94 protein-coding genes and 2 tRNA genes (2 of these 96 cut by a window edge) are annotated in these 98,470 nt (G+C 57.9%); 54 read left to right on the top strand and 42 right to left on the bottom strand.

Features of this window, described 5'->3' with window-relative positions; all coding sequences use genetic code 11:
• The 3 genes from ACP0GE_RS13735 to ACP0GE_RS13725 form a co-directional block, all read left to right on the top strand.
• Positions 1 to 731, top strand: the 3' portion of a protein-coding gene (locus ACP0GE_RS13735) for a biotin-dependent carboxyltransferase family protein (protein WP_424832495.1). The gene continues 268 nt to the left of window position 1, outside the view; 731 of the gene's 999 nt are visible here — the last part of the coding sequence; its start codon lies beyond the left edge, outside the window; its stop codon occupies positions 729 to 731.
• A gap of 12 nt (positions 732 to 743) precedes the next feature.
• A complete protein-coding gene (locus ACP0GE_RS13730; RefSeq protein WP_424832494.1) occupies positions 744 to 1,505 on the top strand; it encodes a LamB/YcsF family protein in 762 nt (253 codons plus the stop codon).
• A gap of 169 nt (positions 1,506 to 1,674) precedes the next feature.
• A complete protein-coding gene (locus tag ACP0GE_RS13725; protein ID WP_424832493.1) occupies positions 1,675 to 2,922 on the top strand; it encodes a hypothetical protein in 1,248 nt (415 codons plus the stop codon).
• 69 nt (positions 2,923 to 2,991) lie between these two features.
• Here the strand turns inward: ACP0GE_RS13725 and ACP0GE_RS13720 are convergent, their stop codons facing one another.
• Positions 2,992 to 4,413: a D-alanyl-D-alanine carboxypeptidase family protein gene (locus ACP0GE_RS13720; protein ID WP_424832492.1), complete on the bottom strand. Its 1,422-nt coding sequence runs from the start codon at positions 4,411 to 4,413 to the stop codon at positions 2,992 to 2,994.
• Positions 4,414 to 4,657: 244 nt separating this feature from the next.
• Complete coding sequence (locus tag ACP0GE_RS13715) at positions 4,658 to 5,359, bottom strand: HAD family hydrolase (protein WP_424832491.1); 702 nt, start codon at positions 5,357 to 5,359, stop codon at positions 4,658 to 4,660.
• A 92-nt stretch (positions 5,360 to 5,451) separates the two neighbouring features.
• Between ACP0GE_RS13715 and clpS the strand changes: the two genes are divergently transcribed.
• The 4 genes from clpS to hemF are packed head-to-tail and all read left to right on the top strand — an operon-like array spanning position 5,452 to position 8,522.
• Complete coding sequence (clpS, locus tag ACP0GE_RS13710) at positions 5,452 to 5,793, top strand: ATP-dependent Clp protease adapter ClpS (protein WP_170796020.1); 342 nt, start codon at positions 5,452 to 5,454, stop codon at positions 5,791 to 5,793.
• Positions 5,794 to 5,828: 35 nt separating this feature from the next.
• Complete coding sequence (locus ACP0GE_RS13705; protein WP_424832490.1) at positions 5,829 to 6,794, top strand: methyltransferase; 966 nt, start codon at positions 5,829 to 5,831, stop codon at positions 6,792 to 6,794.
• 37 nt (positions 6,795 to 6,831) lie between these two features.
• Entirely contained in the window at positions 6,832 to 7,632 is an 801-nt protein-coding gene (locus ACP0GE_RS13700) for an SDR family NAD(P)-dependent oxidoreductase (RefSeq protein WP_424832489.1), read from the top strand.
• Between the two features lie 5 nt (positions 7,633 to 7,637).
• Complete coding sequence (gene hemF, locus ACP0GE_RS13695; RefSeq protein WP_424832488.1) at positions 7,638 to 8,522, top strand: oxygen-dependent coproporphyrinogen oxidase; 885 nt, start codon at positions 7,638 to 7,640, stop codon at positions 8,520 to 8,522.
• 3 nt (positions 8,523 to 8,525) lie between these two features.
• Here hemF and ACP0GE_RS13690 read toward each other — a convergent pair whose 3' ends face one another.
• The 4 genes from ACP0GE_RS13690 to modA all read right to left on the bottom strand — a co-directional run bounded on the left by ACP0GE_RS13690 (position 8,526) and on the right by modA (position 11,598).
• Entirely contained in the window at positions 8,526 to 8,951 is a 426-nt protein-coding gene (locus tag ACP0GE_RS13690; protein WP_424832487.1) for a hypothetical protein, read from the bottom strand.
• A gap of 94 nt (positions 8,952 to 9,045) precedes the next feature.
• On the bottom strand, positions 9,046 to 10,143 hold the full coding sequence (gene modC, locus ACP0GE_RS13685) for a molybdenum ABC transporter ATP-binding protein (protein ID WP_424832486.1): 1,098 nt from the start codon (positions 10,141 to 10,143) through the stop codon (positions 9,046 to 9,048).
• Entirely contained in the window at positions 10,140 to 10,832 is a 693-nt protein-coding gene (modB, locus tag ACP0GE_RS13680) for a molybdate ABC transporter permease subunit (RefSeq protein ID WP_424832485.1), read from the bottom strand. The genes modC and modB overlap by 4 nt, the downstream gene beginning before the upstream one ends.
• 4 nt (positions 10,833 to 10,836) lie before the next feature.
• The gene (gene modA, locus ACP0GE_RS13675) at positions 10,837 to 11,598 is read right to left on the bottom strand and encodes a molybdate ABC transporter substrate-binding protein (protein WP_424832484.1); all 762 of its coding nucleotides are present in this window, start codon (positions 11,596 to 11,598) and stop codon (positions 10,837 to 10,839) included.
• Between the two features lie 159 nt (positions 11,599 to 11,757).
• Here modA and ACP0GE_RS13670 point away from each other — a divergent pair, with 159 nt between their 5' ends.
• From ACP0GE_RS13670 to ACP0GE_RS13650, 5 genes are all read left to right on the top strand, one after another.
• Complete coding sequence (locus ACP0GE_RS13670; RefSeq protein WP_424832483.1) at positions 11,758 to 13,011, top strand: aminotransferase class V-fold PLP-dependent enzyme; 1,254 nt, start codon at positions 11,758 to 11,760, stop codon at positions 13,009 to 13,011.
• Between the two features lie 78 nt (positions 13,012 to 13,089).
• Positions 13,090 to 13,165 (top strand) — tRNA-Val (locus ACP0GE_RS13665).
• 130 nt (positions 13,166 to 13,295) lie between these two features.
• Positions 13,296 to 14,303 carry a tyrosine-type recombinase/integrase gene (locus tag ACP0GE_RS13660; protein ID WP_424832482.1) on the top strand — a complete coding sequence of 336 codons (1,008 nt, stop codon included), beginning with the start codon at positions 13,296 to 13,298 and terminating at the stop codon, positions 14,301 to 14,303.
• A gap of 540 nt (positions 14,304 to 14,843) precedes the next feature.
• Complete coding sequence (locus tag ACP0GE_RS13655; RefSeq protein WP_424832481.1) at positions 14,844 to 16,355, top strand: hypothetical protein; 1,512 nt, start codon at positions 14,844 to 14,846, stop codon at positions 16,353 to 16,355.
• Positions 16,356 to 17,129: 774 nt separating this feature from the next.
• Positions 17,130 to 19,094, top strand: a complete 1,965-nt coding sequence (locus tag ACP0GE_RS13650) for a hypothetical protein (RefSeq protein WP_424832480.1) — start codon at positions 17,130 to 17,132, stop codon at positions 19,092 to 19,094.
• A gap of 945 nt (positions 19,095 to 20,039) precedes the next feature.
• On the opposite strand, the gene ACP0GE_RS13645 is transcribed toward ACP0GE_RS13650, so the two are convergent.
• The 3 genes from ACP0GE_RS13645 to ACP0GE_RS13635 form a co-directional block, all read right to left on the bottom strand.
• Positions 20,040 to 20,116 (bottom strand) — tRNA-Arg (locus ACP0GE_RS13645).
• 22 nt (positions 20,117 to 20,138) lie between these two features.
• Positions 20,139 to 20,615 carry a GNAT family N-acetyltransferase gene (locus ACP0GE_RS13640; protein ID WP_424832479.1) on the bottom strand — a complete coding sequence of 159 codons (477 nt, stop codon included), beginning with the start codon at positions 20,613 to 20,615 and terminating at the stop codon, positions 20,139 to 20,141.
• 1 nt (position 20,616) lies between these two features.
• Positions 20,617 to 20,928: an ETC complex I subunit gene (locus tag ACP0GE_RS13635; protein WP_170687247.1), complete on the bottom strand. Its 312-nt coding sequence runs from the start codon at positions 20,926 to 20,928 to the stop codon at positions 20,617 to 20,619.
• A 268-nt stretch (positions 20,929 to 21,196) separates the two neighbouring features.
• Here ACP0GE_RS13635 and uvrB point away from each other — a divergent pair, with 268 nt between their 5' ends.
• Both uvrB and ACP0GE_RS13625 read left to right on the top strand, forming a co-directional pair.
• On the top strand, positions 21,197 to 23,383 hold the full coding sequence (gene uvrB, locus ACP0GE_RS13630; protein WP_424832478.1) for an excinuclease ABC subunit UvrB: 2,187 nt from the start codon (positions 21,197 to 21,199) through the stop codon (positions 23,381 to 23,383).
• Positions 23,384 to 23,479: 96 nt separating this feature from the next.
• The gene (locus ACP0GE_RS13625) at positions 23,480 to 24,151 is read left to right on the top strand and encodes a hypothetical protein (RefSeq protein WP_424832477.1); all 672 of its coding nucleotides are present in this window, start codon (positions 23,480 to 23,482) and stop codon (positions 24,149 to 24,151) included.
• 255 nt (positions 24,152 to 24,406) lie between these two features.
• On the opposite strand, the gene ACP0GE_RS13620 is transcribed toward ACP0GE_RS13625, so the two are convergent.
• On the bottom strand, positions 24,407 to 24,697 hold the full coding sequence (locus ACP0GE_RS13620; RefSeq protein ID WP_424832476.1) for an antibiotic biosynthesis monooxygenase family protein: 291 nt from the start codon (positions 24,695 to 24,697) through the stop codon (positions 24,407 to 24,409).
• Between the two features lie 300 nt (positions 24,698 to 24,997).
• Positions 24,998 to 25,327, bottom strand: coding sequence for an excalibur calcium-binding domain-containing protein (locus ACP0GE_RS13615; protein WP_424832475.1), 330 nt, complete (start codon positions 25,325 to 25,327; stop codon positions 24,998 to 25,000).
• A gap of 238 nt (positions 25,328 to 25,565) precedes the next feature.
• Here ACP0GE_RS13615 and ACP0GE_RS13610 point away from each other — a divergent pair, with 238 nt between their 5' ends.
• The gene (locus ACP0GE_RS13610; RefSeq protein ID WP_424832474.1) at positions 25,566 to 26,048 is read left to right on the top strand and encodes a HugZ family protein; all 483 of its coding nucleotides are present in this window, start codon (positions 25,566 to 25,568) and stop codon (positions 26,046 to 26,048) included.
• Positions 26,049 to 26,057: 9 nt separating this feature from the next.
• Here ACP0GE_RS13610 and ACP0GE_RS13605 read toward each other — a convergent pair whose 3' ends face one another.
• Positions 26,058 to 26,465 carry a universal stress protein gene (locus ACP0GE_RS13605; protein ID WP_424832473.1) on the bottom strand — a complete coding sequence of 136 codons (408 nt, stop codon included), beginning with the start codon at positions 26,463 to 26,465 and terminating at the stop codon, positions 26,058 to 26,060.
• 66 nt (positions 26,466 to 26,531) lie between these two features.
• On the bottom strand, positions 26,532 to 26,858 hold the full coding sequence (locus tag ACP0GE_RS13600) for an antibiotic biosynthesis monooxygenase family protein (RefSeq protein ID WP_424832472.1): 327 nt from the start codon (positions 26,856 to 26,858) through the stop codon (positions 26,532 to 26,534).
• A 153-nt stretch (positions 26,859 to 27,011) separates the two neighbouring features.
• Here ACP0GE_RS13600 and ACP0GE_RS13595 point away from each other — a divergent pair, with 153 nt between their 5' ends.
• Positions 27,012 to 27,674 carry a hypothetical protein gene (locus tag ACP0GE_RS13595; protein ID WP_424832471.1) on the top strand — a complete coding sequence of 221 codons (663 nt, stop codon included), beginning with the start codon at positions 27,012 to 27,014 and terminating at the stop codon, positions 27,672 to 27,674.
• A gap of 39 nt (positions 27,675 to 27,713) precedes the next feature.
• Here the strand turns inward: ACP0GE_RS13595 and ACP0GE_RS13590 are convergent, their stop codons facing one another.
• From ACP0GE_RS13590 to ACP0GE_RS13580, 3 genes are all read right to left on the bottom strand, one after another.
• Positions 27,714 to 29,999 carry a glycosyl hydrolase family 28-related protein gene (locus tag ACP0GE_RS13590; protein WP_424832470.1) on the bottom strand — a complete coding sequence of 762 codons (2,286 nt, stop codon included), beginning with the start codon at positions 29,997 to 29,999 and terminating at the stop codon, positions 27,714 to 27,716.
• A gap of 127 nt (positions 30,000 to 30,126) precedes the next feature.
• The gene (locus tag ACP0GE_RS13585) at positions 30,127 to 30,528 is read right to left on the bottom strand and encodes a DUF4864 domain-containing protein (protein WP_424832469.1); all 402 of its coding nucleotides are present in this window, start codon (positions 30,526 to 30,528) and stop codon (positions 30,127 to 30,129) included.
• A 48-nt stretch (positions 30,529 to 30,576) separates the two neighbouring features.
• Positions 30,577 to 32,151 carry a lysine--tRNA ligase gene (locus ACP0GE_RS13580; RefSeq protein ID WP_424832468.1) on the bottom strand — a complete coding sequence of 525 codons (1,575 nt, stop codon included), beginning with the start codon at positions 32,149 to 32,151 and terminating at the stop codon, positions 30,577 to 30,579.
• A gap of 210 nt (positions 32,152 to 32,361) precedes the next feature.
• Here ACP0GE_RS13580 and ACP0GE_RS13575 point away from each other — a divergent pair, with 210 nt between their 5' ends.
• Positions 32,362 to 32,823: a hypothetical protein gene (locus tag ACP0GE_RS13575; protein ID WP_424832467.1), complete on the top strand. Its 462-nt coding sequence runs from the start codon at positions 32,362 to 32,364 to the stop codon at positions 32,821 to 32,823.
• Positions 32,824 to 32,944: 121 nt separating this feature from the next.
• The gene (locus ACP0GE_RS13570; RefSeq protein WP_424832466.1) at positions 32,945 to 33,367 is read left to right on the top strand and encodes a tellurite resistance TerB family protein; all 423 of its coding nucleotides are present in this window, start codon (positions 32,945 to 32,947) and stop codon (positions 33,365 to 33,367) included.
• 2 nt (positions 33,368 to 33,369) lie between these two features.
• Here the strand turns inward: ACP0GE_RS13570 and dacB are convergent, their stop codons facing one another.
• From dacB to ACP0GE_RS13555, 3 genes are all read right to left on the bottom strand, one after another.
• Positions 33,370 to 34,848: a D-alanyl-D-alanine carboxypeptidase/D-alanyl-D-alanine endopeptidase gene (gene dacB / locus ACP0GE_RS13565; protein ID WP_424832465.1), complete on the bottom strand. Its 1,479-nt coding sequence runs from the start codon at positions 34,846 to 34,848 to the stop codon at positions 33,370 to 33,372.
• Between the two features lie 66 nt (positions 34,849 to 34,914).
• Positions 34,915 to 35,535, bottom strand: coding sequence for a nicotinate-nucleotide adenylyltransferase (locus tag ACP0GE_RS13560; protein ID WP_424832464.1), 621 nt, complete (start codon positions 35,533 to 35,535; stop codon positions 34,915 to 34,917).
• 32 nt (positions 35,536 to 35,567) lie between these two features.
• Complete coding sequence (locus ACP0GE_RS13555) at positions 35,568 to 36,038, bottom strand: MOSC domain-containing protein (protein ID WP_424832463.1); 471 nt, start codon at positions 36,036 to 36,038, stop codon at positions 35,568 to 35,570.
• A 138-nt stretch (positions 36,039 to 36,176) separates the two neighbouring features.
• On the opposite strand from ACP0GE_RS13555, the gene ettA reads away from it, so the two are divergent.
• The 4 genes from ettA to ACP0GE_RS13535 all read left to right on the top strand — a co-directional run bounded on the left by ettA (position 36,177) and on the right by ACP0GE_RS13535 (position 40,101).
• Positions 36,177 to 37,844: an energy-dependent translational throttle protein EttA gene (ettA, locus tag ACP0GE_RS13550; RefSeq protein WP_424832462.1), complete on the top strand. Its 1,668-nt coding sequence runs from the start codon at positions 36,177 to 36,179 to the stop codon at positions 37,842 to 37,844.
• Positions 37,845 to 38,341: 497 nt separating this feature from the next.
• Positions 38,342 to 38,896 carry a DUF6680 family protein gene (locus tag ACP0GE_RS13545; RefSeq protein WP_424832461.1) on the top strand — a complete coding sequence of 185 codons (555 nt, stop codon included), beginning with the start codon at positions 38,342 to 38,344 and terminating at the stop codon, positions 38,894 to 38,896.
• 261 nt (positions 38,897 to 39,157) lie between these two features.
• Positions 39,158 to 39,364 carry a cold-shock protein gene (locus ACP0GE_RS13540; protein WP_424832460.1) on the top strand — a complete coding sequence of 69 codons (207 nt, stop codon included), beginning with the start codon at positions 39,158 to 39,160 and terminating at the stop codon, positions 39,362 to 39,364.
• 179 nt (positions 39,365 to 39,543) lie between these two features.
• A complete protein-coding gene (locus ACP0GE_RS13535) occupies positions 39,544 to 40,101 on the top strand; it encodes a L,D-transpeptidase (protein WP_424832459.1) in 558 nt (185 codons plus the stop codon).
• An 8-nt stretch (positions 40,102 to 40,109) separates the two neighbouring features.
• Here the strand turns inward: ACP0GE_RS13535 and ACP0GE_RS13530 are convergent, their stop codons facing one another.
• On the bottom strand, positions 40,110 to 40,769 hold the full coding sequence (locus ACP0GE_RS13530) for an arylesterase (RefSeq protein WP_424832458.1): 660 nt from the start codon (positions 40,767 to 40,769) through the stop codon (positions 40,110 to 40,112).
• A gap of 27 nt (positions 40,770 to 40,796) precedes the next feature.
• Here ACP0GE_RS13530 and ACP0GE_RS13525 point away from each other — a divergent pair, with 27 nt between their 5' ends.
• Together ACP0GE_RS13525 and ACP0GE_RS13520 are read left to right on the top strand one after the other, a co-directional pair.
• On the top strand, positions 40,797 to 41,492 hold the full coding sequence (locus ACP0GE_RS13525; protein WP_424832457.1) for an ABC transporter ATP-binding protein: 696 nt from the start codon (positions 40,797 to 40,799) through the stop codon (positions 41,490 to 41,492).
• Complete coding sequence (locus ACP0GE_RS13520; RefSeq protein ID WP_424832456.1) at positions 41,489 to 44,017, top strand: ABC transporter permease; 2,529 nt, start codon at positions 41,489 to 41,491, stop codon at positions 44,015 to 44,017. The genes ACP0GE_RS13525 and ACP0GE_RS13520 overlap by 4 nt, the downstream gene beginning before the upstream one ends.
• On the opposite strand, the gene ACP0GE_RS13515 is transcribed toward ACP0GE_RS13520, so the two are convergent.
• Positions 44,014 to 44,466 carry an RrF2 family transcriptional regulator gene (locus ACP0GE_RS13515; protein ID WP_424832455.1) on the bottom strand — a complete coding sequence of 151 codons (453 nt, stop codon included), beginning with the start codon at positions 44,464 to 44,466 and terminating at the stop codon, positions 44,014 to 44,016. The genes ACP0GE_RS13520 and ACP0GE_RS13515 overlap by 4 nt on opposite strands.
• A gap of 96 nt (positions 44,467 to 44,562) precedes the next feature.
• Between ACP0GE_RS13515 and ACP0GE_RS13510 the strand changes: the two genes are divergently transcribed.
• Positions 44,563 to 45,132: a gamma-glutamylcyclotransferase family protein gene (locus ACP0GE_RS13510; RefSeq protein WP_424832454.1), complete on the top strand. Its 570-nt coding sequence runs from the start codon at positions 44,563 to 44,565 to the stop codon at positions 45,130 to 45,132.
• Between the two features lie 83 nt (positions 45,133 to 45,215).
• Here the strand turns inward: ACP0GE_RS13510 and gltX are convergent, their stop codons facing one another.
• Complete coding sequence (gltX, locus tag ACP0GE_RS13505) at positions 45,216 to 46,541, bottom strand: glutamate--tRNA ligase (RefSeq protein ID WP_424832453.1); 1,326 nt, start codon at positions 46,539 to 46,541, stop codon at positions 45,216 to 45,218.
• Between the two features lie 60 nt (positions 46,542 to 46,601).
• A complete protein-coding gene (locus ACP0GE_RS13500; RefSeq protein ID WP_424832452.1) occupies positions 46,602 to 47,036 on the bottom strand; it encodes a DUF1801 domain-containing protein in 435 nt (144 codons plus the stop codon).
• A gap of 117 nt (positions 47,037 to 47,153) precedes the next feature.
• Here ACP0GE_RS13500 and ACP0GE_RS13495 point away from each other — a divergent pair, with 117 nt between their 5' ends.
• Positions 47,154 to 48,086, top strand: coding sequence for an MBL fold metallo-hydrolase (locus ACP0GE_RS13495; protein ID WP_424832451.1), 933 nt, complete (start codon positions 47,154 to 47,156; stop codon positions 48,084 to 48,086).
• Positions 48,087 to 48,088: 2 nt separating this feature from the next.
• On the opposite strand, the gene ACP0GE_RS13490 is transcribed toward ACP0GE_RS13495, so the two are convergent.
• The 3 genes from ACP0GE_RS13490 to ACP0GE_RS13480 all read right to left on the bottom strand — a co-directional run bounded on the left by ACP0GE_RS13490 (position 48,089) and on the right by ACP0GE_RS13480 (position 51,816).
• A complete protein-coding gene (locus ACP0GE_RS13490) occupies positions 48,089 to 49,420 on the bottom strand; it encodes an NAD(P)/FAD-dependent oxidoreductase (RefSeq protein ID WP_424832450.1) in 1,332 nt (443 codons plus the stop codon).
• Between the two features lie 146 nt (positions 49,421 to 49,566).
• The gene (locus ACP0GE_RS13485) at positions 49,567 to 49,851 is read right to left on the bottom strand and encodes a hypothetical protein (RefSeq protein WP_424832449.1); all 285 of its coding nucleotides are present in this window, start codon (positions 49,849 to 49,851) and stop codon (positions 49,567 to 49,569) included.
• A 303-nt stretch (positions 49,852 to 50,154) separates the two neighbouring features.
• Complete coding sequence (locus tag ACP0GE_RS13480) at positions 50,155 to 51,816, bottom strand: NAD+ synthase (RefSeq protein WP_424832448.1); 1,662 nt, start codon at positions 51,814 to 51,816, stop codon at positions 50,155 to 50,157.
• 152 nt (positions 51,817 to 51,968) lie between these two features.
• On the opposite strand from ACP0GE_RS13480, the gene ACP0GE_RS13475 reads away from it, so the two are divergent.
• Positions 51,969 to 53,435: an MORN repeat-containing protein gene (locus ACP0GE_RS13475; protein WP_424832447.1), complete on the top strand. Its 1,467-nt coding sequence runs from the start codon at positions 51,969 to 51,971 to the stop codon at positions 53,433 to 53,435.
• Positions 53,436 to 53,439: 4 nt separating this feature from the next.
• Here ACP0GE_RS13475 and ACP0GE_RS13470 read toward each other — a convergent pair whose 3' ends face one another.
• Complete coding sequence (locus tag ACP0GE_RS13470; RefSeq protein ID WP_424832446.1) at positions 53,440 to 54,105, bottom strand: SDR family NAD(P)-dependent oxidoreductase; 666 nt, start codon at positions 54,103 to 54,105, stop codon at positions 53,440 to 53,442.
• Between the two features lie 278 nt (positions 54,106 to 54,383).
• Between ACP0GE_RS13470 and ACP0GE_RS13465 the strand changes: the two genes are divergently transcribed.
• On the top strand, positions 54,384 to 55,958 hold the full coding sequence (locus tag ACP0GE_RS13465; RefSeq protein WP_424832445.1) for a 2-isopropylmalate synthase: 1,575 nt from the start codon (positions 54,384 to 54,386) through the stop codon (positions 55,956 to 55,958).
• 49 nt (positions 55,959 to 56,007) lie between these two features.
• Here the strand turns inward: ACP0GE_RS13465 and ACP0GE_RS13460 are convergent, their stop codons facing one another.
• The gene (locus ACP0GE_RS13460; RefSeq protein ID WP_424832444.1) at positions 56,008 to 57,747 is read right to left on the bottom strand and encodes an adenylate/guanylate cyclase domain-containing protein; all 1,740 of its coding nucleotides are present in this window, start codon (positions 57,745 to 57,747) and stop codon (positions 56,008 to 56,010) included.
• A 118-nt stretch (positions 57,748 to 57,865) separates the two neighbouring features.
• Positions 57,866 to 58,654 carry a 23S rRNA (adenine(2030)-N(6))-methyltransferase RlmJ gene (locus ACP0GE_RS13455; RefSeq protein ID WP_424832443.1) on the bottom strand — a complete coding sequence of 263 codons (789 nt, stop codon included), beginning with the start codon at positions 58,652 to 58,654 and terminating at the stop codon, positions 57,866 to 57,868.
• 157 nt (positions 58,655 to 58,811) lie between these two features.
• On the opposite strand from ACP0GE_RS13455, the gene ACP0GE_RS13450 reads away from it, so the two are divergent.
• From ACP0GE_RS13450 to ACP0GE_RS13425, 6 genes are read left to right on the top strand one after another with little or no spacing between them, the layout of a single operon-like run.
• Entirely contained in the window at positions 58,812 to 59,858 is a 1,047-nt protein-coding gene (locus ACP0GE_RS13450) for a rod shape-determining protein (RefSeq protein ID WP_424832442.1), read from the top strand.
• 55 nt (positions 59,859 to 59,913) lie between these two features.
• Positions 59,914 to 60,816, top strand: a complete 903-nt coding sequence (gene mreC, locus ACP0GE_RS13445) for a rod shape-determining protein MreC (protein WP_424832441.1) — start codon at positions 59,914 to 59,916, stop codon at positions 60,814 to 60,816.
• A complete protein-coding gene (locus ACP0GE_RS13440) occupies positions 60,809 to 61,345 on the top strand; it encodes a rod shape-determining protein MreD (protein ID WP_424832440.1) in 537 nt (178 codons plus the stop codon). The genes mreC and ACP0GE_RS13440 overlap by 8 nt, the downstream gene beginning before the upstream one ends.
• Positions 61,342 to 63,291 carry a penicillin-binding protein 2 gene (gene mrdA, locus ACP0GE_RS13435; protein WP_424832439.1) on the top strand — a complete coding sequence of 650 codons (1,950 nt, stop codon included), beginning with the start codon at positions 61,342 to 61,344 and terminating at the stop codon, positions 63,289 to 63,291. Before ACP0GE_RS13440 ends, mrdA begins: the two co-directional genes overlap by 4 nt.
• Entirely contained in the window at positions 63,288 to 64,427 is a 1,140-nt protein-coding gene (rodA, locus tag ACP0GE_RS13430; protein WP_424832438.1) for a rod shape-determining protein RodA, read from the top strand. The genes mrdA and rodA overlap by 4 nt, the downstream gene beginning before the upstream one ends.
• A gap of 15 nt (positions 64,428 to 64,442) precedes the next feature.
• Positions 64,443 to 65,375 (top strand): 2-hydroxyacid dehydrogenase, encoded by a 933-nt coding sequence (locus ACP0GE_RS13425; protein ID WP_424832437.1) that lies wholly within the window; start codon positions 64,443 to 64,445, stop codon positions 65,373 to 65,375.
• Here the strand turns inward: ACP0GE_RS13425 and ACP0GE_RS13420 are convergent.
• From ACP0GE_RS13420 to ACP0GE_RS13395, 6 genes are all read right to left on the bottom strand, one after another.
• Positions 65,372 to 67,387, bottom strand: coding sequence for a M3 family metallopeptidase (locus ACP0GE_RS13420; RefSeq protein ID WP_424832436.1), 2,016 nt, complete (start codon positions 67,385 to 67,387; stop codon positions 65,372 to 65,374). The genes ACP0GE_RS13425 and ACP0GE_RS13420 overlap by 4 nt on opposite strands.
• A gap of 72 nt (positions 67,388 to 67,459) precedes the next feature.
• Positions 67,460 to 68,497 carry a HesA/MoeB/ThiF family protein gene (locus ACP0GE_RS13415; RefSeq protein WP_424832435.1) on the bottom strand — a complete coding sequence of 346 codons (1,038 nt, stop codon included), beginning with the start codon at positions 68,495 to 68,497 and terminating at the stop codon, positions 67,460 to 67,462.
• Positions 68,497 to 68,952, bottom strand: coding sequence for a dUTP diphosphatase (gene dut / locus ACP0GE_RS13410; protein WP_424832434.1), 456 nt, complete (start codon positions 68,950 to 68,952; stop codon positions 68,497 to 68,499). The genes ACP0GE_RS13415 and dut overlap by 1 nt, the downstream gene beginning before the upstream one ends.
• Positions 68,953 to 68,982: 30 nt before the next feature.
• Positions 68,983 to 70,179 carry a bifunctional phosphopantothenoylcysteine decarboxylase/phosphopantothenate--cysteine ligase CoaBC gene (gene coaBC / locus ACP0GE_RS13405; protein ID WP_424832433.1) on the bottom strand — a complete coding sequence of 399 codons (1,197 nt, stop codon included), beginning with the start codon at positions 70,177 to 70,179 and terminating at the stop codon, positions 68,983 to 68,985.
• Positions 70,180 to 70,242: 63 nt separating this feature from the next.
• Positions 70,243 to 71,067 carry a ChaN family lipoprotein gene (locus ACP0GE_RS13400; protein WP_424832432.1) on the bottom strand — a complete coding sequence of 275 codons (825 nt, stop codon included), beginning with the start codon at positions 71,065 to 71,067 and terminating at the stop codon, positions 70,243 to 70,245.
• Positions 71,064 to 71,942, bottom strand: coding sequence for an RNA polymerase factor sigma-32 (locus ACP0GE_RS13395; RefSeq protein ID WP_424832431.1), 879 nt, complete (start codon positions 71,940 to 71,942; stop codon positions 71,064 to 71,066). The genes ACP0GE_RS13400 and ACP0GE_RS13395 overlap by 4 nt, the downstream gene beginning before the upstream one ends.
• Positions 71,943 to 72,044: 102 nt before the next feature.
• Here ACP0GE_RS13395 and cobU point away from each other — a divergent pair, with 102 nt between their 5' ends.
• From cobU to ACP0GE_RS13375, 4 genes are read left to right on the top strand one after another with little or no spacing between them, the layout of a single operon-like run.
• Positions 72,045 to 72,566 (top strand): bifunctional adenosylcobinamide kinase/adenosylcobinamide-phosphate guanylyltransferase, encoded by a 522-nt coding sequence (gene cobU, locus ACP0GE_RS13390; protein ID WP_424833854.1) that lies wholly within the window; start codon positions 72,045 to 72,047, stop codon positions 72,564 to 72,566.
• Positions 72,563 to 73,141, top strand: coding sequence for a histidine phosphatase family protein (locus ACP0GE_RS13385; RefSeq protein ID WP_424832430.1), 579 nt, complete (start codon positions 72,563 to 72,565; stop codon positions 73,139 to 73,141). The genes cobU and ACP0GE_RS13385 overlap by 4 nt, the downstream gene beginning before the upstream one ends.
• Before the next feature lie 58 nt (positions 73,142 to 73,199).
• Complete coding sequence (locus ACP0GE_RS13380) at positions 73,200 to 74,084, top strand: glutathione S-transferase (protein ID WP_424832429.1); 885 nt, start codon at positions 73,200 to 73,202, stop codon at positions 74,082 to 74,084.
• 47 nt (positions 74,085 to 74,131) lie between these two features.
• Positions 74,132 to 75,646 (top strand): YifB family Mg chelatase-like AAA ATPase, encoded by a 1,515-nt coding sequence (locus ACP0GE_RS13375; RefSeq protein ID WP_424832428.1) that lies wholly within the window; start codon positions 74,132 to 74,134, stop codon positions 75,644 to 75,646.
• Here ACP0GE_RS13375 and gshB read toward each other — a convergent pair.
• From gshB to rsmI, 3 genes are all read right to left on the bottom strand, one after another.
• The gene (gshB, locus tag ACP0GE_RS13370) at positions 75,643 to 76,575 is read right to left on the bottom strand and encodes a glutathione synthase (RefSeq protein WP_424832427.1); all 933 of its coding nucleotides are present in this window, start codon (positions 76,573 to 76,575) and stop codon (positions 75,643 to 75,645) included. The two genes, ACP0GE_RS13375 and gshB, sit on opposite strands and share 4 nt — an antisense overlap.
• 61 nt (positions 76,576 to 76,636) lie before the next feature.
• Entirely contained in the window at positions 76,637 to 77,008 is a 372-nt protein-coding gene (locus ACP0GE_RS13365) for a YraN family protein (RefSeq protein ID WP_424832426.1), read from the bottom strand.
• A 1-nt stretch (position 77,009) separates the two neighbouring features.
• The gene (gene rsmI / locus ACP0GE_RS13360; protein WP_424832425.1) at positions 77,010 to 77,867 is read right to left on the bottom strand and encodes a 16S rRNA (cytidine(1402)-2'-O)-methyltransferase; all 858 of its coding nucleotides are present in this window, start codon (positions 77,865 to 77,867) and stop codon (positions 77,010 to 77,012) included.
• 89 nt (positions 77,868 to 77,956) lie between these two features.
• Here rsmI and ACP0GE_RS13355 point away from each other — a divergent pair, with 89 nt between their 5' ends.
• Genes ACP0GE_RS13355 through murJ form a run of 3 tightly spaced genes read left to right on the top strand, consistent with a single transcriptional unit; the run spans position 77,957 to position 83,446 of the window.
• A complete protein-coding gene (locus tag ACP0GE_RS13355) occupies positions 77,957 to 79,129 on the top strand; it encodes a penicillin-binding protein activator (protein ID WP_424832424.1) in 1,173 nt (390 codons plus the stop codon).
• On the top strand, positions 79,089 to 81,908 hold the full coding sequence (locus ACP0GE_RS13350) for a [protein-PII] uridylyltransferase (protein WP_424832423.1): 2,820 nt from the start codon (positions 79,089 to 79,091) through the stop codon (positions 81,906 to 81,908). The genes ACP0GE_RS13355 and ACP0GE_RS13350 overlap by 41 nt, the downstream gene beginning before the upstream one ends.
• Positions 81,905 to 83,446 (top strand): murein biosynthesis integral membrane protein MurJ, encoded by a 1,542-nt coding sequence (gene murJ / locus ACP0GE_RS13345; protein ID WP_424832422.1) that lies wholly within the window; start codon positions 81,905 to 81,907, stop codon positions 83,444 to 83,446. The genes ACP0GE_RS13350 and murJ overlap by 4 nt, the downstream gene beginning before the upstream one ends.
• Here murJ and ACP0GE_RS13340 read toward each other — a convergent pair whose 3' ends face one another.
• Positions 83,447 to 84,133: a rhomboid family intramembrane serine protease gene (locus ACP0GE_RS13340; RefSeq protein ID WP_424832421.1), complete on the bottom strand. Its 687-nt coding sequence runs from the start codon at positions 84,131 to 84,133 to the stop codon at positions 83,447 to 83,449.
• 86 nt (positions 84,134 to 84,219) lie between these two features.
• On the opposite strand from ACP0GE_RS13340, the gene trpS reads away from it, so the two are divergent.
• From trpS to ACP0GE_RS13275, 13 genes are all read left to right on the top strand, one after another.
• Positions 84,220 to 85,242, top strand: a complete 1,023-nt coding sequence (gene trpS / locus ACP0GE_RS13335; RefSeq protein ID WP_424832420.1) for a tryptophan--tRNA ligase — start codon at positions 84,220 to 84,222, stop codon at positions 85,240 to 85,242.
• A 65-nt stretch (positions 85,243 to 85,307) separates the two neighbouring features.
• On the top strand, positions 85,308 to 86,171 hold the full coding sequence (locus tag ACP0GE_RS13330) for a branched-chain amino acid aminotransferase (RefSeq protein WP_424832419.1): 864 nt from the start codon (positions 85,308 to 85,310) through the stop codon (positions 86,169 to 86,171).
• A gap of 67 nt (positions 86,172 to 86,238) precedes the next feature.
• The gene (locus ACP0GE_RS13325; protein WP_424832418.1) at positions 86,239 to 86,694 is read left to right on the top strand and encodes a universal stress protein; all 456 of its coding nucleotides are present in this window, start codon (positions 86,239 to 86,241) and stop codon (positions 86,692 to 86,694) included.
• Between the two features lie 12 nt (positions 86,695 to 86,706).
• Positions 86,707 to 87,300: a 2-hydroxychromene-2-carboxylate isomerase gene (locus ACP0GE_RS13320; RefSeq protein WP_424832417.1), complete on the top strand. Its 594-nt coding sequence runs from the start codon at positions 86,707 to 86,709 to the stop codon at positions 87,298 to 87,300.
• 69 nt (positions 87,301 to 87,369) lie between these two features.
• Complete coding sequence (locus ACP0GE_RS13315) at positions 87,370 to 87,933, top strand: NifU family protein (RefSeq protein ID WP_424832416.1); 564 nt, start codon at positions 87,370 to 87,372, stop codon at positions 87,931 to 87,933.
• Entirely contained in the window at positions 87,923 to 88,513 is a 591-nt protein-coding gene (gene tsaB / locus ACP0GE_RS13310; protein ID WP_424832415.1) for a tRNA (adenosine(37)-N6)-threonylcarbamoyltransferase complex dimerization subunit type 1 TsaB, read from the top strand. The genes ACP0GE_RS13315 and tsaB overlap by 11 nt, the downstream gene beginning before the upstream one ends.
• On the top strand, positions 88,510 to 88,929 hold the full coding sequence (locus tag ACP0GE_RS13305) for a GNAT family N-acetyltransferase (RefSeq protein ID WP_424832414.1): 420 nt from the start codon (positions 88,510 to 88,512) through the stop codon (positions 88,927 to 88,929). The genes tsaB and ACP0GE_RS13305 overlap by 4 nt, the downstream gene beginning before the upstream one ends.
• 153 nt (positions 88,930 to 89,082) lie before the next feature.
• Entirely contained in the window at positions 89,083 to 90,081 is a 999-nt protein-coding gene (locus ACP0GE_RS13300; RefSeq protein WP_424832413.1) for a BMP family lipoprotein, read from the top strand.
• A gap of 86 nt (positions 90,082 to 90,167) precedes the next feature.
• A complete protein-coding gene (locus tag ACP0GE_RS13295; RefSeq protein ID WP_424832412.1) occupies positions 90,168 to 91,697 on the top strand; it encodes an ABC transporter ATP-binding protein in 1,530 nt (509 codons plus the stop codon).
• Between the two features lies 1 nt (position 91,698).
• Complete coding sequence (locus tag ACP0GE_RS13290) at positions 91,699 to 92,793, top strand: ABC transporter permease (RefSeq protein WP_424832411.1); 1,095 nt, start codon at positions 91,699 to 91,701, stop codon at positions 92,791 to 92,793.
• A complete protein-coding gene (locus ACP0GE_RS13285; RefSeq protein WP_424832410.1) occupies positions 92,793 to 93,803 on the top strand; it encodes an ABC transporter permease in 1,011 nt (336 codons plus the stop codon). Before ACP0GE_RS13290 ends, ACP0GE_RS13285 begins: the two co-directional genes overlap by 1 nt.
• 256 nt (positions 93,804 to 94,059) lie before the next feature.
• Positions 94,060 to 94,980, top strand: a complete 921-nt coding sequence (locus ACP0GE_RS13280) for a sulfite exporter TauE/SafE family protein (RefSeq protein ID WP_424832409.1) — start codon at positions 94,060 to 94,062, stop codon at positions 94,978 to 94,980.
• A 2-nt stretch (positions 94,981 to 94,982) separates the two neighbouring features.
• Positions 94,983 to 95,747: a TIGR02186 family protein gene (locus ACP0GE_RS13275; RefSeq protein ID WP_424832408.1), complete on the top strand. Its 765-nt coding sequence runs from the start codon at positions 94,983 to 94,985 to the stop codon at positions 95,745 to 95,747.
• Positions 95,748 to 95,750: 3 nt separating this feature from the next.
• On the opposite strand, the gene ACP0GE_RS13270 is transcribed toward ACP0GE_RS13275, so the two are convergent.
• The 3 genes from ACP0GE_RS13270 to ACP0GE_RS13260 form a co-directional block, all read right to left on the bottom strand.
• On the bottom strand, positions 95,751 to 96,479 hold the full coding sequence (locus tag ACP0GE_RS13270; protein ID WP_424832407.1) for an SDR family oxidoreductase: 729 nt from the start codon (positions 96,477 to 96,479) through the stop codon (positions 95,751 to 95,753).
• A complete protein-coding gene (locus ACP0GE_RS13265) occupies positions 96,476 to 98,008 on the bottom strand; it encodes an ATP-dependent DNA helicase (protein ID WP_424832406.1) in 1,533 nt (510 codons plus the stop codon). The genes ACP0GE_RS13270 and ACP0GE_RS13265 overlap by 4 nt, the downstream gene beginning before the upstream one ends.
• 61 nt (positions 98,009 to 98,069) lie before the next feature.
• A protein-coding gene (locus ACP0GE_RS13260) for an acyl-homoserine-lactone synthase (RefSeq protein ID WP_424832405.1) crosses the window boundary here: on the bottom strand, positions 98,070 to 98,470 show its 3' portion. 238 nt of this gene lie beyond the right edge of the window; the window shows 401 of its 639 coding nt (coding positions 239-639); its start codon lies off the right edge, out of view — the gene reads right to left on this strand; its stop codon occupies positions 98,070 to 98,072.

Below are 98,470 nucleotides of genomic sequence, written 5' to 3'. Positions count from 1 at the left end.
ATGCGTCTCATACGCTGGAGAAGGGCCAAAAGCTGAATATTGGTGCGGCGACCGCTGGCACCTATGGCTATCTGACAGTCTGCGGTGGCATCGCGACTGAACCGTTTCTGGGGTCACGATCAACCCACCTAACCGCCAAAGTGGGCCGCGCCCTGCAAGCAGGGGATGTTCTGCCCATCGGTGCAAGCCCGGGCCGGGCCGGGCGCAAGTTACGCGTTCAGGATCGATTCTCGGGCGGCACCTTGCGGATTGTCGCCAGTTTTCAGACGGGGCTGTTCGATCAGGCAACGCTGGACCGCTTTGTATCAACCTCATTCCTACGAGGTGCGCGGGCCAACCGAATGGGGATGCAATTGGACAGCGACGGAGAAGGTTTTGCAGCCAAAGGGCAACTGAATATTCTGTCCGAGGTCATAACCCCCGGTGACATCCAGATGACTGGCACCGGCAACCCCTTCATCCTGCTGCCCGAGTGCCAGACCACCGGTGGCTACCCCCGCATCGCAACCGTACTGCCCTGCGACCTGCCACAGGCGGCGCAAACCCCGGCGGGCGCATCCGTTCGGTTCGAATTTGTGACATTGGAACAGGCCACCGCGTTGCAATCGGCGTTTTTGTCAGAGTTGAGCCGCCTACGCGGCAAGGTCGAAGATCTGGTGCGCGATCCCCATGACATCCCGGACCTGTTGTCCTACCAATTGATCGGCGGAATGGTTTCTGCCACGGATTAAGGAGAGGTGCCGATGCCCCAAATCGATCTGAATGCCGATATGGGCGAAAGCTATGGCCCATGGAACATGGGTGATGACGAGAGCCTGTTAAAGATCATCACTTCGGCCAATATCGCCTGCGGCTTTCACGCAGGTGATCCGGATGTAATGGCAAAAACAATGACCCTGGCCGCCGAAAATGACGTGGGCATTGGTGCGCATCCGGGCTTTCCCGATCTACAGGGCTTTGGCCGCCGCAACATGAAGGTGCCGCATGCCTCGCTGCGCAATCTGGTGCGGTACCAACTGGGCGCGGCGATGGGAATGGCCAAGGCGGTTGGAACCAAGGTGCGGCATCTGAAACTGCACGGCGCGCTGGCCAATATGTGTTCGGTCGATATCGACATGGCGCGGGCCTGCTATCAGGGCGCACTGGATGTGGACTCCGATATCATCATCATGGTGCTGGCCGTCACCAAACAGGAACAGGCGGTGAAAGAGCTTGGCTGCAAATGGGTCGGCGAGATCTTTGCCGATCGCGCATATAATGACGATGGAACTCTGGTCGATCGCAGCCTGCCCGGCGCGGTGATCCATGACCCCGAGATTGCTGGCCCGCGTATCCTGAACATGGTGCGCGAAGGGGCCATCATTACCGAATCCGGAAAGCAGCTGGAAACCTCCATCGACACGATCTGTCTTCATGGTGATGGCCCAACCGCTGTGCAGATCGCACGCTCGGTCCGGGAAAATCTGCTCGCAGGCGGGGTGGATGTGACAAAATTCATCAGATAATCACCAAGCCGAAATCCGAGCCACTTAGTTTCTGACTGTTGCCCGAACGGGATTCAGCGCCTAGCATGCCCGCAAGTGCATGTTCTGAATACCGTTATTAAATCAACGCAATACGCCTAAGCGGCTTAACAGCCGCGCAAGCAGCCAGATTTCCCGCAAGGAGGCGCGTATGTCACTCGATCTGATGTCCTATGAACCAAGGGGCGATAAGAAGAACTCGGACTTCTTCCATGAATACCTGCCAATGATCTATGAGCGCCGCGCCAGCTCGGGCCTTGCAGATCAGGTCGGTCCGATGCGGGCGATTGTCATTCAGGTCGAAACCCGCGCCCTGTTCGACACGATGGTCGAGCTATATGTGATGACGCCCTATCGCCATTCGGCCAGCTATCTGGGGGCGACGCACAAATTTGCGGTGATGCATTCTCATCCAGAATACCCTGCTTTGATCCTGATGGCGCCGCTTAGCCCGACCTTCGAGGATTTCATCCCCCGCATCAATCGCATGTACCCTCTGGCCCGTGGCACACCGCAGACACGCTATGTGGGTGAGGTGTTTGGAGCGACCGACCTGAAAACCCTGACAGGAACGCTGGAAGATCAGAATATCCGCTTTGAATACAGTGGCGATACGGAAAACCCGTTCTACACGCTGGACGGTTTCCGTTTTACATCGCCATCTGATTTCACTTGCAACAGGGTCGGCTATTCCGCGTTGGATTTTAACGACACAGACAGCCTCGGCCTGGGCGACCGGGTCTTGCTGAGCGCCGATGAACAGGCCCGGCTGGATCAGGCTGCGGCCTTTGGCGCGGACAGCAAAATTGCCCCGCTGATGCTGGGAATCGATCACCTCGCCACCCGTATCCTGGCCGGTGAGCGCGAGGACGCGATCCTCGAGTTTCTGACCATGGTGCCCTATTATTTCTGGGGGGCGTACAACATCTTCGATATGAACTCATCGACCAATGTGAACCGGAACGCGAATGTCGATGACGACAAGAAATCCCCGGCCAAGGTTTTCACAGCGAACAACACCCCGTCCTTTGTGAACTCATTCGAACAGCTGCCCATGCCGACCGAGGACTTCGTGCGCAACTTTGGACGCCGCCTGCATCACATGGCTGTCGAGATTCAGGACGGCGATCATGGCGCGGGCGAAAAGAATGTCGATTTCGTCGTAAATACTTTGAAGGATGAAGGCGTGCCGTTCCTGGCCCATGTAGTGGGTGAATGTAAGGATGATCCGAACCTGAAACAAATCTTCTCAAAACACTCGAAACATACTCTGCTGATCACCGAGTATATTGAGCGTTGCCATCACTATGATGGGTTCTTTACCAAAGACAATGTCGCTGCTCTGACCGCCGCCGCAGGGCAGGATGAGCAGTATGAGCATGGCCACGTCTTCGACTGATTGCAGATAAAGAAAAGGCTGTGAACTTTCGTTCACAGCCAGTTTCCATGAGTGGAATAGCGTCGAGCCTTATGATGGCCCGATCATGAAACAGGTGACATTGCGCGCTTGCAGGCGACGGCAGGCCAGATCGGCCTGTTCGCGGGTCATGCCCTGAAAGGTTGCATCAAAACCGCGCGCGCTTTGATTTACTTTGCGCAAGGTACCCTCCAGCGTCGTCATTTCTGAAAGCGCTGTTTTCAGAAGGACCTTCTCGGCCTCATACCGCGTGGTATAGCGGCCCACATTGACACCCCACAGATGTCCACCCGAAGTGGACAGGCGGGTCACAACCTCTTGTTCGGGTTCCAGCCGCTGTGTTGAATCGCTCGAGGCCAGCACCAGATCGTTCGGGCGCGGTGTGGGGCGCGGCGCTCCACTTTCATTGGTATCAGAAATATCGGCAGCGGCGATGGCGGCTGCGATACCGTCCTGAATGCGTGCTCGGTTTTTCTCGGCCGTCTCTGCAACATTACCAGCCAACTGAACGGTTGCTCCGGCACCTGGGCGCACAACAGGCCGCAAGCTAACCTTCACTGCACCACTTAGAGCAGCGACATTTGCACCTAACCCGGCGTTGCCCGCATAAGCAGGACGCGCTGGTTTGCGGATGGGTGCACGGGACGGAGCGCGGCGGAAGCCCATATCCAACAGCTCAGCAACCTTGGCGTTGCGCGACGCACCGGACTTGCCGCCAAAGACGGTTGCGATGATGCGCTCATCTTTGCGCTTGGCAGATGCGACAAGGTTGAAACCCGCCGCTCGGGTGTAGCCTGTCTTGATACCGTCGGCCCCCCTGTAGGCAGCCAACAAACGGCGGTTGGTATTCGGAACCGTTTTGATCCCCGCATGCGTCGATTGCCGCGAGAACAGGTTGTAGTACTCGGGATAATCATACAGCAGATGCCGCCCCAGCGTGGTCATATCACGTGCGGTCGACAGGTGCCCGGATTCGGTAAGCCCATGCGCGTTTTTAAAGGTCGTGCGGCTCATCCCCATTGCCTTCGCCGTGCGCGTCATGCGGCGGGCAAAAGCAGCCTCGGACCCGCTGAGCGCAATGCCAATGGCCGTGGCCGCATCGTTTGCCGATTTCACGGCGGCCGCGCGGATCAGATACCGAAACGCGATTGTCTGCCCCGAACGCAACCCCAGTTTCGACGGCGGCTCGGCCGCGGCCTTCTTTGTGATACGGACCGGTGTATCCAACGTGATCTCGCCGTTTCGTACGGCCTCAAACGCGATATAGAGGGTCATCATCTTTGTCAGTGATGCTGGATGCAGCCGCGTGTCGGCATTACGGGAATGCAGAACCTCTCCGGTTCGTGCATCGATCACCATCGCCGCGTAAGGGGCCGCCACTGCCTGTAACGGCGCGAACACAACCATCCATACGAATGCTATGAGAAGAAAGCCCATTCGGGCCGGAATCGTCCGCCGAATCTGCACGGTCATTGCCTCTGTCTGCCTCGCGCCGCCGGGTTTTCCCGGTCGGCAAAATTTATTTTATTGCAAATCAGGCTAGCACAGAGACCCAATGAAATAAACCGAAAGCTGGCATTTCACGCGATTGTTTTGGCCCATTTGAGACCGCTAAATATTGTGGTTTTCACGCCCTCAACCACCACACTGGCGATAGTGGCAAGAACTAGGCGCGCCGCAGACCGGTTTCATCGAAAACTGAGGCCGATTGGCAACATCACTCCATAGACCGAACAAGCCCAGCCAACCCGCCCAAATCCTCAAGCTCGCGATAGCGAGGGTTCTCGGCGGGGGTTTCGGCATGCTCAACGTCCCACACCAGCCCATGAGGAACATAAACGCCCCAGCACCCGGCCTGAATCGGTGCCACCACATCGGATCGCATGGAATTTCCAACCATCATTGCCGACCCCGGACCATCGCCATGTTCGGTAAAAATGGTGCGGTAGGTGTCGGGCGATTTCTCTGACACGATCTCGACCGCGTCAAACAGCTCTCCCAACCCCGATTGCGCCAGTTTTCTCTCCTGATCAATCAGATCGCCCTTGGTGATCAGAATGACTTTGTGCGTGTGCAGAACCGCCTCGACCGCTTCGCGCGCATGGGGCAACAACTCAATCGGATGGGCCAACATCTCTTGCCCGGCTTCGATCAACTGACGAATGACCGAGGCGGGAACGCGATCATCGGTCACTTCGATGGCCGTTTCGATCATCGACAGGGTGAACCCTTTGATCCCATAGCCATAGTGCCGGATGTTGCGCTTTTCAGCTGCCAGCAAACGCTCCATCAAATGGTCCCGATCTGCATGATCGGCCAGCAGTTCGGCAAAATGAGCCTGCGTCAGTTGGAAAAACCGTTCGTTGTGCCACAGCGTATCATCCGCATCGAAACCGATTGTAGTCAATCTGTCATTCATCCCGATTCCGTCCGGTTTCTCTTTTCTCTGGCCGGTCTCACGTTATATAAGCCGTGAAATAAACCGAAGTGTGAATCGGATTCTTTAAAGCAATGATCGAAACCCCGTGGATGATGTCTGACAAGTCGGATGAGGATGGCGATACGTCGATCCTGGTTCAGACGCGCCCGAAAACCAAGCGTCCTCCGCTGTATAAGGTGTTGTTGCTGAACGACGATTACACTCCGATGGAATTCGTTGTGCATGTGCTTGAACGGTTTTTTGGAATGACCCATGCGCAGGCATTCGAGATCATGCTGACCGTCCACAAAAAGGGCGTGGCTGTTGTGGGCGTATTCAGCCATGAAATCGCCGAAACCAAAGTTGGTCAGGTGATGGATTTCGCCCGCAGGCATCAGCACCCGCTGCAATGCACCATGGAACGCGAAGAGTAAGGCGGCCCAACCCGCCCTGCCCGCTGGAATTGCCAATGTCCCCTCGTCTCAGCCTTGCCCTTGACGCCGGTCTTTCGCTGTCAGAACCGCTGACCGTCATCGGTGCAACGCCCGATCATGATCTGTCTGCTTTGCCTCAGACGGCAGAGGTCGTTCAGCCCTTCAAACCCTTCCACGACCACTTCGCGGCACTTGGCTTTGATGCAAAACCCGAGTCGGACACAGATTGCCACGACGCAATCATATTCCTGCCCCGCGCCAAGGCTCTGGCCCGTGCTCTTATCTTTCAGGCCTGCGCCCGGGCGGATGGGGCTGTTGTTGTGGATGGTGCCAAAACGGATGGCGTGGACAGCCTGCTGAAGGACATCCGCAAGCGGGTTCCTGTTGAAGGGCCAATCGCCAAGGCCCATGGCAAGATCTTCTGGTTTCAGGCCGACAAACAAGCCTTTGCCGACTGGGCTGCACCAGAAAAACAGCAGGTGGATGGGTTCTGCACAGCGCCCGGAGTGTTTTCCGCCGATGGGATCGACCCCGCCTCGGCCCTGTTGGCGCAGGCGCTGCCCCAAAAGCTGGGGGCACGCGTTGCTGATCTGGGCGCGGGCTGGGGGTATCTCTCGGCCCGGGTTCTGGCGGATGACAGCGTCCGCGGCCTGCATCTGGTTGAGGCCGACCACATCGCACTGACCTGTGCCCGTAGCAACGTAGTCGACGCGCGCGCACAGTTCCACTGGGCCGACGCCACCACCTGGACCGCGCCAGAGCCGTTGGATGCAATCATCATGAACCCGCCCTTCCACACCTCACGCGCCGCTGATCCGGCGTTGGGTCAAGGGTTTATCCAGTCGGCGGCGCGCAACCTTGGCCGCTCGGGCGATCTGTGGATGGTCGCGAACCGGCACCTGCCCTACGAAGCCGTATTGGCCGACGCATTCCTGCGCGTTGATGAGGTAGCGGGCGACAATCGGTTCAAGGTTTTCCATGCCTCTCGTCCTCGCCGGTGATCCCGGTTAACGTGCACGCCAACTCAGGAGGAAACGCATGTCCTTTTCCATAGCCGGCAAGACGGCGATTGTTACGGGTGGCGCAAGCGGGATTGGCCTGGCCATCGGGCGCCATTTCGCCGACGCCGGGGCCAATGTCATGTTCGCCGATATGGACGAAAAGCGTCTGACAGAAGAGTTGGGCGAGCAAGCCGACGACAGCAACATTCGATATTTCACCGGCGACCTGCGAGAGCGGCTGACCGTCGCCAACCTTTTGTCGGCAACATTGGACGCGTTTGATCAGGTCGATATTCTGGTCAACGGATCGCGGCAGGTCATCCCGTCTGACCCGCTGGATATCGAGGATGACTCTGTCCGGACGTTGCTGAACCAGAACCTGATGCCGGCCTTGCGCCTGAGCCAGTTGATTGCAAAACGGATGATCAAACAGGCCGGAGATGATCATGAAAATCCGGCCGGATCGATCATCAACCTGTCCTCGATCGCGGCGCGGCGCACGCATCCCGATCTGATGGCTTATTCTGTCTCGACCGCCGCACTGGATCAGATGACCCGTTCGCTGGCTGTAGCGCTGGCCCCGAGTCGGATTCGTGTCAATTCAATCGCGCTGGGTTCGGTGATGAGTGCATCGCTGCAATCGACGCTGAAAGACAATCGCGATTTTCGCGAGGATATTGAGAAACACACCCCGCTGTCACGCATCGCAGCCCCAAGCGAACTGGTTGAAACTGCACAGTTTCTGGCCTCGGACGCAGCCGGATTCATGACCGGGCAAATCCTGACAATCGACGGCGGCCGCACCTTGCTGGACCCGGTTGCCGCCCCAGCCCATTAAGACCCATGTTCGACACAGAAAAAGCCACCGCTTCAGCCTGGTTCCGTCAGCTGCGCGACGACATCGTTGCGGCGTTCGAGGCGCTGGAGGACAGTCACGAAACCGGCCCCTTCGCAGATGCGACACCGGGGCGGTTCGAAGTAAAAGAAACGAAACGCCAATCCGAGGATGGTTCGGATGCGGGCGGCGGCCTGATGTCAGTCATGCGCGGTGGGCGGGTCTTTGAAAAGGTCGGCGTCAATGTCTCAACTGTCTACGGCACTTTGGGCGAGCGTGCCCAACACGCCATGGCCGCGCGCAAGGGCATTCCCGGCATGACCGAAGACCCGCGGTTCTGGGCCTCGGGCATCAGCCTGGTTGCGCATATGCAGAACCCGCATGTACCTGCCGTTCACATGAATACGCGCATGTTCTGGACACCGCATGCCTGGTGGTTCGGGGGCGGGTCGGATCTGAACCCCTGCATCGAATATGACAACGACACAGCCCATTTCCATGCCACACAAAAAGATCATCTCGACCCTCATGGCCCCGGCCACTATCCGCGCCTTAAAGATTGGGCAGACGAATATTTCTACATCCCCCACCGCAAGCGCGCGCGCGGCGTGGGAGGTATCTTTATGGATGACTACTGCACCGGCGACTGGCAGGCGGATTTCGCCCTGACACAAGACATCGGTCGAGCATTCCTGCCCGCCTTTCTGCCGCTGGTCGAAAAGCGGCGAGTGCAAAGCTTTTCGGATGACGACAAGAACGCCCAGCTGGTGCATCGTGGGCTCTACGCGGAATACAATCTGGTCTACGACCGGGGTACCAAATTCGGTCTGGAAACCGGGCATGACCCGGATGCAGTGCTGATGAGCCTGCCGCCTCTGGCCAAGTGGGTCTGAACCTCAGAATCCGAAGTCCAGCGGATTTTCATAGCAATAGCGTTGAGCGGACGCCGCTGTCATGTTTTCTCCCACGCGTTTTACCGTGATCGAATATCCTGGATCAGTATCAGCCCCCGGCGGCGGCGTAAGCGTGAACTGCACCGTCCGCGCCCCACGTTCATAGGCACGCGAGATGTAAATACGCTGCGTCGCTTTTGTACGCAGCGTTCGCATGGCATAGTCGCCAACCCCGCACCAATAGGCGACCGGTGCGGATGACCCAGCCGCCTGCACCTGAATGACACCATTGTCCAAAGGTGTAACGATCGTCTGATTGACCAAACCCAAACCGATGCCAATTCCGATAGCCTGAGCGAAGCCCGGTCCGGCAAGTATAACGGCAAGGCAGGATGCTTTGAATGAACGCGGCAAGCTCAATTTATTCATGGCAATAGCCCCTCATTTCCAATGTTTGAAGTCAGATAATGCCCCATCATGCCAGCAACAAAGCTGTCTGGGCAACTCTTGCTTCGGCCAAGCTCTATGACACCGAAATACGCCCACCCACATCCTGCGGCGCAAGTGCCACAGTTTTTATGACGGCATAGCACGGGCTGCCGGGTTGCAACCCCAATGCCGCGACCGAGCGACGGGTGACCCGCGCCAGAACCACCCCGGCAGGTGTTTTGACCGATACAATCGCACCCGGGCCGTCACCCCCCCGGATCGCCTCGACGCGCCCGGATAACACATTCAACGCCGACAGACCCTCGGGCGGTTTGCTGGACAAGATCACCTCTTGCGCGGGGATACGAATACGCAGTGCCTCACCAATCTGATGCGGGATGCGTGGCAGGAACAGCCGTGCGCCCCCGGCTTCGAGTTCAGACAGCCCATCCGAGTGATGCGCCGCGACAGTGACTTGCAACACAGCACCAACAGCCCGGACCCCTGCCGGGGCAATGGATGGGTCTGCCAGCACGTCCGATGCTGGCCCGTGACGCAGAACCTTGCCATCCTGTAACGCCACAACCGACGTCGCCAGCCGGGCGACCTCGGCCGCGGAATGGGTCACATAAAGGATCGGGACCGAGACCTCATCCCGAAGGCGCTCGAAATACGGCAGTATTTCCGATTTGCGCGCGTCGTCCAGCGCGGCCAGAGGTTCGTCGGCCAGAATAAGGCGCGGGCTGGCCAACAAGGCGCGTCCGATGGCAACACGCTGCTTTTCGCCCCCCGACAGCATGGCGGGGCGTCGGGTCAGCAGATGACTAATACCCAACATCTCGATCACACGATCCGGGTCTTCACGTGGGGCACCGCGTGGTGCAAACCAGCGCCCATAAGCCAGATTCTGGCGGACTGTCAGATGAGGAAACAGACGACCTTCCTGAAAGATGTATCCCAGGCGCCTGCGATGTGGGGGCAGCCACATTCCCTGATCCGTGTCGAACAGAACCCAGTCATCTACCGCCACCCGTCCGGCCTCTGGCCGCAACAGCCCTGCCACAGCGTTGACGACTGTCGTCTTGCCAGACCCCGACCGCCCGAACAGAACCGTCACGCCGGGCGGGGCATCAAACTCCAGATTCAGATCTATTCCCGGCAAGTGATGGTGCAGTCGAACGGAAAGGCTCATGACCCGGCCACCCTTTGCGCCACACGGCGACCAACATACTCTGACAGCAACAACGCACCCATGGCGATAATGATCGAGATGACAACCAGCCGTGTTGCGGCCGCCTCACCCCCCGGTACCTGCAAGAAGGCGTAGACAGCTGACGGCAGCGTCTGAGTCTGGCCGGGAATATTTGACACGAAGGTGATGGTCGCCCCAAACTCTCCCATCGCTTTGGCAAAGGCCAGGATGGCACCGGCGATCACTCCGGGCAGAATCATTGGCATCGTAACCGTGGCAAAGACCAATGGGCGAGAGGCCCCAAGTGTGGCACCAGCTTCCTCAAGTTTCGGATCTACTGCCTCGATGGACAACCGGATGGCCCGCACCATCAAAGGAAAGGCCATGATCCCCGCTGCCAAAGCCGCTCCGGTCCAGCGGAACGCGACGACAATGCCAATTTCAGCCAGCAGCTTGCCCAAAGGTCCCTGTACCCCAAAGGTCAGCAGCAGCAGATAACCCGTGACGACCGGAGGCAGGATCAGCGGCAAGTGCACAAGACCGTTCAACACCTGACGACCGGGAAAGCGCCAGCGCGCAAGTGCGTAGGCCACAAATATCCCAAATGGCAGGGTGACCAGCGTGGCCCAAAAGGACACGCGCAGCGACAGGCGCAACGCCTCAACCTCCGCCGGGCCCAGCCATCCCATGTCGCTATCCTTCCGGCAGGGAGAACCCCTGCCTCAGAAACGCCGACCGCGCCGCATCCGACTGCAAATACTCCAGAAATCCCAGCGCCTGCGGGCTTGCCCTTCGCGTCAGGGCAGCCGGATAGATGATGGGGGGGTGCAGTTCCGACCCAATTGAACCTACCACCTGAACCCGCGTTTCAGCCTGTGCGTCGGTCCGGTAGACAATACCCAAAGGCGCCGCCCCGGTTGCCACCAAAGCCAGCGCCGCACGCACATTATCTGCCTGCGCAATCTGCGCCTGAATCCCGTCCCACAAACCCAGGTTCTGCAAAGCAGCCTTGCCATAGATGCCTGCCGGCACCGCATCAACCAACGCCATCGCCAGATAGCCGCCATCCAGTTCTGCCGTCAGGTCATAGCCCGGCCCAATCTCGGCCAACTCCTTACCCTTCGCGCCGATCAGGACCAATCCATTGCCCAGCAAGTCCACCCGAGTTCCAGCGTCGATCAGACCATCCTGTTTCAGCACATCCATCCAATCTACATTCGCCGCAATAAACAGGTCAGCGGGTGCCCCGGCCTGTATCTGCCGCGCCAGAACCGAAGACGCCGCGTAAGAAACTGTTACTTCGCTTCCAGTCGTGTCTTCATACGCAGCCGCAACCTCGTCCAAAGCCGTCTTCAGGCTGGCCGCAGCAAAGACCAAAATCCCTTCGGCCCCGGCCCGGATCGGAGCCGCAAGCACAGCGCAAAACGTCAGGGCTGCGACAATGCAGCGGATCATCTTGTGCCTCCGTCCCAGAGGGTTGCGATACACTTGGGCATATCGGAGGCAGCACTGGGCAGGCAAGGGTCTTTGCCAAAATGCACCTCTCGGAATAGGGGATTGATCCTGCCGGAAAATCGGGATGAAAGTAGCGCAACAGATCACAGGACCCAACCGATGCTGCACCAGATCCCCGGCCTTGTCGACAATATCCGCGCCCGCTTTGCCCATGTCGACTCCTGCCCGTTCCAAGGCCCCCGCATTTTCTTTGAAAACGCAGGCGGCGCGTTGACGCTGAAATCGGTGGCTGAGACATCCGCGAAATTCGCATCCATCCCGGATAATCAGGGGCGGGACAATGTGGCCAGCCACGCACTGGTCGATATCATCAACACGGCCAAGGCCGATCTGTCCGAATTCATGAATGCCTCCTCTGGGCAGTTCTTTGTCGGTGAAAGCGGGACCGAACTTCTGTTTCGCATGATCCGCACGGCCTGTGTAAATGCCCCCAAGGCCAGCAAGGTCATCGGCAGTTCCATCGAACATCCCGCCAGCCGCAGCGCCGCGCGCCGCTGGGCCGGGATTGCGGGGCTGGACTATGTCAACGTCCCCCACGATGATGCGACCGGCCTCGTTACCGCGGACGACTACGCCGCACATATGACCCCGGATGTCAGCGTTGCCACGATCCTTCACGCTTCGCCCGTTACCGGGATGGGAATGGATGTAGCCGCTATTGCGCAGGCCATTCGCGCGGTCGCCCCAAATTGTTTCATCATCGTCGACGGCATCCAGCATGCGGCACACGGCCAAATGGATATCGACGGTTATGACGTCGATGGCTACGCGATCTCACCGTATAAAGTGTTCTCGCGCCACGGGTACGGCATCGCCTGGATCTCGGACCGTTTGACCGCTCTGCCCCATGACCAACTGATCGATGCGCCCGCAAATGGTTGGGAGTTCGGCACTCGTGACACCGGCGCCTATGCGACCATGTCAGATGTCGTAGCGTATTTCGACTGGCTGGGCGGACAGGTGTCCGATGCCACCGAACGTGGCGACCGGATGCGTGAGGCGGGGCGTGCGATCCACGCCTATGAAACCCATTTGACGGACGCAATGATCAACGGCACCGGCAACTTGCCCGGGCTTCGCGATATGGATCACATCACGATACTGGCCGGGGCGGACAACCCTGCCCGCGAAGGTCTGGTATCGATCACGGTACGCGACGTTCCCTCGGCTGAGGTGGTGACCCGGTTGAACGCACAAGGCATCCGTACACATACCCGCAAAGCCGACCACTACAGCGGCAATGTACTCAACCCTCTTGGCCTAAGCGATTGCATCCGTGTTTCGCTGTGCCACTACAACACCGAACACGAGATCGCCCAGCTGCTGGCAGCACTCAAAGACATGGCCACGTGATCCATTTGTGAGAATGACAAAGAAATTCTGCCAGACCCTCTTGCACCCGCGCGCGGCCTTGGCTACATGAGCCCCCACGGGTGATTAGCTCAGTTGGTAGAGCGCTTCGTTTACACCGAAGATGTCGGGAGTTCGAGTCTCTCATCACCCACCATCCTTTCCCCACATTGTATCAAGGTCTTACGCGACTAGCACCTATGGCTGTGATGCGTATGAAGCTGTGTCCGCTGCACCTCCGCTGCACTTAGACAGAAAAGATGTCTCCAACACAGGAGATATGGGCCATGGCAACAATCGTAAAACGGCCTAGCGGAAAGTGGCAGGCGACGGTTCGGAAGGACGGGCAATCCCGATCCAAGTCCTTTCTAAAGCGTGCTGATGCGACGAAGTGGGCTCGTGAGACGGAGTTGAGCGCCGACAGGGGATTACTAACCCCAGACCTCAGTGTGAACGCATCCGAGATGACACTTGGTGAAGTGCTGCGAAAATACCGAGATAACATCACGCGCGAGAAACGGTGCGCGGACAATGAAAGTTATGCAATCAACGGGTTCCTGCGTAAGTGCTCCAAGTTAGCCACCAAGAAGGTCGGCAAGCTGCGATCCGCAAACTTTGTCCACCATCGTGGCCAGCGCATTAAATCCATGAAGGCGGCGACTGTGGTGAGGGAACTGGGTTGGTTGCAGCACGCCCTTGATGTCGCCTGTGAGGATTGGGGGCAGAACCTGCCACAAGGAAACCCGGTCAAGCCTGTCCGACGACCAAAGATTGATAACCGCCGAGAGAGACGACTGCGGAAAGGAGAATGGCACGCGTTGTTGGGTTCCGTGAACCAAGCTCGGTCTCCGCTGATGAAACCGCTGCTAACGCTGGCTTTAGCTACCGGGATGCGACGAGGGGAATTGCTGTCAATGCAATGGAAGCATGTAGACCTTGAGCGTCGGACGGCATTTTTGCCCCAAACAAAAAATGGCCGCGCTCGTACAGTGCCACTCAGCCCAAATGCCGTTACCGTATTGACGAACCTGCCACGCGATGACGACCGGTGTTTGCCTCTGTCTGGTAACTCTGTGCGACTAGCCTTTGAACGTCTCAGGCGACGCGCGGGCGTAATGGACCTGACATTTCATGACATTCGGCACGAAGCGGTGTCCCGTTTTGTGGAAAGCGGCCTATCGCTAGCGCAGGTCCAAATGATCAGCGGGCATCGGGATTTGCGAATGTTGATGCGTTACACCCACCTACAGACCCATGACATTGTGGCAAAGCTGGCAGCCGTAGAACTAGCTTAAATCGACTTGATACAGTGCAGGGTGGTCAAATTCTCCTCAATGCTTCAGCAGGGACCACCCTCACCCGCTTCCAGTGACAACAAGTATCCCTTGTGCAATTTGGCTGTCCGGTTGCTGGCAAAATATTCCTCAAGCATTGGCAATGACGTTAGCCCTTCGTCTAATGAACACGCAGGCGCTATCCCTCCCTATAGAGAACTAACAGGCGTCACCCCTCCCTCATTTGAGCAAAACCCCTCCGTCAATTGAGCATATAGGTTTCGCTTGGTCAGCATTGATCAGGTTGCTTTGACGACTGGGCCTTCCTTCACTCCAATGCGAGTGGAGCAAGCAGTCAGTAAGCATAAGTAAATAAACAAAAAATACCGCTTACCTGTAAGCAAAGGTACTGAAAAGAGGGCTATTGATCCCTCTAGTTTAGCCATTGCGTGTTCACCGGGATTTTCTCCCATTCGCCCCAACGGGGCAATTCCATTTGCTCGGTATCCACCAGAGCACATTCCCCAAACTGGTCCGATGGACCGAACACAGGAGGCTTGAATGCCCCACATCACTATTGTCGACAAACCCTGTGGCTATGGCAAATCCACAGAAATCAACCGCAACTTCAAAAAATCGGAAAAATACATAGCCGTTGTCCCGTACCTAAGTGAGGTGGAACGGTTTATCAAAGGTGCCCGAACTGGTTCCGATTTCATTCTGACACAGCCTATTTGCAACGGCGGCAACAAACGCGATCACTGCGAGAAGTTGATCCGGGCGGGTAAGTCAATCGCGTGTACCCACCAATTATTCTACCGGCTCGGAACTCTAGCAACCCAAGACACAGGGGTTGCGAGATGTACTGACTTTGACAGCTGCGGCAAACCGACAATCGTAGTCGACCACCTTCTTGATGGATACAACATGATCATCGACGAAGTCGTAAACCCCTTCGAGGTGGAACAGTCAGTCCGAAAGGTTGACTTTGATGCAGTTTACCTCGGTCTTGGCATTGCAGAAGAGGAGCCTGACGGACGTATTGTTCCAACAGAAAAGTGGGATGAGCTATACCGCATAGGGGACAAGACACTAAACCGATCACTCTATGAAAAGGCCAAGTCGGGTGCACTGTATCGCATAAGCGAGAAGCTGTTCGTGCTCGCCATTCCCAAAGAACTCTTGCTCAAGCCCAAATCCGTAACGATCTACACTTACCTTTCGGAAGGATCGGTGCTGCTCCAGTACCTGCAAAAACTGCAGAAAGACCACCCCGGCTCCTTCACTCTGGAGGTGCAACGTCTGGACAAGGAAGTCGAGGCAGCGTGGCGAGAAGATGTTGCTAACGCGCTTACGGTTTTACCCATACCGGAATTAGAGCGCCAAAAGTGGACACATTGCGCCCAGCTAAACACGATCAAAACGCATAAACAGTGTTCTTCGGTTGGTCACAAGCTACGCAAGTTCAAGCAAAGAGAACTGCATGGCGTAGACCCCAAAACGATCATGCTTACGTGTGCACGCCGCCTATGGCATGACGCTGAGACCGGGCAAAAGCCGAAGGCAGGAAGGCTAGCAACGCACACACGGATGTTTGGTCGCGCCTTAAAGAAAATGGTGTACAACAAGAACACAGAGGTCTTCGATGCAGTGTGGACTACCGACGGTGCTAGCTTCGTACCCAACACCACACGTGGGACCAATGACCACATAGGGTGCACCGCAGCAGTGTACCTATATGACCAAAACCCCAACCCACAACTGCTTACGTTCCTTCGCATGAAACGCGACAGCAATGAGGCTCGAAGGTTCTCTGACGCCTATGCGTTGACCGAACTGGTGCAGTGGCTGTTCCGGTCCGCAATACGTGTCGGTGGCCTTAACGGTACGGGACGCGCCTACACGCCAAGGCGTCGGGTAACGCTCTACATGCCATCTCAGAGAATGCGGAACCTACTGCTGAACTGGTTGCTATCGGGCGAGGTCAATAGTGGAGAGGTTTGTGCCAACGGGCAGAGGCAGAAAGAGTTGCTTGACCGGTTGGAGGGTCATCAGGTGGCGGCAGCAGCATAATGCCGTTTGACATAGCTGGGGAACAGACGTTCCCAACTCGTGAAGAGGCCGCCTTGCGCGGCCTTTCGCGTTTCTGGACAGGTCGCCCGTGTAAGTATGGGCATATGTCCGAGCGGTACATCAGCAATCGCCAATGCGTGCAGTGCAACGCTGAGAAAACGGCTGAGCGGGATCGGAAGTGTCGAGCAATTGATCCTTCTTACCGTATGTTCAGGTCAGTACAAAACCGGTCGGGTCAGGTATTGAAGGGCGAGGCCAGCCCGTCTCGGGCAGTCGGTTGCTCGCATGCCGCTTTGAGGCGGCACATAGAGGCCCGGTTCACAGACGGCATGACATGGGAGCGATATGGTCAGTGGGAGGTGGACCACATTACCCCTCTATCGGCTGCCCGTTCTTTGGAGCACCTCATCGAACTTTGCCACTACAGCAACCTGCAACCTCTTTGGAAGCGGGACAACCTAGCAAAAGGCGGGGCGTAAGCCTCGCCCGTGCGGGTTTGCATCTGTCTTCTTTGTGCAAGGCGGAGTCCACGAGCGGCTCAGACCGAGCCGACCGCAATTATCCAAAGCCAAGGAACGGCACTCGACAATCATTGAGATGAGAAATGATGGCAGGTTTCGGACCGTCAACAACGAAAAAAACAGTGCTAATTCGGCACGTTGTCGCAGTGTGGAGACCTTAAACCGCGTGTACAGATAATCTCAACCAGTTCTCTGGCAATGTCATTGAGCTAATGTACTGGTGAAGCATTTGTAATACTTTTGAGGACGCAAATTGGATAACCTTAGACCCGCTGATATGCCCGCCGTGCTAGAACGGACAAAGCTTGATACAACCGAAGACAGCTGTTTGCTGCCGATCTATGAGGCAATCGCAAATGGCATCTATTCGACGCAGGCGAGGTGGAAGGAGCACGTGGTATCCAAAGGTCGGGTTGTCGTCCGAATTCAATCTGATGACTTCCGAGCAACCGTACATGACAACGGCTTTGGTTTGGATGAAGTAAACTACACGAATTTTCTGACACCATTTACCGGATTCCGGCTAAAAAAGGGTGGTAAAGGCTTTGGCCGTTTCATCGCATTCAAGGTCTTTGGAAGTGTTGTTTATCACTCATTGTTTCAGAGCGGTGAAGAACTTGCGGGCAGATCATTCAAATTTGACATCCATAGCAAGCCACAAATTGCCAAAATTGGGGATGACCCGGAATTGCTGGGGAACCAAACTGGTTGCCATGTCGAGTATTCCGAACCCAAAGACGCTTATTCCAAAACCATTCAATCGCTAGATGACATCGACATAGTGGAACGGACAATCAGGTACTTTCTACCGTTCTTCCTGTCCAACCAAATGCCGCAGATTTCCATCAATGTGGACGGGGCAGAGTTCGATGCGCGGCAACATTTTACAGAGTTCTTTAAGACCGATCTTGAGAAAGAATTACCTGTTCCCATTGACGGGTCGACACAAACATTCACCGTTAGCATTTCAAAGGTGCGTCGTGAAAACCTATTCAAAGAGCATGTAGCATTATTGTTTGCCGACGACCGAATTATTGGTGCCGGGCGAAAAATTGCAGGCAAAATTGGGAACAAATACTTCGAAGACGACGAGGGAAACAAAGTAATCTACTTAGTTTCGATTCGAGGCGAATTCCTTGACCAACGGGTCAACACCGCGCGAACTCAAATTGATGCGTCGACTGAGGAGGTAGACGCAATAGTGGGGGCTGCGACCGATCTCATACTGGGTTTGGAAGCTGAGTTCGTGAAACGACATAGAGCCAAGCAGTCAAAGGGGCTGACAACGGGTCTGCTGAGGAACCCCCTATTGCGAAGTGCTCTTAGGGGACAATCCATCGCCTCGTATGTGAGCAACAAGCCAATGAGTTGGAAGACCGAAAATTTTGTTTCCGATTTGGCACTGCAAAGGATCAGGGATCAAAACGCTTGGGAACAAGAATTGGCGGAAGGTTTGGAAAATCCGCAAAAGCTCACTGATATGCGGCAAAAAATCATCAGTCAGCTTGATCAGGAAAACAAGGATGCATTGGCTGCATATGTTGCTCATCGAAAATCGGTCATTGATCTAGCTGACGGGATTTTGGGGATGCAAGACGATGGCAAGATGAGCCTAGAGGACATCTTCCATGATCTTGTTCATCCTCGCCACGCCGATTCCGACAATACAAGGTTTTATGAACATAATTTGTGGCTATTAGATGAAAGGCTTTCGTTCTTCTCGTATTGCTCAAGTGATCGAACCAATCATGGGGGCCGTCGCAAAAAAGGCGACAAAGTCGGCGACCTCGTTTTTTTTGACGATTGTTCTATCTACCAAGAAGGTGACCGCGACGCTATTGTTCTTGTTGAATTTAAGAGGCCTGCGCGGGACGACTATCGGTTCGGTAATGTGCAGCACGATCCAATCCAGCAAGTCATCGAAACGGCAGTTCAAATTCGGGAAACGGGCCGGTTGATCTCGACCACAGGTCGAACGCTTGAGGTGCCAAAGGGCGTGCGAATGTACGCATATGTCGTGGCCGACTTGGAACCTAAGTTACGATCAGTTTGTGAAAGCCACGATATGGACGACACTTGGGATCAGCGGGGCTACTTTCGCTATCATGAAAGGAAAGACCTATTCATCGAAGTGGTTGGCTACAGCAAGATGATTGATGACGCAAAGAAAAGAAACGCCGCATTTTTTGATGTTCTTCTAGGCGAATTGGTTGTCTAGCTCCGTTTCAGCGTCGCTTGAGTGACTCGAGTAACCGCCTCTGATCTTCTTTGGTTCTTTTGAAGCTTCGCACCACTCTAATTTTTCAAAACCCGCTCGCAGCTACTTGCGTTGCGGCGAAAGCTTAAAATGCTTTGTGACATAAGCTAGTCGAGCATCAATATTGAGACCAAACAAGGAATTGCGGCACATTTTTTCGAGAGGGCATCTAGCTACTCTGCAGGCCCAATCGCCCCCATACCCCCCCAAAGAAGGCGACTACCGCTGCACTTCCGCTGCACATGCGCTGCAGTTTTCGCTGTATCTCCGGGATCAGGTCAGCGCAGCGCACTCTCACAGGCTTGCACTTTATTGACGAGTGTGAAAGGGTCAAGCCACTGACAACACAAGACATCTTTCAAATATGGTGTTGGTGGCGTCGGTGGACTAAAGCATCTTGTTGCATGTGCGGATTAGGGTAGAGCGCTTCGTTTACACCGAAGATGTCGGGAGTTCGAGTCTCTCATCACCCACCATCTCAGCCAGCTTCGCTCTTTCGGTCATTGACGGCTTCATCCGCGATTTGCGCGGCGGATATCTGCGGCGACATTTCCCCGGGCGATGCAATTCCCGCTCAGACGGCTGAAATCAAGGCACTGGCTGCACCAACGAATCCTGCAATCGCCACAATGCTTGCCAGAGCTATGCAGAAAATTTCCAATGCGCTGAGTTTCATCTTGGCCCCCACCAGATCTCGCGACTGGCTTACGGCAACCCGAGAGCGTCGCAAAGTGAGCCTTTATTGACGTGGCGGAAAGCCGCCGCGCTCATGGCGCAGATTCGCTCAGACACCTGTCATATGGGCATGACGTATGCTGTTTGATTAAAGCTCTGTGCTTGACCTGTAGCGTTCGTGCACCACCTGGCCCGGCAGAACCGGAAACAACCGCACAATCCCGAAGCTGATGGCGATCCCTGAAGGACTCGAACCCTCAACCTGCTGATTAGAAGTCAGCTGCTCTATCCAGTTGAGCTAAGGGACCGCTTGCGCTCTTCTTGCGGCTTTTAGCCAGCAGGTTCAAGGGCCAAGCGCATGAAGGCGCTGTTGGGATCGTCATCATAGCCGAAAATCGGGCCACAATAGGAATATCCAAGCGCTTCATAAAGTTTGCGCGCAGCGTCGTACCCGGTCAGGTGCGCGGCACCTGTTTCAAGAACCAGCGCGGAAATGCCTTCCTCGCGCGCCAAAACCGCCAGATGGTCCATCATAACCCGCGCCAGACCACGCCCGCGCGCCTGCGCCAGAATGTGAACCGATTTTACCTCTGCTGTGCCATCGGGCAGGGTTTTCAACGCTCCGCATCCCATGGGCTGTTCGCCTTCATACAGCGCCCAGAATCGAATCCCCGGACCAGCCAGCGCCCCGGAATCCATGGTATGATTGCTCTCAGCCGGACAGGCCGCTTCGCTGTGAGCAAAATGCGCCTCCACCAGAGGGCGCAAAGCGTTCGATGTCGGGTCCGCCTCGCGAATTTCGATCACTTTAGTGGGTCCAGGGGCTGCGCCGGTCAGTGGCGAAATTTTCACCATATCCACGGGCGCGCAGGTTCGGCTTGCGCTTGTGCGGCTCGCTCACCTGTGCGTCGATACCGTTGTCCTTGGCGTAATCCAGCGCCTCTTCCTTGGTGTCGAATTTCAGACGCACCTGAGTCTGCGTGTCATTGGACGAGGTCCAGCCCATCAGCGGATCAACTTCGCGCGCAGAAGCTGGGGCATATTCCAAAACCCATTTGCGGGTCTTGGCCATCCCCGAGGTCATCGCGTTTCGCGAAGGCTGGTAAATCCGTGCGCGCATGCCGCCTCTCCGTACTCACTTGGCTGGGCTTGTTTATGCGTCAGAGCGCGCGCCGGGACAAGATGGCAATTGTCGCTTTTTCTAATGAAAGGCTGATGTCAGAAACTGTCATCAGTCTGGTATAGGTCAAGGACAAACCAATCATCAGGACACCGCAATGATCCACCGCTCATGCAGCCTCAGACCGCGTAATGGGAAATGAATCCGGATCAGCCCTTGCAGATGGACAAAATAAGAACAAATGTAGGGGCCTGACCCGGAGCCAGCCATGCCTTATGCCCATTCCGACAAGACGCAACTGACTGTTGATGACGTCCGCGCCCGCTTGAAACTGGAAGGCGGCAAGCGTTTTGTCATGCATACCGAATTCAACCCGGCGGGCGACCAGCCAACCGCGATCAAAGAGCTGGCGGGCGGGGTTCTGGACGGCGAACGCGATCAGGTTCTGCTGGGGGCGACCGGTACGGGCAAGACCTTCACCATGGCCAAGGTGATCGAGGAGACTCAGCGCCCGGCGATCATCCTTGCCCCCAACAAGACGCTGGCGGCGCAGCTATATGGGGAGTTCAAGGGCTTTTTCCCTGAGAATTCGGTCGAATACTTCGTCTCTTACTATGACTACTACCAGCCCGAGGCCTACGTACCGCGTTCGGACACGTACATAGAAAAAGAATCGCAGATCAACGAACAGATCGACCGGATGCGCCACTCGGCCACGCGGGCGCTGTTGGAACGCGATGACGTGATCATCGTGGCCTCGGTGTCCTGCATCTACGGTATTGGCTCGGTCGAAACCTACGGCGCGATGACGCAGGACCTGAAGGTCGGCAAAGACTACGACCAACGCCAGGTGATGGCCGATCTGGTCGCCCAGCAATACCGCCGTAATGATCAGGCGTTTCAGCGCGGTTCGTTTCGGGTACGCGGGGATTCCTTGGAAATCTGGCCCGCCCACCTTGAGGATCGCGCGTGGAAGTTCTCGTTCTTCGGTGAGGAGCTGGAAACCATCACCGAATTCGACCCCCTGACCGGCGAACGCGCCGCGACGATGGAACAGGTGCGCGTCTACGCGAACTCGCACTACGTGACGCCGAAGCCCACGATGCAGCAGGCGATCATCGGCATCAAAAAGGAACTGCGTATCCGGCTGGACCAACTGGTGGGCGAGGGCAAATTGCTGGAAGCCCAACGTCTGGAGCAGCGCACAAATTTCGATCTCGAAATGCTCGAGGCCACCGGCGTCTGCAACGGGATCGAGAACTACTCGCGCTATCTGACTGGTCGCGCACCGGGCGAACCGCCCCCAACCCTGTTCGAATTCATCCCCGACAACGCCATTGTCTTCGCCGATGAATCCCATGTCAGCGTCCCACAGATCGGCGGCATGTACCGGGGCGACTATCGGCGTAAGTTCACGCTGGCCGAACACGGGTTCCGCCTGCCGTCCTGCATGGATAACCGCCCCCTCAAGTTCGAGGAATGGGACGCCATGCGCCCGCAATCCGTCTTTGTCTCGGCAACCCCGGCGAAGTGGGAGATCGAACAGACCGGCGGTGTCTTCACCGAACAAGTCATCCGCCCCACCGGCCTTCTGGACCCCGAAGTCGAAATCCGACCCGTATCCATGCAGGTGGACGATCTACTGGACGAGGTGCGCAAGGTCGCGGCCAATGGCTTCCGCACGTTGGTCACCACTCTGACCAAACGCATGGCCGAGGACCTGACCGAATACCTGCACGAACAGGGCATCAAGGTCCGCTACATGCACTCCGACATCGACACGTTGGAACGCATCGAAATCCTGCGCGACCTTCGCTTAGGGGCCTTCGACGTGCTGGTCGGCATCAACCTGCTGCGCGAGGGGCTCGACATCCCCGAATGCGGTCTGGTCGCCATTCTGGACGCGGATAAGGAAGGCTTCCTGCGCTCGGAAACCTCGCTGATCCAGACCATCGGCCGCGCCGCGCGCAACGCCGATGGCCGCGTGATCATGTATGCCGACAAGATCACCGGCTCGATGGAGCGCGCGCTGAACGAAACCAACCGCCGCCGCGCCAAACAGCTCGCCTATAACGAAGAACACGGCATCACCCCCGAGACGGTGAAGAAAAACGTCGAGGACGTTCTGGCCGGTCTCTACGAAGGCGAAGTCGACATGAACCGCGTCACCGCCACCATCGACAAACCGATGCACGGCGCTAACCTCGAGGCCCATCTGGACGGCCTGCGCGAGCAAATGCGCAAAGCCGCCGAGAACCTGGAATTCGAAGAGGCCGCCAATATTCGGGATGAGATCAAACGTCTGGAAGCGGTCGATCTAGCCGTCGCCGACGACCCGATGGCGCGCCAATGGGCGGTCGAGAAAGCCTCGGAAGACGCGGTGAAAACGCGCGGGCGCTCAACGGCTGGCAGGCCGGGGCAGCGGGGTGGAAATGTGAAGAGAAGGAAGCGGTAAGCTTGTCTACTTGGTCAAAGTGAGAAATATCTCACCAAAAATGCATGGTCGGCGTATTAGCCTTGGTCAACATTGATTGACAAGAGATTAGGTAGAATGGTTTTTCTGGTTAGCATTGGTCTTATATTTTTATTCGTTGGCCTTTCAACGGTTTGGGTATGGCTCAGTGTTTTGATCGGGAAGCGAGAACCGACCTTCGTACGATCCACCTTTTTGCTCGCATCCGCGTTTTCAATTACCGCACTAGTGGTCTTTGGCGACCCGATAGGCGATCCCTTTTCGCATCTACTGACGTTGTTTTTGTGGCCATTCGTCTGGTTTTATGCGCTTCCACATATCCTTGCCGCAAACCTTAACTACTTTTTGGTAGTCGCCTTAGCATTCTTGACGGGAACATTTGTTCTGGCGCTCATGACCACAAGAATTACGCGAGTTTTAGTCATTTTTACAGGCTCTGTCTTGGCTGTGTTGGTTCCAGCTGCAATTGAGAGTTCAATTGTAATCGCTCAGATGAATTCTAAAGCCGAAGCATCGGGCTTAGTGATCGTTGATCAGTCTTCCTTTTTTAAGTCTGTCAGCGAAGGTTTTTCTGATTTTAAAAACCCTCATGGCTACGCTTGTGATGCGGACGATTGGCCTAGCCTATGGAGTTACAAACAACGAGATTGGATTCCATTGCCAATCAACACGCGTTTCGGTGGTGACAATCCAGAGCTAATCAAGATTTATTGCCAACAACGCCGGCGCTATTTGGGGCATAGTTCGTAAGGCAAGCGTAGACCGAGCTTCCGATCCATCCGGCGCGTCAGCCGACACTCCACCCTTGTAGCCCAGCGCTCCCTCCTCCACGTGTGAAATCAAAAATCGTAAGCCCAAACTACCGCCATAACGAACACCCTGCCAAGCCCGCATGAGGTCCAAAGCGCCATTCACCGGGTGCGCGGTGTCCGCGTGGTGCTGGCCGAGGATCTGGTGAAGCCTCCCATGCAATGAAATGGGGCGGGGAGACCCCCGCCCGAAACTCTATCCCTTATCCCAATGCGCAATCACATCGTACCCTGCTGGTGAGGGCGGGCCTTCCATGAACTCAGCGAAATGCCCCCACAGCTCGGCCACTTTGGGCGCGTTTGCGTTCGAGGTCTCTTCGCTCTCCACCACCGAGATCACATAGCCTGATCCATCCTCGTTCATCACGTTGGTAAAGCTGTGCATGCCGGGCATGCCCATGATTTCGGACTTCAATTCATTCATCTTCGCCGTCGCCGCCTCGCGCGAGCCGGGCTTCATTTTGTATTGGGTAATTCGTGAAAACATCTCTTTCCTCCCTCGTCTGGCGAAATTGCCAAGGGGCGGGACCAGAGCGGTCACGCCGCGCGCACTCTACCACGGCAGGTCGGAATCTCGCATTGATACCGGGAATTTGGCGCGATTTTCAACCACGCGCCTTACTGGAAGCGGGTAAGCGACACTTCAAGGTTGCAGCACAGCACCTGCGTGGTGCCGATTAGGGATTTTAGGCGATTCTACCGGCCATTTGGTCAGGTCGCTTTGGGCAACGCCAACCTGGTCCCAGATGACCTTCTGGCTGGCCAAGCCGCGGTTACCGACCTGCAATCACGGGCGCACGAACTTTGCGCCACCGACCTGACGCGGGGGCGCTGACGCGGGCTGACGCGCGGTGGTGCTACGGGTGTTTTTGTTTATGAAGGCACCGCAGGATACCCCATCGCCATCCGGGTCATTGCGCGCATGATACCCTGCTTCGCCCTTGCGGAACGGACCAAGGCCAATCGCTGTCGCAGCGTCGCACCCTGCCAGCGCCACAAGGTGAATCACGGCCTCGTCCCGGTCGTAATCAGTCACACGCAGAAACGTGCCGGTTGCGATTATGCCAATTGTCAGCGGCAAAAATAGAACCATCACAAGAATGCGGAGCGGCGACAATGCCTTTCTTCGAACGGCATCGGCCCGCCGGTGCCTGCGAGAGGTCCAGGCGCCTGGGCCCGGTTCATCGATTTGCGAGTCGTCATGCATGTTTCGGCCATACTTCCATTTTGTGGCAATCCCGAGGCCTGAGAGTGGCGCGGCAAAGAAAAACCGTTTTTGCCGCTTGCTTGCCTTGAAACATGCGAGCGTTGGCAACACGATAAGCACCGCCAAGGAAACAACCGTCGGAGGTTTCGTGACACAAAAAGATCCGTTTCGTCCGGTTGATGACTCAGCCCGCATCTTGGCCAGAGACCTCCTGAGCCACGCACATCATGCAGCGCTTGCCATTCTGCGGCCTGAAACCGCTACGCCCTCGGTCACCCGGATTGCACTTGCAACTGATGCGTTGTCTCGACCGATTTCGCTGATTTCAACGCTTGCAGAACATACGCGCGCGCTGCAGGCCAACCCGGCCTGTGCGCTGTTGATTGGGGAACCGGGTGATAAAGGCGATCCGCTGACCCACCCTCGGCTGACACTGCATTGCACGGCCCAATTGATTGATCGCGATTCCAAAGATCACGCGACCCTGCGTGACCTTTATCTGTCCAAACGGCCAAAAGCGCGGTTATACGCGGATTTCGCCGATTTCAGCTATGTTTGCTTCGATATCAGCAGCGGGCTGCTCAACGGCGGGTTTGGGAAAGCCTGGCGGTTGGCACCAGGCGATCTGTAAACCTCTGGATCAGCGCACCACATGCACAGCACATTTTGCGTGCCGCACGACATGGTTCGTTGTCGAGCCCAGAAGAAGATCCTGCATTCCCGGTCGATGGGACGCCATGACAATCAGATCAGGCTTGTTCGCATCCGTCCAATCCAGAATGGTGCGCCCGGAGTGTCCTTCGACAACAACGCCGCGTGCATTGGGAATCTGTGCCGCCAAATTATCCAGCTCGGTCTGAATGGCCTTACGCGCCTCGGTCAGGTACTCGGTTGGCATGTACGAGATCGCATAGTCCGGGATATGCTCGACCACGTGCAAAAGCGTGATCTTAGCTTCCGGTGTCGCCAGCAACTGCGCCAGCTTTAACGACGCCGAAGTATCCCGTTCAGCGTCAAAGGAAATTGGAACCAGAATGTTGTGATACATAATATGCACCTCTGTCATTGCGCAATCAGGCTGGCCCACAAGGGGGCTAGCCGACCTTGATCTAGGTCAGGATTCTCCAAATATTTCCGCGACATCATACATGACGGGCTCGAAACTCTTGCACAGTTCATTGATGCTGCGGTTGCGCTCGCGCATCTCGGGGGTGCGCAGCATCGCCAGAAAGTCCTCGCGCCGCTCCCATTGGGAGTAGTTTGCTATTCGTGTCTGCGCATCGTTGACATGCAGGCCCGCGGCAATGAAACCCGGTTGTTTCGAGATGAAAGACGCATAGGCGTCGGTCAACGCCTCCAGCAAATCCTGGCAGGTACCCGGAGTCATCTCGAATGTCGTAATGACGGTCTGGCTACTGCTGTTTTTTGAAATCTGCGGCATCTGGCTTCTCCTGTTTGGCTGAAACAAGCCTAGCACAGCTTTTGCAAACGCAACCCTTTCCAAAGAAAAACTTTGAAGCCACCACGCAAATTCTTTCAGATGCGTGAACAAGAAACTAACCAATCGTTAACCATGCTTGCTGATGCTGCCTGCATGAGTCGCCTGGTTTTGACCCTACTGTTGATCCTGACATGCGGTCCCGCTTGGCCCGGCGCTTGGCTACGCGAAAAAGGAACCGCGTTCACCGCCGCCTCTCTCACCGCGTTTCGGGAAGCAGACGGGGCCCATGACTACAAAACATCACTGTATTCCGAATGGGGAGCCCGCCCTCACCTAACCCTTGGTTTGGACGCTGAGGAACATCGGGACCTATATGGCCACGCCCTGCTCTTTGCCCGTTTCCCGCTGGCCGATTTTGGCAAGTCCGGGCGGTTTGCAGCTGAGGTTGGCGCAGGCGCCCATCACCGCGGGTTGCAGGCCTGGGCGATGTACAAAGCCGCCCTCTCATACGGTCGGGGTATTCAGACGGGCTGGGGTGGCGGTTGGATCGCAATCGACACGGCGTTGGAGTATCGAACCCACGAAGCCCTGATCCGCAAACTTGATTTCACGGCGGGTTTGTCGTCGGGGCGCCGCTTTGATCCGCTGCTACAGATCGAAACGTCCTACACTCCGGGCACTCCGTGGTATTGGAGCGCCCGACCTTCCGTCATGTATCGACCCAAATCGGGCAAAACAACCTGGGTACTTGGGTTTGAACGCAATGCGGCCCGCGACGGCACCGGGGTCAAGTTGGCGTTGTGGAGCACGTACTGAACCACCGGTCATCACATGGCCGCCACGGTTAAAACTCCATCAGTTCTCGACTCGCATGGTCGCCCAAACGGTGCCTTTCACAGATTCGGACCAACGCAGTGTGATGGCATCCTGCGCCGCACCCTGTCGAACATCAATATACGGAAAGGTAAAGCGGGTCGCGTTGAAAACATTCTGCAAAGGGCCCAACGGAACAACCGCATCACAGGCACGCGCCTTTCCTCCAAAAGGCAATTGTCCGGATGAATTGACGGTCCATGCCGTGGAAACCGAATTCTGCGAATGCCGGACTCTAAGCGGATTAGCGGTATGTGTCGTGATTCCGTGGAACGTGTTGTTCTCGAAGGTAACGTTCACATATCTTTCGTTATTGAGAGTGGCGAAGGTGGTATCCACACGTTCTGCACGATCAATATTACCGGCATTCGTTCGGAACTTGTTCCCGGTCACCGTCAACCCGTTCAGAAAATGACCGCTGCCATAGGGGCGGATAACAAAGTAGCTGAACCACGGCGCGACGTTGCTGCAATAGAAGATATTGTCCGTCACGCTCAGCGCGCTGAACGAATAGCCGCTGGTAAAGTCAGGCGACGGGTCACGTTCGTTGGTCCATTGGACAAAGCAGTTGTCCACATAATTCTCGGCAATCGACGAACTGTTATAACCGCCGATCATCACCAGCCCTGCATTGCGCACACCGTTGGGTACGCTATCGCCCTGGAAGAAATGATTGCCAAGAACGAGGTTGTTGTCCCCACCTAACACCGCAAAGTGATGGAACCGCGTGGCCCGGTTGTGGCGCAGCTTGACGTCATTATTGTTGGAGTTCAGCGCGATCGAGCTGCGTGCCGAAACGTCTATGTCCTCCTCCGACGACAGGAACTGACAACCGTCGATCAACATGCCCTGGCACCCCGATCCGATCGACGTAATCCCACGATCTTTTGGGCGGCTGACAAAACAGTTTTTCAACACAAAGGTATCGCCACTTGGCGCAAGACGAATGGCGCTGCACCGGCTGTTACACTGGAATTCGATATCTTCCATGTTGAATTTCTGAACAGCACTGAAGCCGCTGAAATCCAGCAGATATTTGAAGGATGTGAAGGTAAAACTCTGCGTGCCCGCAGCATCGTAGATTGGCGCATTCAGCGTGATCTCTCCCGCCACGTCATCCTTGGAACGCACATATATCTCGCGCCCAACGCCGCTTCCGGTGATCAAAGCACCGGTGGGAATGTTAACGACATTTGCAACATTCGTAAGCTTGTACGGGTCATTCGGATTGTAGGTGGCGACCGAAGTAAAAGTCTCGGTATCCCAGTCCGCGCTGTTTTTGACATCGAACTGGCCGTTGCGGACAACACGGCGCGTAAAATAGCCGGTGCGGTTGGGCACCGCCGACGCCATGTCAATCGGTCCGGTAACTGCGATTTTGCGCCCGCCCATATCCAGCGATTCATGGTCCGAGTTGTTCAACAGGGCCTGAAACGCCTTCTTGAAGCTCAGCGTTTCGTCACCGAAGGCCGAAATATACGTGGGCAGGTCAAAGCTTTTCGTCAGCAACAGCATCTTGTCATCCGGCATCGTCACCGTGCCGTCGAATTCAACCTCTGACGCCAGACTGGTATCCTGGCTCAACAGAAACGTCCCCTGCGGCACATAGATCTTGCGTCCGGTCGCAGCCTGGTCCGCAGCCTCAAACGCTGCCGAGTCGTCTGCAATGCCATCACCAACAGCGCCAAAGTCGCGCACATCGACAATGCCAATCATATCGCGCAGGAAAACCGCGGTTACATCGGCGATCTCGATATCATCGATGCGAACGACTGCTCCGTTCGTGCCCTCGATATCCAGCCCAAAATGGCCGTAAAGGGCGGTGGAACCCCAGGGCAGGTCTACCCCGTCCCGCCGTCCGGTGCCGACGATGGCCGTGATCTCGTGCACCGTGCCATATCCAGATAGCTGCGTTGCCGGCCCCTGCTCGACCACGCCTGCGACATGCACGTCACCTGCGCCACCGGCCCAACCTGCTATGCGAACAGATGGCAAGGGGCCGCTGATCGCCTTTACACGTGCTTTCACCTGAAGATAGCACCCAGGCAGCAGGGTCGTCTGACCCATGTATCGCAACTGCTGCGTCACGCTGGTTTTGAATACCTCAAGGCATCCGCCGAAATCCGCGTCGGCCGGTACGAAAACACCGGTTCCCGACCCGTCATATGTCGGCGAGCCGGGCGTTCCGTCGCCGCTGGACCAGACGCCCAGCCCATCCGCGAATGCAGGCGGCATGAACACGATACCGTCGGTGATTGCCTTGTTCATAGAAATCCCTTTCCCAATCGCGCCACGCGCGCCAAAACCCAATGCCTGGGAAGTTTCCCAGGCGCGAAGGTCTGAGTACCGAAAAGGGATTAACCGCCACTCATAGCACCGTGACGGAGGTGTTGCTTTAGGCAGAAGGGTCCGAGTTTCCCAGTAGCTGAACGCCGTTGATCTTCCAACCGTTCTCCTGCTGCACCATTTGATAGTCCAGTATGTGGATGCGACCACCACCGTCTGTAATCATGACTTTCTGCCACAATGCGCCAGAGATTTCCCGTAGCTCCAAAAACCGAACATCCGCTGGCCGCCACACCATGGGATAACCACGCCGAACCATGTCCCCAAAGTTTTCCGGGGTCTGAAACAGACGCTGGATATTGGGGCTGGCAAAGGTAAAGGCGGTAACGAAATCATCCGCTTTGAACGCCTGTATCTGCGCCGCGATATTCGCCTCGATCTCGGCGTTCTGCGCAAAAGCGCCCGAGACCAGTCCGACACTTAATGAAACGGCAAGCAATAGACGACGCATGGGGCTACCTCCTGATCGAAGGGTAGCCCCGCACGGGATCAGGTCAAATCAGACCAGCTCTCCGGCCAACGCCTTGTCGATCAGAGCGATTGTTTCTGACACGCCGTAAAGTGCGATGAAGCCGCCAAACCGAGGCCCCTGCGACGCGCCCAGCAACACCTCGTACAAAGCCGTAAACCAGCCCTTCATTGGATCGAACCGCTCGCGACCGATGGCATAGACCACCGATTGCAAAGCTTCGTCCTCGACCGGCCCGTCATAGGCTTCCAAGGCCGCTTTCAACGCCTCCAGCGCTTCACGCTCCTGATCGGTCGGCGCACGGTGTTGGCGCGTCGGCTTCACGAAGTCGTTGAAGTACCGCACCGCAAAACCCGCCGCCTGATCCAGATCAGGATGCGTCTCGGCTGTCGCCTCGGGCGCGTAGCGACGGATGAAGCCCCACAGTGTTTCCTTGTCCTCGGCCCCGGACACCGACGCCAGATTCAACAACATCGCAAAGGGGACGATCAACGTAGACACAGGCACATCGCCGCCGTGGATATGCCACACCGGGTTGTTCAGCTGCGCCTTCAGGTCCTGCCCCGGATAGGCCCGCAGCTGCTGATGATACTCATCATACGCCTTGGGGATCACATCGAAATGCATCCGCTTCGCCGTTTTAGGCTTCTGATACATGAAATAAGCCAGCGACTCGGTCGGTGCATAGGTCAGCCATTCATCAATTGACACACCATTGCCGGACGACTTTGAAATCTTCTGACCGTTCTCATCTAGGAACAACTCATACGAGAAATGCTCAGGCGCACGCCCTCCCAAAGCCCGACAAATCGCGTCATAGATCTTTTCGTTGGTGGCGTGCTCTTTGCCATACATCTCGAAATCAACGCCCAGCGCCGCCCAGCGCGCGCCGAAATCCGGCTTCCACTGGAGCTTGACGTGGCCACCGGTGACCGGAACGGTCCATTCCTTGCCGGTCTCATCATCAAAGGTCACGGTGTATGTTTCGGCGCAGACCTTTTTCATCGGCACATACATGACCCGCCCGCTTTCGGGGTGCAGGGGCAGGAAAATCGAATAGGTCTGCTGACGTTCCTCGCGCAGGCTTTTCAGCATGATCGCCATGATCTCGTCATACCGCTCAACTGCGCGCTTGAGCACTTCGTCAAACTGCCCGGATTCATAGAATTCCTTGGCCGAGTAAAACTCATACTCGAACCCAAAGGTATCCAGGAACCGCCGCAACATCGCATTGTTATACGCACCAAAGCTGTCATATTCGCCGAACGGATCAGGAACCGAGGTCAGCGGGCGCTGCAAATGCTGTTCCAGAATTTCCGGATTCGGCACGTTGGTCGGCACCTTGCGCATCCCGTCCAGATCGTCCGAAAAACAAATCAGCTTGGTCGGAATATCCGAAAGCGCCTCAAACGCGCGCTTGACCATCGTGGTCCGCGCGACCTCGCCAAAGGTGCCGATATGCGGCAGACCCGATGGTCCATAGCCCGTCTCGAACAGCACGAACCCTTTCTCCGGAGCGTTCTTCTGATAGCGTTTGAGCAACCGGCGCGCCTCTTCAAAAGGCCAGGCCTTGGACGACATCGCGGTTTCACGCAGTTCAGACATTGAGACACTCCATCGGGAAACGTGCCGATCACCCCATGCGACCGACCGACCCCTCCTATTGTGCAGGTGCAGTATGAGTCAACTGTACGAGGCCGATTTCACAACGCTGGTACAGCAAGAAACCTCCGCCTCATCACAATGGACCGCACCACAACGAAAAAGGGATTCCATTGTGCGCCAATCATGCGCTAACTCGACCGCATGTATCGAATGAAGCCCGGCATCAAAAAAGATCCTGAACGCCGTTGGGCGTTGCCCGACCGGGTATTCTTTGGAAACGGAGCCTGTCACATACTTGCGGGCGTTTATTTGCAGATTGAGCCGCTGCATGGGTTCTACGCAGAACGCATAATTCCTGGCGAAGGCTTCGCAGGAAACCACATCTATGTGACGAATGGCCGGATCGCATTCGACTACCACGGCTATAATATCCGAAACAAACTTCTTCGATATTATACAAATAACTGGGCGGGCGAGTATCCAGGAGGCTGGAACTGCGCACTGGAAAGGGTGCAGTTCGATCTACTCAGCACGCGGGAGCTCAACGCGCGAAAAATGCTTGGCCCTGACCAATACAAATATGATCCGGTCCAGCGCGTCCGGGATTATCTGACTCGTATTGACCACGCCGGGGCTGCCGCCAAAGCTTCGCAACACGCCAACCCTGGTTGATAATACAGCCATCGCGATGACAGGCGTTTTGGCTGGGTCCCGTCTCTTGAAAACAATATGTTGAACCTCACTGCACCCGCTCCTATCGTGCGGCAACAGACGTATCAATCAGGACGACCCCATGCCCGAACAAGCTCCACACCCGATGTCCCCGCAGGATTGCCTTGTGGCGATCATGGTTGCGATTTCGGCGTCCGACGAAACGATCCGAACCGCCGAACTGGTCAAGATCGAAGGTGCGGTCAACATGCTACCGGTTTTTGCCGGATATGACATCGACCGCACCCGACGAGTGTCACAGGTGGTGTTCGATCTGTTTGAACAAGAGGATGGGCTGGATGCTCTGTTCGGTCTGATCCGTGACAACCTGCCCGAGCGTTTGAACGAAACCGCCTATGCGTTGGCTTGCGATGTTGCAGCTGCAGACGGATCACTGGCCGAAACCGAGCTGCGCCTGCTGGAAGAAATTCGCTATGAGCTGAATATTGACCGACTGCATGCAGCCGCGATTGAACGCGGCGCACGCGCACGCCATACCGTTTGATTTTAGCTCCCGTAAAGCGCACCCCATCTCTCAATCAGAGCCCGTTGCAATTTGCGTGACCGACGGTTCCAGCTGCGCGCGCCGTCCGGACGCTCGCGCAACGCGCGCGGAATGGTGGCCCGGTGATCCACATCGGCCGTGAAGATGGCGAACGCAAATTCAGCGCCATCTGCGGTGGTCAGAAACCCGCCCAATCCCGAAACAAAGTTCAGCGTACCCGTTTTTGCATCTACCTTAATCGGATGGTTCTTGACCGGGCGCCCGTTGCTATCGGTCAACGCAAACGGCTTCAGCAAAGGACGCAGTTCCTTGGAATGACGCGCCGCGACCAACACCGCCACAAGGTCAGACGGGGCCATGCGAGAGGCATCGCCCAGCCCGGAATGATCGACCATGGCAATCCCGTCAACGCCAAAGGTCTCAGTCGCCCATCGGTTCATCTCGGCGGCGGAGTCCAAAAGACTATGAACCGGAACACCGCGCGCCTTGGATGCGGCCATTCCAACCATCTCAGCGGTCACATTCGTCGAATATTTCAGCATCCCGCGCAGAATACTGTCCAGCGGGTCGCTCTGATGGGTGGCCAACACAGTGCCTTTCGGCGTTTCGCGTGTCACCTGCACCCGACCCAGCACGATGCCGTTCACCCGCGCCAATGTCCTGAACACGTCACCCGCGTAAAGCGCGGGCTTGCGAACCGGTAGCCACCGCGCACCGCCCTTGCCCAAAGCACCTTTGGCGACAGTCCATCGATCCTGCCGCGCACTCGGTTGGTACGTGTAAATCGGCAGGCTGCGGTTTTCGATCTTCATCGACGCCATGTCCACCGCGGGTTTGTATTTCGCAGTACGGGCATCCATCGAAACGTTGTAACTGCTGCCTTCCTTTTTCCATTCGAAATGCACGCGGTTGAAGTTCAATGAAATTCCACTGATCGCCGGGCTGTACCCCAAATGATCCGGTTGCCCGGGATCGATGCTGTTCACGTATGGCAGCGCACCGTCATAGACCTTAAAGGCACCACGGACCTCGGTAATCCCTACCTTGCGCAAATTGGCAGCCAGCGTCGCCAAGTCATCCGTGTCCAGCAGGGGATCGCCCCCACCGACAAGCACCAGATCACCGTCAAGGATGCCATTCTCGATCGTCCCATCGGCCACCAAGGCCGTCTCAAACCGGTAGTCAGGGCCCAGCACATCCAGCGCAAAAAGCGCCGTCAGCGCCTTGGCGACGCTCGCAGGCGGCAGGCCCCGATCCCCTCCAAACACTTCCAAAGGAACACCAGTTTTCACATCCGCGACCGCAAAAACAACATCCCCGCTCAAATTGGCTGACTGAACAACCCGTTCAGCACCCGTCAGCTGCGCCCCACGAAGAACTGGCCGCAACGAGACCAGAGGGGCCTCGGCCAAGGTTGCAACAGGGATCACAGACGCGCCCAGCGCGGTCAGAAAGGTACGACGTGAAAAACGATCAGCCATGGGTCAATTACAATCCCAGAGATCTTTGGCGCACAACCACCGAAGTGGATAATGCATGGTAAGGAGCTATTCCGGCAACACCCCGTTTACCCAATCGCCCCGGGTGCGGATTTCCGTCGAACTGACATCCACCATCGGTACGTTCACAAAACACCACGCCGGGGCTGCTGCCTGCCCCAACAGATGCCGCGCCTGCCCGTCAATCCGATATTTGGCGTAAACACGGGCCGCCGGGGACATCCGGGCCGAAATTCGATCCCCCGGTCGTGCGACCACTCCAACCGGTACACTGTCCATGATCAACCGCCAATCCTGCCATTTATGGAACTGCGCCAGATTGTCGGCACCCATCAACCAGACAAATTTGACCTGTGGATACAATCGCCGCAACGCTGCAAGCGTATCGGCCGTGGCTCGCGTTCCAGCCAGCGCCTCAATATCCGTTACATCGACCCGAGGGTGTTGCATGACAGCCTGCGCCGCACGCAGCCGCCGCGACAACGGAGCCGGTCCATGTGCCTTCAAAGGATTGCCCGGCGACACCAGCCACCACACCCGATCCAACCCAAAAGCCTTCATCGCCTCAAGCGTGACATGCACATGCCCTTTATGCGGCGGATCAAATGACCCGCCGAACAGCCCGATAACCTGTCCGGGCCGCGCATATGGAATGCTACATCGCTCCATCCTTTGCTGTTGTTCAGAACTGAGGGGCGTTGTCAATCAACAGGTTGCACCACATCGCCCAGTCGGACCCGCCCCGGCCTGACCACCTCGGCGCACCAACCTCCATGCCCACGTACGGCAGAATAGCCACCTTTGCCCAACGCCTCCTCCATCCGGCTGCACGGCGCGCAAATCACGGTAAACCGCAAAACGGCCTCGCCCATCTGCACCTCACGGCCCTTAAGCGCCGCCAGATTGATCCCCGAAACCACCAAATTGCGCCTCAGGATTTCTGGCGAAACCGGTCCTTGCCCCAAATACGAGCCAATCGCCGAGAGATGTTCTTGCTGGATCAACGTCACCGCCCGCTTGCCCTCACGGCTGCGGTCACCGTCGACGCCGTCGGGCGTGATCATTGCGGTCGCCGCCGGGATCATACTGGCCCGCCGCTCTGGCCGCAGACCGATCCATTCAATCCGTCCCGGCTGCGCCCAACCCGCTATCAACTGTGCCAATTCCGACAATTTCTACCTCGCATTTATCCGCGCCAACCTAACTCGGGCTGTCTCGGTTCGAAATTCACAAAACCACCAGCTTGCCCCGCCCGCTCGCCTCGGATATCCAGCGTTTCAACCCAATTTCCCCGACCCAGAGGACGCGACATGGCCGCCTATCAATATGTCTACCACATGCAGGGTGTCTCAAAGACCTATCCCGGTGGCAAGAAGTGCTTTGAAAACATCCACCTGAGCTTTCTGCCCGGCGTGAAAATCGGTGTTGTCGGCGTCAACGGCGCGGGTAAGTCGACGCTGATGAAAATCATGGCGGGCCTCGATACCGACTTCACCGGTGAAGCATGGGCCGCCGAGGGCGCCAAGGTCGGCTATCTGCCGCAGGAACCGCAGCTGGATGAATCGCTGACCGTCCGTGAAAACGTCATGCTGGGCGTGGCCGCGAAAAAGGCCAAGGTGGACCGATTCAACGAAATCGCCATGGAAATCGCCGAGAACTACTCGGACGAGCTGATGGAGGAAATGACCACCCTGCAGGATGCGATCGACGCGGAAAACCTATGGGATCTCGACAGCCAGATCGACGTCTCGATGGAGGCGCTGCGCTGCCCTGCCGATGACGCCAACATCGCCAACCTTTCGGGGGGTGAGAAACGCCGCGTGGCGCTCTGCAAGCTGCTGCTGGAAGCGCCCGACATGCTGCTCTTGGACGAACCGACCAACCACCTGGACGCCGAGACCATCGCCTGGCTGCAACAGCACCTGATCGACTACAAAGGCACCATCCTGATCGTCACCCACGACCGCTATTTCCTGGATGACATCACCGGCTGGATCCTCGAACTCGACCGCGGCCGTGGCATTCCTTACGAGGGCAACTATTCGGCGTGGCTGGAACAAAAGGCCAAGCGGCTGGAGCAGGAAGCGCGCGAGGACAAGTCCAAGCAGAAGACCCTTCAGCGCGAGTTGGAGTGGATGCGTCAGGGTCAAAAGGCCCGTCAGGCCAAATCCAAGGCCCGGATCAACGCCTATAACGAGCTGGCCGAACAGTCTGAACGCGAAAAGCTGACCCGCGCCCAGATCGTCATCCCCAACGGCCAGCGCCTTGGCGGCAAGGTGATCGAGGTCGAGGGTCTGTCGAAACACATGGGTGACAAGCAACTGATCGAGGGGCTGGACTTCGCCCTGCCCCCCGGCGGCATTGTCGGTGTAATCGGCCCCAACGGCGCGGGTAAATCGACCCTGTTCAAGATGCTCACCGGTCAGGAACAGCCCGACAGCGGCACCATCACGCTGGGCGACACGGTCGAGCTGTCCTATGTCGACCAGTCCCGCGACGACCTCAAAGACAACGACACCGTGTGGGAGGCGATCACCGGCGGCGCCGAGATCATCCAATTGGGCGATGCGCAGGTGAATTCCCGCGCCTATTGCTCGTCGTTTAACTTCAAGGGTGGCGACCAGCAGAAGAAGGTCTCTCTACTTTCGGGTGGTGAGCGCAACCGCGTCCACATGGCCCGCCTGCTAAAAGAGGGCGGCAACGTCCTGCTGCTCGACGAACCGACCAACGACCTCGACGTCGAAACCCTGCGCGCGCTGGAAGACGCTCTGGTCGATTTCGCCGGCTGCGCCGTAGTCATCTCGCACGACCGCTTCTTCCTCGACCGGATTTGTACGCACATTCTGGCGTTTGAGGGTGACGCCCATGTGGAATGGTTCGAAGGCAACTTCGAGGACTACGAAGAGGACAAAAAGCGACGGTTAGGACCGGATGCGCTGGAGCCCAAGCGGTTGAAGCATAAGAAGTTTGCGCGGTAGTCGAACATATTTACCCGCGACATTCACCAAATCTCGTTCTGCAAAGCCGTAAGCGGCGCAGAATGGAGCATAATTTGCACAACATCTTGCGAGCAAACATGTTGTGCGCAATATATATGCTGTTGATCTGAAAATTTAGGGCAGTAAATTCAATGATAGATGGTATCTACACGGCTTATCTTAGTGGCCAAGCTGGTCAAGCCATGGCAATGTTCGTGTTTCGCGCAGGCTCGGTCGCAGGTGCGGACATGGCAGGACTAACATTTTCAGGCTCCTACACTACCGACGCGGGACGAGCGGTGGGTGAGATTCACTACAGAATGCCTCAAAATTCCATCTCCATCACGGGCGCTTCGTTTGAGAGGCCGTCAGACAAAATCACTGTACCATTCGATCTGCCGGAAGCCCTAAACCCAGATGAGACGTATCGGATCAGCACCCCAATTGGTCCACTAAATGCAAAGTTCCATAAGAACGTTGGGTTTGAGGAGTAACCTATGGGGATCGATCTTTATGCCATCCTAACTCTAGCTGCGATAGTTATTGGTCCAATCTCGGCGGTTCTCATAACACGGTGGCTGGATGATCGTGGCGAAGCCAAAAGACGGAAGTTCGATTTGTTTAAGGCTCTAATGCAAACTCGAGGCATACGCCTCGATCCTGTGCATGTTGCGGCACTGAACATTGTCGAACTGGAGTTTTATGATAAGAAAGACGTCAGGTCAGCATTTCAGAAGTATATCGAACACCTTAGCTCACCCGAACCAAACGGTGGCGACGAAGACCTTGATCGATACTATGACCATCGCTCAGATTTGTTCATGGATCTTGTCTACCAGATAGGAGTTGTTGTTGGCTACAATTTCGACAAAAGGGAGCTTGAGCGAAGAAGTTATGTTCCAAAAGGTTGGAATGACGATCAGTTCATCCAACGAAAAAACGCAGCTATGCTTAATCAGTTGCTAGAAGGTCAACGTCCGTTGCCCGTGTCCAATTTCATTGCACAAAACAACCCGTTTCCTAAACCGCCTGAAATTGACCGAGAAGACTAAGGACCCAGAATCTGGTTGTAGTATTATTTGCCCTTAAAAGTCGTAGAGATGGGTGGCACCGTCCTGCGCAATTGGCAGTGTGTTGATTCAATTCGATACATCCACCCTTGCCACATCCCCGCCTCAATGCCATATCCAAAGGGCTAACGTTTTTCTATTTCGACCTACTGTCTCCTTCTACGGCGCTCAGTCACTCGATCCAGACCGACGACGCCAGGCTGCCGCAACTCCGTGGGCAGCACCAATTAGGAGACAACGGATATGCCCGCAGGCACCGTAAAATGGTTCAACACCACCAAAGGCTACGGCTTTATCGCACCCGAAGATGGCGGCAAGGACGTGTTCGTGCACATCTCGTCCGTCGAGCGTTCGGGCCTGACCGGTCTGGCCGACAACCAGAAAGTCACGTACGAGCTGCGCTCGGGTCGTGATGGCCGCGAAAGCGCGGACAATATCGAGCTGGTATAAGCTTTTGAAAGGGCAGAGGAATCCTCTGCCCTTTTTCTGAACAAACACTCGAAGGCCAGCCTGAGACTGTGGCCTTCGGGTGACATCACATTTCAGTGACCTTGCCTCAAGATTGTCCAAATCATCTATCATACTGGAACTACAGTTATGATTTTATTGGTGATTTGATGAGGCCTGCCATGTTTACCCGCCGCAGTTTTCTGGCCACGTCGGCCGCGACCAGCCTGATGCCTACGCTGGCCAGTGCCAAGAAAGCCGTTGAATATGACCCGACGCCGCAAGTTGTCAGGATCAAGAAAGAATTTCAGCCGGGCCAGCTGTTGGTTCTGCCCCGCTCGTTCTACCTTTATTTCGTGACCGAGCCGCGTAAGGCCGTCCGCTATGGTTGCGGTGTCGGCAAAGCGGGTTTGGAATTCACCGGGACCGCCACGATTGACGTCAAGAAAGAATGGCCAACCTGGCGACCCACGGACGAGATGATCGAGCGTGACCCTAGGGCTTATGCCAAGTTCATCGACAATGACTATGTCCAACCGGGCGGGGGTGATAACCCGCTGGGCGCACGGGCGCTGTACCTGTTCCAGAACGGAGTAGATACCTACTTCCGTATCCATGGTACGACGCAGCCGCAGACCATTGGGCGAGCAGCGTCAAATGGCTGTATCCGGATGTTAAATGAACACGTGATCGACCTGTATCAGCGGGTTCCGCTGGGTACTGTCGTAACAGTTGTCTGATCCACGATTCAATCCGAAGCTTGTTCAACCAGCTCTAAAACGTAGGGTCCCAGCGTGTCGATAATTACGGCAACCCCATGCTTGTTTGGGTGAATTCCATCCGGCTGCATAAGCCGATCCGCGTTGCCTGTGTTGTCTCCCACGTCAAAACCTTCGAAGAAGTTTGGCGCGTAAAGTATCTGATGCTGCTGCGCCAGATCCGGATATATCGCGTCAAAGGCCTGTTTGTAATCCGGTCCGTAGTTCCCCGGAGCCGGCAACCCGATCAGCAGAACGTCGACCTCTGCGGTATTTGCCGCGCCTAAAATACGGTCAAGATTGGCGCGCGAGACAGACGGATCGATCCCGCGCAACAGGTCGTTCCCGCCCAGTGCCACAATCATCCCGTCAACATCAGGGGTCAGTGTCCATTCCACCCGCGCAGCCCCGCCCGCTGTCGTATCCCCTGAAACACCTGCATTGATCAGCCGCACATCGACCCCGCGATCGTGCAACCACTGCTCCAGTTGCGGCACAAACCCATCCTGCTCGGGCAAGCCGTAACCTTGTGTCAACGAGTCTCCTAACGCGGCGATAACAACAGGTTCGGCACTGGCTGCAAATCCGCAACAAATGAAGATACCCGAAATCAAAGCCTTGCGAAAACTCTCTGCTGCGCCATATGCCAAATGACCGGACTCCCAGTGGAATGAAGAATGACTACTCCTGTTCTGACGCTTAAAGATGCCGCTTTGTCGCTGAATGGCAATGCCGGACGTGTCGACATTCTGCGCGACATCACCCTGACGGTTGATCAGGGGGAAACCCTGGGTCTGATTGGCCCGTCCGGGTCCGGCAAGTCATCTCTGTTGATGCTGATGGGCGGGTTAGAGCAGGCAACCGGCGGCGGCGTGACCGCGTTGGGCCGCGACCTGACCGGAATGGACGAAGATGCACTGGCCAGATTCAGGCGGGATTCGATGGGGGTCGTTTTTCAAAATTTCCACCTTATCCCAACCATGACCGCTTTGGAAAACGTGGCGACGCCACTGGAACTGGCGGGTCACAAAGACGCGTTTGCCCGCGCCGAACAGGAGCTGGACGCCGTAGGGCTTGCCCGCAGGCGTGATCACTACCCGGCTCAGCTGTCGGGCGGCGAACAGCAGCGGGTTGCGCTGGCCCGTGCGTCGGCCCCACGACCGCAGATCTTGCTGGCGGATGAACCTACCGGCAATCTGGACGAGGCAAACGGGGCCGCGATTGTTGATCTGTTGTTCGGTCTGCGGGACAAACACGGGGCAACATTGGTTCTTGTTACCCATAGCCACAGCTTGGCGCAAAAATGTGATCGCGTGGTCCGGTTACGCGATGGTCGAATCTCTGAAAAACCAGCGCAAGAGGCCGCAGAATGAGTCTGCGTTTGGCGGGGCGGCTGGCCCGCCGCGAGCTTCGCGGAGGCCTGCATGGGTTCCGCGTATTTCTGGCCTGCCTCGCCCTGGGTGTCGCGGCCATTGCTGCGGTCGGGTCAGTACGGCCTGCAATCGAAGCAGGATTGGCCCGGGAAGGGGCGGCCTTGCTGGGTGGCGATGCTCAGCTTGAATTCACATACCGGTTTGCCAACGATCAGGAACGGGCATGGATGCAGGCCGAAGCACTTTCTGTATCCGAGATAGTCGATTTCCGCTCGATGGCCGTTGCTGACAAAGCTGATACACAGCAACGCGCGCTGACGCAGGTGAAAGCAGTTGACCAGGCTTACCCGCTGGTCGGACGCGTCGAGTTACAGCCTGACATGACGCTTGCACAGGCCTTGGACGGGACGGCTGACCTACCGGGCGCTGTTCTGGACCCAACACTGATCGACCGCATGGGTTTGGATATCGGCGACACCTTCGCGCTGGGGACACAGCGTTTTGCGTTAACCGCTGCCTTGATCCATGAACCGGACGGTGCAGCCGATGGTTTTGCCTTGGGTCCACGCACTCTGGTTCGAACGCAAGACTTGGCGGCGTCTGGCCTTTTGCAGCCCGGCACATTGTTTTCCACAAAGTACCGGTTGGACTTACCTCAAGACGTCAGCCTTCCGGCGGTTTCCGCACAAGCCGCACAGGCCTTTGATGGAACCGGCATGCGCTGGACAGACGCGCGCAACGGTGCGCCGGGTATCACCGAATTCGTGGCCCGCCTCAGCGCCTTTCTGGTTTTGGTCGGCCTGTCCGGGCTGGCGGTCGGCGGCATCGGTGTTTCCGCCGCCGTTCGCGCCTATCTGACACAAAAAACCGATACGATCGCCACGCTGCGAACACTCGGGGCGGACCGGGCGACTATATTTCAAACCTATATGATCCAGATCGGCATTCTCTCCGGTGTGGGCATCTTTGCTGGAATTGTATTGGGCGGTTTGCTGCCCCTGCTTTTGGCCCCGGCAATTGAAAACCGCCTTCCCGTTCCGGCAGTTTTCACGCTATATCCGCAACCGCTGGCCGAGGCTGCACTGTATGGTGCTTTGACGGCATTCCTATTCACCCTATGGCCGCTGGCCCGAACCGAGGACGTCCGCGCAGCAACCCTGTTTCGGGACGCGCTATCGTCAGCGCGTCGGCTGCCCCGCCTCGCCTACGTTCTGGCAACCGGGGTCGGGCTGGCTGTTTTGGTTGTTGCCGCGGCTTACTTCAACGGTTCAACCCGCCTGACACTCTGGACCGGAGGCGGCATTGTAGGTGCATTGTTCCTGCTGTCCCTGTCAGCTTTCGCCATTCAGTGGTTTGCACGCAAAGGCAGCCCCTTCGCACGTGGCCACCCGGCCATACGATGGGCGCTTTCCGCCATCTCAGGCCCCCGGGAAAGTGCCGCTTCGGTGGTTTTGTCGCTGGGGCTCGGGCTTTCGGTGCTGGCGGCAGTAGGCCAGATCGATGGCACCCTGCGCAACGCCATCTCAGGGAACCTGCCTGACGTCGCACCTTCTTACTTCTTCGTCGATATCCAGAAAGACCAGATGCCGGGCTTTTCGGAACGTCTGGAAAGCGACCCCGCCGTCAGCCGGATCGAAAGCGCGCCAATGTTGCGTGGGATCATCTCTCAGATAAACGGGCGCCCCGCCCGCGAGGTCGCCGGTGATCACTGGGTTCTGGAGGGCGATCGCGGCGTAACCTATTCTGTGCAACCGCCTCAGAATGCACGGATCACCGCTGGCACGTGGTGGGCCGACGACTATTCCGGCCCACCGCAGGTCAGCTTTGCTGCGGAAGAGGCGGAAGAGATGGGCCTGAAACTGGGTGACCAACTGACAGTCAATATCCTCGGTCGGGACATCACGGCAGAGCTGACCTCACTGCGCGAGGTCGATTTCTCGACCGCAGAAATGGGGTTCATCATGTCCATGAACCCCTCAGCACTGGCTGGCGCGCCGCATAGCTTTATTGCAACCGTCTATGCCGAGGATGAGGCCGAAGCTGCCATCCTGCGCGACCTGTCAGGTCAATACCCGAACATCACCGCAATTCGCGTACGCGACGCCATCGACCGGGTCTCGGGCCTTCTGGAGGGGTTGGCGGCGGCGACCTCATACGGGGCGGGGATTTCCCTTCTGACCGGATTTCTGGTGTTGATTGGGGCCGCAGCCGCTGGTGAACCCGCACGCCGGTACGAGGCTGCGATCCTCAAAACACTAGGTGCAGACCGAAGGCACATACTCGCCAGCTTCACACTACGCGCAATACTGCTGGGTGCCGCCGCAGGATGCGTGGCCCTAGCTACCGGCATTCTGGGTGGATGGGCCGTGGCGACCTATATCTTTGAAACAAGCTTCACCGTTATCTGGCCTTCAGCGCTGATCATTATCGGCACCGGAATCGCAGTAACGCTGGGCGCAGGCCTGATCTTTGCAATACGTCCCTTGGCCGTGCGGCCGGCCCAAATTCTACGTGCCAGCGACTAGCCCTGCCGAACACACGCCACAGGTTGCAGAATCTGCAACAGTTGATCGTTGTCACAGATCAAAGCGTCCAAGGTGATCTCGTCCAGCGAGGCATAGAACACCTCGGCCGCATCCTGCAGGGCCAACCGCAACCGGCAGGCATCGGTCAAGGGGCAGGTGTTGTCTGCGTCAGCAAAACACTCTGCAATCGGCAAACCACCTTCGACATGACGAAAGACCGATCCGATCCGTATCTGATCCGCTGGCCGAGCCAGCGACATGCCACCGTTTCTGCCACGCTGCGTACTCAGGTAGTTCAACTGGCTCAACTGGTTGATCACCTGCGCCAAGTGGTTTTCCGAGATATTGCAGACTTCGGCGATCTCGGATTTTGTCACAAGCCGATCCTGATGTGCAGCGCAATACATCAGCAAGCGCACGGCGATGTTTGTCCGTTTGGTAATCCGCATGGGCGGCCTCCCTCAAATCAAGATGAAGCCTTATTGCATGTCGGGTAAAAAACCGGTTTGACATACATCAATCGCGACAGAAGGACAGACCGGCGTATGGCAGACCCCTATTTCTTTGGCTATGGCAGCCTTGTAAACCTTGCCACTCATGACTTCCCCGACCCACGCCCTGCCGTGCTGAAAGGGTGGAAGCGCGCGTGGAAGCACACGGACCTGCGCCCCGTAGCCTTCCTGACAGCGGTACCTGACCCGGGTTCCGAGATTGAAGGCATGATCGCTCACGTTCCAAAAAACGACTGGGCAGCGCTGGACGAGCGGGAATGGGCCTATGATCGCATTCCCGCAACATCTTCGGTGAAACACCCCGTCGAACATGAGGTCGAAATTGCCGTTTATGCCGTGCCGGAAAACCGCCACAACGATCCCAACAATCAACACCCTCTGCTGCTCAGCTATATCGATGTCGTCGTGCAGGGGTATCTGCGGACATTCGGTGAAGACGGGGCGGACCGTTTCTTTGCCACAACCGATGGATGGGACGCTCCGATCCTGAATGACCGTGCCGAACCACGTTACCCGCGCCACCAACAGCTGAAACCCGCCGAAGCAAACTTTGTCGACGACCGCCTCAACCGTATATCAGCCAGGCTCGTCCAACCTGCGTAACGAATAGGGCGGACAAAAACGCCCGCCCCTTCTTCTGTTCAAAAATACCTCCGCCGGAGGCACGCGCCGTCAGGCGCGTTTTCCTAACCCCGCGACCGGATCACTTGTAGTAACGGCAGCAGCGCCGCCATTTCCGGCCCCCGCTCCATGCCCGTCAGCGCCTTGCGCAGCGGCATAAACAGGCCTTTGCCTTTACGACCTGTGGCCTTTTTCACCGCTTTGGTCCACACGCCCCAGGTTTCGCCGTCGAACGGACCCTCAGGTAGTAGGGCCATCGCTTCGGCAATAAACGCGCGATCTTCGTCCGCGATCAAAGGTTCTGCCCCGTCGCGACACAGTTCCCACCAGCCCTTGAGATCGGCCAAAGTGGTGATGTTTTCGCGTGCCATTGCCCAGAAAGGTTCGGCCAGATCGGCCGGAACACCTGCTTCTTTTACGGCGTCAGCTACGTCTGCCAGGGGAAGCGATTGCAGATGCCGGGCGGTCAGCGGGAACAGGTCCTGCACATCGAACTTGGTTGGCGCAGCGCCAAATCGGCTGATGTCAAACCCGTCGATCAGCTCGGACATATCCGAACGAAGTTCGACCGGATCAGACGAACCTAACCGCGCCATCAGGCTCAGCAGCGCCATTGGCTGCACGCCCTGCTCGCGCAGATCACGCAACGCCAGCGTGCCCAGACGTTTCGACAGCGCCTCACCCTGCGGGCCCGTCAGCAGCGAGTGGTGCGCAAAACGCGGGCAGGCACCGCCCAGCGCCTCGATGATCTGAATCTGCGTCGCGGTGTTTGTCACGTGGTCGGACCCGCGCACCACATCGGTCACGCCCATCTCGGTATCATCTACAACGGACGCAATCGTATAGAGAACCTGACCATCGCCCCGGATCAGTACCGGGTCGGAAACCGAGGCCGCGTCAATCGAGATGTCGCCCAGAATGCCATCAGTCCAGTTGATGCGCGCATGATCCAGCTTGAACCGCCAAACGCCGTTCCCACGCTCGGCGCGCAGAGCTTCTTTCTCGGCATCCGACAGGTTCAACGCGGCGCGGTCATAGACCGGCGGCTTGCCCATGTTCAGTTGCTTCTTGCGCTTCAGATCCAGTTCAGTCGGGGTCTCGAATGCCTCATAAAACCGGCCCAATTCCCGCAGCTTATCGGCAGCATCGGCATAGCGGTCCAGACGATCCGACTGACGCTCGACCCGGTCCCAATGCAGGCCCAGCCATTCCATATCCTGCTTGATCGCATCGACGTATTCTTCTTTCGACCGCTCAGGATCGGTGTCGTCGATGCGCAGAATAAACGTGCCGCCAGCCTTGCGGGCTATCAGATAGTTCATCACGGCAGTGCGCAGGTTACCCACATGAAGGTAACCGGTGGGCGACGGGGCAAAACGGGTGGTGGTCATGGATGTCTCCTGTTGGCGCGGCTCTTGTCACAGGATCAGCCAATTGTCCAGCGAAGGCGTTCAGATCGGAGCGACCGGCCAAAGCCGGTCAAGGTCTTTCAACCCCGCCCGGATCAATTCGGACAACACGTCCAGATCGATATCCGCCAGCTTGTTTACATAAAGGCACGATTTACCCAGCTTGTGCTTTCCCAACCGGGACAGGATACCACCAAAATCCGCATAGCCGGGCATGATGTAAATCGAATGCGCCGCCTTGCGCGGGGAAAAACCCGTTGCCAGAAAATCCCCCTCTCGCCCCGAGGCATAGCGGTAATGATACCGCCCATACCCAACGATGGACGGCCCCCACATGACCGGTTCAAAACCGGTCACCTCACGGAACAACACGTCCAGCGCATGCGCTTCTTCTGCTTTGCGCGGTGGCTGAACGCCCGCCAGAAAGCTCTCGGCAGTCTGATCGGTTGGGGTCGTTTTGTTCTGAGATCGCGGCATGAACAAAATTTAACACGTAATATTCATCCACGCAGCCTATCTGTTGGTGGTATTAGAGTGGAAGGACGCGCTCATCGACCTAGGTGATTACCTGATGTTCTGACAGGGAGAACTACAATGACCATCAAACTGACACGCCGAGCGGCCCTTGGAACAGCCGCAGCATTGCCTTTTGCAGTGGCGGCAACGCCGACTTTGGCGGCGGGTGCCGAGACCAAGGCCAACTCGACAATCGCCAAATCTTTTCAGCTTGGCGATTTCACCGTCACCACTTTGTTGGACGGCAGCCTGCCACGCGACGGCGCCCAGGAAATCTTTGGCGGAGGCGCTTCGGACGCAGACTTTGCCAAAGTCTCGGCTGATAACTTCATTTCCCCAGATGTCGCGCAGTTCTTTTTCACGCCGACTTTGGTCAACACCGGATCTGAACTGGTTCTGTTCGACACTGGCCTGGGACAGGGCGGCATTCAGGCCGCGTTGGCAGATGCAGGCGTGACGCCGGATCAGATCGACGTTGTAGTCCTCACCCATATGCACCCCGACCATATTGGCGGCATGACGACCAACGATGCGCCGACCTTTGCCAATGCCCGGTTCGTGACGGCTGCACCGGAATACGATTTCTGGGCCGCACAGGAGGCCGGTAACCGGGTCGGCGATCTGGTGGCCGCCAAAGTCACTCCGCAAGCCGAAAAAATGACCTTCATCGAAGACGGCGGCGACGTCACCTCAGGCATCACCGCAATGGCGGCTTTCGGCCACACACCGGGGCATATGGTTTATCATCTGGAAAACAACGGCCAACGCCTGATCCTGACTGCGGACCTGGCCAACCACTATGTCTGGTCCTTTGCACACCCCGAATGGGAGGTCCGGTTTGACATGGACAAAGCAGCCGCCACCGCCGCGCGCCGCAATGTTCTGGGCCTGTTGGCAGCCGACAAGGTTCCAATGATCGGCTACCATATGCCGTTCCCGGCTGCGGGTTATGTGGAAACGCGCGGGGACGGCTTCCGCTTTGTCCCGGTCAGCTATCAGATGATGGGGTGATGTCAGTACCCCGGGTCCGGCCGCACTTTTGACCCGTCCGTAAATCTGGACAGGCGGAAAGCGGTCGGATCCACGCAAGGTGTCTGTTGCGTCACAAGCTCGGCCATCAAGCGGCCTGCGCCCGGGCCGATCCCAAAGCCATGGCCCGAGAACCCGGTGGCAATCCACAGCCCCGGCAGGTCGTCCACACCAGATATCACCGGGATAGCGTCCGGGGTGACATCGATCATACCCGCCCAGCTTTCGACCACATCCGACTGACTGAGATCAGGAAAGGTTCTGCAAGCGCTGGACCACGCCTTGCGCAACGATTTTTTCGACGGCTCCGGATCCAGAACCCGGCAATTTTCGAACGGAGTGATGTCCGAAGGCGACCAGCGGCGCGCCTGCTGCGCTTCTTCCGTCCAGCGCCGCGACAGACGAAACCGCAGCGACCGCCATTCCTGCGCAAAAGCGGGCAGGAACTGCCACCCAAGGCGCAAGCTGTCCGGTACGATGTCCACGGTATTCTGATGCCCGGATGCAATAGTATAGCCCCCGTCCGCCCGCTTGCGGATAGCAAATTCATCGGACCAAAGCGCGATCTCTGGCCCCGTCTGAACCGGAGAAGTTCGCATCACCGTGTTCAGAACCTTAAGCTGCGGCAGTACAACACCCGCGTTTCCGGCAAACAGTCGCGACCAGGCACCGCCAGCCAGAACAACCTGATCGCAAGCCACCCGACCCCGTTCGGTGAAAACCCCCGCAACCTGCCCCGCCTGCATATCAAGGCTCCGTACCGCGCAATTGGTCACGATCACCGCGCCTTTGTCCCGGGCACCTTCGGCAATTGCAGGGGCAGCCCATTGCGGTTCGGCCCGCCCATCCTGCGGGGTATACAAGGCGGCAGACAAGGCCATGTTCCGGCCGGGCATCAAGTCATCCAGCTCTGCACCCCAAACCATGCGCGCACCGGTTTGCAGCCCGTCCAGATGCCGCAACCAACGATTCAGCTGCCCCTCGGACAGCGCATCCCGCGCGCCAAACAAGATGCCGGACTGAACATAACCGGTTTTCCGACCAATCCGCGCATCCAGCCCCTGCCAGATACGAATAGATTCCAGCATCAGGGGGATTTCCCGGGGATCGCGTCGGCCCAGACGCACCCACCCCCAGTTGCGCGAGCTCTGTTCAGCGCCGATCTGCCCCTTTTCGCATAGCAGCACCGAAACACCACGTTCGGCCAGTTCCAGCGCAGTGGACACACCGACAATACCGCCGCCGATAACAACGGCATCTACCTGTTTGGGCAAAGTGAAATCGGATTCAACATGTGTCGGCTTTGGGCCGGGCATCTAACACTCAACAACAATTCTCTGGACCGGCATGGAGCCCCAGGAACAGAAAACACTCAATGTGGAAAAGCGATACGCCGGGCGTTTGCCCGAACCTGTGGCACAAAGACAATTGCCTGAATTGATCGGGCGCTTTGGGGCGAATGTCAGGCCGCGCCCGAAAGATGCGCCCATGTCTGGCGCAGAATGGCGGCAACACCGGTTTCCTGAGGCTTGTCCCCTTCCTCAGCTTCGTCCTGCGGTGTCAGTGACGGAAAACTGGCGCTTCGCAGAGGCTCCTCAGAGAGTTCCTGCAGGTCCGCCGCAGCATCATCGCTTAGAATGCCCGCAATAGCACTGTCTGTCGCCGTCTCATCCAGTTCCTGAGCCGGAGACTCCATCGCCTTGTACCTAAGCGGCGAATGTAGCGATTTGTCGTATTCGTTATACATTTGACCACCAAAACACTTAACACGCGTCCACACACACGGACGCCTTTACCCAGTTTCGCAAACCGGTTGACGTGAGCACACTTGGCCCATGACCCGGCTACGCGACGATTGCCCAACTGAGGCAAACCCCGGTCATAAATGTGGCAAAAATTCGACAAAAATGCAAGTTATCCGCGCCGATACAGGCCACAACTTGCTGTTAATCATGAACAATAATAGCACATCTTGGAAATTGAGCGCAAAATGTAAACTATAGCGCAGAAAGAGCCCTTACGCGCCTCGCCACAGATCATGAAAGGTCGCTCAGGATTCCCTATCGCGCCAGCGATTCACGATTGGATAGCGGCGATCCAGCCAGAACGCACGTGATGTCAGCCGTGTGCCCGGAGCAGACTGGAAACGTTTGTATTCGCTGATGTAAATCAGATGCTCGACCCGACGCGCCTCGGACTCATCAAAACCGGCTGCGACACAATCGGCGACAGAGCCGTCCTGATCGACAAGAATGTCGAGAATCGCATCCAGCACCGGGTAGTCCGGCAGGCTGTCGCTGTCCTTCTGATCCGCACGCAGTTCTGCACTGGGCGGCTTGTCAATGACTGAAGGCCGGATAACCTCGCCCTCAGGCCCCATCATCCAGTCGCGATGGTTGGCATTGCGCCAGCGGCACGTCTCGAAAACCCGCGTTTTGTACAGGTCCTTGATCGGGTTATAGCCGCCGTTCATATCGCCATAGATCGTTGCATATCCCACGGCGACTTCGGATTTATTGCCCGTGGTCAGCAGCATCTCGCCAAACTTGTTCGAGATCGCCATCAGCAACAGGCCCCGCAGGCGGGACTGGATGTTTTCCTCGGTCAGGTCTTCATTGCGACCCGCGAACAAGGGCGCCAAAGTCTCGGTCACCGCCGCACGGCCCTGCGAAATCGGAACAAAATCGTAATGAACGCCCAACGCCTTCGCCACGGCCTCGGCATCATCCAAAGAGGCCTGGCTGGTGAATTCCGATGGCAGCATGACGCAGCGGACATTGTCAGCTCCGATGGCATCCACGGCAATCGCAGCGACCAGAGCGGAATCAACCCCCCCGGACAGACCCAGCACGGCCTTTTTGAATCCGGTCTTGCCCATATAATCGCGCAGGGATTGCACCATCGCGCGATAGTCCTGCTCCCACGCGTCCGGTTGCGGCACAACTTCGGCAGGCACAATCCGCCAGCCTTCATCACCGCGTTCCAGATCGATATGGGCCACGGCCTCATCAAACACGGGCATCCGGAACGCCAGCTCGCCACCGAGGTTCAGCCCGAACGTGGCACCATCGAACACCTGATCGTCCTGGCCACCCACCATGTTCAGGTAGATCAGCGGCAGCCCCGTCTCGACCACGCGCGAGACCATATGGTTCAGACGCACGTCATACTTGTCGCGGAAATAGGGTGAGCCGTTGGGGATCAGCAGAAACTCGGCCCCGGTTTCGGCCAGCGTTTCGGCGACATCCTCGTGCCATCCGTCCTCGCAAATCGGGCTACCGATCCTTGTGTTGCCGACCGAATAGGGCCCGCCCAAAGGTCCGGCGTCATACAGGCGCACCTCATCAAATACCGTTTCATTCGGAAGGTGATGTTTCAGCGACTTGCTTGAGACACGTCCCCCCTTGAGGATCAGGTAGGCGTTATAAAGGCTGTCACCTTCAACCCAAGGACCACCGATAGCCAGGGCCGGACCATCTGCGCATTCTTTTGCCAGCGACTCGACAGCGTCCATCGCGGCGCGGTGAAACACCGGCTTCATCACCAAATCCTGGGTATTGTAGCCCGTGATAAACATCTCGGGCAGGGCCACCAAATCAGCCCCGGCTGCGCGCCCCTGCTCCCATGCCTCCAGGGCCTTGGCCGCATTACCCTCGATATCCCCGACCACAGGGTTGAGTTGCGCCAGCGTGATGCGGAAACGATCGGCCATTTTGCCCTCTTGTTTTCGTCAGTCCCCAAGGCATTTAGCAGATCACGCTGCAAGTGAAAGCCAAATGCGGCAAAAGCCGTTGCCCTGCCCCCAGCGGTATCTTAGTTTTGGGCAAAAGGATGCAACCCGAACCAGGGCAGGCAGGTACCAGAATGAATTTGATCCAAAACTCCATTGCCGTTGCAGCAATTATTTGCGCGGCACAGGCCACTCAAGCTCAGCAAGGGCTGATTATTGCAGCGGATGACGAAGTTGGCGGTGTGTATGAAGGCACGTTCGAAAACGGATTACGCCATGGCACCGGCACCTATCGGCTTCCGGACGGCTTCGAATACTCTGGCGAGTGGGTCGAAGGCGAGATTCAGGGCACCGGAACGGCCCGCTATGCCAACGGCGCGATCTATGAGGGCACGTTCGTCAAAGGCCAGCCCGACGGGCGCGGCAAGATCACCTATGTTGACGGTGGTTCATACGAGGGCGAATGGACAAATGGCGCGATAAGCGGAACCGGTATTGCGACATATGCTGACGGTTGGCGCTATGAAGGCCAATTCCAAGACGGGAGCCGTCACGGCAAGGGGATTCTATCCAGTGAGACCGGACACATCTATGACGGCGACTGGGTCGATGGTGTCAAACAGGGCAAAGCCAAGATTACCGCGCAGGATGGTAGCGTCTACGAAGGCGATATTCGCGGCGGTATGCGCCACGGCAAGGGCAAGATGGTTTTTGCCGACGGCCACACATACGAAGGCGACTGGATCGAAGGCCTGATGACCGGCACCGGAAAGCTGGCCTACGTTAATGGCGATGTATATGAAGGTTCCCTTTCGGATGGACGTCGTCAGGGAAAGGGCAAAGTCGTCTACGCAAATGGCGATGTCTACGAAGGCGATTTTAGTGACGATTTTCGTCATGGCCAGGGTGTCTATACCGGAACCGATGGGTTTGTTTACACCGGCGAATGGAACAATGGGCAAATCGAAGGGCTGGGCGAAGTCACCTATCCTGATGGTTCAATCTATGTCGGTGATTTCGTCGCTGATCTGGCAGAAGGGCAAGGCCGGATCACCTACACAAATGGCGCCACTTATGATGGCGACTGGATTGCCGGCGTGATCGAAGGCCAAGGCGTCTCAACTTACCCCAACGGCACCGTTTACAAAGGACAGTTTAAGAACGCCAAAAATCACGGCAAAGGCACCCTGACCCTCGCCAACGGCTACATCTATGATGGCGACTGGGTCGAAGGTCAGCGGCAGGGCACAGGCAGGGCAACCTATGCTGATGGAACAGTCTATGAAGGTGATTTTGAAAACGGGGATCGCCACGGAAATGGCAAGATCGTTATGCCAACCGGGTTCGAATATGATGGCGAGTGGGTAAACGGTAAAATCAGCGGCACGGGTATCGCGACCTATGAAACGGGTGACGTTTACGAGGGCACGTTCCTGAACAACAAACACCACGGCGATGGCACAATGCGCTACGCAAGCGGGGACGTAAAGACAGGTGTCTGGGAAGATGGCGAACTGACCTCGGAAACCGAGAGCGAAACCACGAGCCCCGAGGCCGCGACGGAAGGCAACACATCCGACACCGACGCAAGCGACGGGTAGCCCGCTACCACGGCACAGGCTGACCGGCCCAATCGAAAAAACCGCCGGTTTCGGCGGGTGTCAGCGTATCGATCACGCTTAGCAGATTTTGCGCTGCTTCACCGGGGGCGACCGCGGGGTGTCGTCCAAGGTATTTTTGGGTGAAAGCTGTCCTGACAGTTCCGGGATGCAACGCAACGCATACGGCTTGCTTGTGCGTCCGCGCCAGCTCAATAGCGGCTGTGTGGACAATCTGATTCACGGCAGCCTTGGCCGCCCTGTAGCTGACCCAGCCACCCAGCCGGTTATCGCCAATCGACCCAACCCTTGCAGATAAGACGCCAATCACGGCTCGGCGGTCACGAGGTAGCAGACGGGCTGCATGTTTCAGAACCAGCGCAGGCCCAATCGCATTCAAGGCAAACTGATCCATCATCGCCTGAGCTGTTAACGCACGCATTGATTTCTCAGGCGCTGCGCCGTCAATCTCAAGCGCACCGGTGGCAATCAGAATCAAATCAAATGGCCCGTGAACCTGCGACAGGGCACGTTCCGCTGTCTCCGGCTGCGTCAGGTCCAAACCGTCCTCGGACCGGGATACTCCCGTCACGGTCACCTGTTGCCGGTCAAGCTGTTCACACAGCGCCCGACCGATCCCGCCGGTTGACCCAATTATCAATGCCCTGTCCATGAGGGGAAGCTAGACGGCAATCGATACCGATCAACTTCCATTGAGTTGAAAAGTGATATTTGGTCAATTTCCGTCTTTTCATTCCCTAATCGCTCAGTATAACTTCCACCCCATGATCAACCGCGCAGATATCCTTGTTGCCGACACCGCTTTTTGCGGTGCGTCGCTGCGTGGCCTACTGATCCTAATCCGCCTCTGAGCGTGCCATCCGGCGCGCCCGCTCAGAGGAGGACGCCCGCGCGCCAAAGGCTTTAGGACAGAAGAAGAAAGAGATTCCCATGACCAACGTGACCGACCAAGACCGCGTCTTGATCTTTGATACCACTTTGCGCGACGGCGAGCAGAGCCCCGGCGCCACCATGACCCATGAAGAAAAGCTGGAAATTGCCGAGCTGCTGGACGACATGGGCGTCGATATCATCGAAGCAGGCTTTCCCATCGCATCCGAGGGCGATTTCAAAGCAGTATCCGAGATTGCGCAGCGGTCCAAAAACAGCCGTATTTGTGGCCTGGCCCGCGCCAACATCACCGATATCGACCGCTGCTGGGAGGCGATCAAGCACACTGACAACAACCGTATTCACACTTTTATCGGCACGTCACCGCTGCACCGCGCCATTCCGAACCTGACACAGGACGAAATGGCCGACAAAATTCACCAGACGGTCAGCCATGCCCGCAACCTGTGTGAAAACGTGCAATGGTCGCCGATGGATGCAACCCGGACCGAGTGGGATTATCTGTGCCGCGTGATCGAGATTGCGATCAAGGCCGGCGCGACCACGATCAACATCCCTGATACGGTTGGCTATACCGCGCCGATGGAATCGGCCGATTTGATCAAGCGCTTGATCGAAACCGTTCCCGGCGCAGATGAGGTTATTTTTGCGACCCACTGCCACAACGATCTGGGCATGGCGACGGCCAACTCGCTGGCAGCAGTTGTGGGCGGTGCACGTCAGATCGAATGCACAATCAACGGGCTGGGCGAACGGGCGGGCAACACCGCCCTGGAAGAGGTCGTGATGGCGATCCGCACCCGCAACGACATCATGCCTTACCACACCGGCATCGACACTACAAAGATTATGCACTTATCGCGTCGGGTGGCGACCGTTTCCGGTTTTAATGTCCAGTTCAACAAAGCGATCGTCGGCAAGAACGCCTTTGCCCATGAAAGCGGCATCCACCAGGACGGGATGCTCAAGAACCGCGACAATTTCGAGATCATGCGCCCCGAGGATGTGGGCCTGTCGGGAACGTCGCTGCCATTGGGCAAGCATTCCGGCCGCGCGGCCTTGCGCGACAAGCTGAACACTCTGGGCTATGAAGTTGGCGACAACCAACTCAAGGACATTTTCGTTCGCTTCAAGGATCTAGCCGACCGCAAGAAAGAAGTGTTCGACGATGACCTGATCGCACTGATGACACTTGATGATGACGAGGCCAACGATCACCTGCAATTGGTCTCGATGAAAGTGACCTGCGGAACCGGCGGTCAGGCGGAATCCACTGTCGAGATGGAAGTTGATGGCAGGGACGTCATCGCCACGGAGCATGGCGACGGCCCGGTTGATGCAACCTTTAAAGCCATCCGTGTGGTCCATCCGAACAAAGCGCATCTGCAACTGTATCAGGTTCATGCAGTGACCGAAGGCACTGACGCTCAGGCGACCGTTTCGGTCAGACTGGAAGAAGACGGCATGATCGCTACCGGTCAGTCCGCCAACACGGACACTGTTGTCGCGTCGGCCAAAGCTTATATTCACGCGCTCAACCGTCTGATCGTACGTCGGGAAAAGGCGGGCCCCGGCGCGGACGCCCGGGAAATCAGCTATAAAGACCTGACCTGAACCATAAGAAACCTAACCAGACGGCCCGGTTTTCCGGGCCGTTTTTAGTTCAGGACAGCCCGGCCTTTTTCATTCCCTGAACAAAATGCTGCAAATCCGCATCCTCGGCGTAATGCAGAGTCGGAACAACATTGTCGATTTTGAAATCCGGCTGCGCGGAATGCACCGCGTCAGCGTGTTTTTTCGCCTCTTCAGCGTTGCCCAACCATCCATGGCAGGCCGCCAGATAGGCATTTTGAACCGCATCCAACATTGGCAGGTGGGCAAAATCGTCTATGGCCTGTTCGTACTGTTTGGCAGCGAACCGTGCACGGCCCAAATGGCTCCAGAATCGGGCGGGATGATGAGGGTTCAGGCGCATGGCTTTCTCAATCCATTCTGCGCCTTCTTTCGGGCGACCTGACCATGTCAGCAACTCGCCCATCTGAACGACAACCAGATCGTAATTCGGGTTCAGCGACAAAGCCCGCTCTTGATGATAGCGCGCGCGGGCCAGCTTGTTGCGCAGAATTGCAACGGCCGCCATCAAGCGATGCACATCGGCGTCATTGTCATCCAGGGACGCGGCTTTGTGAATCGCCGCCTCGCACTGGGCCAGCATATCTTCTGGATCGTCGCACCAGCCATAGCCCCAGGCCTGACCACGAATACATCCGCTCCACGCATGGGCATGGGCGTAGTCCGGGTCCATTTCTATGGCCCGGTCGATCAGTTTGGTTGCTTCGACATTATCTTCACGCGTGCTGCGATGATGCAGGACCTTGGCAGCCAATACGCATTCATAGGCGGCAAAACTGGATGGGGTTTTACGTGTCAGCCCTTCTTGCTGCGAGGCTTCGATTCGACCCGGCAGAGTCGCCACGACAGCCGAAGTGACCTCATCCTGAATGGCAAAGATGTCGTCTAAATCACGATCATAGCGTTCAGCCCAGATATGAGCGTCATTCTGACTATCGATCAACTGCACCGTCACCCGCAGCCGATTGCCCGCTTTGCGCACGCTGCCTTCGACGATGAATTGCGCACCTAACGTTTCGCCCACTTCACGCAGGTTCACCGCCTGCCCTTTGTAAACAAAACTGGAATTGCGCGAGATCACAAACAATTCGTGCCGTCGGCTCAGCTCGGTCAGCAGGTCTTCGGTCAAACCATCGACGAAAAATTCCTGCTCGGGGTCTCCGCTCATGTTCTCGAACGGCAACACAGCAATCGTTGGCTTGACGACCCGCGTGCTGCCGTCGGGTGTCGCACTATCCCCAACGGTCTCGACCGGGGCGTCAAGGGCAACTCGAAAAGCCTGGACCGGTTGCGACAGATTCTTGAGAGACAGGCTGCCCAAATCATGAAACTCCAGATCCAGCCTGCTGGTGACCTGATCATGCACGGCCCCGGAAATCAGAACCTCTCCGGCGTCGGCAGATTGCTCCAGACGGGCCGCCACATTGACACCGCTGCCAAAGATGTCGCCGTCCTCAAAAATGATCTCGTCCAGATTGATGCCGATCCGAAACTGAATGCGCTGATCTTTTGGCACATCCGCATTTCGGCGATACATCCGGTTTTGGACCTCGACAGCGCAAGCCACGGCATCACTGGCGCTTGGAAACTCCACCAGCATCCCGTCACCGGTTGTCTTGATAATGTTGCCCCGGTTCTTTTCGATCGAGGGATCGATCAGCTCGATCCGATGGGTTCGAAGGCGGGCCAGAGTGCCTTGTTCGTCGGTCTCCATCAACCGGCTGTAACCGACCATGTCGGCAGCTAGAATTGCGGCAAGTCGGCGATCCATTGCGCCCTCCCTCAGGCCAAGTCTAGTGCCGTGCGGCCTATCCTCACAAGGGAATTTCCGATTTCATGCTAGGCGTGTATCGGGTTGGGGGAATGCGCCCCCAGTGTATTGGTAAGTATCACTTTAGGCGGGAAAACAGAGTATCCAGCTTGTGGGTCTCATCGGCGAACCCAAAGGGGGCATTTACAACAAACATCCCGGACCCGACCATTCGGTGACCTTCTCGCGCGGCAGGAAACGGGACTTCGTGACAGATTGACTTGGATAAGTTCTGCGACTTCAGTTCAGACACCATCGCTGCCTGACGACGATCCGTCAGTATCGGGTACCACAGGGCAATCACCCCGACGTTCCACTTGCGGTGTAGTTTGGCGATGATGCCCGGCAAGCGGTCATAATCCGACTTCACCTCATAACTGGGATCAATCAGCATCAGGCCGCGCCGCGGGGTCGGCGGCAACAGCGATTGCGCCAGTTCGAAACCGTCCTGTTGGTAGGTTTTCGCCCCATACGGCCTCATCGCTGCGGCCAAAGCCGCATATTCCCGGGGATGCAGTTCGGCCAGATGCAGACTGTCCGACTTGCGCAAAAGATTTGCAGCAATCATCGGCGAGCCCGGATATGCCGCGGCTCCGTGCCTGCTCTGCACTTGCCGTAGGGCTTGGGACAGCGGATGATGTGCATCGAACCAACCCTCGGCCTGTGCGCGCTCGATCCCGGCTGCCGCCTCACCCGTGCGTCGGGATTCTGCGGCATCCAACTGATACAGACCACGCCCGGAATGCGTCTCGATATAGGACAGGGGTTTGTCTTTTTGCGCCAGATAACCCAGCATCCAGGCCAGCAAAGCGTGCTTTTGTACATCAGCCAGATTGCCGGCGTGGTAAATGTGTTGATAAGACAGCATTTTGCCCTCTAAAGTCCGTATCAATAAGGCGGAAAGGTGCTGATTGTCGCGGAATCAGCCCTTTTACCGGGCGGTGTGGCACCCTATAAGACATCCGTCCCGGAACCGTCGAGTCGCGGGCAGTAAATAACAACTGATATACAGGATCAGGGGACACATGGGATTCTTTGCCAATCTGGGAGGCCTGTTCACAGCAGACATGGCCATCGACCTTGGGACAGCCAACACACTGGTCTATGTCAAGGGGCGCGGCGTGATCCTGTCGGAACCGTCAGTGGTGGCCTATCACGTCAAGGATGGCGTCAAGAAAGTTCTGGCCGTGGGCGAAGATGCCAAACTGATGCTGGGCCGGACCCCAGGATCAATCGAAGCCATCCGCCCCATGCGCGAAGGCGTCATCGCAGACTTCGACACCGCCGAAGAGATGATCAAGCACTTCATCCGCAAGGTGCACAAACGCTCGACCTTTTCGAAACCAAAGATCATCGTCTGTGTGCCGCACGGCGCGACCCCGGTTGAAAAACGCGCAATCCGTCAGTCGGTTCTGTCTGCAGGCGCGCGCCGTGCGGGTCTGATTGCCGAACCGATTGCTGCCGCGATTGGGGCCGGTATGCCGATCACAGACCCAACCGGCAACATGGTCGTCGATATCGGCGGCGGAACGACCGAGGTTGCGGTTCTGTCGCTGGGCGACATCGTCTACGCCCGCTCGGTCCGCGTTGGTGGAGACCGCATGGACGAGGCCATCATCTCGTACCTGCGCCGTCAGCAGAACTTGCTGGTTGGTGAATCGACAGCTGAGCGGATCAAGACCACCATCGGCACCGCCCGCATGCCGGACGATGGCCGCGGCCAGTCTATGCATATCCGCGGTCGCGACCTGCTGAACGGCGTGCCCAAGGAGATCGAGATCAGCCAGGCGCAGGTCGCCGAAGCGCTGACAGAGCCGGTACAGGCGATTTGCGAGGCGGTCATGACCGCGCTGGAAACCACTCCGCCCGATCTGGCAGCAGACATCGTTGACCGCGGCGTGATGCTGACCGGCGGCGGCGCATTGCTGGGCGATCTGGATCTTGCGCTGCGCGAACAGACAGGTCTGGCCGTGTCGATTGCGGATGAAAGCCTGAATTGTGTGGCTTTGGGCACCGGCAAGGCCCTGGAATACGAAAAACAACTGCGCCACGCGATTGACTACGAAAGCTAAGGCGCGCACCCTTTAGGGGTGACAAACGGACGCGAGCAGCACGGGAAGGAGTCCTGTGGCAAAGGACCGTTCACAGCGCGATGACTACACAGGCCCTCTGCGCAGATTGCTGCTGGGGATCGTGGTTCTGTGCCTGTTGGGTATTTTTGTCGTCTGGCGGATCGATAGCCCCCGGGTCGAACGGTTTCGCGCACAAGTGGTCGATACTGTCGTCCCATCGATGGAATGGGCCATGGTCCCCGTCACCGCAGCCGTCCACCTGGCGCGGGATTTCCAAAGCTACCAACGTCTAAGCGAACAGAACCGCGAGCTGCGCAGCGAGCTGCGCCTGATGCGGGCCTGGAAAGAGGCCGCACTGCAGCTGGAACAGGAAAATGCCCGGTTGCTGGACCTGAACAACGTGCGGCTTGACCCCCGGTTGACCTATGTCACAGGTGTTGTCATGGCCGACAGTGGCTCACCGTTTCGGCAGTCGGTGCTTCTGAACGTAGGCGAGCGCGACGGCATTCTGAATGGCTGGGCCACTATGGACGGCATTGGCGTTGTCGGGCGTATTTCGGGTGTGGGGCCGGATACGGCACGAGTGATCCTGCTAACCGATGCATCAAGCGCGATACCGGCGACGATCCAACCGTCAGGCCAGACCGCTTTGATTGCGGGTGACAACACTGCTTCACCAGTGGTGGAGTTTCTGGAAAATCGCGAACTGGTGCGGCCGGGCGACCGGGTGGTGACCTCGGGCGATGGCGGCGTGTTTCCTGGCGGCTTGCTGATCGGCCAGATCTCCGCCGATCCGGGTGGCCGTCTCCGAGTGCGCCTGTCCGCCGATTTCGAACGCTTGGAATTTCTGCGCGTGCTGCGATACCAGCCCGCCACACCTATACGCGACCCAGGGGGTATCGTGGGCCCGCTACAGCCTGAGGCGGCCCTGACCCCGCAGGAGGCTGGCGATGGATAAAGCGACGTCGCAGTTGTGGGCGAAACGCAGCCTTTACCTGTTTCTGGCCGCTTTGGTCCTGTTTCTGCACTTGTTGCCGTTGGATACGAAACCGGATCGTTGGCCATTTCCCGACCTGCTGATCGCGCTGACCTTTGCCTGGGTGCTGCGTCGCCCAGACTACGTTCCGACCCTGGCGATCGCGGCGGTCATGCTGACAGCGGATCTGCTGTTGCAACGCCCTCCGGGACTGTTGGCTGCGCTGGTTGTCATGGGTGCCGCCTATCTGCGCTCGGCAGCGCCGGGGATGCGGGATTCCGGGTTTGTGGGTGAGTGGACAACCGTTGGGGCCGTCATCACCGGTATTTTTGTCATGAACCGGATTATTCTTGCTATCCTGTCTGTCCAACAGGCTGCATTGGTTCCAACGGTGGCACAACTGGTTCTGACGATTGCAATCTACCCTCTGATCGTTCTGCTGAGTCAGAGCGCCTTTGGGGTACAGCGTGTGTCCACAGTGGACACAGTTGCCGCGGGAGGGCGCACATGAAACCGCGCGCACCAAAGCCAAAGGGCCTGGCTTACAAACGCCTGCCGCGTCGGGCATTGCTTTTGGGCGGCCTGCAAGTTGTGTTTATCGGCGGGCTGGCCGCGCGGATGCGGTTCATGCAGGTCGATCAGGCCGATGAATACCGCCTGCTTGCGGAAGAAAACCGGATCAATATCCGCCTGATCCCACCGACACGCGGGCGCATCTACGACCGTAACGGCGAAATCATCGGCCAGAACTCCCCCTCCTACCGGATCGTCATCGTGCGCGAGGATGCGGGGGATATCGACAAGGTCATTGCCAAACTTTCGGATCTGATCCCGCTGACAGAGGATGAGATCGAACGTGCCAAAACCGAGATGCACCGCTCCGCCCCATTTCTGCCTGTTACGCTAGCCGATCAGGTCACATGGGAGGACATCTCGAAAGTCGCAGTGAATGCGCCTGCCTTGCCCGGAGTCACGCCCGAGGTTGGGTCAACCCGACAATACCCGCGATACGAAGATTTCGCCCATATCGTCGGCTATGTCGGCCCGGTCAGTGATTATGACCTCAGCCAGATCGAAGACCCGGAACCGGTGCTGCGCATTCCTCGCTTTCAGATTGGCAAGGTCGGGCTGGAAGCGAAACAAGAGATTTCCTTGCGCGGCAGGGCCGGCTCTAAACGCGTCGAAGTGAACGCCACCGGCCGCGTCATGCGCGAGTTGGACCGGCAGGAAGGCACCGCCGGGGCCGATCTTCAACTGTCGGTCGACGCAGACCTGCAGCAATATGCACAGGCCCGGCTGGCCGGGGAAAGCGCCGCCGCCGTTGTCATCGATTGCGAAACCGGGGATCTGCGGGCGATGGCCTCTGCCCCCAGTTTCGATCCCAATCTGTTCGTTCGCGGTATCTCGGTTGCGGACTATCGAATGCTGACCGAGGACAAATACCGCCCGCTGGCAAACAAGACGGTTCAAGGGACATACCCACCGGGTTCTACTTTCAAGATGGTCACTGCGCTGGCCGCGCTTGAGGCCGGTGTCATCGGCCCCGGCAACACGGTCTATTGCCCAGGTCACCTGAAGGTTGGCAGCCGTCGCTTCCACTGCTGGAAGCGCGGTGGTCACGGTATGGTGGACCTCAATACCTCGCTTAAGCGCAGCTGCGACGTGTACTATTACGACGTCGCGATAAAGGTCGGGATCGACAAGATATCCGAAATGGCAAACACGCTCGGGTTGGGTATCAAACATGACATTCCCATGTCCGCCGTGCGCGCCGGGTTGGCGCCAAATCAGGAATGGAAACAGCGGACACACGGTGAAGAATGGCTGATTGGCGACACGGCCAACGCGTCGATCGGGCAGGGTTTCATGCTGGCCTCGCCCATGCAACTGGCCGTGATGACCGCAAGGATTGCAACCGGACGCGCCGTCGCGCCCCGGTTGGTGCGGTCGATTGACGGGGTCGAGCAGCACTCGGGTGCAGGGGAACCGCTTGCAATCAGCCCGGCAAACCTCAGGTACATCCGCGAGGCAATGTTCTCGGTCTCGAACGACCGGCGCGGGACGGCTTATCGCAGCCGCATCATCGCCGACGAGTTCCGCATGGCGGGCAAAACCGGCACCAGCCAGGTCCGCAATATCACCAAGGCTGAACGAGCGGCGGGCGTGATCCGCAACGAAGACCTGCCTTGGGAACGTCGCGACCACGCCCTGTTTGTCAGCTTCGCGCCCTATGACAACCCGAAATACGCCATTGCTGTTGTGGTGGAACATGGCGGCGGCGGCTCCAAGGCGGCAGCCCCGGTGGCGCGCGACATCATGCTTCAAGCCCTATACAAAGGCACGCCACCGCTCGAAGCTTATCCGACCGCGGATCGTGACCGTATCAAGGAACAGCAAAAACGGCTTGAAGGCGACCGCCGTCCCAAAGCGCGTCCTGACGCGAAGGACCGCGCATGAGCTATCTTGAATATGCCGTCAAATCCACACCGACCGGGTTCCGCAAAGTTCTGTACATGAACTGGCCGCTGACGCTGCTGCTGATCAGCGTCGCCAGCGCCGGGTTTCTGATGCTGTACTCTGTCGCCGGAGGGTCGTGGACCCCTTGGGCCGAGCCGCAGATGGAACGGTTCGGGCTGGGCCTGGTGGTCATGTTCATCGTTGCCATCATCCCCATCTGGTTCTGGCGCAACATGTCCGTCGTGGGATATCTGGGCTCAATTGCATTGCTGGTCTTTGTTGAACTGTTCGGTACCGTCGGGATGGGCGCACAGCGTTGGATCGACCTTGGATTCATGCGGTTACAACCCTCTGAACTGATGAAAGTCACGCTGGTGATGCTGCTGGCCGCCTATTACGACTGGCTGCCATCACACAAAACATCACGCCCGTTGTGGGTTCTCATTCCGGTTGCGCTGATCCTGATCCCGACTTTCATGGTGTTGAAACAACCGGACCTTGGCACGTCGATCCTGTTGCTGGCCGCCGGCGGCGGGCTGATGTTCCTTGCGGGCGTCCACTGGGCCTATTTCGCGGCCGTCATCGCCGCAGGTGTTGGTCTGGTCGCAACGGTGTTCAACAGCCGAGGCACAGAGTGGCAGCTACTCAAAGACTATCAGTTCCGTCGCATCGACACATTCCTTGACCCCTCAACCGACCCACTGGGTGCCGGGTATCACATCACCCAATCCAAGATCGCCTTGGGGTCCGGGGGCTGGAACGGGCGCGGATTCATGGAAGGTACGCAATCGCGCCTGAATTTCCTGCCCGAAAAACACACCGACTTTATCTTCACCACCTTGGCCGAGGAATTCGGGTTTGTCGGCGGAATTACCCTGCTGATCCTCTATGGGATGATCCTGATCTTCTGCATGGTCACGGCACTGTCGAGCAAGGATCGATTCTCGTCACTGGTCACCTTGGGCATTGCGCTGAACTTCTTTCTGTTTTTTGCGGTCAACATGTCGATGGTGATGGGTCTGGCCCCGGTCGTGGGTGTCCCGCTGCCAATGGTCAGCTATGGCGGATCAGCGATGCTGGTCCTGATGGCCGCATTCGGTATTGTGCAAAGCGCCCATATTCATCGCCCCCGCTGACCCGAAAGGCCCCCCATGACCGTGAACGTCCTGTTTTCCGCGCGCCCGGCGCAATGGCCCATCTATGAACCCCTGATCAGGCAAGGGCTGACCGAGGCCGGGTTGGACTTTCACCTCTCAACCGACATTCCTGCGGATCAGGTTGATTATGTGGTTTATGCTCCCAGCAGTGGGCTAACGGATTTTACCCCCTTCACCCGGCTGAAAGCTGTGCTGAGCCTATGGGCCGGGGTCGAAAAGATCGCCGACAACGAAACGCTTACGGTTCCACTGGCCCGGATGGTCGATAGCGGACTGGCCGAAGGCATGACCGAGTGGGTCGTCGGCCATGTGCTGCGCTATCATCTGGGTATGGATGCCCATATCACCGGGCAGGATGGCACATGGGAACCAGCCCCGCCGCCCTTGGCCTCACAGCGCCATGTCACAATATTGGGGCTGGGCGAATTGGGCGAAGCGTCGGCGCGGGCGCTTGCAGCGCTGAATTTCAACGTCACCGGTTGGAGCCGCACGCAGAAAGACATCCCCGGCATCACCTGCCTAAGCGGTCCGGATGGCCTGCGCACGGCACTGTCACAAGCGGAAATCGTCGTCCTGCTGCTGCCCGACACACCCGCAACCGAGAATATCCTGAACGCTGATACACTCGCCCTGTTGCCCCGGGGCGCAAAGATCATCAATCCCGGTCGCGGGCCGCTGATTAATGATGACGCGCTTTTGGATGCTTTGAATGCCGGAGAGGTTGGCCATGCCACGCTGGATGTATTCCGCGTCGAACCTTTGCCCGCCGATCATCCCTACTGGGCTCATCCAAATGTGACTGTGACGCCCCATATCGCGTCCGAGACCCGGCCACCGACGGCGGCACAGGTCATTTGTGAGAATATTCGACGTGGTGAAGCGGGCGAGCCCCACCTGCATCTCGTCGATCGCACTCTGGGCTATTAAGCCGCGATTAGCCCGCGACCCTTCAGCAAAGCCTCAACGCCCGGCAGGCGACCACGGAAGGCCAGATACAGCTCCTCCGCTTCGCGAGAGCCACCGGTGGACAGGATGTTCTCTTCCAGCGCTTTGGCGCGTTCGGGGTCGAAGGCCCCTCCGGCCTCTTCAAAGGCCTCGAACGCGTCAGCGTCCATGACTTCGGACCACATATAGCTGTAGTAGCCCGCGCTATAGCCGTCGCCCGCAAAAACGTGGGCAAAATGCGGCGTGGCGTGGCGCATCCCGATGGCTTTGGGCATACCCAGCGCTGTCAGAACCTCGGCCTGTTTCGCCATCGGATCTGCCGGGGCTGCGCCATCATGGAAGGCCAGATCAACCAGTGCCGACGCGACATACTCGACTGTCTGGAAACCCTGATCGAAATTGGCCGCCTTGAGCACTTTCTCCAACATCTCTTGCGGCATGGGTTCGCCGGTTTCGGCATGAGTGGCGAATTCGGCCAGAACTTCCGGCACTTCCAGCCAGTGTTCATACAGCTGGCTTGGCAGCTCGACGAAATCCCGGGCGACCGAGGTGCCCGAGATGCTTTCATAGGTCACGTCGGACAGCATCTGATGCAGGGCGTGGCCGAACTCGTGGAACAGCGTACGCGCATCATCATAAGACAGCAGCGCCGGATCGCCCTTGGCAAAGTTGCAGACATTGATCACGACCGGGGCCTGTTCCTTAGGGAACTTCGCCTGCCCCCGCATCGCACTGCACCATGCGCCTGAACGCTTGGACCCGCGTGCGAAATAGTCGCCGATGAAGACAGCGATATGCTTACCGTTACGCGTCACGTCCCACGCCCGACAATCGGAGTGGTAAAGTGGCACATCCAGCGGTCTGAACTCCAACCCGAACAGGCGGTTGGCGCAGGCAAACGAGGCCTCGATCATCCGGTCCAGTTGCAGGTAAGGCTTCAGCGCGGCTTCATCCAGATCGTGTTCAACCTTACGGCGTTTCTCGGCGTAGTAGCGCCAATCCCACGCTTCCAAAGGACCGTTGACGCCATCCTCCTGCAACATCGCGGTTAGTACCTCTGCATCCGCGTCGGCGCGTGTCTTGGCGGGTTCCCACACCTGCATCAGCAGGTCCCGTACACGATCCGGTGTGCGGGCCATTTCGGTTTCCAGCTTGTAGTCTGCAAAACTGGCATAACCCAGAAGTTTGGCGCGTTCTTCGCGCAAGTTCAGGATTTCAGCGGCGATTTCACGATTGTCGGTGTCTCCGCCATTCGCACCCCGCGCGGTCCAGGCGCGATAGGCTTTTTCCCGCAGATCGCGACGGGGCGAGAACTGAAGGAACGGAACGATAATCGATCGCGACAGTGTCACAACGGGGCCGTCCGCGCTCTTTTCCTGCCCTGCGGCCCGCGCGGCGTCGATTACGAAATCCGGCAGGCCTTGCAGATCCTCTTCGTCCAGGTCCATGAACCAGTCGCGCTCATCCGCCAGCAGGTTCTGGGTAAAGGAGGTACCCAGCGACGCCAAACGTGCCTTGATCTCTTGCATCCGTGCGTCTTTGTCGCCTTCTAGTGCGGCACCCGCGCGAACAAAACCACGATGAGAGAGCATCAGAACACGAGCCTGTTCTTCGGTCAGCCCCAAATCATCGCGCCGTTCCCACAGGTCCGCCACACGCTGAAACAGTGCCTTGTTCGAAGAGATGCCCGAGAAATGCGCCGCCAGTTTCGGTGAAAAGTCCCGCTGCAACTCCTCGCGTTTGGGGTTGCTGTCGGCCCCTGCGACTGTGAAGAAGACCGACAGAACCTTGTCCAGTTGCTCACCCGCAGCCTCAAGCGCCTCGACAGTATTGGCAAATGTCGGCGCGTCCGGGTTTGCGGCAATCGCATCAATTTGCGCGTTGTGCGCGACTAGCGCCTGTTCCAGCGCAGGCGCGAAGTCGTCATCTGAAATCTGGGCGAACGGGGCAATTTCAAACGGAGTGGTCCAGTCGGACAGGATCGGGTTGGTCATGCAGATCTCCTTTGCCCATATAGCTAGGCAAGACCTACGCGATGATCCAGAGCACTTGGTAAATTTGATGCGTCAGCCGCAGATCGGACAATCTGCGCGTTTGGACAACGCGATCTTGCGGCTTTCTCCGTAAAGCGCGTCATAGATCAGCATCTCACCCCTTAGCGGCTGCCCTGCGCCGGTGATCACCTTGATCGCCTCGACCGCCATCATCGATCCAACAACACCCGGCAGCGGACCAATCACCCCCGCCTCGGCGCAAGACGGCGCAAGACCGGGGGCCGGAGCTTCGGGAAAAATGCACTGATAGCAAGGGCCGCCCGATGTGGGATCAAAAACGCTCAGCTGTCCTTCCCATTGCGACAACGCGCCCGAGATCAGCGGTTTTCCCAGCGCAACAGCGGTTCGATTGGCCAGATAGCGAGTGTCGAAATTGTCCGTCCCATCAAGGATCAGGTCAAAATCGGAAAACAAGTCCGAAGCAATCTCTTCGTTCAGTCGGCGATGGTAGGGCAGAACGACAACCTTCGGGTTCTGCGCCTCCATCGCTTGCTGGGCCGAGAACACCTTGGGCATCCCGATATCCGCGTCCCGGTGGATCACCTGACGTTGCAGATTGGCATTCTCGACCTCGTCATCGTCGATCACACCGATGGTGCCGACACCCGCCGCCGCCAGATATTGCAGGGCAGGCGCGCCCAATCCACCTGCACCGATCACCAGAACACGCGCCAGTTTCATCTTTTTCTGACCCGGCCCGCCGAGCTCACGCAGCACAATGTGGCGCGCATAGCGTTCCAATTCGGTCTCAGAGAACTGATCAGCTGGCATGGTGGGCTCCTGTTCCGGGGCGGGCGCGGCGCCCGTACGCAGCGCTTTCAATACCTTCCCATATGCCAAAGCCAAAGCGCCAAAACCACCCAGGAGCAGCCAGGGGGCAGGCGAACCGCCGGTCGCCACGCGCAGCGGGTTTTCTTCTGGCAAGACCAGCTGTGCGATGATCACCCCAAGCAGCAACACCGCGACAGACGTCACGCGCGCAGCCCGCGACACACCGGCAATATAGCCCACGCCCCACAGCCCGGCCCCGAGAAGCAGAACCAGCAGCATCAGCCGCGCCCGGTAGAGCCGAACCCACCGGCCCCACGTTCGGTTTCACCCAGAGCATCAACCAGCTCAAAATCGGCTTGCACGACCGGCGCGACAACAAGCTGCGCGATACGTTCACCATGGGTGATTTCGAACGCCTCTTGCCCGGCGTTCAGGACAATCACCCCCAACGGTCCGCGGTAATCGCTGTCAATCGTACCGGGCGTGTTCGGCAGCGTAATTCCGTGCTTCAATGCAAGCCCGGATCGGGGGCGCACCTGCACTTCGTATCCAAGCGGGATTTCGATACGCAAACCGGTTGGAATCAACGCGCGCGCCCCAGGTTCCAACGTGACAGAGGCCTTTCCCGGCAGATTGGCCCGAACGTCTGCACCCGCCGCGCCTGCGGTTTCATAGGACGGCAGTGCCACTGTCGGATCGGCCCCGTCTTCACGGATTACTCGGATTGCGACCATCCTGTTTCCTTCTTTGTTGGGTTGCGGGTGTCAATCGCGCAAGGCGTCGGCGATCTTTGCCGCCAGTTTTTGCGCCACCTGATCCTTTGCCATGCGGGGCCATTCCTCTGCCCCATCTTCCGAAATCAAAGTCACTGCGTTTTCTGACCCGCCCATGATCCCCGTGGCAGGGCTGACATCGTTGGCCACAATCCAGTCGCAACCTTTTCGCGCGCGCTTGGCCGTGGCGTGGTCGACGACGTTATCTGTTTCCGCAGCGAACCCGACGACCAGCGGCGGGCGGCCCTGATCCATCTGAGCAACGCGTTTCAGAATGTCCGGGTTCTCGGCAAATTCCAGCGTCGGCAGGCCATCACGGCTTTTCTTGAGTTTCTGGTCCGAAGCCGATGCCACCCGCCAATCAGCCACCGCAGCGGCGAACACCCCCGCATCAACCGGCAGAGCTGCATCCACGGCATCAGACATCTGCTGCGCCGTTTCGACGGGCACAACCTGCACCCCTTCCGGAGGGGGAACGTCGGCCGGGCCTGTGACAAAAATTACTTCAGCACCCAACGCGGCCAGCGCTCGCGCCACCGCTGCGCCCTGAGCCCCGGAAGATCGGTTGGCGATATAGCGCACCGGATCAATCGGCTCATGTGTCGGCCCCGAGGTGACAAGCACACGCTTACCGCTGAGAGGCCCGTCGCCCAGCGCGGCCTCGATAGCAGCAACAATTTCCAACGGCTCAGACATGCGTCCGGGGCCGAACTCCCCGCAGGCCATATCGCCTTCGTTCGGGCCGACAAATCGAACGCCGTCCGCCTGCAACTGCGCCAGATTGCGCTGGGTGGCAGGGTGATCCCACATCCGCACATTCATCGCAGGCGCACACAAAACCGGCGTGTCCGTTGCCATCAACAGCGTCGAGGCCAGATCATTCGCCAAGCCACCAGCCATCTTGCCCATCAGGTCAGCCGTCGCCGGAGCAACCACCAACAGATCAGCCGACCGCGACAGTTGGATATGCCCCATCTCGGCCTCATCCGTCAGATCGAACAGATCGCGATAGACCTTTTCACCCGCCAGGGCAGAAACCGACAAGGGCGTCACGAATTCCTCTGCAGCGCGGGTCAGAACAGGGGTAACCGAAGCACCTCGCTCGCGCAGCCGCCGGATCAGATCCAACGTCTTATAGGCCGCGATACCGCCTCCGATAATCAGCAGAATACGTTTGGATGCCAGCATGTTCAGCCCTTCCCGTCCCGGTCGGTCCTGACCTTAGGCAAGGCGACCGGGCAGTTCCAGCGGTTAATTCCCAGTCTCGAATGCTTTGCAGGGGTCCTCGCGCTCGACCGCAGGGCTGTCGATGATCGCGTCAAACTCTCCGTGAACGACGCCATCTTCGGACTGCCCCAACACAAACACCTTCAAGCCCGGGCGAAGGCGCGTCAGAAATGTCGGAACTCCCTGATCCTTGCGCGCGTGGCCATTGCCGGTGATCACCGCAACGGGTCCGCCGGTTTCATCCGTTGCCCGAAGGACCGCGCGCGTTAAAACCGCATCCCGCAAGCGTTGGATCGCAACCATCTGGGGCAACGCCTCGGCAGGCAAAGCGTTGCAATGGGCAGCCAGCTGCTCTGCCTCTCGCGCGGCCTGATCTTCTGGCGACAACGGAACCGTCAAACCATAGCGTGCCGCATCGGCCCCCAACGCGGTCGCCGCCCCACGCTCCATCGCAGCGCGAGCCGCCGTGCGGGGAACCATAGCGCCGTAAACCGGCGCGTCCGAGGCCTGAAATACCGGATAATACATGCTGAGAGGGGGCCAGCCGGATTCGGCCCAACGCAAGATGCGGGACAGTTCTTCGGGGTTGGAAGCAGCGGTTTGCGCCAAACGCTGCGCACCTTCTTCCGTCACCATTTCCCAGACAACAGCCGAAGGTTCGATCGCTTCTATTGCCTCAGTCTGAACGAGGTGATGGTTCGGGTTGTCATGGATTTCGCCCAGAATTACCACATCCGCAGATCGCATGTCAGCGAGCACATCGTCAGGGATCAAATCGCCAGCCGCAGCCGGCTGCAATAGCGCAACCAGAAACCCGCAGGTAAGTACCAGATTCGCAATATGTTTCATGCGAAGAAGTGTTGCACCTCGCGCGACTGCGCTTCAAGGTTCTTGCGCATCTTCACAAAGGCTGCGGCCTCAAGCTGACGGACGCGTTCCTTTGACAGGCCCAGCTCTTGCCCAAGGCTTTCCAGGGTCCTCGACGGTTCACGCAGCTTACGTTCGCTGACAATGAAACGCTCTCGTTCGTTCAGGGCCTGCATGGCCGCAACCAGCCATTCCCGCAGCTGCCGCGTATCATGGCTGTGTTCGACGGCCTCGGCGGCCTGTTCGCTCTCGTCTTCCAGCGCATCGATCCACTCACGCCCGTCTTCATCGGCCGACTGGATGGCGTTCAGCGAAAAATCCGACCCCGCCAAACGGCCTTCCATCATCTCAACATCACGCAAGGGAACACCGATCTCGGCGGCGATCATCTGGTGCAATTGATGGCGATCCAGTTCCAGCCCCTCGGTCGCGGCTTCGCGTTCCAGACGTGCCTGCACGCGGCGCATGTTGAAAAACAGCGATTTCTGTGAGGAGGTCGAACCGGTACGCACCATCGACCAGTTGCGCATCACATAGTCCTGAATGCTGGCCTTGATCCACCATACGGCATAAGTCGAAAAACGAACGCCGCGGTCAGGATCAAACTTGTCAGCGGCTTTCATCAGGCCCAGACCGGCCTCTTGGATAAGGTCATTCATTGGCGCGCCATAGCGTTTGAACTTGGCGGCCATCGAAATGGCCAAGCGCATATAGGCGGTAATCAGACGGTGCAGCGCCTGCTCATCCCGTTGATCCCTCCATGCGTAGGCAAGTTGCAACTCGGTTTCGGCATCCAGCAACTCGGCCTTCATCGCCTGCCGGGACATCGAAAAATCACTTGCATTGTCCAGTGCCATGCAAATCTCCCCTTTTGACATAGGCGCGGGCCGGGCTTGCCTTGCCGACCTGTGGTCGATACGCAGGGCAAAACCGGTTGGATCACTAGAAAGGTAATAATAGTGCGTCCCGATTTAACCTTTGTTTTGGGTGGAGCGGCTTCTGGAAAGTCCGCCTTTTCCGAGCAACTGGTTGTTTCTTCGGGCAAAAATCGATTCTATCTGGCGACATCACAAGTGTTTGATGATGAAATGCGCCTAAAAGTTAAGCACCATATTGCACAACGAGGCAGCGGTTGGACCACAGTCGAGGCCCCTTTTGATCTCACCCCCACCTTGGCAGGTCTGACTTCCGGTGATGTCTGCCTGATAGATTGTGCCACAATGTGGCTGACCAATCACCTTTTGGCCGAAAACGATCTGCTGCACGAGCAGGGCAAATTACTTCAGGCGCTGAAGACCTGCGAGGGGCAGATTGTGATCGTCTCGAACGAGGTGGGGCACGGGATCGTTCCCGATAATGCCCTGTCTCGCAGATTTCGTGAGGCGCAGGGGCGGTTGAACATTGCCTTAGCAGCACAGGCCGATGTCGTTGTCCAAGTCACGGCAGGGTTGCCACTGGTTTTGAAAGGCCAATTGCCGTGACCCGGCTGCACCTTGTTCGCCATGGTCCGACACATGCGAAAACCATGGTCGGATGGTCTGATATCCCCGCCGACCTGAGCGATCACACAGCGATCGAGCGGCTGCACGCGCATTTTCCAACTGACGCCATCGTCGTATCCTCGGACCTGTCTCGCGCGGTCGACACCGCGTCGGCCATCCAGGGTAATCGTCGGCGCCTGCCCCATCACACGGACCTGCGCGAGATCAATTTCGGCACATGGGAGCTGCGCAGCTTCAAAGAGATCGAGGCGGAAGACCCCGAACTGGCCTTCGCCTATTGGGACAACCCCGGTGAGGTCCGTCCGCCACAGGGCGAAAGCTGGAACGACGTACGGGCCCGGGTCGATGCCGCGGTTGATGGGTTAATCGCCCAATACAAGGGGCGGGATTTGATCCTGGTCGCGCATTTCGGAGTCATCCTAACACAGCTCCAACGCGCGCTTGGCATCAACGCCCAACAAGCCTTTTCACATCGGATCGACAACCTGTCGGTGTCCGAGATTACCATTGCCCAAGATCAGTGGTCCGTCGGCCGCATCAATCACCGACCGTGATCAGGTAGCGCACAATTCTCTGATTTACCTGTTAGGCAACGTCAGACATCGTTGTGCAATGACTTATGATCTTTATATCGGCGATCGCCTGTTCTCTAGCTGGTCGCTACGCGGCTGGCTCATGCTGGAAAAGTTTGGCCTGCCCTATCGCAGCCATATGATCGGGCTGTATTCCGGCACCATGGCCGAAGACATGCAACCGTTGACCCCGGCGCGGTTGGTTCCAGCCTTGCAATTGCCCGACAGTACAGTTGTTGGAGAATCCCTGGCTATGGCCGAAACACTGGCCGAGCGTCATCCAGAGGCACATCTTTGGCCAAAGGATCCCTCGGCCCGTGCAACGGCCCGATGGCTCTGTGCTGAGATGGTGGCAGGCTTCACAGCATTGCGTGGGCAGTGCCCAATGCAACTGAAACAGTGTTGGGAGGGGTTTGAACCGTCATCCGCGACCCTTGCCGACCTGGAGCGCATCGAAACCTTATGGGCGCACGCACGTTCGGTGTCGGGTGCATCTTCTGGCCCGCTGTTCGGACGTTATTCGCTGGCTGATGTTTTTTATACCCCGGTCGCTGCTCGTATAGTCGGCTATGGTCTTCCGGTTTCAGATGAAAACTTGTCTTACTGCCACCAGCTTTTGGCAGATGTCTCTGTCCGGCAATGGCGCGCAATGGGTTTGACGGTGCCTTACGCTCCGTTCCCCTACGCCCAGAATTTGCCGTCGCGACCGTGGCCAATCGGGGGTGTTTCCCACGCCAAGGCTGTTTCAAACGCGCCATCGCTCAATTCCAATTGCCCATATTCGGGCAAACCCGTGGCCGATTTTCTGGAACTCGACGGTCAGGTCTGGGGGTTTTGCAATCCGTTTTGCCGCAACAAAACCGTCGCAGATCCCGGTGCCTGGCCAAAATTCAAGGCGATGGTCGACAGCGTTAACACTTCTTAAACCGCAGCCGTGGCAGCAACGTCCTGTTAACCAAGAACAGGATTACCATGGTCGCCCGCGCTCATACCGTTGCCTTTCAGGGGGTCGAGGCCCGCCCGGTCGAAGTGCAATGCGCCGTCTCGCCTGGGCTGCCAGCGTTTTCGATCGTAGGCCTGCCGGACAAGGCGGTGTCCGAGGCGCGCGACCGGGTACGCAGCGCGCTCAGTTCGATGGCCATCGCGCTGCCGTCAAAGCGGATCACCATCAACCTTTCCCCGGCGGACCTGCCCAAAGAGGGCAGCCATTTCGACTTGCCCATCGCAGTCGCTCTGCTGTCGGCACTGGAAATCATCCCCTCTGACGCCGCTGAGGGGTCGGTCGCATTGGGTGAGCTGTCTCTCGATGGCTCATTGGTGCCCGTAGTTGGCGCCCTGCCCGCCGCGATGACGGCTGCGACCGAGGATCGGGCGCTGCTCTGCCCCCGTGCGTCCGGCGCCGAAGCCGCATGGGTGGACGCAACGCAGGTCATAGGCGCAGAATCCCTGGGCGATGTCGTGCGCCATTTCACCGGCCAGACTCCAATTGCAGCCGCAGCGCCGGGCGAGGTTACTCTGGCGCACAGCTTACGCGATCTTCGCGATGTAAAGGGTCAGGAACGCGCCAAACGCGCGCTGGAAATCGCCGCAGCGGGGCGGCACCACCTGATCATGATCGGCACGCCGGGTTCCGGAAAATCCATGCTGGCGGCCCGTCTTCCTGGTATCTTGCCCCCGCTGACGCCGACCGAAGCGTTGGAAACTTCGATGATCCACTCTTTATGCGGGTTGCTTGACGAAGGCGGCATCAGCCGGTCCCGCCCCTTCCGGGAACCACACCACACAGCCTCGATGGCTGCCATCGTCGGAGGCGGAAAGGGAGCCAAGCCCGGAGAAATCTCGCTGGCGCACAATGGTGTCCTGTTCATGGACGAGTTCCCGGAGTTCCCGCGCACCGTTTTGGAAACCCTTCGACAGCCCATTGAGACAGGCGAAGTCATGGTCGCCCGCGCCAATGCCCATGTGAAATACCCCTGCCGTTTCATGTTGGTTGCTGCGGCCAACCCCTGCAAATGCGGGTACCTGACCGATCCGGCGCGCGCGTGTTCGCGTGCGCCCGGATGTGGCGAGGACTATTTGGGGCGGATCTCAGGCCCGCTGATGGATAGGTTCGACCTGCGGATCGAAGTTCCCCCGGTCGGATTTACCGATCTCGATTTACCACCATCTGGCGACAGTTCGGCCACCGTTGCGGCCCGAGTCGAAGCCGCGCGGCATGTTCAGGCTGCGCGGTTTCGCGACCTGCCGGAAACCCGCCAAAACGCGGATGTCGAAGGTAAAATGCTCGAAGAAATCGCCGCTCCGGATGCTGAGGGCAAAGATCTGCTGATCAAGGCCGCTGAACGGTTCGGCCTTTCGGCGCGTGCGTTTCACCGCATCCTACGGGTCGCCCGAACCATCGCTGATTTGGAGGGCAGCGCCGACATCCGACGCCCGCATATGGCCGAGGCGCTGAGTTTCCGCATCAGCGCCCGGGTTGCGGCCTAGATTTTGGCTTCGATCGCGTCCCAGATTTTTCCGGCAATGTTGACACCATCGAACCGCTCCAACTCTTGGATGCCGGTGGGCGAGGTCACATTGATTTCAGTCAGGTAGTCACCGATCACATCGATACCGACGAAAATCTGACCTTTTTCCTTCAGCAACGGGCCGATTGCAGCACAGATTTCAAGGTCACGTTCGCTTAACCCGATCTTCTCGGGCCGACCACCTACATGCATGTTGGAACGGGTTTCCCCTTCGGCCGGAACGCGATTGATCGCGCCAACCGGCTCTCCGTCCACCAGAATCACCCGTTTGTCCCCGTTGCGCACGTCGGGCAGGAATTTCTGTACAATCAGCGGTTCGCGGGAAAATCCGATAAACAGTTCATGCAGTGATGCCAGGTTGCGATCATTGGCGTCCAGACGGAATACCCCGGCACCACCATTGCCATAGAGCGGTTTCAGGATGATGTCCTGATGCTTTTCCTTGAACGCTTTGATGGTTTGCAAGTCGCGGGCAATCGTAGTTGGCGGCGTCAAATCGGGAAAATCCAGAACCAACAGCTTCTCGGGATAATTTCGCACCCAAAACGGATCATTAACCACCAAAGCCTGCACCTTCAGCCGGTCCAGCAGGTGGGTCGATGTGATGTAATGCATATCGAATGGAGGGTCCTGACGCAGCCAGACCACGTCGAAATCGGCCAAATCAACGTCGCGCTCGGGGCCAAGCACCGCGGGGTCCCCAGGAACGCGCTGGACGGTCATATCATGGCCACGCGCGGTGATACGCCCTTCTTGATAAGCCAGTTGATCCGGGCCGTAGAAAAACAGCTGGTGACCGCGTGACTGAGCCTCTTCAGCCAAACGGAACGAGCTGTCGGCGTTGATATCGACGGCCCCGATCGGGTCCATCTGAAAGGCGATTTTCATGGTGCGTCCCTCGTATTGACGCCTGATACATGGCTCAGCATGTCCGAGGGTTCAATGGTGATCAGGCTTGCCCGAATGCATTTTCGATAATTTGAACAGCACCTGTGGCGTCCACCAACGCTGCATCAAAACGCACATTTGTCAGTTGGCCCTCAGGCTCTTGCTCCAGAAACTTCGCGGCCGAGGCGCAGATGCGATCCATCTGCCGTCGGCTGATCCGGGCCGCCGCCTGATCGAAACTGGTGCTTTTCTTGACCTCGATGAATACAAGACCGTTCGCATCCCGCGCAATCAGGTCGATTTCACCACCCGCCCCACGCCAGCGACGATGTGCAATGGAAAAGCCACGCCGCTGATAGTCGGCGGCCACATGCATTTCAGCCGCCTGACCCGCGTGAAAAGAAACCGAACCCCGCACAGATCGACTGGTCATGTTATCCCTTCCCCAGCTTCAAAGCCTTCTGGTAAATCGGCCGACGCGGAAGATTGAACATCTCTGACACAAGATCAGCGGCGTCACGCACAGAATGCGTTTCCAGGGCCTTCATCAAAGCCTGGTCTACGTCAGATTCGTTAACAGTTGGCGAATGGCCGCGATCCACCATCACGACAATTTCGCCTTTGACAGACCTGTTCTGGAAGTCCTCAGCCAAATCACCCAATGTACCGCGCCGGACCTCTTCGAATTTCTTGGTCAACTCGCGGCAAACGGCGCCAGCGCGATCCTTTCCCAAAACCAGAGAAAGATCCGCAAGGCTCACAGCAAGGCGTTTTGGCGATTCGTAGACAACCAGCGTGCCCGGTATGTCGCGCAGCGCCTCGATTCGCGCGCGCCGTGCGCCAGCCGCATTTGGCAGGAAACCTGCGAAAAAGAACGCATCTGTTGGCAGCCCAGCCAAAGTCAAAGCAGTCAAAACGGCTGAGGCCCCGGGGGCGCAGGTGACAGTAAAACCTGCTTCGGCGGCTTCTTTGCCCAAATCATAACCCGGATCCGCAATCAGGGGCATCCCGGCTTCCGAGGCGTAAGCGACGGATTTCCCTTGCTCCAACGCCTCGATGATTTTGGCCCGCGCACTTGCTCCGCTATGGTCATGATAGGCCTGAATATAGCGACCTTCCAAGGGAACGCCGTGTATCTCCATCAGCCGTCGCAGGCTGCGGGTGTCTTCGGCTGCGATCATATCCGCCGAGGCCAACACGTCCAAAGCCCTGAGCGTTATGTCGCGCGCCGTGCCGATTGGCGTGGCAACAAAATACAGACCCGCGCTCAATCTGACCTTTTGGAAATTCAAAGCTGGACCCTCACAGCGTGACGTTTATTATCGCGGCTCGATACAACAGCAGCGCCGACAAGCCGCCGGATCAGGGAGTTTTCTTTTAGATGTTTACCGTTTGCAAGCCCGTTGGCAAACTTGCGAAATCCGCCGCCATCCTGGCCACCGCAGCTTTTCTGGCCGCGTGCGAACCCGGCGGACTGGGCGGAGGGCCGTCGATCAACACCTCAAAGCCAGTGCCTGTTGCCCTGCTGGTGCCAGCCGGGTCCACGAATTCCGGTGACGAATCCTTGGCGCGCAGCCTGGAAAATGCGGCGCGACTGGCGATGTCCGATTTGCAGAACGTTCAGATCGATCTGCGAGTCTATGACACAGCGGGCAATGCAACAACGGCCACTGCGGTTGCGCAACAGGCTGTTGCGGATGGTGCCAAAATCATTATCGGCCCAGTTTATTCGCAAGCCGCCAACGCAGCAGGCCTTGCAGTGCTGAATGACAATGTCAACGTCCTGTCCTTTTCGAACAACACAAGTATCGCCGGGGGTAATGTTTTTGTCCTGGGCCCCACTTTTGAAAACACAGCGAACCGGTTGGTCAGCTATGCAGGCCAGCAGGGCAAAACCGGAATGGTCATTGTTCACAGCAACGATGCAGCCGGCAACCAGGGCCAAGCCGCGATTGCGGGCGCGCTGACCAACAGCCGGATCAACAATGCCGGAACGGTCGGTTATGACCGGTCGCAGCAAGGCGTGATCAATTCCGTCCCGACGATCAAGGCGACCGTGGACAATACCGGCTCTGATTCGATTTTCATGACGGCAACCACTGCCGGGGCTTTGCCCTTGCTGACGCAATTGTTGCCCGAGACCGGAGTTTCCCCGGCAACGGTCCAGTACATCGGTCTGACCCGCTGGGATATCCCGGCGCAAACGCTGGAATTGCCGGGTGTTCAGGGCGGCTGGTTCGCCCTGCCGGACCCGGCCAAGGCAACAGCGTATCGTCAGCGGTACAACAACACTTATGGTGAAGCGCCACACCCAATCAGCGGTTTGGCCTATGACGGCATCGCCGCCATTGCAGCATTGGTCAGTCAGGGAAACTCGAACGCTCTGTCCGCCGCGGCGTTGACGCAGAACGCGGGTTTCCAGGGCGTCGGAGGCATATTCCGCCTGCGTCCGAACGGTACAAACGAACGCGGTCTGGCCGTGGCCACGATCCAGAATAAACAGGTAGTAGTGATTGACCCTGCCCCACAAAGTTTCTCAGGCGCCGGATTCTGATCAACCCGTTCAGACCAGCGCGCCAGATGGCGAGCTGATCTGCCCGGCGGACGAGATTTTCGACAGCGCCGGTGTCTCGGCCCAACTGTCTGCGGCCTATGAGGCCGGTACCGACAACGCGGCCCTACGGGCTGAGACCGTGCGCGTCCTGCGTGAGGCGCAAAAGACTGGTCGCGCAGCGATTGCAGCCGCCTTTGCCCAACGGCCTTTTGATGCGCGCCCTTTAACCCGGTCCTACACCTATCTGACCGATCAACTGGTTTGCACGGCCATGCGGGTCGCCAGTGAGCATCTGCATCCGCTGGCCACCCCGACACGGGGCGAAAAGATCGCCGTGATGGCAGTGGGCGGATATGGGCGCGGGGAAATGGCGCCGTCTTCGGACGTGGATCTACTGTTCCTGACCCCCTACAAGATCACCGCCTGGGCAGAAAGTGTGATCGAATCCATGCTGTATATCCTTTGGGATCTGCGGCTGAAGGTTGGCCATTCCTCTCGCACCATAAAAGACTGCCTGCGTTTGGGGGCCGACGATTTCACCATCCGCACCGCGATGCTGGAACAGCGCTATCTGGCAGGCAACCGGGCGTTGGCAGATGAGCTGGAGCAGCGCCTGAAGGCCGATCTGTTCAAGGGCAGCGAACGAGAATTCATCGAAGCCAAACTGCAGGAACGCGACGCCCGGCATCTGAAACAGGGCCAGCGTTACATGGTCGAGCCCAACGTCAAAGAAGGCAAAGGCGGGCTGCGCGACCTGCAATCGCTGTATTGGATCGCCAAGTATATCTACGGCGTACAGGACGTGGCCGAGCTGGTGCCGCTGGGCCTGTTTACCCCGGAAGAGTTCGAAGGTTTTGTTCAGGCCGAGGATTTTCTGTGGGCCGTTCGCTCTCATCTGCATTTGATCACTGGCCGCGCAACTGAACAGCTGACATTCGATTTGCAGGTCGAGGTGGCCGACCGCATGGGATATGAAGACCGCGCCGGGCGGCGCGCGGTTGAAATTTTCATGCAACGCTATTTCCGCGAAGCAACGCGCGTTGGTGAACTGACCCGGATATTCCTGACCAAACTGGAAGCGGCCCATATGAAGGGCGCGCCAATGCTAGAGCGCATCTTTCGCCGTCGCCCCCGAGTCAAGGCAGGTTACAAGGTTGTTCACGGTAGGCTGGACGTGGCTGATCCGGACAAGTTTCTGTCCGACAAGGTCAACCTTCTGCGCCTGTTCGAAGAAGGGCTGCGCACCGGCCTGCTGATCCACCCGGACGCCATGCGGCTGGTCACGGCCAATCTGAACCTGATTGACGACGATATGCGCAACGACAAGGAAGCGCGGCGCATTTTCCTTGATCTGATGCTGAAACACGGCAACCCGGAACGCGCCCTGCGACGGATGAACGAACTGGGCGTTCTGTCAGCCTTCCTGCCCGAGTTCGAGCACATCGTGGCGATGATGCAGTTCAATATGTATCACAGTTATACGGTGGACGAGCACACCATCCAATGCATCGTCAATCTGGCTCAGATCGAACGCGGCGAACTGGTGGAATCGCTGCCGCTGGCCTCGTCCATTCTGGAGGGCGGGATCAATCGCAGGGTTCTGTATGTGGCGCTTCTGCTGCACGACATCGCTAAGGGGCGGCCCGAGGATCACTCGATCCTGGGTGCGCAGATTGCCCGTAAGGTGGCGCCGCGCCTGGGGCTGAACAAGGCGGATTCCGAAACCGTCGAATGGCTGGTCCGCTATCATCTGCTGATGTCGGATATGGCGCAGAAGCGCGACATCTCTGATCCACGAACAGTGCGCGATTTTGCAAAGGCGGTGAAGACGGTCAAACGGCTGGATTTACTGACTGTTCTGACCGTCTGCGACATTCGTGGCGTAGGGCCGAACACCTGGAACAACTGGAAAGCAACGCTACTGCGCGCCCTGCATGCCGAAACCAAGCGGGCGCTGGAAACCGGCATGGAAGACCTGAACCGCGCCAACCGTGGGGCCGAGGCCAAAAAGGCACTGCGCACTGCGTTGCTGGATTGGTCCAAAGGTGACCTCAAGACGGAAACCGGACGCCATTATGCGCCCTATTGGCAGGGCCTGAATCTGTCAGCGCATGTGGAATTCGCCGAGATGTTGCAAGCGCTGGAACTGGGTAACGACCCTGGTGGCATGGAAATCCGCCTGCATCCGGACGAAGACCGTGACGCCACCCGCGCCTGTTTCGCCATGGCCGATCACCCCGGCATCTTCTCACGCATTGCAGGAGCTCTGGCTTTGGTCGGTGCCAATGTTGTCGACGCGCGCAGCTACACCACCAAGGACGGTTATGTGACGGATGCGTTCTGGATTCAGGATGCCGAAGGCCACCCGTTCGAAGCGTCTCGCCTGCCGCGCCTGACCCAGATGATCCACAAGACCCTCAAAGGCGAGGTCGTGGCCCGCGATGCGCTGAAATCGCGCGACAAGATCAAGAAACGCGAACGCGCGTTCAATGTTCCGACGCATATCACCTTCGACAATGACGGCTCTGAAATCTACACGATCATCGAGGTCGACACCCGCGACCGCCCCGGCTTGCTTTATGATCTGGCCCGGACGCTGGCGGCGGCCAATGTCTATATCGCCAACGCAGTGATTGCGACTTATGGCGAACAGGTGGTCGACACCTTCTATGTCAAGGACATGTTCGGCCTGAAATACCATTCGGAAAGCAAACAGCGCAGCCTGGAAAGCAAACTGCGCACCGCCATCACCGAAGGCGCGGAGCGCGCGGCCTCATGAAACAGATACGGCTGTTCTCGGGCCTGTTTACGGTCGGTTTCTGGACTCTGGCCAGCCGCATTCTGGGCTTTCTGCGGGAGATTCTGCTGACTGCCTATATCGGACCCGGCCCGGTGATGGATGCATTCGTCGCGGCCTTCCGCCTGCCCAACATGTTCCGCCGGTTCTTTGCTGAAGGCGCATTCAACGCGGCCTTTGTGCCAATGTTCTCGAAACGCCTGGAAGGGGACGAAAACGCCGAAGGTTTTGCGCAGGATGCGTTCAACCTGCTGGCATTGGCCGTTTTGGCGCTTGTCGGGCTTGCGATGGCTTTTATGCCCGCGCTGGTCTGGTTGACGGCAGAAGGGTTCTATGGCGATGAGCGGTTCGATATGGCCGTCGACTACGGCTACGTCGTCTTTCCCTATATCCTGTTCATGTCGCTGGCCGCACTGTTTTCGGGCGTTCTGAACGCCACGGGTCGGTTTGCCGCCGCCGCAGCAGCACCGGTTCTATTGAACATCTTCGCCTGCTCGGCCCTTATCTTCGGCGCGCTTTCCGGGGGTGAGGTCATCCGGTGGCTGATCACCGTCATCCCAATTGCAGGCGTGGCCCAACTGGCCCTTGTCTGGATCGCGACCGAGCGGGCAGGATTTCGCATCCGCCCCGGGATGCCGCGACTGACGCCGGAAATGCGCAATCTGGTGCGTATTGCGGTCCCTGCCGCGCTGGCAATGGGCGTAACGCAGGTCAATCTGGTGGTGGGGCAACTGGTGGCCTCGAAAACAGAAAAGGCGGTGAGCTGGCTTTTCGCCGCTGACCGACTGTACCAGCTACCATTGGGTGTCGTGGGGATCGCGGTTGGTATTGTTTTGCTGCCCGACCTGTCCCGCCGCCTGCGCGCTGACGACAAAGCTGGTGCACGCAACGCGTTCTCGCGCGCGGGTGAATTCATGTTGCTGCTGACCATCCCGTCGACCGTGGCCTTTGTGATCATCCCGAACCCGCTTGTGTCGGTCCTGTTCCAGCGCGGCCAATTCACCGCCGAAGATACGACCGCAACGGCGTTGGCGGTTGCGATTTATGGTATCGGCCTGCCTGCCTTCATGCTGCAGAAACTGCTGCAGCCGCTGTTCTTCGCGCGCGAGGATACGCGATCTCCGTTTCGTTATGCATTGGTCGCCATGGTGGTGAACGCAGTTTTGGCCTTTGGGCTTTATCCGCTGGTCGGGTGGATCGCACCGGCAATCGCAACCTCAACCGCAGGCTGGGCGATGGTCGTTCTGCTGGTCATCGGCGCACGGCGAATGGGCGAGGAAGCACGGTTTGATGATCGTTTCAAACGCCGGGCGTGGCGCATAACGGCAGCCTCGGCAGGGATGGGGGTGGTCCTTTTTGCCGCGATCCATCTGTTCGGGTGGGCGTTCGAAATGTCAGGCTGGCGCTATCTGGCGTTGATCCTGCTGATCAAAGTCGCCGCGGCCAGCTATTTCTTTCTGGGGCATTTGTTCAAGGCCTTCGATATCTCGGATTTCAAACGCGCATTGCGCAGATCCTGATCAATCGCGGCGAATACGCCCAACGATCCGCGCCCAGCCTCCCGGAGCCAGAATGAAGGATAACCCAAAGCCTGTCGCGAATCCGCCCAGGTCGGCAATCCAGTCGGGCGCGCCACCAAACAGCAATCGGAACAAGAACTGAATGCCCATCAGCACGGCGATCAATTGAAAGGCCCGCGCCTGATTTTCGCCCACCAAAGACAGTTTCTTCCACAGAAGCCATGTGAACGCTCCGATCAGGCCGTAGACCGGAGGGAACCCTCCGATCAGCGGATAGGTCGGATTCAGCAACAGTGCATAAGCCAACGCGCCACCCACGCCGGACAGCACAAAGATGATCAGCATCCGAATGCCACCAAAAACCTCGGCCACCATCTTGCCCATCGCCAGAACAAAAACGCAGACGAAAATGGCCTGCGTGAAAGAGCGCGAGACAAAAGGATAGGTCACGAAACGGATGACATGTTCGATCGGCCAGCGCCCGTTCTGAATCATCCAGTCAAGAATATCGGGCGAGAAGGAATACTGCCGCAACGCATCCAGCCGCCAGCCCACCGCCGAAGGCCCACCAATCAGCCCTTTGCTGCCCAACATAAAGGCCAGCTCGATCCCCATGATGAACAGCGCCAGCGCCGCAACCACCGGCGGCAATGGGTTCACGGGCGGCACATAATGCTCACTGCTCATTGGGCGGGCCTCTCGCGGCTGTTGACGTCCCTTTGCCTCATGGGTAAGCGACGAGGGCTGATTTTTCCAGACGGGAGTTCCCTTCGATGACTGAGACCCAATTCACGCCGCGCGTGTTTTCCGGCATCCAGCCTTCGGGAAACCTGCACCTTGGCAACTACCTGGGTGCGCTCAAGCGTTTTGTGGATATGCAGGGCGACGAGTATGAGACCATTTACTGCATGGTCGACCTGCACGCGATCACTGTCTGGCAAGACCCGGATCGTCTGCGTGAAAAAACCCGCGAAGTTTGCGCGGGCTTTATCGCGGCTGGTCTGGACCCGGAAAAGTCGATCCTGTTCAACCAGAGCCAGGTGGCCGAGCACACTCAATTGGCGTGGATTTTCAACTGCGTCGCCCGGATGGGCTGGATGCAGCGGATGACTCAGTTCAAGGACAAAGCGGGCAAGAATTCACAGAACGCCGCGTTGGGCTTGTTTGCCTATCCGGCGCTGATGGCGGCCGATATTCTGGTCTACCACGCGACCCATGTGCCGGTTGGCGAAGACCAGAAACAGCATCTGGAACTGACCCGCGACATCGCGATCAAGTTCAACCACGACTATGGTGTGGATTTCTTTCCTGTGACTGAGCCTGTCATCGGTGGCCCGGCACCGCGCGTGATGAATCTGCGGGACGGGTCGCGGAAAATGTCGTCCTCTGACCCCTCGGACATGAGCAGGATCAACATGACCGACGACACCGACACCATCGCCAAGAAAATCCGCAAGGCGAAGACGGACCCGGATGCCCTGCCATCAGAAATCGATGGTCTGGCGGATCGCCCCGAGGCGCGAAATCTGGTTAGCATCTATGCCGCGCTCAGCGATCAGACCTCGGAACAGGTTCTGGCCGAGGTCGGCGGCAAGCAATTTGGTGAGTTCAAACCGATGCTGGCTGAATTGGCGGTCGAGAAACTGTCGCCGATTTCGTCTGAAATGGCCCGGTTGATGGGCGAAGAGGCCGAGATTGACCGGATTCTGGCCCGAGGTGCGGAACGGGCACGGGCGATAGCGGCCCCGATCTTGCAGCAGACCTACGAAATCGTGGGTATGGTCGGCGCAAAATAGCGCTGATTGCGCTGGACGTTGCCTCAACGCCTTCCTAGGTTTGCCTCAAAGCTTGGGAGGGCGTCATGGCGGTTGGAAAGAATATCCGCACCTATTTCGAAGGGCAGTGGCACGACGGGGATGCTCCGATCATGCGGGCTGCCGATCATGGATCGTGGCTGGGTTCATCGGTTTTCGACGGCGCGCGGTTTTTTGACGGGGTGACGCCGGATCTGGACGCCCATTGCGCGCGGATCAACAACTCGGCCAAAGCGATGATGCTGACGCCAACCGTGTCACCGGACGAAATGGTCGAAATCGTCCGGGACGGCTTGCAGGCCTACGCCCCCGATACGGCGGTCTACATTCGGCCGATGTATTGGGGCATAGACGGGGACGTTACGGCGATTATCCCGCAGGAAAACAGCACCGGGTTTGCGATCTGTCTGGAAGAGATTCCGATGGCGCCTGAGACAGCCAATGCCACATTGACCACAACACGATTCCGCCGCCCACTTCTGGAATCTTCGGTAGTAAACGCCAAGGCCGGTTGCCTTTATCCAAACAACGCCAGAATGCTGCAAGAGGCGCGCTCCAAAGGGTTTTCGAACGCTCTGGTTGCGGATGCGATGGGACATGTTGCAGAAACCGCCACCACCAATATCTTCATGGTGCGCGACGGCGAGGTGTTTACGCCTATTCCCAACGGCACCTTCCTCGCCGGTATCACCCGCGCCCGGCACATAGAGAATCTGCGCGCCGATGGCGTGACCGTGCACGAAGCGGTTCTGAGTTTCGATGATTTCCACGACGCCGACGAAGTGTTCATGTCCGGCAACATGAGCAAGGTCACCCCCGTCACAGCGCTGGACGATACACAATATCAGGTCGGACCCATTGCCCGCCGTGTTCGGGAAATGTACTGGGATTGGGCTGCAAGTACCCGCTAGCAGTCTCTGTTCCAGTTGCCAGCGCACAAACCGTCGGGCATGATCCCCGAAAATAATGAGGATAGTCATGCGCAAATTCCTTGTCGTTCTGGACGATAGCCGAGAATGCCTGAACGCAATGCGCTTTGCCGCGATGCGTGCGGCCCATACCGGCGGCGGCGTTACCATCCTTTCGGTCATCCCACCGGATGAGTTCAACCATTGGATTGGCGTGGCCGAAGTCATGCGTGAAGAATCGCGCGAACGTATTCATGCCCATTTCGAGGTTTTCGCCAAATGGATGCGCGACAAACAGAATATCGAGCCTGAGCTGGCCATTCGCGAGGGCGACCCGGTGCCTCAGATCATCGAGCACGTTCAGTCCGACCCCGAAATCGGTGTTCTGGTGTTGGGCGCCGGCACTGACAAGAAAGGGCCCGGACCGCTGGTGACACAGCTGACCAAGAACTCGGGCAGCCTGCCGATCCCGATTACTATTGTCCCGGGCGATCTGAGCAAGGAAAAGCTGGAAGCGATCACGTAAAGGACCGCGCGAGTGGGCAAGCAAATCCAGTTCTGGTTCGATTTTGCCTCGACCTATTCGTATCTCAGCGCGATGCGGATCGAGCGGGATGCCAAAGCACATGGTGTAAGCGTGTCGTGGCAACCTTTCCTGCTGGGCCCGATCTTTGCGGAACAGGGGTGGAACAATTCTCCGTTCAACATATACCCGGCCAAAGGGCGATACATGAAGCGTGATATGGAAAGGCTGTGCGCCGAACGCAATCTGCCTCTGCGCCGTCCCGAAGAGTTCCCGCAAAACAGCCTGAAAGCGGCCCGCGCCGCGATTGCCATCGAATCTTCGGACCAACGGGCAGATTTCGTGCGTGCTGTTTTTACGGCCCAGTTTGGGTCCGGCCGGAATATTTCTGACGATGCTGTGTTGACCGAGTGTCTTGTTGAGGCAGATACACCTGCGGAACTGCTGATCCGAACACAGGATAAGGACATCAAAACCGCCCTCTTTGCGCAGGTTGACCAGGCCAAGGCGCTGGGCATTTTTGGTGCGCCAAGCTTTGTGGTCGGGGATGAACTGTTCTGGGGCGACGACAGGCTTGATAGTGCGATTTCTCTGGCCGCTGAAATTTAGAACGGTTCCAAATCTTGACTTCCCGGGCCCTGACGCGCATATCAGAGGCAACCTAAACGGAGCCGCGCCATGTTCATCCAGACCGAATCCACACCCAACCCGGCCACTTTGAAATTCCTGCCCGGTCAGACGGTTCTGGACGCAGGAACCGCTGACTTCCCATCGGCAGAAGCGGCGGAAAAATCACCGCTCGCCCAGCGTATCTTTGGTGTAAACGGGGTAACCGGCGTATTCTTCGGCAATGACTTCGTCACAGTAACCAAATCGGATGACGTGCAGTGGGATCACATCAAGCCCGCCATTCTGGGCGCGGTGATGGAGCATTATCAGTCCGGCCAGCCCGTCATGGGTGCCGGTGCTGCTGCGGCCTCGGGGCACGCGGAGCATTCTGGTGAAGACGCGGAAATCGTCAATCAGATCAAAGACCTGCTGGACAGCCGCGTACGTCCGGCAGTGGCGCAGGATGGTGGCGATATCACGTTCCACGGCTTCGACCGCGGTGTCGTGTACCTGCACATGCAAGGGGCCTGCGCGGGTTGCCCCTCTTCGACCCTGACCCTGAAAATGGGCATCGAGAACTTGCTACGTCACTACATACCTGAAGTGACCGAGGTTCGTCCGGTTGCCGTCTGACCCTACAGTACTGGCATTTGACACATCGGCCGCGCATTGCGCGGCCGCTTTGCTGCGTGGCGGCCAGATCACGGTATCACGGGCCGAGGCGATGACACGCGGGCAGGCTGAACGCCTGATGCCATTGCTGGAAGAGGTTTTGGCAGAGGCCGGATGCACCTGGCAGGACCTGGACGCTGTTGGTGTCGGCACGGGGCCGGGCAATTTTACCGGTATCCGCATCTCGGTTTCTGCGGCGCGGGGACTTGCGCTGGGCCTTGGTGTGCCCGCCATCGGGGTCGATGGCTTTGACGCGCTAGCCAACCTTGCCCCCGAAGGGCAGGTTCCGGCGATCCGCGCACCTCGTGAACAGGCCTATGTCCGTTTGCCGGGGGAAGAACCCAAACTGATTTCGACTGAAACGCCCCAACTGCCAGCCGCGCTGTACTATTGCGAAGACCCCGAGACTCAAGCCAGGTCCATTGCCAAAATCGCGACCCGGCGGATCGGGACACAAATCGAAGCCCCGGCACCGTTATATGTCAGACCAGCCGACGCCGCTCCGTCGAAAGACGTTCCACCGATATTGCTGGACGGATGACCCTACAAGAGATGGCCCAAACCCACGCGGCGGCATTTACCAGGTCGCGCCCGTGGACAGCAGAAGAGTTCAGCGATCTGTTGAACAACCCCTTTACGCAAGCCATCGGGGATGCGCGATGCTTCGCGCTGATCAAGGTTATCGCAGATGAGGCCGAGCTTCTGACCATTGCGACTCACCCCGATCATCAACGTCAGGGACTGGCGCGAGAATGCATGACGGCTTGGCATTTGGCGGCACAGAGCCAAGGCGCAACACGCGCCTTTCTTGACGTCGCGGCGGATAATCACCCCGCAATCGCATTGTATCAAGCTTGCCATTATTCGGCATGCGGGCGCCGAAAAGCCTATTACCGCCGAAAAAACGGTCCAAATGTGGATGCAATCGTCATGGAATGCGCCCTGGACCGGCCTTAAGCGCATTTTTCTGGACCGCTTGGTCAAATTTCTGTTGACCCTTCCTGTTGCAAACGGCCTTAATTCCCGCCATCACAACAGTTATGCTCGCTCTGAGTGGGTGATCGGGGCTATCTTGACCCCGGACCAACTATAACAAAACGGGAGTAAGAAATGACCCTGATGAAATCCTTGATGGGTGCCGCTGCTGCTGTCGCTCTGACCGCAGGGGCTGCCATGGCCGAGCCGGCCTTGATCTTTGATCTGGGTGGCAAGTTCGACAAATCGTTTAACGAAGCCGCACATAATGGTGCCACGCGTTGGGCCGAGGAAACCGGCGGCACGTATCGCGAAATCGAACTGCAATCCGAAGCCCAGCGCGAGCAGGCCCTGCGCCGCTTTGCCGAAGCGGGCGCGAACCCGATCGTCACCATGGGCTTTGCCATGGCCGATCCACTGTCCGCCGTAGCTGGCGATTACCCGGACACCAAATTCGTCGCGGTTGACGTGACTTGGCTGGACGCCCCGAACATTCGCCAGATCGGTTTTGCCGAGCATGAGGGCTCGTACCTGGTCGGCATGATGGCTGCGATGGCGTCCGAGTCGGGAACTGTCGGCTTTATTGGCGGCATGGATATCCCGCTGATCCGTCACTTTGGCTGTGGCTACGCGCAGGGCGCGAAGGCTGTGAACCCGGATATCGAAGTGGTCGCCAACATGACCGGCACAACGCCGGCAGCGTGGAACGACCCTGTGAAAGGCTCGGAACTGACCAAGGCGCAGATCAGCCAGGGTGCTGATGTCATCTATGCCGCCGCTGGTGGCACCGGCGTTGGTGTTTTGCAAACCGCAGCCGACGAAGGCATCCTGTCGATCGGCGTGGACAGCAATCAGAATCACCTGCATCCGGGCAAGGTTCTGACCTCGATGCTGAAACGTGTGGACGTTGCCGTCTATGACGCGATGAGCGCGGGCGAAAACCTTGAAACCGGGGTCTTTGCCATGGGTCTGGCCGAAGAAGGCGTTGGCGTTGCGATGGACGAAAACAACGCATCGCTGGTTTCCGACGATATGAAAGCCGCAGTCGACAAGGCGCGCGACGACATCATCGCCGGGAACGTGGCCGTTGTCAGCTATTACGAGAATGACAGCTGCCCGGCATTGCAATTCTAAGACACAAGCGAGGCGGGGGTTTCCTCCGCCTCGTCTTCGTTCTGCCGCATCTTTCACGCGGCCCTTTCGGCAATTGAGGACACGACATGACCGTCCCCGCCATTGAGCTCAAAGGGATTTCCAAAGCCTTTGGGCCGGTTCAGGCCAACAAAGACATTTCCATCAGCGTCGCCCCCGGAACGATCCATGGGATCATCGGTGAAAACGGTGCGGGCAAGTCCACGCTGATGAGCATCCTTTACGGCTTTTACAAAGCCGACAAAGGCGAGATCTGGATCAACGGTACAAAGACCGAGATCCCTGACAGCCAGGCGGCCATCGCCTCGGGCATCGGGATGGTCTTCCAACATTTCAAACTGGTCGAGAATTTCACTGTTCTGGAAAACATCGTACTGGGCGCGGAAGACGGCGGGCTGTTAGCCCCGTCTTTGTCCAAAGCCCGTAAGGAACTGAAAGAGCTGGAAGAAGAATACGAGCTGTTCGTAGACCCAGACAAGCGCATTGATGAGATCGGTGTGGGCATGCAGCAGCGTGTCGAGATTCTGAAGGCCCTGTATCGCAAGGCTGAAATTCTGATTCTGGACGAGCCCACCGGTGTGCTGACACCTGCCGAGGCAGATCAGTTGTTCCGTATCCTCGACCGTCTGCGGGCCGAGGGGAAAACGATCATTGTGATCACCCACAAACTGCGCGAGATCATGGAGAACACCGACACCGTGTCGGTCATGCGGCGCGGGCAGATGACGGCAACAGTCAAAACCGCCGAGACCAGCCCGGAAGAGCTGGCCGAACTGATGGTGGGCCGCAAGGTTCTGTTGCAGGTCGACAAGGTTCCGGCCCAACCCGGCAAACCCATTCTTGAAGTCGAAAATCTGCGGGTCTTCGATCAAGCCGGTGTCGAGCGGGTCAAGGGCATTGATCTGACGGTCCGTGCCGGAGAGATTGTCGGCATCGCGGGCGTGGCCGGTAATGGCCAGTCGGAGCTTTTGGAAGTTCTGGGTGGAATGCGCCCTGGCCAGGGATCAATCAGGTTGAACGGTGCACCGTTGGCGCTGAGCGGTACGGGGTCAGACGGTCAGGCACGGCGCGCGCAACATATTGCCCACGTCCCCGAAGACCGCCAACGCGAAGGTCTGATCATGGATTTCCATGCGTGGGAGAACGTGGCCTTTGGCTATCACCGTGATCCTGCCTATCAACGCGGCATCTTCATGGACAACGCGGCCCTGCGTGCTGATACCGATGCCAAGATGGAAAAGTTCGACGTGCGCCCGCCCAATGGATGGCTGACGGCCAAAAGCTTTTCAGGCGGCAACCAGCAGAAAATCGTTGTCGCGCGCGAGATTGAGCGCAACCCGGATCTATTGCTGGTCGGTCAGCCGACCCGTGGCGTCGACATTGGCGCAATCGAATTTATTCACAAGCAGATTGTTGCCTTGCGCGACCAAGGCAAAGCGATTCTGTTGGTCTCGGTTGAATTGGAAGAAATCTTCTCACTCTCCGACCGGATCGCGGTAATGTTTGACGGGCACATCATGGGCGAACGCCTGCCAAATGAAACAGACGAAAAAGAACTGGGCCTGCTGATGGCCGGTGTTGCAGGAGAGGCCGCGTAAGATGGAAAAGATGCCCAAATGGGCCGATGTCGTTCTGATCCCTGTCATCAGCTTGTTATTGGCCACAATCCTTTCTGCGTTGGTCATTCTGGCCATTGGAGAGAACCCGGCCGAAGCGGTGAACCTGATGGTCACCGGCGCACTGGGATCGACCTATGGCTGGGGCTACACGCTGTATTACGCCACCAACTTCATGTTCACCGGGCTGGCGGTTGCCGTGGCCTTCCACGCCCGGCTGTTCAACATCGGGGGCGAGGGGCAGGCGATGCTGGGCGGGCTTGGCGTTGCGATGGTGTGCCTTTACATTGACTGGCCGCATTGGAGCATTGCGTTGGTGGCTGCCGGTTTGGGCGCAGCTTTGTTCGGCGCGGCATGGGCTGCGATCCCAGCTTATCTGCAGGCAAAACGTGGCAGCCATATCGTGATCACCACGATCATGTTCAACTTCATTGCTGCCGCCTTCCTGAACTACATGCTGGTCAATGTGATGCGCCCGCAGGGGTCGCAAGACCCGGCGACCGCGCGTTTCCCCGAAGCCGTGCATTTGCCGACGTTCCAGTCGATGTTCTCGACCGCCGAAAACGTCGTATTCCGTGGCGCGCCTGCAAATATCTCGTTCTTTGTGGCCGTGCTTGCCTGTGTGGTCGTGTGGGCGCTGATCTGGCGCACCCGCCTGGGATACGAAATTCGCGCCTATGGCCATTCGGAAACCGGAGCCGTTTATGCTGGCATCTCGCCGGTTCGGATCACCATCATCGCCATGCTGATTTCCGGCGCGCTGGCTGGTCTGATGGCAATCAACAACGTGATGGGCGAAGCTGAACGGCTGGTTCTCAACTCGACCGAAGGCGCGGGCTTCATCGGCATCGCTGTGGCCCTCATGGGCCGGTCACACCCGTTCGGCGTATTCCTGGCGGCGTTGCTGTTCGGGTTCCTGTATCAAGGCGGCGCAGAACTGGCGCTGTGGACGTCGATCCCGCGCGAATTGATCGTGGTCATTCAGGCGCTGGTCATCCTGTTTACGGGGGCGCTGGACAACATGGTGCGCATGCCGCTTGAAAAACTGTTCCTGGGCATGCGTAAGGGGGCCGAGTGATGGAGTTTTTTGTAACGCTCATCCAAATCCTCGACTCAACTATCCGACTGGCTACGCCCCTTTTGTTGGCCTGTCTGGCCGGGCTGTATTCGGAACGGGCAGGTATTTTCGACATCGGGCTTGAGGGCAAGATGCTGATGGCTGCCTTCTTTTCCGCCGCCGTCGCCGCTGTAACCGGATCGGTCTGGCTCGGCCTGTCGGCTGGTATCGCTGCCTCGCTGATCCTGTCGGGGTTGCATGGGCTGGCTTCCATCACGTTCCGGGGAAACCAGTTGATCTCGGGTGTGGCGATCAACTTTCTTGCTGCGGGTATGACTGTTCTGGTCGCACAAAGCTGGTTCAAACAAGGGGGGCGAACGCCATCTTTGTTCGGGGGTGGGCGCTTTGAATCTGCCGAATTCCCTTACGCGATCGGACCTGAGGATGCAGAGCTAACCGGGCGGTCGGTTTCAGATCTGATGTCGGATGCCAATGTTGTACATTTGGTCTATTCCGAACTTCTTTCCGGGCATTCAATTCTTGTCTATATCGCGTTCCTTATGGTTCCGTTGACATGGTGGATACTGTACCGGACCCGCTTTGGTTTGCGCCTGCGGGCTGTCGGCGAAAACCCGGCGGCGGTGGATACGGCTGGCGTGTCGGTCGTCGGTCTGCGCTTTGCAGCAGTTGCCATCTGTGGTGTACTTTGCGGCATTGCCGGGGCCTATCTGGCCACCGCCTTGCAGGCCGGGTTCGTCAAGGAAATGACCGCTGGTCGTGGGTTCATCGCATTGGCCGCGCTGATCTTTGCCAAATGGCGGCCATGGCACGCGATGTGGGCCTGTCTGCTGTTTGGCCTGTTGCAAGCGATCGCCCTGCGGTTCCAGAACATCGATCTGGGTGGCGTGGTCATCCCGGTGCAGATGATGGACGCCCTGCCCTACATCCTGACCGTGGTGATTCTGGCCGGGTTTGTCGGCAAGGCTGTTCCGCCACGCGCAGGAGGCGAACCCTACGTCAAAGAACGCTGATTGTACCGGTTCAGAGCCATCGAAGGATCCTTTTTGCTGCAAAGCGGCATGGACAGTTGATTTTGCGCGCCGCAGAGGTTCTAAGGAGATACGGACGTGTCCGAAATCACCTTTGCCGATGTGGTGTCCCCTCAGGCCGGATGAGTTTCCCAGCGCGCGCCGTTCGGTGCGCGCCCTGCGTTCCGGTCCTTGAAGTTGGCGTCATCAGACGCTCTGTCGCGTTGCACGGTGCGGCCGGTACCATTTAGAAGTAGACATGCAGATTTACCTCCCTATCGCCGAAGTCTCAGTCAACGCCTTCTTGCTATTCGGGCTGGGAGGCATGGTCGGGATACTCTCTGGCATGTTCGGCGTCGGCGGAGGGTTTCTGATGACCCCTCTGCTGTTCTTTATCGGCATCCCCCCGGCAGTCGCTGTGGCGACCGAGGCAAATCAGATCGTCGCCTCTTCATTCTCAGGCGTTCTGGCGCATTTCAGGCGCAGAACGGTTGATCTGAAAATGGGCGGTGTTCTTTTGGTCGGTGGTCTGACCGGCGCAGCGCTGGGGGTCGTTGTCTTTAACTACCTCAAAAGCCTTGGCCAGGTCGATCTGCTGGTCAAGCTTTGCTATGTCGTGTTCCTTGGCGTGATCGGCAGTCTGATGTTCATCGAAAGCGTCCGCGCACTGCGCAAGTCCCGCAAAGGCGGAGCCGGGGCACCAAAGCGGCGCCAGCGGGGCTGGATTCACGCCTTACCGTTTAAGATGCGATTTCGCACCTCTGGCCTGTATATCTCGATCATCCCACCCTTGATCGTCGGTCTTTTTGTTGGCGTATTGTCTGCGATCATGGGTGTTGGCGGCGGCTTCATCATGGTTCCCGCGATGATCTATCTGTTGGGCATGCCGACCAAAGTGGTTGTCGGAACATCGCTGTTCCAGATCATCTTTGTCACCGGTTTCACCACGATGCTGCACGCAACGACGAACTATACGGTGGATGTCGTGCTGGCGGTCCTCTTGCTGGTGGGGGGTGTTGTTGGGGCCCAGATCGGCACCGTCATCGGTGCCCGCATGCCAGCCGAACAACTGAGGGTGCTGCTGGCTGCGCTGGTTCTAGTCGTTTGCGGCAAGCTGGCATTGGACCTGTTGCTACAACCGGCGGAACTGTTCTCGCTTGGCGATGCGGGGGGGCACTGATCATGTTTCGGTGGATTGCCGCATTGTGTCTGATCTGTCTGCCGGCGCTTGCCGCTGAAGAACAGGTTGTGCTGGGCCTCAGCCAGGACCGGGTGTCGATCACGGCCAATTTCGACGGGTCCGAAATCCTGGTGTTCGGCGCCATCAAACGCGAGGCCCCGATTCCCGAAGGCCCCCCGCTGCAGGTCATTGTGTCGGTGGCTGGCCCATCAGAACCGGTGACCGTCCGCCGCAAAGAAAGAAAATTCGGAATCTGGGTGAATACAGACAGCGTGTTGGTCGATTCTGCCCCAAGCTTTTATGCAGTTGCGACCAGTGCCCCGTTTGATGACATCCTGACCGATACCGAAGACCTGCGGTATCGGGTTTCAATTGAACGCGCCATTCGCTCTGTCGGCGCAGCGATGCACATCAGGGACGCCCAGGCATTCGCCGAGGCCGTCGTTCGGATTCGTGAGGAAGAAGGCCTGTATTCAATCCGCGAGGATACCGTGGCCGTGGACGAACAGACCCTGTTTCGTACGTCTATCGAGATGCCCGCAGACCTGACCGAAGGCGACTACAGGACACGCATCTTTCTGACACGCGGGGGCGAGGTCGTCTCTCAGTTCGAAACGACGATCGATGTCAGAAAAGTTGGTCTGGAACGTTTCCTGTACAATATGTCCCGCCAGCAGCCGATCTGGTATGGTCTCATGTCTTTGGCCATCGCCATTGCGGCCGGTTGGGGTGCATCCACTGCATTCCGTCTGTTACGGGAAAACTGATCCTTAGCCGCGTCCGATATAGGGCATCGTCGTTGCCATCACTGTCATGAACTGAACATTCGCTTCGGGCGGTAGTTCGGCCATGTACAGAACGGATTCTGCGGCGTTCTCAACAGGCATTGTCGGGTCCGGTGTGCGACCTTCCGCGATGGCGGCATCTACCAGTTCCTGCACCATCGGGGTACGCGCATTCCCGATATCGATCTGTCCGCAGGCGATGCCAAAGGGCCGCCCATCCAACGACAGGCTGCGGGTCAAACCGGTGATCGCGTGTTTCGTTGTTGTGTAGTGAACCGAGTTCGGCCGTGGCACATGCGCGGAAATCGAGCCGTTATTGATGATCCGCCCGCCCTGAGGTGTCTGACGCCGCATCGCGGCAAAAGCGGCCCGGGCACAATGGAACATCCCGTTAAGGTTTACGTTGACTGTTTGCGCCCAATCTTCCAGGGCGATTTCGTCAATTGTACCGCCCGGCGCAAATATCCCGGCATTGTTAAACAACACATCCAGTCGCCCAACCTTGTTTTTGAAGTTTGAAAAGGCCGCATCAACCGCGCTGGGATCGGTTACATCCGCCACCAATGGAATTGCGTTCGCGTGGGGCGCGGCGATCTCGCTCAGAATGTCCGCAGACCGGGCCAATAGCCCAACAGTCCAGCCGTTGGCCAAAAACAACTCGGCCGTTGTGCGACCGATGCCCGAGCTTGCTCCGGTTACGATAATTGTCCTCATATCTCTTCTGCCTCCAGGGTCAGCGAGGCGGCGGGAACTGCACGCAGATCGTCAACGCGCAATGGGTGGGTTGGCTTGGACAAACGGTTGCGCACCACCCAGATCAGCCGTTGCTGCGCACGTGTAATTGCCACATAGGCCAGGCGCTTCCACAACGGCTGCCCCGCCTCGGTCCGCCCCATGCGGGCGGCGGCATAGATGTCAGGTGCAAAAACCTGAACGGTGTCCCATTGCGAGCCTTGAGCTTTGTGGATCGTAACCGCTGCGCCATGTAGAAACGTCGCGCCCATACGCGCGGCATAGGGGATGAAGGGCTCCTCCTCGTCCGGTTTTTCGATTTGAACGATCGAGGCTGCGCTGACCTGCGGGTCCTCGGCCCCCATGACGTGCAGTCGGGAAAACCCGGGCTTGCGCCCCGGCCCGAGATAAATCACCTGCGCGCCCTTGATCAGCCCGCGCGCCTCAAGGTCCAATCGTTTCTTTCGATGTTTCAGCGGTAGTTCAATCCCGTCACAAATCAGCGGCTCGCCTTCAAGCAACTCGGTTTCCGGAGCACCATGCACATTACGGAATGCCTGTATCAGACGAATACGCGTGGCATTGCGCCAGACCAGCACCGGGCTGCGCGCCATCAGATCAACCTCGACCCGCTGCCCCCAGACCACGCGATCATCCTTGCGGGCCGTCTGCTCGACCAGACGTTCGAAATCCTCGAACGCCATTGCAGGGTCTGCAAGGGCGTGCGCAAGGTCCAGGATCGGGTTGTCGGCGGTCTGACGGTGGACCCGGTGCAATGTCAGCTTTCGCGGCTCGGGCAGAGCTTCGAACACCATCGAGCCGGACTGGTTGACCGGTGCCAGCTGCGCCGGGTCACCGAACAGCAGGAGGGTTGGGAAGATTTCTTTCAGATCCTCGAACTGCCGGTCGTCCAGCATCGAAGCTTCGTCGATGAACCCGATATCAAGCGGCTCTTCCCGGCGCTTCCAACCTGTGATGAAGTCGGAGCCCCGTAGCCCGGCGGCAGCCAAAGCCCCAGGAATGGACTTGTTGTTGGTATAGAACGCAGCGGCGCGATCCAACGCTTCATCCGTCAGGCCCTCAATCTCGGGTCGTTCATCATTTCCCGCCAGCCACTCGGCGATACGCTCATATTCCGGGTCATAGACCGGGGTATAAAGGATGCGGTGAATGGTCGTCGCTGGCACGCCGCGCAGGCGCAGGACACTGGCCGCCTTGTTGGTTGGCGCAAGAATGGCAAGGCTGCGTTTGTCCCTGTTCTTCCGGCTTTCGAAATCGCCGGATACCACTTGAACACCGGTATCAGCCAAAGCCTTGTACAGTTCGCCCAACAAAAGCGTTTTGCCTGACCCGGCTTTGCCAATAACGGCCATCACCCCGGACTTCCCGTTGCCGGGCAGCTTCAGCAGGGCGTCGTCATCCAGGTCGACTCCTGCAGATTTCAGCATCTCAGATATGCTGTCATATGCGGCGGCCTGGTCTTCGGAAAAGGTCACAGTAGGCAAAGACATGGCGCGACCCTACAAGGCCGCGCCATCCTGGGCCAGATACCGATTCCGAATTTCTGCACCTTTAGGCTGACAATGCAAAGCGGTGCTCTGTCCCGCTCCCAAATGCAGTGCGAAACCATAGCTGAGAAAGCTTGCGCGGAATGCCCGCCCGGGCCGCAACACGGTTGCAATCATCCGCCGAATACGGCCACAGGCCCACCGATATCTGGTCGCGCCCTTTACCTTGCGCGCCGAGCACAGTTGGCGAAGACCCGATGAGCCGATAGATCCGGATCATCCGAGCATCAAACACGCCCGCGATGTGGGTCAGACCAAACCCTTCCATCATCTCTCCGCCGCTGAGCATGATGGCACCCGCCGTATGTGGGCTGGCGGTGCGTGACAGACAGAACCGCGTGACCTCCCAAATCAATGGGCTGCAAATCGGCTTGCCCCCGGTCAGATGGCCGAACACCTCGTTAA

It is taken from the genome of Ruegeria sp., assembly GCF_965243365.1.
In the GTDB taxonomy this organism is placed as follows: Bacteria; Pseudomonadota; Alphaproteobacteria; order Rhodobacterales; family Rhodobacteraceae; genus Ruegeria.
This window is presented reverse-complemented; position numbering and strand designations above follow the sequence as displayed.

Excerpts from the sequence above, each read along its gene's own strand:
- ACP0GE_RS13730 (WP_424832494.1), top strand. The coding sequence starts at position 744 with ATGCCCCAAATCGATCTGAATGCCGATATGGGCGAAAGCTATGGCCCA.
- ACP0GE_RS13725 (WP_424832493.1), top strand. The coding sequence starts at position 1,675 with ATGTCACTCGATCTGATGTCCTATGAACCAAGGGGCGATAAGAAGAAC.
- ACP0GE_RS13720 (WP_424832492.1), bottom strand. The coding sequence starts at position 4,413 with ATGACCGTGCAGATTCGGCGGACGATTCCGGCCCGAATGGGCTTTCTT.
- ACP0GE_RS13715 (WP_424832491.1), bottom strand. The coding sequence starts at position 5,359 with ATGAATGACAGATTGACTACAATCGGTTTCGATGCGGATGATACGCTG.
- clpS (WP_170796020.1), top strand. The coding sequence starts at position 5,452 with ATGATCGAAACCCCGTGGATGATGTCTGACAAGTCGGATGAGGATGGC.
- ACP0GE_RS13705 (WP_424832490.1), top strand. The coding sequence starts at position 5,829 with ATGTCCCCTCGTCTCAGCCTTGCCCTTGACGCCGGTCTTTCGCTGTCA.
- ACP0GE_RS13700 (WP_424832489.1), top strand. The coding sequence starts at position 6,832 with ATGTCCTTTTCCATAGCCGGCAAGACGGCGATTGTTACGGGTGGCGCA.
- hemF (WP_424832488.1), top strand. The coding sequence starts at position 7,638 with ATGTTCGACACAGAAAAAGCCACCGCTTCAGCCTGGTTCCGTCAGCTG.
- ACP0GE_RS13690 (WP_424832487.1), bottom strand. The coding sequence starts at position 8,951 with ATGAATAAATTGAGCTTGCCGCGTTCATTCAAAGCATCCTGCCTTGCC.
- modC (WP_424832486.1), bottom strand. The coding sequence starts at position 10,143 with ATGAGCCTTTCCGTTCGACTGCACCATCACTTGCCGGGAATAGATCTG.
- modB (WP_424832485.1), bottom strand. The coding sequence starts at position 10,832 with ATGGGATGGCTGGGCCCGGCGGAGGTTGAGGCGTTGCGCCTGTCGCTG.
- modA (WP_424832484.1), bottom strand. The coding sequence starts at position 11,598 with ATGATCCGCTGCATTGTCGCAGCCCTGACGTTTTGCGCTGTGCTTGCG.
- ACP0GE_RS13670 (WP_424832483.1), top strand. The coding sequence starts at position 11,758 with ATGCTGCACCAGATCCCCGGCCTTGTCGACAATATCCGCGCCCGCTTT.
- ACP0GE_RS13660 (WP_424832482.1), top strand. The coding sequence starts at position 13,296 with ATGGCAACAATCGTAAAACGGCCTAGCGGAAAGTGGCAGGCGACGGTT.
- ACP0GE_RS13655 (WP_424832481.1), top strand. The coding sequence starts at position 14,844 with ATGCCCCACATCACTATTGTCGACAAACCCTGTGGCTATGGCAAATCC.
- ACP0GE_RS13635 (WP_170687247.1), bottom strand. The coding sequence starts at position 20,928 with ATGCGCGCACGGATTTACCAGCCTTCGCGAAACGCGATGACCTCGGGG.
- uvrB (WP_424832478.1), top strand. The coding sequence starts at position 21,197 with ATGCCTTATGCCCATTCCGACAAGACGCAACTGACTGTTGATGACGTC.
- ACP0GE_RS13625 (WP_424832477.1), top strand. The coding sequence starts at position 23,480 with ATGGTTTTTCTGGTTAGCATTGGTCTTATATTTTTATTCGTTGGCCTT.
- ACP0GE_RS13620 (WP_424832476.1), bottom strand. The coding sequence starts at position 24,697 with ATGTTTTCACGAATTACCCAATACAAAATGAAGCCCGGCTCGCGCGAG.
- ACP0GE_RS13605 (WP_424832473.1), bottom strand. The coding sequence starts at position 26,465 with ATGTATCACAACATTCTGGTTCCAATTTCCTTTGACGCTGAACGGGAT.
- ACP0GE_RS13600 (WP_424832472.1), bottom strand. The coding sequence starts at position 26,858 with ATGCCGCAGATTTCAAAAAACAGCAGTAGCCAGACCGTCATTACGACA.
- ACP0GE_RS13595 (WP_424832471.1), top strand. The coding sequence starts at position 27,012 with ATGAGTCGCCTGGTTTTGACCCTACTGTTGATCCTGACATGCGGTCCC.
- ACP0GE_RS13590 (WP_424832470.1), bottom strand. The coding sequence starts at position 29,999 with ATGAACAAGGCAATCACCGACGGTATCGTGTTCATGCCGCCTGCATTC.
- ACP0GE_RS13585 (WP_424832469.1), bottom strand. The coding sequence starts at position 30,528 with ATGCGTCGTCTATTGCTTGCCGTTTCATTAAGTGTCGGACTGGTCTCG.
- ACP0GE_RS13580 (WP_424832468.1), bottom strand. The coding sequence starts at position 32,151 with ATGTCTGAACTGCGTGAAACCGCGATGTCGTCCAAGGCCTGGCCTTTT.
- ACP0GE_RS13575 (WP_424832467.1), top strand. The coding sequence starts at position 32,362 with ATGAAGCCCGGCATCAAAAAAGATCCTGAACGCCGTTGGGCGTTGCCC.
- ACP0GE_RS13570 (WP_424832466.1), top strand. The coding sequence starts at position 32,945 with ATGCCCGAACAAGCTCCACACCCGATGTCCCCGCAGGATTGCCTTGTG.
- dacB (WP_424832465.1), bottom strand. The coding sequence starts at position 34,848 with ATGGCTGATCGTTTTTCACGTCGTACCTTTCTGACCGCGCTGGGCGCG.
- ACP0GE_RS13560 (WP_424832464.1), bottom strand. The coding sequence starts at position 35,535 with ATGGAGCGATGTAGCATTCCATATGCGCGGCCCGGACAGGTTATCGGG.
- ettA (WP_424832462.1), top strand. The coding sequence starts at position 36,177 with ATGGCCGCCTATCAATATGTCTACCACATGCAGGGTGTCTCAAAGACC.
- ACP0GE_RS13545 (WP_424832461.1), top strand. The coding sequence starts at position 38,342 with ATGGGGATCGATCTTTATGCCATCCTAACTCTAGCTGCGATAGTTATT.
- ACP0GE_RS13540 (WP_424832460.1), top strand. The coding sequence starts at position 39,158 with ATGCCCGCAGGCACCGTAAAATGGTTCAACACCACCAAAGGCTACGGC.
- ACP0GE_RS13535 (WP_424832459.1), top strand. The coding sequence starts at position 39,544 with ATGTTTACCCGCCGCAGTTTTCTGGCCACGTCGGCCGCGACCAGCCTG.
- ACP0GE_RS13525 (WP_424832457.1), top strand. The coding sequence starts at position 40,797 with ATGACTACTCCTGTTCTGACGCTTAAAGATGCCGCTTTGTCGCTGAAT.
- ACP0GE_RS13520 (WP_424832456.1), top strand. The coding sequence starts at position 41,489 with ATGAGTCTGCGTTTGGCGGGGCGGCTGGCCCGCCGCGAGCTTCGCGGA.
- ACP0GE_RS13515 (WP_424832455.1), bottom strand. The coding sequence starts at position 44,466 with ATGCGGATTACCAAACGGACAAACATCGCCGTGCGCTTGCTGATGTAT.
- ACP0GE_RS13510 (WP_424832454.1), top strand. The coding sequence starts at position 44,563 with ATGGCAGACCCCTATTTCTTTGGCTATGGCAGCCTTGTAAACCTTGCC.
- gltX (WP_424832453.1), bottom strand. The coding sequence starts at position 46,541 with ATGACCACCACCCGTTTTGCCCCGTCGCCCACCGGTTACCTTCATGTG.
- ACP0GE_RS13500 (WP_424832452.1), bottom strand. The coding sequence starts at position 47,036 with ATGCCGCGATCTCAGAACAAAACGACCCCAACCGATCAGACTGCCGAG.
- ACP0GE_RS13495 (WP_424832451.1), top strand. The coding sequence starts at position 47,154 with ATGACCATCAAACTGACACGCCGAGCGGCCCTTGGAACAGCCGCAGCA.
- ACP0GE_RS13490 (WP_424832450.1), bottom strand. The coding sequence starts at position 49,420 with ATGCCCGGCCCAAAGCCGACACATGTTGAATCCGATTTCACTTTGCCC.
- ACP0GE_RS13485 (WP_424832449.1), bottom strand. The coding sequence starts at position 49,851 with ATGTATAACGAATACGACAAATCGCTACATTCGCCGCTTAGGTACAAG.
- ACP0GE_RS13480 (WP_424832448.1), bottom strand. The coding sequence starts at position 51,816 with ATGGCCGATCGTTTCCGCATCACGCTGGCGCAACTCAACCCTGTGGTC.
- ACP0GE_RS13475 (WP_424832447.1), top strand. The coding sequence starts at position 51,969 with ATGAATTTGATCCAAAACTCCATTGCCGTTGCAGCAATTATTTGCGCG.
- ACP0GE_RS13470 (WP_424832446.1), bottom strand. The coding sequence starts at position 54,105 with ATGGACAGGGCATTGATAATTGGGTCAACCGGCGGGATCGGTCGGGCG.
- ACP0GE_RS13465 (WP_424832445.1), top strand. The coding sequence starts at position 54,384 with ATGACCAACGTGACCGACCAAGACCGCGTCTTGATCTTTGATACCACT.
- ACP0GE_RS13460 (WP_424832444.1), bottom strand. The coding sequence starts at position 57,747 with ATGGATCGCCGACTTGCCGCAATTCTAGCTGCCGACATGGTCGGTTAC.
- ACP0GE_RS13455 (WP_424832443.1), bottom strand. The coding sequence starts at position 58,654 with ATGCTGTCTTATCAACACATTTACCACGCCGGCAATCTGGCTGATGTA.
- ACP0GE_RS13450 (WP_424832442.1), top strand. The coding sequence starts at position 58,812 with ATGGGATTCTTTGCCAATCTGGGAGGCCTGTTCACAGCAGACATGGCC.
- ACP0GE_RS13440 (WP_424832440.1), top strand. The coding sequence starts at position 60,809 with ATGGATAAAGCGACGTCGCAGTTGTGGGCGAAACGCAGCCTTTACCTG.
- mrdA (WP_424832439.1), top strand. The coding sequence starts at position 61,342 with ATGAAACCGCGCGCACCAAAGCCAAAGGGCCTGGCTTACAAACGCCTG.
- rodA (WP_424832438.1), top strand. The coding sequence starts at position 63,288 with ATGAGCTATCTTGAATATGCCGTCAAATCCACACCGACCGGGTTCCGC.
- ACP0GE_RS13425 (WP_424832437.1), top strand. The coding sequence starts at position 64,443 with ATGACCGTGAACGTCCTGTTTTCCGCGCGCCCGGCGCAATGGCCCATC.
- ACP0GE_RS13420 (WP_424832436.1), bottom strand. The coding sequence starts at position 67,387 with ATGACCAACCCGATCCTGTCCGACTGGACCACTCCGTTTGAAATTGCC.
- ACP0GE_RS13415 (WP_424832435.1), bottom strand. The coding sequence starts at position 68,497 with ATGCTGCTGGTTCTGCTTCTCGGGGCCGGGCTGTGGGGCGTGGGCTAT.
- dut (WP_424832434.1), bottom strand. The coding sequence starts at position 68,952 with ATGGTCGCAATCCGAGTAATCCGTGAAGACGGGGCCGATCCGACAGTG.
- coaBC (WP_424832433.1), bottom strand. The coding sequence starts at position 70,179 with ATGCTGGCATCCAAACGTATTCTGCTGATTATCGGAGGCGGTATCGCG.
- ACP0GE_RS13400 (WP_424832432.1), bottom strand. The coding sequence starts at position 71,067 with ATGAAACATATTGCGAATCTGGTACTTACCTGCGGGTTTCTGGTTGCG.
- ACP0GE_RS13395 (WP_424832431.1), bottom strand. The coding sequence starts at position 71,942 with ATGGCACTGGACAATGCAAGTGATTTTTCGATGTCCCGGCAGGCGATG.
- ACP0GE_RS13380 (WP_424832429.1), top strand. The coding sequence starts at position 73,200 with ATGACTTATGATCTTTATATCGGCGATCGCCTGTTCTCTAGCTGGTCG.
- ACP0GE_RS13375 (WP_424832428.1), top strand. The coding sequence starts at position 74,132 with ATGGTCGCCCGCGCTCATACCGTTGCCTTTCAGGGGGTCGAGGCCCGC.
- gshB (WP_424832427.1), bottom strand. The coding sequence starts at position 76,575 with ATGAAAATCGCCTTTCAGATGGACCCGATCGGGGCCGTCGATATCAAC.
- ACP0GE_RS13365 (WP_424832426.1), bottom strand. The coding sequence starts at position 77,008 with ATGACCAGTCGATCTGTGCGGGGTTCGGTTTCTTTTCACGCGGGTCAG.
- ACP0GE_RS13355 (WP_424832424.1), top strand. The coding sequence starts at position 77,957 with ATGTTTACCGTTTGCAAGCCCGTTGGCAAACTTGCGAAATCCGCCGCC.
- murJ (WP_424832422.1), top strand. The coding sequence starts at position 81,905 with ATGAAACAGATACGGCTGTTCTCGGGCCTGTTTACGGTCGGTTTCTGG.
- ACP0GE_RS13340 (WP_424832421.1), bottom strand. The coding sequence starts at position 84,133 with ATGAGCAGTGAGCATTATGTGCCGCCCGTGAACCCATTGCCGCCGGTG.
- trpS (WP_424832420.1), top strand. The coding sequence starts at position 84,220 with ATGACTGAGACCCAATTCACGCCGCGCGTGTTTTCCGGCATCCAGCCT.
- ACP0GE_RS13330 (WP_424832419.1), top strand. The coding sequence starts at position 85,308 with ATGGCGGTTGGAAAGAATATCCGCACCTATTTCGAAGGGCAGTGGCAC.
- ACP0GE_RS13325 (WP_424832418.1), top strand. The coding sequence starts at position 86,239 with ATGCGCAAATTCCTTGTCGTTCTGGACGATAGCCGAGAATGCCTGAAC.
- ACP0GE_RS13315 (WP_424832416.1), top strand. The coding sequence starts at position 87,370 with ATGTTCATCCAGACCGAATCCACACCCAACCCGGCCACTTTGAAATTC.
- ACP0GE_RS13305 (WP_424832414.1), top strand. The coding sequence starts at position 88,510 with ATGACCCTACAAGAGATGGCCCAAACCCACGCGGCGGCATTTACCAGG.
- ACP0GE_RS13300 (WP_424832413.1), top strand. The coding sequence starts at position 89,083 with ATGACCCTGATGAAATCCTTGATGGGTGCCGCTGCTGCTGTCGCTCTG.
- ACP0GE_RS13295 (WP_424832412.1), top strand. The coding sequence starts at position 90,168 with ATGACCGTCCCCGCCATTGAGCTCAAAGGGATTTCCAAAGCCTTTGGG.
- ACP0GE_RS13290 (WP_424832411.1), top strand. The coding sequence starts at position 91,699 with ATGGAAAAGATGCCCAAATGGGCCGATGTCGTTCTGATCCCTGTCATC.
- ACP0GE_RS13285 (WP_424832410.1), top strand. The coding sequence starts at position 92,793 with ATGGAGTTTTTTGTAACGCTCATCCAAATCCTCGACTCAACTATCCGA.
- ACP0GE_RS13280 (WP_424832409.1), top strand. The coding sequence starts at position 94,060 with ATGCAGATTTACCTCCCTATCGCCGAAGTCTCAGTCAACGCCTTCTTG.
- ACP0GE_RS13275 (WP_424832408.1), top strand. The coding sequence starts at position 94,983 with ATGTTTCGGTGGATTGCCGCATTGTGTCTGATCTGTCTGCCGGCGCTT.
- ACP0GE_RS13270 (WP_424832407.1), bottom strand. The coding sequence starts at position 96,479 with ATGAGGACAATTATCGTAACCGGAGCAAGCTCGGGCATCGGTCGCACA.
- ACP0GE_RS13265 (WP_424832406.1), bottom strand. The coding sequence starts at position 98,008 with ATGTCTTTGCCTACTGTGACCTTTTCCGAAGACCAGGCCGCCGCATAT.